The sequence below is a fragment of the Stutzerimonas chloritidismutans AW-1 genome, assembly GCF_000495915.1.
GTDB classification, from domain to species: domain Bacteria; phylum Pseudomonadota; class Gammaproteobacteria; order Pseudomonadales; family Pseudomonadaceae; genus Stutzerimonas; species Stutzerimonas chloritidismutans.
Genome location: NZ_AOFQ01000018.1, coordinates 1 through 92,260, shown reverse-complemented (window position 1 = coordinate 92,260; position 92,260 = coordinate 1). Strand labels below are relative to the sequence as shown.

Here is a 92,260-nt window from a genome sequence, read left to right as displayed (position 1 = left end):
GAGCAGGCGGGCCTGACCCAGCCGTTAAAGCCAGATGAAGGTTATAACCCGTTCACCGCACAAACCGATGGCAAGGAGCCCTACGATACCTTGACCGGTCGTATCACCTTCTATTGTGACCACCCGTGGTTTGAGAAGTTGAAGTCCACAGTGCCCACCGCGCGTTTGCACGCCGGGCCTAAGGCATCCAACTACCCATTGAAGTTCTACTCGCCACACGCACGCTGGGGTATCCACTCCAACTGGCGCAGTAATAAATACCTGCTGCGTTTGCAGCGTGGCGAACCGAATATCTACATCAACCCGAAACTGGCAGCACAAAAAGGTATCAAGGACGGTGACACGGTACGGCTGTTTAACGGCAACGGTGACTTTTTTGCTCAGGCGAAGTTCTATCCGAGCATTCCTGCCGACTCGATCATGATGGAGCACGGCTGGGAGCCGCATCAGTACATCAAGCGCAGAAATATGAACATTTCCCACGCCATATTCTTGCAACCACTGGAGCTGGTGGGTAACTGGGGGCACCTGAGGTACGTTTACGGCAGATGGAACGCCAACCAGCACATTCATGAATCAAGCTACGACATTGAACTGGCGAAGCCGGAAGACATTAACGACCCACGTGCCGTTTAAGAGGAAATTATTATGACTGTTAAGCGCCAGCTCAGCATGGTTTTAGATTTAAACAAATGCATTGGTTGCCAGACCTGTACTGCCGCGTGCAAGTTGATGTGGACCAACCGTAATGGCCGCGAATTCATGTACTGGAATAACGTGGAAACGATGCCGGGTAAAGGCTATCCCCGTGATTATCAGAACATGGGCGGTGGCTTCGACAAAGACGGTGCCTTGCGTTTAGGCAAGCAACCAAGCCAGGAAGACTACGGTATTCCCTGGGAATACAACTACGAAGAAGCACTGATGACAGGTACCGACCCCTGGCTGCGTCCTCACGTCAAACCAACCTGGGGTGCCAACTGGGATGAGGACGAGGGTGAAGGCGACTACCCGAACAGTTACTACTTCTACCTGCCACGCTTGTGTAACCACTGCGCCAACCCGGCCTGTTTGGCGGCCTGCTCGCGCAACGCCATTTACAAGCGCCAGGAAGACGGAATCGTACTGGTGGATCAGGAGCGTTGTCGCGGTTATCGCTATTGCGTCAACGCCTGCCCCTACAAAAAAATCTACTTCAATGAGCAAATCTCAAAGTCCGAGAAGTGCATCTTCTGCTATCCGCGCATTGAAAAGGGGTTGCCCACCGCCTGTGCCCAGCAGTGTGTAGGGCGCATTCGCTGGATAGGCTATCGTGATGATGAAGCAGGTCCCATCCATTTGCTGGTAGAAAAGTACAAGGTTGCCTTGCCGCTGCATGCGGAGTGGGGGACGCAGCCCAACGTGTTCTACGTACCACCGATGTCACCACCCAAGTTCGGCCCCAATGGTGAACAACTCGAGGAGTCGCGGATCCCCTTGTCTTATCTGGAAAGCCTGTTTGGCCCCAGAGTAGGAGAAGTGCTGGATACCCTGGCCGAGGCCCGTCAGGCCAAGGCAGACGGTAAAGACAGTGAGCTGATGGACACCCTGATCGGCTTTAAACACGCTGAAATGTTCAAGCTGAGCTAACGGCGGGAGTAACCTTATGACAAATGCTAATACGTCACTGGCTCGCCAGCTGCAAGCCGAACGGGCCGAGGCTCGCGAGGCTATTTACCGCCTGGCTGCGGTCGTGCTTGGCTACCCATTGGCAGAGACCCAGCAGGCACTGGAAGAAGGTCGGCTGCAGATGGCGCTGGATCAAGCCTGGCAGACGCTGGGCGGTGAACCCTGGCCGGAATTTGATATCAGCGAAAGCCTGGAGCAGCTGGAGGTGGGGTATATGTCCACCTTTATCCATGGCCGTCGTGGCAAGCCGCCGGTGCCCTTGGTGGCCAGTGCTTATGCAGGTTTGGTTGACGGGCTCACCCCCGGGGCCTATCTGCTGAATGTGCAGGCCTTTTACACTCACTTTGGCTTGACTGCCGCCGTGAGCGACGAAGGCCATAAAGACGAACCAGATCATCTGGTGGCCATGCTGGAGTTTTGTGCTCTATTGTGTCACCTCGAATCACGGGCGCTGGCGAATGACAGAGATGCCGCCCCTTATCGCCGTGCCCAGCGTGACTTTTTGGCTCGCTACCTGGCACCGCTGCTGCAAGCGATACGAGCCAGCTACGCCAAAGAGAGCCATCACGGTCTGGATCCTAATCTGGAGCACCTGGTGGAGATGTTGCCCGCATGGGCCAATGCCCAGCTGCTGTCGTTAGAAACCCTGGTGGGCCCGAGCCCAAAGCCGGGAGAAGAACGAGCCGCCCCTGCCAATCAGTCCATGTGGGACTGAGCGAGCCATTACCGATGAGGAATCATGCCATGAAACTGGGTCATTTTATGAAAGGCAGCCTTACCCTGGCGCTGGTGTTGGCCAGTGCAGGCGCCCTGGCCGAGCGCAGTGAGCAAAACCCCAATATTCTAGAAATAAAGCCCGGCGATACGGTCAAGGTATCGACAATACCCGATACCATTTTTTTGCGTAGCCAGAACGATCCTGACGATCTGATTTGGAGTCGACTGCCGGTCTACAGTACCTATCTGCTGCCGGCACCGCCGGTGCATCAGTCGGTTAAGTTACGTTTCGATGACGGCGCCACCCGGGGTAAACACATCTATTTCCAGGTTGCCCGCTCTAGCGATCGCTTTTATGTACGGCTGCGTTGGAAGGATGCCACCGAAGACAGGGCAACGACCGTCGATGATTTTCGCGATGGGGTGGCGGTGCAGTATGCCCTTAACGATACAGACACTTCCTATATGATGGGCTCTGGCCCAGAGCAACCGGTGAATATCTGGTATTGGCGCGCCGACCAGAATCGAGTAGAAAATCTGGCTGCCGGCGGCTATGGCAGCACGACTACTTTAACGGAACAGACGGTGTCCGGTGATAGTGCGTACGTCACCAATCAGGTCCCCCAGCACAGCAGCTGGCAGGTCGTCATGTCGCGGCCATTAGCCGCCAAGGGGGAGTTTGAGGTGGATTTTGAGCGCGCCATCGTCCCCATGGGCTTTGCGGTGTGGCAGGGAAGTGACGAAGAGCGCGATGGCAACAAACGCGTGACGCACACCTGGATTCTGCTGGATACCGGGTACGACGGTACTACTAAAAAATAAGGATCTCTCTATGTCGGTTTCTCACTTTGATCCCCAGACCCTGGCACCCACAGATTGTGGCCGTGGCCACGCCTGTCAGTTTTGCCCACAAGAAGAACAATGCCAGCTGGATAAAGGCCGTCATGAAAAGCGGCTGATTGAATCGCGCCTGGCAGATATTGGCCAAATCATCATGGTCATGGCCAACAAGGGGGGGGTGGGTAAAAGCACGGTATCGGCCAACGTGGCCGCCGGTCTTGCCGCTCAGGGTTATCGGGTGGGGGTGGCCGATGCGGATATTCATGGGCCCAATCAGAGTCGATTTTTCGGCTTTGTCGGCCAGCGAGTGCGCTTGACTAACCAAGGGCTGCCCCCTCAAGCCTTTGCCTATGAAGGTATTGAACATCCGGTGCGAGTGGGCTCGCTGGCGTTCATGATGGAGCGCGACGATACCCCTATTGTGTGGCGTGATGCCTACAAGCATGACTTTATGCACCATTTGATTGGCTCGTTCGACTGGGGGCCACTGGATTTTCTGGTCATTGATATGCCACCGGGCACGGGTAACGAACTGATCACCCTGGCCGACATGCTGGAAGGCCATGATGTGGCGGCGCTGTTGACCACCACGCCGCAAGAAGTGGCATTAATGGACAGCCTGAAAGCGGTGCGTTTTTGCCAGGAGCGCAAGCTGCCCCTGATTGGCGTGGTCGAGAACATGGCGGGCGTCACCTGCCCCCATTGCAGCGGTCATTTTCACGTGTTTCCGCGCGCCCATCTGGCGGCGGCCCTGGCGGAAGTCGAAGTGGAGTCGATAGCACAAATTCCCTTGTCGCTGGCGTTATCCAGCGGCTCCGATACCGGGGTGCCTGTTATTTTATCCGCGCCCGATGGGGCCGAAGCCCGAGCCTTTGCGCCCGCGGTGGCGGCGGTGCGTGCCCATGGCGAGGCCATTTTTGCCGAAGCGGCCGCCGCGTCTCTGCACAGCCTGACCCAGGCCGGGCTGGAAGCCCCCGAGCTTGAGCAAGCGCTGAATGCGGTGGCGCCGGAACAAAGAGCGGCGCTGCGCGAACAACTGGCCTCTTTGCTGGGCAATAGTCAGGGCCCCATTCATTAGAGTGGGTGCTTTGTCGCCGATGCTCGTCATCGATTTATTTCTAAATATGCGAGAGTGCTGTCATGACCGAAACCCGTACCCCCAATCGTCGTCATTTCTTTCGTCAACTGTTGGGCACTGACCAACATGCGCCCAATCGCGCCCCCTGGCATAGAGTGCCCGAAGTGGGGGCCGGCGACGGGGATGTGCTGTGGTCCGGCTGGAGTGGCGATGGCGAACTGTTTGTAGTGGGCGACGAAGGTCGGGTGCTGCGCTATACCGGTGTGGCCGATGCCGAAGGTCGGTTATTGCAGACGATGGCGGTACCAGAGCGCCTGCCATTACACGGCATCTGGGGATTAACGGCCGATAACCTGTATGCCGTGGGCTGGATGGGTTGCCTGTTGCATTATGACGGTGAGCAGTGGCACAAGCTGCGCGGCGGACGTATTGATGAGCGCAGCGGACGCTTTGCCGCCAGCGAAGAAAACACGCCGCTGTTTGCCATCGATGGTAACGAGCTGGGCCAGGCCTGGGCGGTAGGTGATGATGGCGTTATTCTGCATTTTGACGGCGTTAGCTGGCAGCGCGAGACCTGCCCTACCCAGATTAATCTGCGTGCGGTGGCCTGCGCCGATAACAGTACTGTTTATGCGGCCGGCGGCGAAGGTACCGTGCTCAAGCGGGACGCCAGCGGGGTGTGGGCGGCGCTTGATTGCCCGCTGGGCTCCGGTTTTCAAACCATGTTGGTGCAGGATGACGGTAGCTTGCTGTTGGGTGGCGGCCGTTATTTTGTCGATCACGGCGGCTTTCGGGGCGAACTGGTGCGCTATCAAAATGGGATGTTTCAGGCTCTGAACTTCGACGAGCCCATGCCGCGCTTGCGCGCGCTCAAGTCCTACAAAGACGGCGTGCTGATCGTCGGCGATCAGGGCCACTTGTATTACCTGAACGACTTGCGGCTGGACAAGCTCGAAAGCAACAGCCGCCACGATCTAATGGATATTATTGTGTTGTCCACCGGCGAAGCGTTGGTGGTGGGCGATTTTGGCACTATTATGACCGCCGCCGAAGACTTTACCCAGGCGCTGGCACCGCCACCCCAGGCAGCGGATGCCAGCCCCTGGGAGCTAATGGATGTGCCCAGCAAACATCAGCTGTGGGGTATTATCGAAGGCGTTGACGGTAGCTGTTACGCCTGTGGCGAAGCCGGTAGTGTGTGGCGCTTGCGTGACGGAGAAAATAGCTGGGAAGCCTTGCCGGCCCCCAGCGAGCTGGCGGTGCACTGCCTGTGGGACAGCGGCAATGGCTTGTTTGCTGCCGGTCAGCTGGGGCGTATTTATCGCTTTGGTGGCACCGAGTGGACACTGCATTTTGAGCTGCATTTAGATGTGACCATAATGGCGATGTGGGGCAGCGGACCGGATTCCATTTACGCCGTAGGCGATGAAGGCCTGATACTGCACTTTGATGGTTTGCGCTGGCAGCGTATGCCCAGCGGCACCCAGTCTGCGTTATATGGTTTATGGGCCTGGGACAACGAACACTTGCTGGCGCCAGGCGACTTTGGCCTGATGCTGCGCTACAACGGCAAAGAGTGGACCGAGTTCAACGTGGGCACCGAGAGCTTTTTATACGGTGTTTGGGGCGACAGCCTGAGCAATATTTATACCATTGGGCTTTCTGGCACACTGGCGCACTTTAATGGCCAGCGCTGGCAGCAAATGGCCACCCGGTTGCGTGACGATCTGTTGGCCATCTCCGGCTCGCCTGCGGCGGGGGCTTATGCGGTAGGCACACGGGGTTGCGTGCTGCGATTAGAAGGCGAGCAGTGGCTGACTGAGCCAAGCGGCAGCGAGGTTGGGCTGCGCGCGGTATGCGCCACCCAGGGCGGCACCGTATATGCGGCAGGTGATCGAGGCACCATTCTGCGTCGGCTAACAAAAAAATAGGGGTAAGCGGATTAAATGGTTGATCTTACCTTTGCATGAGAGTGAGACAGACCGGCATCTCATCGGATTATCTGGTTGATGCTTCACCTACTGCTGGTGCATGTTTCCTTCGCTAATTCCAGCAAGAACCCCACACGCCTCAACTTCCCGGTCATCGTTGCAACTCGCTCTCAGTGAAACGAGTTGTTTCTCAAGCGCTTGCAGAGCGGTTATCTGCGACCGCACATGAGAGATGTGATCATCGAGCAAGGCGTTGACGGCGGTACAAGGCTGATGAGGGTCGTCCTGATAGCTCTGTAGTTCGTGAATCTCAGCCAGTGACAGGCCCAGGATTCTGCAGCGACGGATGAAGGCCAGCCCCTCACCATGCTTCTCGGTATAGACACGGTAACCGTTGTCCTGCCGATCAGGCGGCGGCAACAAGCCCTGCTGTTCATAGAAGCGGATCGTCTGTGTTTCGACCCCTACCAACTGCGCCAACTGACCAATGCGCATCAGCCTCCTCCCCAACGGATTCTTTACTCTATTGACCTTATAGTAGCTTTATAGTTTTAAATGGTACCACAACATTGTTCAAGTGGAGTCGTATCATGAGCAAATCCTGTGGTGGCGCCTGTGGCGGTGATGCAACGTCCGCAGCGGATACCGATATACAGGCCTCCTCCGAGGCGCCAGGGAGATGGGTCAGTGTTTATGCCGTGCCGAAGATGGACTGTCCATCAGAAGAACGAATGATTCGCCTAGCCCTGAACGGCTTTGAGGAGATTCGGGCGCTGTCCTTCGACTTGTCGAACCGCCGGCTGAAGGTCGTGCATGACGGCGAGGTCGAGCCCGTCACCTCGAAACTGAAGACCTTGGGGCTAGGCGCCGCGCTTCAGGAAAGCGTTGCTGCAAATCCGGAGACCATCAAGGCCGCCGAGTTCTCGGCAGCTTCTGCTGAGCAAGAATCCGGGACCCTGCGCTGGTTGCTCGGCATCAATGCACTTCTGTTCGTGGTGGAAATGACTGCCGGTCTGATCGCCCAGTCCACCGGCCTGATTGGAGAATCCCTGGACAATTTTGCCGATGCGGCGGTGTACGGGCTTGCCCTTTATGCGGTTGGACATAGCGTGAAAATGCAGGTACGTGCCGCGCATCTTGCTGGTGTACTGCAACTGATCTTGGCTGTGGGCGTGCTCGTAGAGGTGGTGAGACGCTTTGTATTCGGTAGTGAGCCTGAATCGCTGGTGATGATGGCTATCGCATTCGTCGCATTGATTGCCAATACCAGTTGTCTGCTGCTCATATCCAAACATCGGGAAGGCGGGGCGCACATGAAGGCAAGCTGGATATTCTCGGCCAACGACGTGGTGATCAACCTGGGGGTCATCACCGCCGGCGCCCTGGTCGCGTGGACCGGTTCCAATTATCCGGATCTGATTATCGGCACCATCGCGGGGGGCATTGTACTTAACGGTGCCAGACGCATTTTGGCGTTGAAGGGTTAAATAATGCTCATTATTGGCAAAAAGCTCTCGCCGTATGCCCTATTGTCCATATCGGGCCTGCTGGCAGCGTCTGATCAGGCTGTAAAGTGGCTGGTGCAGCAATCAATGGCCTATGGCGAGTATGTTTCGGTGACCCCGTTCTTTAACTGGGTGCACCTATGGAACACCGGTGCCGCATTCAGTCTTTTTGCGAATGGTGGAGGCTGGCAGCGCTACTTTTTTATCGGAATCGCGGTAGTGGTCTCGATTTTTCTGATCAAGCTGATCCTTGAAAATCGTCATAAAGGAGAAGCCATCGCTTACAGTCTTATCCTCGGTGGCGCCATGGGCAACCTGATTGACCGGGTCTTTCGCGGCTATGTTGTGGATTCCTTTGATTTCTATTGGCGAGATTGGCATTGGCCGGCCTTCAACCTGGCTGATATTGCAATTGTCCTCGGTGCCTTACTTTTCGTTTCCAGCAGTTTGTTGGGTAAAAAAGCAAACACCAATGCCGAGCCGGATGGATCTGACTGACACCTACGCCTATACAACACCATGACCGAACTTCCCGACAACATCCTTCCCCTGCCGCAATACCAAGTACTGGGCTGCAAATCAACCGACGACGAAATGCACTTCCAGGTGGACGTGCCCGATCCCATCGCCTGCGAGGAATGCGGCGTGCAGGGTGAGTTCGTACGGTTCGGCAAGCGTGACGTTCCCTATCGTGATCTGCCCATCCACGGCAAGCGGGTCACTCTCTGGGTGGTCCGCCGCCGATACACCTGCCGGGCCTGCAAGACAACATTCAGGCCCCAGCTACCGGAGATGGTGGACGGATTCCGTATGACACTGCGGCTGCATGAGTACGTGGAGAAGGAATCCTTCAACCACCCCTACACCTTTGTGGCGGCACAGACCGGCCTGGACGAGAAGACGGTGCGCGACATCTTCAACGCCCGCGCCGAGTTCCTGGGGCGCTGGCACCGCTTCGAGACGCCCCGCATCCTGGGCATTGACGAGCTATACCTGAACAAGCGCTACCGCTGCATTCTGACCAACATTGAGGAGCGAACCCTGCTCGACCTGCTGGCCACCCGCCGCCAGGACGTGGTGACCAACTACCTGATGAAGCTGAAAGACCGGCAGAAGGTCGAGATCGTCAGCATGGACATGTGGAACCCCTACCGGGCAGCGGTCAAGGCTGTGCTGCCCCAGGCCCGTATCGTGGTCGATAAGTTCCATGTGGTGCGCATGGCCAACGATGCCCTAGAGAGAGTGCGCAAGGGCCTCAGAAAGGAGCTGAAACCGTCCCAGAGCCGGACTCTCAAGGGAGACCGGAAAATCCTGCTGAAACGCGCTCACGAAGTCTCAGACCGGGAGCGCCTCATCATGGAGACCTGGACAGGCGCGTTCCCGCAACTGCTGGCCGCCTACGAGCACAAGGAGCGCTTCTACGGCATCTGGGACGCCACCACACGGCTCCAGGCAGAAGCCGCCCTGGACGAGTGGATAGCCACCATCCCGAAGGGCCAAAAGGAAGTCTGGAGCGATCTGGTCAGGGCAGTGGGAAACTGGCGCGAAGAGACCATGACCTACTTCGAGACGGACATGCCCGTCACCAACGCTTACACGGAGTCCATCAACCGACTGGCCAAGGACAAGAACCGTGAAGGGCGCGGTTACTCCTTCGAGGTGATGCGGGCACGAATGCTCTACACCACGAAGCACAAGAAGAAGGCACCGACTGCGAAGGTCTCTCCTTTCTACAAGAAAACCATCGGTTACGGACTGCCGGACTTCGCAGAGGAACTCAACTACGGAGTCGATCTATCAACCATCTGAGGGTGGTATCAGATTGATGGGGTGAAGGTGCCCCATCAACCATTAAATCCGTATACCCATAACGCTGAGGGTCGGCGGCAGGTGCTTGAGGCTGCCCAGCTTGCCGTTCAGGCCCGCATATGGTCCTGGCATTCCCTTCACGCCAACGTCGTGACTGAAAGGAGTTGCGGCCAACAGTTCAATACCCACCTTATCGGTGACCATGTAGGCGAAGTTCAGGCCCAGCTGAGTATTGCTGTCCAGCGTAGCTTTGGAGCCAGCGACGTCGCCGAGAACGGCATGGTTGATGTCACTGCTATCTTCGTGCGGATCAACGGTAATAGCACCAGCGCGAACGATGATGTCCCCGGCTTCGAAAGCCTGGGCGAAGGGGGCGGCCAGCGCCAGGGCCAGCGCGGAAGCGGTGAACAGGGTCTTGCGCATGATGATGCTCCGTTTGTTGGAATGCGATTGAGCGCCATGGTAGGGACTGAGCGCTGGGGCTTTTTGATCCAGCTCAATGAAAAACGCCGCCTCGACTGCGACGAAACGCCCGGGTTGCTTTGCGTCAACTCACAGATGATAATGTTTCTCTTTTGAGTTAACGACCGTCTGCAAGGACCCTTCAATGCCTTCCTTCTTCCCCCGCCTGCTGGCGGTTGCCGTGCTGCCGTGCTGTCTTCAGCTTTATGCCGGGTCGCTGTCCGCGGCACCGCTGGACGCCGCGCTGGATGAGAGCGAGCGTTTGTCCGCCGAGGCGAAGGCCTCGCAGGCGCGGATCGACCAGCTCGACGACGCCACTCGCGAGATGCTCAACGAGTACCGCAGTGCTTTGCAGCAGACCGAAGCGCTGAAGGCCTACAACAAGCAGTTGCAGGAGCTGACCGCAGCGCAGAGCAAGGAACTTGTGGGCTTTCAGCGCCAGCTGGACAGCATCGAGCGCACCCAGGAAGCCGTTACGCCGCAGATGAGCCGTATGGTCGAGGTGCTTGGGGAATTCATCGCGGCCGATCTGCCGTTCCTCCCCGATGAGCGTGCCGACCGTCTGGCCGGCCTGCAGGACCTACTGCCACGCGCCGACGTCAGCCTGGCGGAAAAGTACCGGCGCATCCTCGAGGCCTATCAGATCGAAAGCGATTACGGCCGCACGCTGGAAGCCTGGCGTGGCGAGCTGCCGGGCGACGCGGAGTCACGCAGCGTCGAATTCCTGCGGCTCGGTCGAGTGATGCTCTATTACCAGACTCTCGATGCTCACGAGAGCGGCTGGTGGAATCCGCAGACTCGCGCCTGGGAAGTGCTCGACGGCAGCGCCCGCCGACCGCTCACGCAGGCCATCGCCATCGCCCGCCAGCAACAGGCTCCGGCCTACCTGCAATTGCCCGTGAAGACCCTGGCCGAGGAGGCCGCGCAATGAGCCGTCTGTTTTCCCTCCTTCTTGTCGCGCTGTTGCCCCTCACGGCTCATTCGGCAGAACCGCTCAGTCCCGACCAGCTGCTCGAGCGCATTCGCAGCGACCGTGCCGCCGAGGTCAGCGCCATGCAGGCCCGCGAGCAGGCCTTCGTTCGTGATCGTGGCGAGCAGCAGCAATTGCTTTCCCGGGCCCGTGCCGCACTGGCCGAGCAGAAGGCCGAGGCCGAACGCCTGAAGGCCGACTTTGATCGCCAGGAGGCCGAGCTGGCCGAGCAGGAAAAACTCCTGGCGCAGCGTGTTGGCCATCTGGGTGAGCTGTTCGGCGTCGTGCGCCAGAGTGCAGGTGACATCGTTGGCCAGTGGCAGGACAGTCTGCTCAACGCCCAGTACCCCGAGCGCCTGACCCAGCTGCGCAGCCTGGCGGAAAGCCGCGCGCTGCCGTCGGCCGATGACCTCGATGCGTTCTGGATGACCCTGCTGGAAGACCTGGCGGCCAGCGGCCGCGTCGAGCGCGTACAGCTGCCGGTGGTGGGCACCGATGGCGCGCGCAGCGAGCAGCCGGTACTGCGGGTCGGCAGCTTCTCCGCATTCACCGACGAGGCCTTCCTGCGCTACGACGCCGATGCCGGCGAGCTGCTGGTACCGACACGCCAGCCGTCCGGTCAGGATTTGATCGAAGACTATCTGAGCAGCTCCGATGCGCTGGCTACATTGCCGGTGGATCCGAGTCGCGGCACGCTGATCGCCCAGCTGCAACGCCAGCCGGACCTGTGGGATCGCGTCAAGCAAGGCGGTCTGGTCGGTGGCGTCATTCTGGTGCTCGGTGCCGTCGGCCTGCTGCTGGCGATCTGGCGCATGGTGTATCTGGGTGGCGTCGGGCGCAAGGTGGGCGGCCAGATGCGCGAGCTGAACCAGCCGCGCGACGACAATCCGCTCGGCCGCATCATAGGCGTGCTGGGGCCGAAGCCACAGTTGTCGGATCTGGAGACCCTCGAGCTCAAGCTGGACGAGGCGATCCTCCAGGAAACCCCGCCATTGGAGCGCGGTCAGCCGCTGCTCAAGCTGCTGGCGGCCGTTGCTCCGCTGCTCGGCCTGCTGGGTACCGTGACCGGCATGATCATCACTTTCCAGGCCATAACCCAGAGCGGTGGCGGCGACTCGCGGCTGATGGCCGACGGTATCTCCCAGGCGCTGGTAACCACGGTGCTGGGCCTGGTGGTAGCGATTCCGCTGCTGTTCCTGCACAGCCTGCTGGCCAGCCGTAGCAAGGCGCTGATCCAGTTGCTGGAGCAGCAGAGCGCCGGCCTCATCGCGCTGCACCTGTCGGGGGCGCCACGCCGTGACTGATCTGCGCGCTCACTGGCTCGGTCTGATCGACAGCGGTCACGCGCTGCTCGATTTCATGGCTGCCGGCGGCGTGGTGATGTGGGCGCTGGCCGGCCTGTGCGTGCTGTATTGGACGTTGGTTTTCGAACGCCTGTGGTTCATGCGGCGGGTCTTCCCGCACTGGGTCGAGTCACGCCGCCAGGCCTGGGCGCAGATGGCCGATGAGCCTGGTAGCTGGCAGCGTGCGGTGCGTTCGGCCTGGCTCGCGCAGGCTCAGCAGCAGTTGTCCGGACCGCTACGGCTGAGCAAGACCCTGGTGGCGATGTATCCGCTGCTTGGCTTGCTCGGTACGGTCAGCGGCATGATCGCGGTTTTCGACGTGCTGGCGCTCAGTGGCTCCGGCAACCCACGCGGCATGGCCGCGGGTGTCTGGCAGGCGACCCTGCCGACCATGGCCGGCATGGTGCTGGCCATCACAGGATTGTTCAGTCTGGCGCGCCTAGAGCGAATCGCGCGCCAGTCTCTCGACCGGCTGGCTGACCAGCTGCGTCACGACTGAGGATTAGCGGGATGCGTATGCGCCGTCATCATTACCAGCAGGAAGAAGATACCGGCATCGATCTCACGCCGATGCTCGATGTGGTCTTCATCATGCTGATCTTCTTCATCGTCACCAGCTCCTTCATCAAGGAATCCGGTGTCGAAGTCCAGCGCCCGCAGGCGGACACCGCCAGCACTCAGGATAAGGGCAATATTCTCATCGCCGTCACGGCCGATGGCCAGGTCTGGATCGACAAGCAGGTGGTCGACGTACGCAGTGTGCGGGCGCATGTCGAGCGTCTGCGCGTGGATCAGCCGGAGGGCGCGGTGGTCGTCCAGGCTGACCAGGATGCGCGCACCGGCCTGGTGGTGCAGGTCATGGATCAGGCGCGTCAGGCTGGCGTGCAAGACGTTGCGCTGGCCGCCAGCACGGGGTCGCGCTGATGCAACCGCGGCTGGTCCGTTTCAGTCTGGCCTTCATCGCCGCCTGTGTGGTGGCGTTGCTGCTGTTCGCCCTGATGCTGAGCATGGTCAATCCCCCGCGCAGCAAGATTGAGGAAGATCCATTGGCGATTGCCAATTTTGTGCGCATGGATGGGCGCAACGAGGACACCGCCACGCGTTCACGTCAGCAGGCGCCACAGCCACCGCAGCCGAAGACGCCACAACCGCCGACGCCACCGACGCCGAACATGGCGACCCCAGACGCCAATCTGCCCAAGCTCGACCTCGACCTGCCGAACATCGACGCAGGCGTATCGGTCGCCACCGCTCCGGCGCCCAGTCTGTCCGGCCTGACGGCGGCACAGAGTGCCCCGGCCGCGGCGCCAGCGCCGGCCAGTGCGGCAGTCGAAGCGGCGGGCAAGCCCGGCGGCCCGGAGCAGGAAGTGATGCCGCTCAATGATGTACGTCCGGAGTATCCCTACCGTGCGCGGCAACAGGGCATCGAAGGGCATATCAAACTGGCATTCACCATCAACCCGCAGGGGCGGGTGGAGAACATCCGCGTGCTGGAAGCCTCGCCTCGTAACGTGTTCGACCGCGAGGCCCGGCGCGCGGCGGCCCGCTGGCGTTTCGCGCCGCGTACCGAAAATGGTGCGCCGGTATCCCGTGAAGCCGTGAAAACCCTGCACTTCCGCCTGCAAGGAGAACGCTGAGATGCTTCGTTTGCTGCTCGTGCTGTCGCTTTTTCTCTCCGCTTCGGCCCAGGCCGCCCAGGCCATCGACCCCGCGGTGTTCATGGCGCTCGAGCGAGCGCAGACCGCGCAGAGCAAGGGCGACTATGCCGCTGCGCACAAGGCGCTGGAGGGCGTCAGCGCCAAGGCTGGTAGCGGTGAAGAGGCGTTGCTCTGGCGCAGTCGCGGCTATCTGGCGTGGGCCGAAGGCAATAATCGCCAGGCGCTGGAATGGCTGGACAAGGCAGTGGCCAGCGGCAAGCTGGACGAAGAGCTGCTGGCCGGCGAGCGGATGAACCTCGCGCGGCTGAACCTGGTCGAGGGTCGCTACGCCAAGGTGGTCAGCTTGCTGGGCTCGGCTAATCAGGGCAACGAAGAAGTGCTGCAGATGCTGGTGCAGGCTTACCAGGGCCTCGGTCAGCATGCCAAAGCGCTGCCGCTGGCCGAGCGTTATGTGCAGGCGAACCCGAAGGCGGGTGATACCTGGCTGCAGTTCCTGGTTGCCGGCAACGCCGAGCTCAAGCGCTATCAGGCTGCCGAACGCTGGCAACAAAAGCTGCTGCTGCGCCACTCCGATCAGGTCAAGGCCTGGCGGCAGCTGGCCGGCCTGCAGCAGATGGCCGGCGCTGAAGATCGCGCGCTGGCGACGCTGCGCACTGCGCACGCGAAGGGCTTGCGCTTCAGTGAGGCGGAGCTGGACAACCTGGTCGCTCTCGCTAGTGCCGCTGGGCAGCCATGGCAAGGCGCCAAACTGCTCGAAGGTATGCTGGCGTCACGCTTGCTGCCGAGCAATGCCAGTCGCCAGGAGCGCATGGGCATGCTCTGGTGGCAGGCCCGCGAGCGCACCGAGGCCGCGAAGATCTATCGCCAGCTGGCGACTCAGACCGGCAGCGCGAAGTTCTGGATGAATGTGGCGCAGCTCGAGCTGGAACAGGCTCGTTGGCAGGCCGGGCTTGACGCGCTGAAGCAGGCCGAGCGGGCCGGCGCCGAACGTCGTCGCGTGCGCGAATGGCGCGAGTGGGCGGAAGGTGAGCTCAGTTTCGAGCGTGAGAAGCAGATCGCCAGCGCGCACTGACCTCTGGCAGAAGCGTAATCGCCACCGCGTTGCCGGATGGCGATTACTGCAATTCGTAGGGATAGATCTTCTGTGCCTGCATGCGATAACCAGCCTCTGCCAGCTCGCTGCTGGCGTGTTCCACCCTCAGCGGCCCCTCGATCCAGAAGGGTTCATATAGCGCTTCCACCCGCACGCCCAGCTCGCTGGTGGCATGCACGATCTGGTTGGATGGCGGTGGGGGCACGTGAATGCAGGCGCCGAAGTAGGGCACCAGCAGGAATTCGATGACGCGCCCTTCCTCGGTCATGTCCAGCGGCACGATATACCCCGGCAACTTCACCATCTGCCCATCGAGCGCTTCGACCACTGGCGCGGCCGGCGACTGTTGTGCGGCAGCCGGCCCAGCCTCGGCAGCCAGCGTATCGGCCAGCTGCGACATGTCATGCATGGCCATTGGCGGCGGTGGTGGCGGCGCACCCTCGGGAATCAGCTCCGACCACTGTAGATCGCGGACGTCATCGGCATACGCAGAGACCGCACAGGCTAGCAGCAGAGCAAGCAGCAGGCGCGACATCGGGTTCCTCACAGTCGAATCGACAGGCCATCGGCCAGCGATTGGCGATAGGCCCGCCAGGCCGGCACGCTGCCCATCAGCAGTGCCGCCAGCAGGATAGCGCCGAGCAGTCCCCACTCATAGGCGCTCGGCCAGGCCAGCGGCAGATAAAGGCCGTAGAGGCTCTGCAGCGGCGCCTGAGCGATGGCGATGCCGATATACAGCAGGGCCAGCCCCAGCAGCGTGCCCGCGAGGGCCAGGCCGAACGCCTCGATGATCAATAGCGCGGCGATATGCCAGGGGCGAGCACCCACCGAGCGCAGGATCGCCATCTCCCGGCGTCGCTCGTTGAGGCTGGTGAGGATCGCCGTGAGCATGCCGATCAGGCCGGTCAGCACGACGAACAGCGAGACCACGAACAGCGCTTTCTCGGCCGTGCCCATCAGGCTCCAGAGCTCCTGCAGGGCGACGCCGGGCAGGATCGCCAGCAGCGGCTCGCCGCGGTACTGGTTGATTTCCCGCTGCAGGGTGAAGGTGGCGATCTTGCTGTTCAGACCGAGCAGGACCGCAGTGATCTGCTGCGGCTGGAGATCGAGTGCCCGCGCTTGCTCGGCGTCGATACGCGCGGCGCCGCGGGCTGGCATGCCGTTCTGCCAGTCGACATGCAGCGCTTCCATGCCGGCCAGACTGATGTGCAGGGTACGGTCGACCGGCGTGCCGGTGCGCTGCAGCACGCCGACCACGCGGAACGGTTTGTCATCGTGCTGTACAAGGCTGACACGCGCTACGCCATGGGCGAGGACGATGCTGTCGTCGAGTTTGTAGCCCAGTGCGCTGGCCACTTCCGCGCCAAGCACGACCTCGAAAGGATCGCTTTCGAAGGCGCGGCCTTCTGCCAGGTGCAGCGGCTGTTTGCGACCGTAGCGGTAATGCTCGAAATAGGCCGTGTTGGTGCCCATTACGCGATAGCCACGATGGGAGTCGCCCAGGGAAATCGGAATCGCCCAAGCGACCCGCGGGTGTTCGGCGAAGCGCTGGTAGCTGTCCCAACGGATGTTGTTGGTCGCATTGCCGATGCGGAACACCGAGTACAGCAACAGATTGACCGAGCCGGAGCGCGCACCGACCACCAGATCGGTGCCGCTGATGGTGCTGGCGAAGCTGGCGCGGGTTTCGTTGCGCACCCGTTCGACGGCGAGCAGCAGGCACACCGAGAGGGCGATGGCGAACACGGTCAGCAGGGCGGTGAAGCGCCGATTGTTCAGGCTCGCCAGGGCCAGGCGCAGGAGATACATCGCTCAGCACTCCACTGCGCGCGTCGCGCGATTGAGCTCGGCCAGCGACAGGCTGCGGTCGAACAGTGGCGCCAGGCCCTGGTCATGGCTGACGAACAGCAGGCTCGCGCCGGCTGCGCGGCACTCGGAGAACAGCAGCTGCAGAAAGGCTTCGCGGCTATCCGCATCCAGCGCCGAGGTCGGCTCGTCGGCGATAACCAGCTCCGGCTGGCCGATCAGTGCGCGGGCAGCAGCGACGCGTTGCTGCTGGCCGATGGAGAGCGCATCGGCACGACGCTCGAACAGCTCCGGGGGCAGTCCCAGATGCTCCAGCAGGCTCGCCGCCGCGGCATCCGTACTGCCGTGGCGCTTGCGCGCACGTTCGGCACGCAGCGGCGAAAAATGGCAGGGCAGGCCGACGTTCTCGCGTACCGAAAGAAAAGGCAGCAGGTTGAACTGCTGGAAGATGTAGCCGGTGTGATCGACGCGGAAGCGGTCACGGGCACCGGCCGACAGGCTGCCGAGGTCGCTGTCGAGCAGGCGGATACTGCCGCGGCCAGCCTTTTGCACACCGCCGATCAGGCCGAGCAGGGTGGTCTTGCCGCTGCCCGACGGGCCCTTGAGGAACAGGCTTTCGCCGCGTTCGAGGCGAAACGAGGGAATGTCCAGCAGCTCGGCCTGGCGGGGCCAGGCGAAGCCGAGGTTGTCGATTACGAGAAGTGGAGCGCTCATCGGGGTCCAGTGCTGGTTCAGAAGGGCAACTGCGCGTGGGCCGGAGTCAGTTCCGTGCCCTGCTGGCCGCTCGGGCCGATCAGTTGTACCTGAATCTTTTCCGTGCCGGGAAAGCTTTCGAACAGCCGTGTGAGATCCAGTGCGCGCAGCACCTCTGGGTTGCTGCAGGCGAGTTGGTAGTGCGCTTCGATATCGCTGTGGCCACCGGCTTCGTGGTCGTCGTGGTCGTGCTTATCCTCCTGCTTGTGTTCATGATCATCGCCGCGCTGATAGCCCGCATGGGCCGAGCCGAGCAGTTCGCCGGCAAACTGCTGTTCACTGACGCTACAACCTGCCGCCGCCGGGAGGCCGAACAGGGCCAGAGGTTGTTCCAGTTGCGAGCGTACGCTGGCGATCTTCGCCTCATCTGCTGCGCTGGCGGCAGCGTGCTCGAAACCGAGCAGGTTCATCGCCGGGCTGATCAGCTCCAGCTCCAGCTGATTGCCATCCAGTGCCACATTCAGGCGCGCCGCGCCATGCTCATGCGCACCCAGGCTGGTGGCGCCTTCGTGTTCATGGTGATGATCGTCTTCATGTGCTTGGCTGTAGCTCAGGGGCAGCAGAAGCAAAAGCACGGCAAAAAGTAGGTGGCGCATGGTCGGCTCCATCGAAAGGGGTTCGTTACGTTATAACAACTTTGTCGTGCGGCTGGCCAGTCCGCTGCCTTCATGTGAGGATGAACGCATAGCTCTGGAGGGACAGCATGATTCGAATCCGTGGACGCATAGGAGATTGGCCGGTCGATCTGGAAATCGAGCTGGACGCCCAGGACTGGATGAACCTGACCCGTAGCGTCGGCACCGATGAGGCTGCGGCGGGTGGCGTCCCGGCGCCTGCGACGCCACCTGGCGACGCCCTGTGGCACAGTGCGCGGGAGCGACTGCGCTGCGCTGGCAAGCTGGACGGCCCGGAATTGCTCGCCGAACTGGAAGCGCTCGCCGGCAATGCGCAGCTGGCCAAGCGGCTGCTGGTGCGCTTGCGTCACTGTGACGAGGTGAAGGTCGAGCACGGCGCCGACTCGGCTTGCTATCACTGGGTCGGCGCGCCTTCCTGATGGCGCGCCGGAGGTTTGCCCGCGATCAGTAGATCGCCTGGTAAAGCTTGCGGCGGTACAGCGTCACCAGCGGGTGGTCATTACCCAGCAGATCGAAAACCTGTAGCAGCGTCTTGTGCGGCTGCCCATCGGCGTACCCGCGGTTGCGCACGAACAGCTTGAGCAGGCCGTCGAGCGCCGCCTCGTATTGCTGGCGAGCCAGTTGCTGGATGGCCAGCTGATACGCCGCTTCATCGTCCTCGCCATTCTGCGCCAGGCGACTCTTCAGGGTGGCGACTTCCGGCAGGTCGTTGGCCTGGCGCAGAAACGTCAGCTGAGCACGGGCGCCGGCCAGAGCCTGCTTGTGCTCATCGCCTTTTACCGCGTTGAGCACCGTTTCCGCTTCGCCCAGTTCTCCGCGTTCGGCCAGGCAGCGGGCATAAAGAATCAGCCCGGCAGCGTTCTCGTTGTCTTCACTCAGCAGCTGCTGCAGCTGCGCCTCGGCCTCGGCGAAACGGCCTTCGGCGAAGGCGGCCTGCGCGCTTTCCAGCAGGTTGCCCTGCGGCGTCGCCGGAGCCTGCACGTGGGGCTCGAGCATGGCGCGAATCGCCGATTCCGGCTGCGCACCGGCAAAGCCGTCCACTGGTTGACCATCCTTGAACAACACCACGGTTGGCAGGCTGCGGATGCCGAAACGGGCGACGACCTCCTGTTCGATGTCGCAGTTGACCTTGGCCAGCAGCAGCTCACCCTGATACTCCTCGGCGATCTTCGCCAGCAGCGGCATCAGGGCCTTGCACGGCGCGCACCATTCGGCCCAGAAATCCACCAGTACCGGCTTGTGAAACGAGTTCTCGAGCACCAGCTGTTCGAAGCTGGCGGTGGTGACATCGAAGATATAGGGCGTCTGGCTCATCGGGATTCTCGTGGGCGACGAATGACTGAAAGGCTGTGCATGGTATGTGGGGGCGCTCGCCACGGGAAGCAAAGGCTCGCATGGCGGTTGCCATTGGTCTATGGTTGCGCCCGCCAGGTGGCGCAGGCCTCTTGCCGGCGCATCGTGGCGCAACCCTTTTCCTAGACCGGTGCGGCGTTTGCAGTCGCGCGTCATAAGGAGTTTCACATGTCCGTTCTCTCCGACTTCCGGGAGCGCTACCTCGTGCGCTTCTGGTCGCCGCTGCCCGCGCTTGTCGCGCTGGGCGTCGCTTCCGCTTACTACTTCGCCATAACCGGCACCTTCTGGGCTGTCACCGGCGAGTTCACTCGCTGGGGTGGACACGTCATTTCCTGGTTCGGCTACGCACCCGAGGAGTGGAGTTACTTCAAGCTGATCGGCTTGTCCGGCACTCCGCTCGATCGCGTGGATGGCGTGATGATCATCGGCATGTTGCTTGGCGCACTGTGTGCGGCGTTGTGGGCAAACAACGTCAGCCTGCGCTGGCCGACCAGCAAGCGCCGCTTGGTGCAGGGGCTGATCGGCGGGGTGGTCGCCGGCTTCGGCGCGCGCCTGGCAATGGGTTGCAACCTGGCGGCTTTCTTCACCGGCATTCCGATGTTTTCGCTGCACGCCTGGGCGTTCATGTTGGCCACCGTGGGTGGCGCCTGGATTGGCGTGAAAATCTGCCTGTTGCCCTGGTTGCGCACGCCGCTGAAGGTCGGCAGCCAGGCCAGTTCGCTGTTCGGCGATGCGGAGGGCACGCGGCGGCGGGCCACGGTGCAGGCCCGGATCGGCACGGCGGTTGCGGTGCTTGCGGTCGCCTTCGCTGCCTGGCGTTTCGATGCCTCGCTGGTGCTGGGCATGGCGGTGCTGTTCGGACTCCTGTTCGGCGGGCTGATCGAGCGTGCACAGATCTGCTTTACCAGTGCCGCCCGCGATCTCTGGACCACCGGCCGAACCCGCGCTGCCTACGGCATCCTGCTGGGCATGGCTGTGGCCTGCGTCGGTACCTTCGGTGCCATCGCGCTAGGGGCAAGCCCGAAGATTTTCTGGATGGGGCCGAACGCAATCATCGGTGGCGTGCTGTTCGGCATCGGCATCGTCGTCGCCGGCGGCTGCGAAACTGGCTGGATGTATCGCGCCATGGAAGGGCAGGTGCACTTCTGGGTGGTCGGCGTCGGCAATGTCATCGGCGGCACGCTGGTGGCGGTCTACTGGGATGAGCTCGGCACGTCGCTGGCGCTGCCCTATCCGAAGATCAATCTGCTGGAGAGCTTTGGCCCGGCCAGTGGCTTGCTGCTGACCTTCGCCGGCCTGGCCGTCGCCATGTTACTGGTGCACCTCAATGCACGTCGTTTCCAATCGAAAAGGAGCCCTGCCCGTGAGCCAGGCCAAACCGAATCTCTCGCTTGATCTGCGTGGCGAGCATTGCCCGTACAACGCCATCGCTACGCTGGAAACCCTGGAAACCATGCAGCCGGGGCAGCTGCTCGAGGTGGTAACCGATTGTTCGCAGTCGGTGCATGGCATCCCCGAGGACGCCAAGGCCAAGGGCTACAACTGCCTGGCAGTGGAACAGCACGGCCCCCTGTTTCGTTTTCTGATCGAAGTGCCGCGTTGAGAGACTGCGCCATGGCGGCCTTGAAGGGTTGTTATGGCAGAAGCGGCCAGCTGCCCAGCTCATCGTAGCGCACGCCGTCCGCCGTATTGACTGAACGGTAGAGCACGAAGCGATCGACGTGCCAGGTGAAGTCTGGCGCCGATTGCTGCGCTCGGCTCCGGGCCTGGCGGCTCAGCGTCAGGTGCGGTAGGAATGGCCGGCAGTCGAGCACGACGCCAAGCGCTGCCAGCCGTTCGCTCAGTGCTTCGACCAGCTGCAGCAGCGCGGGCGGTGTACTGGCGGGCTGCAGGCAGATGAAACCTTTGCCGATGGTGGTCAGGCGGTCGAGGGTCAGGCTGAAAGCTTCGGCGTGCACGGTTGCAGCCATCTGAAGCAGCGCGTCGAGGTGTTCTCTCGGTTGTGCGCCAAGAAAGGCCAGGGGCAGGTGCAGGTTGTCCTGCGGCACCGCTCGGCCATCGATCGCCTGGTCGTCCCGCCACGCGCAGATCGCAGCCGCCTGCTCGGGCGGGCAGGGCAGGGCGAAGAACAGGCGCAGGGTGTTGTCGATCATGGCGGGTCCCTAGTCGCAGCGGCACAGATTGGTGGAAAACGCTTCGCGGTTTTTCACCCTGGCTCAGACTCTTCAGCTCCTTGCAGCGTGATAGAGGCTCACGTGCCTGAACTCCGCAGGCTCTGCCAGATCCGGCCAAGTGCAGGCATCCAGCACGTCCACGCGCCGATACAGCGGATGAGCGAAATCGCGCACCCGTGAGTCAGCCACTAGCGCTTCGCGTCCACGACTGAGGAAGTGATCCAGCAGCGGCAGGTTGGCGCGGTCGTAGAGCACGTCAGCGACGATGATCAGGTCGTAGCGATCCGCCTCGCCGAAGAAGTCCTGCGAATAGCGTAGCTCGACCTCATTCAGCGCGGCGTTGGCCTGGCAGGCGGCGAGCGCCAGCGGGTCCAGGTCGCAGGCCACCACTTCGGCAGCGCCCGCCTTGGCCGCGGCGATGGCGGCGACGCCCGAGCCCGCGCCGAAATCGAGCACGCGCTTGCCTCGCACCCATTCCGGCCGGTCGGCCAGCCAGCGCGCCAGCACCAGGCCGCTGGCCCAGCAGAAGCTCCAGTACGGCGGGTCTTCGAGTATCCGCCGGGTTTCCTCGGGGCTGAAGGCGCGATCCATGTTGGCGGCGTCGATCAGCCAGAGTCGCAGATCGGTGCCCGGCAGCGGCTCGGCAACCAGGCGTGCGTCGCCCAGCAGATCGTTCAATGCCGCCTGTAAGGGTGCCGGTGCCGTCACGGCGCCGGGACCAGCTGTAGCGGGCCGAGCGCCTGGCTGGCGGGGCTGGCAATGCTGCGCGATGGCAGGCGCATGATCAGCTGTCCCGCTCGCGTGACTCGGCCGCGCAGCTCCACGCGCTGGCCCGGACGAAAAGTGTCCGGGTTGAACTGCAGGATGAATGGCAATTCGCTGCCGCGGCCCTTGAGCTGAACGTTGCTGAGCAGGCGGTCCGGCTGGTCGCGACGATCAACTTCCAGTAAGGCGAGTTCGACGTCGCTGCCAGCCGGCGCGCCGATCAGGCTGCCGCTCAGTTCGTTGAGCAATTTGGAGTGCGGGGCCGTGCTCAGCTCGACCGGCGCGGTCGGCGGCTCGCTGGGTTGGCTGCTGCAGCCGGCGAGCAAGGTCAGGAAGGCAGGGAGAACGAAAAAACGTGGCGGCACGGACAGCCTCCTGAACGACGATTGCGGGTTGTATAGCAGCAAAGCCGTCGCCTTGTCTTGCGGGTCGGATGCGCTACCATGGCCGTCCCGACGTACGACCGATTTCAGTCCCATGCATTGTCCCTTCTGTGCTGCCAACGATACCAAGGTCATCGATTCCCGCCTGGTTGCCGAAGGCGATCAGGTGCGCCGCCGCCGCGAGTGTCTGGCCTGTGGCGAGCGTTTCACCACCTTCGAAACCGCCGAGCTGGTGATGCCGCGCCTGATCAAGTCCGATGGCAGCCGACAGCCGTTCGACGAGCAGAAACTGCGCGCCGGCATGCAGCGTGCGCTGGAAAAGCGTCCGGTCAGCGTCGAGCGTCTCGAAGCGGCCATCGCCCATATCAAGCATCAGCTGCGCGCTACCGGCGAGCGCGAAATCAAGTCGCGGGTGCTCGGCGAGCTGGTGATGGCCGAGCTGCAGAAGCTCGACGAGGTCGCCTATATCCGCTTTGCCTCGGTCTACCGCCGCTTCCAGGACCTCAACGAATTCCGCGAGGAGATCGAGCGGCTGTCCCGCGAGCCCGCGAAGCCCGAATGACTACTGATCACGCCTGGATGGCCCGCGCGCTGCAGTTGGCGCGCAAGGGGCTGTATTCGACCCATCCGAACCCTCGGGTCGGTTGCGTCATCGTCGCTGATGGCGAGCTGGTCGGTGAGGGCTGGCACCTACGTGCCGGCGAGCCGCATGCGGAAGTCCATGCGCTGCGCCAGGCGGGTGAGCGCGCCCGCGGTGCCACCGCGTACGTCACCCTCGAACCCTGCAGCCATTACGGACGCACGCCGCCCTGTGCCGAAGCGCTGGTCAAGGCCGGTGTCGGCCGCGTGGTGGCGGCCGTGCAGGACCCCAATCCGCAGGTCGCCGGGAACGGTCTGGCGCTGCTGCGTAGCGCCGGCATCGAGGTCGCCAGCGGCGTGCTGGAAGGCGAGGCGCGGGAACTCAATGCGGGCTTTATCAAACGCATGGAAAGCGGCCTGCCATACGTGCGCGCCAAGCTGGCCATGAGCCTGGACGGGCGCACCGCGATGGCCAGCGGCGAAAGCCAGTGGATCACCGGCCCGGCCGCACGTGCCGAGGTGCAGCGCTTGCGCGCCCGCTCCAGCGTGGTGCTGACCGGCGCCGATACCGTGCTCATGGACGCCGCGCGGCTGACCGTGCGTGGCGATGAGCTGGGGCTGGATGCGGAAACCACGGCACTGGCGCTGCAGCGTCCGCCTCTGCGGGTGCTGGTCGATGGGCAGCTGCGCGTGCCGCTGGATGCGCCGTTCTTTCAGGCAGGTCCGGCGCTGGTCGCCACCACTGTCGCTGGCCGTGAGGGTGCGTTCGCTGCTGCGGGGCATGAGTTGCTGGTGTTGGGCCAGGAGCGGGTCGATCTAACTGCATTGTTGCGTGAGCTGGGCGCGCGTGGTGCCAACGAGGTGCTGGTCGAAGCCGGCCCGCGGCTGGTCGGCGCCTTCGCCGGTCTTGGTTTGATCGACGAATACCAGATATTCATGGCCGCCAAGTTTCTCGGCTCCTCGGCGCGGCCGTTGCTGGAGCTACCGCTTGAGCGCATGAGCGAGGCGCGCGAGCTGAAGATCGTCGACATCCGGGCGGTGGGCGACGACTGGAAGATCGTGGCACGTCCGGCCAGCTGATCGACAACCCGTGCCGGCTGTGGCCGCCGATAGCCTGCGTCTTGCATTCAGATAGCTGCTACCGGGCGATAACGGGCTGCCCCGCGCCGCTATTTGTGTTAAAAACGCTGCCGGGCCGCAAGCGGCCCAACGTTCTCAGGGCGGGGTGCGATTCCCCACCGGCGGTAATGGCGCAGTTACAAGGATGAAAGCGTAGCGAGCGCTGGGCAGGCAAGGCGTGATTCGACGAGAAGGCGGAGTTTACCCTGGTAAATGAGTACTTCGAGGAGGGCCACAACGCAGCATGCTCTGCGCGCAGTAGCTTTCAATCGCGTCTAGCCCGCGAGCGCTTGCTTCGGCAAGGTCAGCAGACCCGGTGTGATTCCGGGGCCGACGGTATAGTCCGGATGAGAGAGAGCGGGATATCCCGATGGACGCCGTCCGTGCGCCCGTCATGCATCCCTATCGATCCGTAGCGCCCTGTTTTTCAAAAACAGGAGTTCGTCGTATGCAGCGTTTTACCCGCCTTCCTCGGGAGGCCACATGTTCACCGGAATAATCGAAGCCATCGGCACCATCCGTGCGCTCACGCCCAAGGGCGGCGACGTACGCGTGCTGGTCGAAACCGGCAAGCTGGATCTGGGCGACGTCAAACTGGGCGACAGCATCGCGGTCAACGGCGTCTGCCTGACTGCGGTCGAGCTGCCGGGCAACGGCTTCTGGGCCGATGTCAGCCGCGAAACCCTTGCGCGCACCGCCTTTATCGACCTCAAGGCCGGCAGTCGGGTCAATCTGGAGAAGGCCCTGACGCCTACCAGCCGCCTCGGCGGGCACCTGGTCAGCGGTCACGTCGACGGCGTCGGCGAGGTCGTGGCGCGTGAAGATAACGCCCGCGCCGTGCAGTTCCGCATCCGTGCGCCGCGCGAGCTGGCCAAGTACATCGCGCTCAAGGGCTCGATCACCGTGGACGGCACCAGCCTCACGGTCAATGCGGTCAACGGCGCGGAGTTCGAGCTGACCATCGTGCCGCACACCCTCGGCGAAACCATCATGGCCGACTACCGCCCCGGGCGGCAGGTGAATCTGGAAGTCGACCTGCTGGCGCGTTACCTGGAGCGCCTGATGATGGGCGACAAGGCCGCCGAACCCAAGGCCTCGGGGCTCACCGAAGGTTTTCTCGCCGAGCACGGCTACCTGAAGAATTGAGGAGACGCTCCATGGCGCTCAATACCGCTGAAGAACTGATCGAAGACATCCGCGCCGGCAAGATGGTCATCCTCATGGATGACGAGGACCGCGAGAACGAGGGCGACATCATCGTCGCCTCCGAATGCGTCACCGCCGAGCACATCAACTTCATGGCCCGCTTTGCCCGCGGCCTGATCTGCATGCCGATGACCCGCGAGCGCTGTGAGCTGCTCAAACTGCCGCTGATGGCGCCGCGCAATGGTTCCGGTTTCGGCACCAAATTCACCGTTTCCATCGAGGCGGCTGAAGGCGTGACCACCGGCATTTCCGCGGCCGACCGCGCGCGTACCGTGCAGGCAGCTGTAGCGCGAGCAGCGAAAGCCGAAGACATCGTCAGCCCTGGCCACATCTTCCCGCTGATGGCGCAACCGGGCGGCGTACTGGCGCGTGCCGGTCACACCGAGGCGGCATGTGATCTGGCGCGCATGGCAGGCTTCGAACCATCCGGCGTGATCTGCGAGATCATGAACGACGACGGCACCATGGCGCGCCGCCCGGAGCTTGAGCTGTTCGCCGAGCAGCACGGGCTGAAGATCGGCACCATCGCCGACCTGATCCACTACCGCATGATCCACGAGCGCACAGTCGAGCGGGTTTCCGAGCAGCCGCTGGAAACCGAGCTGGGCCAGTTCAACCTGGTCACCTACCGCGACGGCGTCGAGGACACCGTGCACATGGCACTGACCCGAGGTGAAATCTCCCCGGAAGAACCCACGCTGGTGCGCGTGCACAACATGGAGCCGCTGCGTGATCTGCTGCTGGTCACCGTGCCGGGTCGCTGGAGCCTGCGTGCTGCGATGAGCGAAGTGGCCAAGGCCGGCAAGGGCGTTGTGCTGCTGCTCGGCAACCCGCTGACCGGCCCGCAGTTGCTGGCGCAGCTGACCCGCCAGCAGCCGCCGACCCCGGCGACCTACAGCACCGTCGGTGCCGGTTCGCAGATCCTGCGTGATCTTGGTGTACGCAAGATGCGCCTGATGAGCGCGCCGATGAAGTTCAACGCGATATCCGGCTTCGATCTGGAAGTTGTAGAATACCTCCCGGCCGAATAATCAGAGGCGCCGCGCAGTCCGCGGCGCCTTCGTTCTTTAAAGAGATGAGAAAGCACCCATGCCCCTGAAGACCATCGAAGGAACCTTCATCGCCCCGCAGGGCAAATACGCCCTGGTCGTAGGCCGCTTCAACAGCTTCGTCGTCGAGAGCCTGGTCAGCGGCGCGGTCGATGCGCTGGTTCGCCACGGCGTCAGCGAGAACGACATCACCATCATCCGTGCTCCGGGTGCCTTCGAGATTCCGCTGGTTGCGCAGAAGGTCGCCCAGCAGGGTGAATACGACGCCATCGTCGCTCTCGGCGCGGTCATTCGTGGCGGCACGCCGCACTTCGAATACGTTGCCGGCGAATGCACCAAGGGTCTGGCTCAGGTTTCCATGGAATTCGGTGTGCCGGTCGCCTTCGGCGTACTGACCGTCGATTCCATCGAACAGGCCATCGAGCGCTCCGGCACCAAGGCCGGCAACAAGGGCGCCGAAGCCGCACTTTCCGCACTGGAAATGGTGAGCCTGCTGTCGCAGCTGGAGGCGAAGTGAGCCTGAATCACGACGATAGCCAGGACGCTCCCCAGCCCAAGGCCAAGGGCAAGATCGCCACGCGCCGGGTTGCCCGCAGCCTGGCGATGCAGGCGCTGTATCAGTGGCACATGGCCGGTCAGAGCCTCAACGAAATCGAGGCGCAGTTCCGCGTCGACAACGATTTCTCCGGGGTGGACGGCAGCTACTTCCACGAGCTGTTGACCGGTGTCGCACGCAGCAAGAGCGAAGTCGACGGTGCCATCGCGCCGAATCTCGACCGTCCGCTGGACGAGCTCGATCCGGTGGAGCTGGCGATTCTGCGGCTGTCCACCTACGAGCTGATGCAGCGCATCGACGTGCCTTACCGCGTGGTCATCAACGAAGGCATCGAGCTGGCCAAGGTCTATGGCGCCACCGACGGGCACAAGTTCGTCAACGGCGTGCTGGACAAGCTGGCGCCCACGCTGCGCAGCGCCGAAGTGCGCAACCACAAGCGCTGAGGGCTGCTCGCCTTGCTGGGTGAGTTCGAGCTGATCCGTCACTACTTCGCCGCCGCCGCTTGTGCCAGGGCTGGCGGCGAAGTCGTTCTCGGCATTGGCGATGATTGTGCCCTGCTGCAGCTTCCGGTCGGCGAACAGCTGGCTGTTTCCACCGATACCCTGGTCGCCGGGGTACATTTCCCCGATCCCTGCGATCCCTTCCTGCTCGGGCAGCGCGCGCTGGCCGTGGCGGCCAGTGATCTTGCCGCCATGGGCGCCGCGCCCATCGGCTTCACCCTCGCCCTGACCTTGCCTGCTGGCGATCCACTCTGGCTGGCGGAACTTGCCCGTGGCCTGGATTCGATGGCGCTTGATTGCAGCCTGCGTTTGATTGGTGGCGACACCACCCGCGGCCCGCTGAGCCTGACCGTCACCGTGTTCGGCCGGTTGCCGTCCGGGCAGGCGCTGGTTCGGTCCGGCGCGCAGGTCGGTGATCTGCTCTGTGTCGGTGGCGTGCTTGGTGAAGCGGCCGGCGCGTTGCCGCTGGTGCTCGGTCAGGCCGAAACCGATGCGGATGTCGCCGAACACCTGCTGGCGCGCTACTGGTCGCCGCAACCGCAGCTGGCCCTGGGTGAATCGCTGCGAGGCAAGGCCACGGCGGCGCTGGATATCTCCGACGGCCTGCTGGCCGATTGTGGGCATATCGCCAAGGCTTCGGGCGTGGCCTTGCAGATCGAGCGTGATCGCCTGCCGATGTCCGAACCGTTGCGGCGCTTCGCCGGCGACGCCGAAGCGCTGCGTTGCGCGCTGGCCGGCGGCGACGACTACCTGCTGGCGTTCACCCTGCCGGCTGCTGAGCTCGTATCACTGCAGGCCGCCGGCTGGCCGGTACAGGTCATCGGCCGGGTGTTGGCAGGGGAGGGTGTGCAGCTGATCGATGCGGCGGGTAATGAAGTCGCTGTGTCCGAACGTGGCTACAACCATTTCAATGCGTAAGTGCTGCGATGCGGTCGCTTGCCTTCGATCCGAGAAAGGAACGCTGTTTTGACTGAATCCTCACCAGTCGCGGCCAAGCCGCAAACCCTGGTCTGGTCCGACCCCTGGCACAACCTGGCGTTCGGCTTCGGTTCCGGGCTGATGCCCAAGGCGCCGGGTACCTGGGGTTCACTGGTAGCACTGCCGTTCGTGCCGCTGTGGCAGCTGCTGCCGGGTTGGGGGTATCTGCTGATGCTCGGCCTGACCATGCTGTTCGGCGTCTGGCTGTGCGGCAAGGTGGCGCGCGAACTCGGCGTGCACGACCACGAAGGGATCGTCTGGGATGAGTTCGTCGGCATCTGGATCACCTTCTGGCTGGTGCCGGAAGGCTGGTACTGGATGCTGCTCGGCTTCGTGGTGTTCCGCGTGATGGATATCGCCAAACCCTGGCCGATCAGTTGGGTCGATCGGCATATCCATGGCGGGGTGGGGATTATGCTCGACGATATCCTCGCCGGTGTCGCGGCCTGGGCGGTCATGCAGGGGCTGGTGGCGCTGTTGGTTTGATTGTGCGTCCGGTCGCTGCAGGCAGTCGGCCATTGAAGGATGATCGGCGTTCGCCCCGGGCCCGGTTTCGAGGAAGAAATAGCCATGCGTAGCGTCTCCATTCTGTTTGCCAGCCTGTTGCTCCTGCCCGCGCTGGCGCAGGCCGCCTCCATGGTACAAGTGGTCGGGCTATTTCCGGGCGCTGCGGTGGTCAATGTCGACGGGCAGCGCAAGCTGGTCAGGGTCGGCCAGACCGGCCCTGGCGGCGTCCAGGTGGTGAGCGCCGATGCCAGCGGTGCGGTGCTGCGCGTCGACGGCGTTGAGCGTCATTACAACCTGAGTCGCGAATACAGCGGCGCCTACGCGGCGCCAAGCAAGACCCAGCTGAGCGTCGCAAAGGGCACCGGCGGCCATTACTGGATCGCCGGGGCGATCAACGGCCAGTCGATTCAGTTTCTCGTTGATACCGGCGCCACCTCGGTGGCGATCAACGAACATCAGGCCCGTCGCTTGGGCATCGACTACCGCGTCAACGGCCGGCCCATGGTGGTGAGCACCGCCAGCGGTACGGCAAAGGCCTGGCGCGTGCATCTCAACAGTGTCAAGGTCGGGGCCATCGAGGTGCTCGGCGTGGACGCGGTGGTCGTCGAGGGCGGTTCGCCTACCGAGGCGCTGCTCGGCATGAGCTTTCTCGGGCGCGTCAGCTGGCGCGAGGAGCAGGGCGTACTGGTGCTGGAGTCGAAAACCTCCTGAGCGGCTTCCTGACGGCACGATAGGCGCGGTCGACGACCAAACTCTCCAGCCAGATTCGCGGTTAGTTGGTGTTACAATGTCCGCTTTTCTGCCTCCTGGGATTTCCGCTCGTGTCTGTCGTGTTCGTCGCCGCTTCCCAACTGCCGACGCCGTTCGGCGTGTTCACCATGCATGGTTTTCTCGACCAGGACACTGGCAAGGAACATGTCGCACTGACGCTCGGCGATGTGGCCGACGGCAAGCCGGTGCTGGGTCGTCTGCACTCCGAGTGCCTGACCGGCGATGCGCTGTTCAGCCTGCGCTGTGATTGCGGCTTCCAGCTGGAAGCGGCACTGCGGGCGATTGCCGACGAGGGCCGCGGCGTGCTGCTCTATCTGCGCCAGGAAGGCCGCGGCATCGGCCTGCTGAACAAGATCCGCGCCTACGAGTTGCAGGACGCCGGCGCCGATACCGTTGAGGCCAACGAGCGTCTGGGCTTCGCCCCGGACATGCGCGACTACGGCATCTGCCTGCCGATTCTCGAGCACCTGGGCATCGCCGAGATCAAGCTGATGACCAACAACCCACGCAAGGTCAAGGCGCTGCAGGGCTTCGGCATTCGCGTCGCCGAACGCAAGCCATTGCAGATCGCGCATAACCCGTACAACCGCAACTACCTCGCCACCAAGGCCGGCAAGCTCGGCCACATGCTCGGCGAGATTCACCAAGGCGAAGCCGAGCAGTCGTGACGCGCGCCGCCGCCCTTCGCCAGCTCGCACGTGACGGCTGGCTGCATACGCTGCTGATGGTGCTGCCGGTGCTGGTGCTTGGGCGCACATCGGTGGTGTTTGCCGACTGGGGGCTGCCACTCTTCGCTGCAGGCCTCGTCTCGCTGTTCTTCAGCCTGCGGGCCTTCACCCGGTTCAAACATGCACTGATCGCCACCGAACAGGCGCTGAACGGTCCAGTGGAGGACGACGCCTGGAACGATCTGCGTCGCGTGCGCCGTCACGGCCTACTGATCGCCTCATTACCGGCCTGGTTCGGTGCTGCGGGTGCGCTGTTCGGCATGGAGCCGGTTGCCCGCCTGCTGCTGGTGTTCGGTAGCCTGGTGTTGCTGGTGCTCTACCGCATTCCGCGGCAATTGCATTGATGCGGCGTCTGCTGCTTGCCGCGCTGGTTTCCCTGGCGTCATTGCCTGCGTTGGCTGCCGAGCGGGTGGTGAGCCTGGCGCCATCGCTCAGCGAGATCATGCTCGAACTCGATGCCGCCGACCGGCTGGTTGGCGTCCTGGATGGTGGCGAGCGCCCAGCGGCGCTGCAGTCGGTGCCTTCGGTTGGACGCTATGGCCAGGTGGAGATGGAAACCCTGCTCAGCTTGCGCCCTGATCTCGTGCTGCTCTGGCCGGACAGTGTGCCGCGCAGTCAGCGTGAGCAGTTGCAGCAGTTCGGTATTCCCGTTTTGGTTGTCGAGCAGACACGTCTCGAAGGGCTGGCCGAGCAGTTCGTTGTGGTGGGTAATGCCGTCGGGCGCGCCGAACAAGGCGAGCGACTGGCCGGGCGCTTTCGTGCAGGCCTCGCCGAATTACGCAGCAACTACACGCGCTCTGAGCCGCTGCGGGTGTTCTATCAGATCTGGAATCGCCCGCTGTATACCCTAGGCGGCCAGCAGATCATCAGCGAAGCGATCGAGGTGTGTGGTGGGCAAAACGTTTTCGCCGATCTGACCCTGGCGGCGCCCCAGGTCAGCATCGAAGCCGTGCTCGCCCGCGATCCCGAAGTCATTCTTGCCGGTAGCGGTGCGCAGCTGGACGAATGGCAGGCCTGGCCGCAGCTCAGTGCCGTGCGCAGCGGTCGACTGCTTGAAGTGCCCGACAAGGGGCTGGAGCGACCGAGTTTCCAGATGCTGGGGGCGATCAGGAAGCTCTGCGAGGTGATGGCGGCTGCGCCCTGAGCGGGCGCGCCGGTAGACGCTGCTACAGCGAGGGAGTCCAGGTGACGGCGAACAGTGCGGTGCGGCCTTCGGTGTTATATCCGTAGCGGCCGTTGGCGGTGCTGTAGGTGGTTTCCGCATAGTCCTTGTCGAACAGGTTGTTCAGCTTCAGGTCCAGCTTCACCTCCGAGTTGGCCTGCCAACTGCCACGCAAGCCAAGCAGTCCGTAGCCGCCCAGCTCGATGGTATTGTCGGCGTCGTCATAGCGACCGCTGACGGCTCTCCAGCTAGCGCCTACCGAAAACTTGCCCAGCTGCCGGTCCAGATCCAGGCTCAGCGTGCGCTTGGCGCGACGGGCGAGTGTATGACCGCTATCGCGATCGCGTGGGTCGATCAGGCCGGCCGCGAGGCTAGCCTGCCAACCGAACACGTCCTGCCGGAGCGTGGCCTCCAGGCCGTTGATCCGTGCTGTCTGGACATTCTGAGGAATCCAGAAGGCGTCCGAGACGATGGCGTCCTCAATGTCGGTGCGGTACAGCGACAATTCCAGCGAGCCGCTGTCGCTATAGCGGTTGCGCCATTGGAGCTCATAGCTCTTGGATTTTTCAGGTGCTAGATCAGGATTTCCGAACCAAGAGTCATAGAGTTCGTTGAATGTCGGGGCGCGGAACCCCTCGCTGTAGGACACGATCACGTCGTTGCGGGTATCCAGCGGTACGGTAAGCGCCGCGTTCCAAGTGTTTTCGCTTCCGTACTGCTCATTCTTGTCCTGGCGTAGGCCAATCTCTGTAGAGAACGCATTGCTGGTATAGCGGTGCTGGATGAAGGCTGCCTGGTTCCAGCGTGAATCCTGGGCAAAGTCGCTCGAACTGTGCAGTTGGTCCTCATGCCAATCGGCACCGAGTAACAATTGATTCGCCGGATCGAGCTGAAGTGTATTCACCCAGCTGGCCGAGTCACGATAGGTCGAGTAGCTGTAAAACATATAGGCAGGAGCCAGTGGGGTGTCGTTTCCGGTGTCTCGCTTGTCCTCACTGTGCCCGACTTCGAGTCGGCTGCTCCAGACACTACTTAGCTCCGCGTCGATAAACCCGGAGATGCTGCTCAGTTGGAAATCAGTGGTCGGTTTGGATGTGCCGCCCAGGTCGTCGAACTCGTTCTCACCTCGCTGATCGATTGCGCTCACGCCGACTTCAACCGAGTCATTAAAGCGGTGCGCAAGATTCAGGCTAAGCGAGCGATTTCTGTAGGCATCGTCATCACCGTTGGCACCAAAGCTATCGCGCGTGGCGTCTATACCTTGGGTTTCATCCAGCGCGGCCCCCAGGTTGAAGCGAGTCTGGCCATTCCCACCGGAGAGGTTCAGGCTGCGTTCGAAGGTGCCGTCGCTTCCTGCCCCGAAGCGGACTGCAGGCGCAAGCCCCTGACCGCTGCCTTGCCGAGTGAAGATCTGCACCACGAAAAACCCCCCCCCCCCCCGCCGATGGCATCCGAGCCATACAGCGCAGACCGCGGGCCGCGCACGACTTCGATCCGCTCGATCTGATCGGGGCTGAGAAATTCGAGGCTGCTGGTGCCGCTGGAGGTTGCTGCGATGCGCTGACCATCGACCAAGACCAGTGTCTGGGTGCTGGAGGTGCCGCGAAGGAACAGGCCGGTTTGGCTGCCCGCTCCGCCTGTACGGGTAATGCTTACGCCCGGCACACGTTCTAGCAGCTCGACAACGCTGCGAACCTGCAGCCGCTCGATATCTTCACGGTTGAAAACGGTGGTAGCCGCCGGGGTCTGGCTGCGTCGCTGTGGTTCGCGGTTTGCGCTGACCACCGTGTCGGAGAGCTTAAGCGCTTCTTCTCGCGACAGATCGGCCGCGTGTGCGTGAGCACCAGGCAGCAGCGCCACGGCCAGGGCAAGTCGGGACAGTTTCATTCTTGGAATTCCTCAAAAGATCGCAGACTTTTGAGGAGGGCAGGAACAAGCGCGGGGGATGACGGGCAGCAGCGCTTGACGGTGCTGCCCTCCGCAACACCAGTCGAATCCGTCAGGCCGGTCTCCGGGCTTTCGACACGCATCACGCTCACCTTCCCATGTCGGAACACAGTGGCTGTGGAGCGGACGGCGATCCCTGAGGATCGCGGTCGATTACCGTTGCGGGGGCAGCGCCGGCCTTGCTCATCGAGCGCACCGGCTTCCCGTTTAATGCGGACCTTGCGGTCGTGCACACCTGGGCGGATAAGAAAACGCGCGAACCTTACGGCTGGTGCTGGGGAAACACAAGCGGGTGATGCAAAAGCGGGCCAGTGCACGTCAAGCCAGTTGGCGCACGTGCCCGAGGCGAATGCAGGCTGCGCGCCTGCCCAAAGTCAAAAGCTTCGCCCCGAGGGCGGGCCTCCCAAAAGCAGGCCAGTGCACATCGAACCAGTAGGAGGCGCGCCCTCGCGGCGAAGCAGGCTGTAGGCCTGCCCGAAACGGCCACAGCTCCTATGAAAGCCCGCCGACAATCTGCAGATCACTCTGCCCGTTGCCCTGACGGCGCACCTGAATCTGCACCGGGATACGTTCGTGCATTTCGGCCACGTGGCTGATCACCGCCACCTTGCGGCCCTGGGCCTGCAGCGAATCCAGCGCGTCCATGGCGATCTGCAGCGACTCGGGGTCGAGGCTGCCGAAGCCTTCGTCGATGAACAGCGATTCGATCTTCAGCTTGCTCGACGCCATCGATGCCAGGCCCAGCGCAAGGGCCAGCGAGACAAGGAAGGTTTCGCCGCCGGACAGCGAATGCACCGAGCGCAGTTCGTCACCCATTTCGGTATCCATCACCAGCAACCCCAGCGGGCTGCCGCCGCGCTTGAGCCGATAGCGCCGGGCCAGTTGGCGCAGCTGCACATTGGCGTGCTGCACCAGCAGGTCGAGGTTGTAGGCCTGGGCGATCTTGCGGAAGGCGCCGCCGTCGCTGGAGCCGATCAAGGCGGCGATGCGCCCCCAGCGCTGATGCTCGGCCCGTGCGGCGTCGATCTGCGCGAGCAACGCCTGGCTCTGGCTGCGGCGCTTGTCGTCGTCGATCAGCTGGGCCCGGGTTTCCGCGCAGCGCTGGTCGGCCTGCTCGCACTGCTGCAGTTGCTCGGCATGGCGCTGTTGCAGCTGCTCGGCATCCGGGGCTTCGCTCTGCTGCTGTTTGTGCAGGTTCAGGCGGTTGAGGCAACCGTCGAGACGCTCGCGACAGCGGGTCAGGGTTTCGGCGTTCTGTTGCAGGCGCTGGCGCGCCTCGGCAATCAGCTGGTCATCCATGTGCAGCAGCTGGGCGAGGGTGGCGTCGTCCAGCTGCGGGTGGCTGGTGCGCCATGTGGCCAGTTCCGCATTCAGCGCGTCGCGTTCCTGTTCCAGTTCGGCTTGGCGCTGGCGACAGTTCTGCTGCTCGCTGTGCAGCCGCGTCAGGCCGAGCTTGCTCTCGTTGAGCTGCCGATCAATCTCGGCCTGGGTTTGCCGCGCAGCCTGGATGGACGCCTCCAGCTGCTGTTGCCAGGTGCCGGCGCTGGCCTGTTCGCCAAGGCTGGTGCGCAGCGCCTGCTGGCAGGCCAGCAGCAGCTTCTCGCGCTCGGTCAGTCGTGCGCTGCAGCTTTCCTGTTTCTCCTGGCGATGGCGTTGTTGCAACTGCTCGTCGCTGCGGCGCTGCTCGCACTGGCGCAGCTCATCGGCCAGCTCGGTCTGCGCCTGCAGTTGCTGCAGCCGCGAGGCGATGCTGGTGTCCAGCTGCATAAAGGTCTGCGCCGGATTTTCGCGCCAACGCTGCAGTTGTTCGGTGGGCAGCAGTTCGGCGAAGGTCTGCAGTTCCTCGTCGAGCTGCTGGTGATCGCGGGCGATCGCATCGCGTTGGCGGGCGAGTTGCTGGGTCGCCTCGACGCAGGCCTCGCGCGCGGCCTGCCAGGCCTGCTGCAGGGTTTCGCTGCGCTGTTGCAGCGCGAGCAGTTGCTGCTGACGCTGGCTGGTGTTGGCGATCTGGTCTTTGAGTGTCGTCAGCTGCGCTTCCAGCCATTGCGAACGCTCGGCTTCCGGCTGCTCAAGCAATCGCGAGTGTGCCGGCACGGCGAGCAGGCGCGGTGCCAGGGCCCGCAGCTGCGCCTCGACTTCGCCCTGGCGTTGTTGCGTCTGGCGCAACTGCGTGCTGAGCGCGACATGGCGATCGCGCAGTTCCTGCAGACGCTGGTCCTGTTCCTGCAGCGACTGGCGAGCGCGCGCGGCTTCGCTGTCGTCGTGCTGATCTAGGCTGGCGACCAGCGCGTCGGTCTGCTGCCAGGGATGCTCGTCGCTGCCGCAGACCGGGCAGGGCTCGCCGGGGACGAGCGCCGCACGCAGCGCTTCGACATTCTCGCTGCGTGCCAGGCGTTGGCGTTCAAGCAGGGCGAGGGTGACCTTGAGCGCCTGCTCGGCAGCATCACGGTCACTGCGAAGCTGTTTGCCCTGCGGTACCAGGCTGTCCAGCTCGGCCTGCTGGCGGATGTGGGCGTCGCTCAGTTCGCGCCGGCTGGCGGTGAGCGTGAGCTGCTGCGCCCAGAGTTCGCGCAGGGCCTCGGTTTCGCGCTCGGCCTGGCGCCATTCGTCGAGCTGTCGATGCAGACCGGCCAGCTGTTCGGCCAGCCCTAGTTCGCTGTCGCGCTCGCGTTGCAGATTGTCCAGCGCCTCGCGCGCCTGGCTTTGCCGGGTTTCGGCAGCCTTGGCCTGCGCTTCCAGTGCCGGGAGTTCGCCCTGACCTTGCTGCAGCCGTGCCGCCAGCTGGACGGCCTGTTGCAGACGCGGACGGTAACCGCCCCATGCTGCACAGAGCGGTTGCAGCGCTGCGCTCGTCTCGAGTTGCTGCGTCAGCGTTGCTAGCTGTTCGGCGGCGCGCTGTTGCTGCTCGGCGAGCTGCTTGAGCGTTGCCTCGCCGGTGCTCGCCGCGGCATCGGCCTGGACGCTTTCTTCGCGGATCGAGGCGAGGTCGGCGTTCAGATGCTGTAGGCGTTCTTCTTCACGGCGCGCCTGGACGAGCCGCGGCTCGGCGTCCTGGCGCGCGTGTTCGGCCGAACGCAGTTGCTCGCTGGCGGCGCTGCATTGGCTCTGCAGCTCGGCCAGGCGCTGCTGGACGGCCTGTTCCTCATGCTGCAGGCGCGCCAGGCTGTCGGCGGCCTTGCCCAGCAGCGGTTCGAGTTCCTGCTGGCGCAGAAAGCGGTGACGCTGCGGTGCGAGCCGTTCGAACAGGTCGAGAATACGGCGGGCCTCGGTCAGGCTCTCGCGCTCGTCTTCGGCGTCCTGCAGTTGCTGGCGTGCCGCTTCATGCTCGTTTTCCAGGCGCTGCAGTTCGCTCAGCCATTGCCGCTGGGCTTCCAGCTCCTTGAGCTGCTGTTGCAGCTTTCTCAAGTCTTCGAGCTGGGCCTGATGTTCGCGCTCCAGTACTTCACGCTGCCCGGGCTCCAGCGGCTGGAGGCCGCCGGCCTGCTGTTCCAGGCGAGTCAGGCTTTCCTTCGCCTGCTTGGCGGCCTCGAACGCGGCCTGGCCGAGACGGCTGTAGAGGCCGGTATCGGTGAGCTTTTCCAGCAGGGTGCCACGCTCGTTGTCGTCGGCCTTGAGGAAGGCGGAAAACTCGCTCTGCGCCAGCAGCACGGCGCGGGTGAACTGGGCCAGGGTCAGCCCCAGGCGCGCTTCGAGCAGTTCCTTGAACTCGCGCTTTTTACCGCTGGCCAGGAGCGTGCCGCTGTCGAGATCCGTGAGGCTCTGGCTGCTGGCTTGCAGGCGGCCGTCGATCTTCTCGCGGGCGCGCTTGACCTCCCAGCGTGCGCGGTAGCGGTGACCGTCGACGCCGACGAAGTCGACCTCGGCGTAGCCGCTGCCGCAGCCGCGGCGCAGCAGGTTGCGCTCGTCGCCACCGCCGATTTCGGCCTCCACGTCGGGGACCTTGTTCAGCGGCGAGACGCCGTCCAGCCGCGGCGTGCTGCCGAACAGCGCCAGGCACAGGGCGTCGAGGATGGTGCTCTTGCCGGCGCCGGTGGGCCCGGTGATGGCGAACAGCCCGGCGCTGGCCAGGGGTTCGGCGGTGAAGTCGATGACCTGCTCACCGGCCAGCGAGGCCAGGTTTTTCAGGCGGATGGCGAGGATTCTCATCGGTCGTCCTCCGCATGGGCGAACTCGACGCGTTGCAGCAGGGTGGCGAAATCGTCCAGCGCCTGTTCGTCCGCCGGGTTGCCGTACTGTTCTTCCCAGGCGCGGGCGAACAGCTCCTGCGGGGTGATCTGGTCGAGGCCGAGCAGCACGTCCGATTCCGTCTCGCCACGCTTGCCGGCGTATTCGCTGGCGATGCGCACCAGCCGGCAGGCCTTGCCGGTTATCGCGGTTTCGATGCGCTGGCGCAGGTCCGGCAGCGGTTCGTCGAGCAGCACGCGTACCTCCAGCCAGGGCAAATGTTCGTCGAACAGGCCGGTGGGCGGCAGCGCCTCCAGCGCGGCGATCACCTCGACCAGCGGGGCGCGGCCGATGCGGATCATCTCCACCGCGCGCGGCACCGGCAGGCTGTCGACCTGTTTCAGGGCCTCGCCATCGAGTTCGACCAGCAGCACCTGATGCGGGTAATTGACCTCGGCAAAGGACAGCGGCAGCGGCGGCGGGGGGGAGCCGCTGTAGCGGATGCGCGCCTGCCCGGCGACCTGCTGCGGCTTGTGCAGGTGGCCTAGGGCGACGTAAGCGACGGACTCGGGGAACAGGCTGGCCGGCAGGGCCTCGGCGTTGCCGATGACGATATTGCGCTCGGACTCCTCCGAGATCGCGCCGCCGGCCATGTGCGCATGGCTCATGGCGACCAGCGCCTGGCCCGGTTGGCGTGCGGTTTCGGCAGCAGCGATCAGCCGCTCGTGGACCTGGCGGATGCCGGTCATATAGTCGTCGCCCAGTTCCATTCCGGTGACTTCGGCCGGACGCAGGAAGGGCAGGGTGAGACACCAGGCGGCGGTGTTGCCAGCGGCGTCGTGTAGCGGCACCAGCAGCCGCTGGTGATCCAGTTGGCCCTCGGCGACCCAGCTGATGCGTCCCACTGCATGGGCGTTGAGGCGCCTCATTAGCGGCGCCGGCAGCTCGATGCGCCCGCCGGAGTCGTGGTTGCCGGCGATCATGACGATGTCCAGCTGCGGGAGTTTTTCGTGGGCGCGGACGATGAAATCGTAGAGGCGTTCCTGGGCCTTGAGTGGCGGGTTGACCGTGTCGAACACGTCGCCGGCTATGAGCAGGGCGTCGGCGCGGTGGGCGACCAGCTGGTCGAGCAGCCACGCGAGGAATTGCGCATGTTCGAAGTCGCGGTCCTGGCCGTGGAGGGTCTGGCCGAGGTGCCAGTCGGAGGTGTGGATCAGGCGCATGGGCTCAGGCTCATTGTGGGCGGGTGCAGTGGCGAACCGCTGGCGTGGGATGTGCTGCGGGTGGTTGCGTTGGATGTAAGGCTTCTGTCGTGGGCTTCGGTGGACGGTTTGGGCGCGCCGCGCTTTCCTCGGCCCGGACTACAGGTTGCGCCTTGCACGGCGCGTCACTTTTTCTTGCTTGGCCAAGAAAAAGTAACCAAAAAGAAGGCCACCCCGACATCCGGGTTTTGCTTCGCAAAACTCCCCTCCCTCCGGCGCCGCTCCGGGGGCCGTCGCGAAGGGACGTCCCTGTCCCTTCGCTCCTCGCTCGGCGTCCATGCCTCGCGTCCCCCTGCGCAACGCCTCCACTCGGCCTTCTGACGGGGGCAGGGGTCCGAGCCGACTGGAAGTTTCTAAGTGGTTCCGTACGGTGGGTAACGCGAAGCTTACCTGCCGGTTTGCAAATTAATCTGCCCAGTCCCGGCAAGAACTTACTTGTAGCCTGCGGTGGAAAACTCTGCGTAGGTATCCACCCGACATCTCGGGCGAGAAATAGGGGCAGAACTGCCTGTAAGGTCCCGGCAGTAGTCTCAGTTTGGTGTTTTTTGCACGAACGAGCAGGCGGCACCAGTCGCCCCTTCAGGAGGGTGAGCGGAGCCGTCGTGGAGAGGGGCGAGCGGCATGGATGCCGCGAGAGCCGTAAAGGGCCATGGATGGCCCTTGTACGGCGACCCTCGGAGCGGCGGCGTAGCGAACGAACCCGTCGCGAAGCGACGGGCCGGATGCAGGGGCAAGCGTTTTTGCTTACTTTTTTCGTGACTGAAAAAAGTAAGTCGCCCAGCAGGGCGAAACCTGAGCTAAATGCCGAGGAAAGCGCGGCGCTCACATACTGAATTCCGTGCCGACGCCCTTCACGGCCAAGCCCACCCCCACAAGCCCTCACGAGTACAACCACCCCTTCAACGCCTGCAGATTCCCCACCTGCAGCTGCTGCGCCGCCGCATTGGCCTGCACGGTGTTCGGGTCGATGCCGAAGCGCTGCAGCACGTACTGCACCAGCGCTCCGCGCGTCTCCACCGGCAGCTGGCCCTCGACCATGCCGAAGTCCACCTCGATGATCGCCTTCTGCGCAGGGCTCAATCGCGCGTCCGGCTCGATCAGCACGGTCACCGGCGTGTTCCATGCCTCGTCCTGTTCGCGGGTGTGTTCGCTGGTGTCCATCAGGTCCGGCTCGCCACGGAAGCGGCTGAGCACGAAATCGCGGTATTCGCGGTTCTTCTCGCAGTAGGCGCGCACATGCCAGCGCATGCCGGTGAACACCAGCGTGTGTGGCGCCATCACGCGGATTTCCACCTCGGGATTGGCCAGCGAGACGTACTCGCTCTCCAGGCGCAGCCCTTCGCGACAGGCCTGCAGGATCGGCCGCAGCACCTCGGGTCGGATACTGCGGTCCGGCACCTGCAGCACTTCCGTATGTGCATAGGCCAGCGCCAAGCCTTCGATGTGCGGGGCGCGCACGCGGTTCTGGTCGAGCAGGTGCAGGTAGGCGCTGGCGCTGCCGTCGATGAACAGCGGCTGGAAGGCCTTGCTCGGCTTGTAGCCTTTCAGGTGACGGTCATATGTCAGGTTTTTGGGCGCATGTTCGTTGAGGTAGGTGTTGATGTCCTTCGAGGCCTGCTGGCGGCTGATGCCGAAGCTCTGCATCAGGTGGCCCGTGGTCAGGCGGCCCTCCCACCAGGCGATGGTCTCGATCAGCCGGTAGCGCAGCGCCAGGTCCCAGCGAATCTGACTGATCGATTGCTTGCGTTTCATCGCCTCTGCACCTGTTCCAAAGATTTACATGCCTATGTCGAGCAGGTCGACGTGTCGCGCAACGCTACATATATTCGGGGTATGTTTCAACTCGATCCGGTGGATGAGGAGACCCTGACATGAGCCTGATGATCAACGCGTTGGTGATGTCCTGCATGGCGTTCGTCGTGATGCTGTTTCTGGCCTGGCTGGCCTATGGCAGCGGCGATCGGAAGGGGTGATGAGGGTTACAGTTCTATGAAGATCAGTGGATTCCCGATGGACGGCATGAATCTCCGAGCGATGAACAGGGTCTTTGTCTCAGGCTCATTGCTAGAGATGCTTCATGAAGACTCTTTCCCGCTACCTGGCCGATACCTTCACCTCGCAGTACCGCACGCGCGTCGAGCCGCAAGCGGACGGTCGCCTGCTGGTGCATGTCGGCTACCCGATCAATGGCACCCACGCCACGCGCATCATGGCCGGGCACCAGGTGCAGAACACCCTGCTGGTCGAAACCATACTCGAAGACATGCGCAACGAACTGGCTCGTCCGCAATGATGCTCAGCGCGTCGCCGGCAGTGCGATGCGCACCCGCAAACCGCCCAGCGGGCTTTCTTCAAGACTCCACTCGCCACGCCAGGCCGTCAGGATATCGCTGACGATTCCCAGCCCCAGACCGTGACCTTCCGCCGACTCGTCCAGCCGTACGCCACGGCTGATGACCTGCTCGCGCTGTGCCGCCGGAATCCCCGGTCCGTCGTCGTCCACCAGCAGGACGAAGCCATCGCCGCTGCGCTCGATGCTCAGCTCGACGCGGCTACCGGCCCACTTGCAGGCGTTATCCAGCAGATTGCCCAGCAGCTCGAGCATGTCCTCGCGATCACGCGGCAGGCGGCAGCCGGCGGGCGCCTGCCAGCGCAGGTCGAGGCCGCTGCGGTGGATCATCGCCAGCGTATCGAACAGTGCCGGCAGTTCCGCGTCGCAGTCGAAATGCGCACCGGGCAGCACGTCCACCGATAGCCGCGCCCGGCCCAGTTCGCGGCTGACCCGTTGCTGGATCTGCTCCAGCTGCTCCTGCAGGCTGGCCTGCAGTTCGGGGTGGGCGGCGAGTTCTTCGCGTTGCACCAGGCTGCCGAGCACTGCCAGTGGCGTCTTCAGCGCGTGACCGAGGTTGCCCAGGGCATGTCGCGAGCGCTGCAAGGTGTCTTCGGTGTGGCTGAGCAGGTGGTTGATCTGCTCGACCAGCGGCTGCAGCTCGACGGGCGCCTGCTGGTCCAGCTGCTGGCGCTGGCCCTGCTGCAGCTGGGCGATCTGCTGCCGCGCGCGCTCCAGCGGGCGCAGTGCCAGTCCCATGGCATAGCGCTGCAACAGCAGCAGGGCGAGCAGGGCGAAACCGACCAGGCCCAGACCGCTCAGCCGCACGCGGGCAAAACTTTCGAGGACCGGCGTGTAGTCCTGCGCCACGCTGATGATGATCGGCTGGCCGTCGCGGCGGTACTCGGCGCGATAACCCAGCAGTCGCTGTTCCTGCGGGCCGTCGAGCAGTTCGTCCGCCAGGCCCGCGCGTTCCGGCCATTCTGGCGAGGCGTCCCACAGCGAGCGGGAGCGCCAGGTGCGCTCGGGCAGTTCGATCTTGAAATAGTGGCCGGAGAACGGCCGTTGATAGCGCGGGTTGAGGCGCTGCACGTCCAGCTGATCGCCGTTCGGCCCTTTCACGAGGGCAATCAGCAGGCCCTCGGTTTCCTCGCGCAGATCGGTTTCCAGACTGCGCCTGAGGCCTGACTCGAAGAGCCACAGGCTGGTCTGCACCAGCACCAGCGCGACCAGTAGCAGGGTGGCGATCAGCGCCAGGCTGAGGCTGCGCTGGATGGACTTCACGGCTGGCCGCCGAAGCGATAGCCCTGGCCGCGGCGCGTTTCGATCAGCTCGCGGCCGAGCTTGCCGCGCAGCCGGTTGATATGCACCTCGATGACGTTTGAATCGCGCTCGGTTTCACCGTCGTACAGGTGTTCGGTCAGCTGGGTTTTCGACAGCAGCTGCCCCGGATGCAGCATGAAATAGCGCAGCAGGCGGAATTCTCCGGCGGTGAGTTCGATGTCCTGGCCATCCTTGCGACAGCACTGGCGCGCCTCGTCCAGTTCCAGGCCGCCGGCCTGCAACATGGGCTGGTTGGCCAGGCCGTGGGCACGGCGCAGCAGCGCCTGGATGCGCAGCAGCAGTTCTTCGGGATGAAAGGGCTTGGTCAGGTAGTCGTCGGCGCCGGCCTTGAGACCGTCGATGCGCTCGGCCCAGGAGCCGCGCGCGGTAAGGATCAGCACCGGTGTGGTGAGGCCGCCGGCACGCCAGTCGCGCAGCACCTCCAGCCCCGGTTTGCCAGGCAAGCCGAGGTCGAGAATGATCAGGTCATAGGGCTCGCTGGCGCCCTGGTATCCGGCGTCGCGGCCATCGGCCAGCCAGTCGATGGCATAGCCGTTGCGGCTGAGGCTGGCGACCAGTTCGTCGGCCAGCGGAACGTTGTCTTCGACCAGTAGCAGACGCATCAGTCTTCTTCATCCTTGAGCAGGCGCCCGTCGCGGGCATCCAGTTCCAGTTCGCGGGCAACGCCGTCGGTGGTGAGCAATTCGATCTCGTAAACGTAGATGCCATCTTCCTCCTCCAGCTCCGCTTCCAGCAGGCTGGCCCCCGGATAGCGCTCCATGGCGCGCTGGAGCAGAGCTTCCAGCGGCATGATCAGACCCTCGCGGCGCAGCCGCAGGGCCTCATCCTGGTCCAGGTCGCGGCTCGCCGCCGGAGTGGCAGCGAGCAGCAGGGTCAGTGGAACGGTTACGAAAAGGGGGGCACGCATGGATGGCCTCAGTCGTCCTGATGGTCCTTCAGCACTTCGCCGGTCTTGGCGTCGAGCTCGACGTCCCATTGCACACCTTTGTCGTCGCGCAGTTCAAGCTGATAGATGTGGCGGCCATATTCCTCTTCCAGCTCGGTTTCTTCGATGGTGGCGCCGGGGTGCTTGGCCAGCGCGGCTTCGTTGAGCTTCTCGAACGACTGGATGGTCCCAGCGTCGCGCAGTTTCAACGCTTCGTCCGGGCCGAGGTCGCGGGCCATGGCCAGGTTGGCGCCCAGGGCGAGGGTGGCGGCGGTGAACAGCGTAGTCAGTGTTTTCATGGTTTTGATTCCTGTGGTTGGTTTCGACGATTCACAGGTTACGGGGGCTTGCTTAAACGAAACTGAACGTCGCCAGGCGGCTGCGAATGCACCGTTCGGGCGAGGGCGAACCGCGCCATGGGGACTACGCTTGCTGCAGGTCAGCACGACCGATCGATCGGGGTGAGTCGTCATGAAAACCGTGTTTCTCGTACTGCTTGCGACCCTCGGGCTGAGTGGCCAGGCCTCTGCCGAGGATCTGCTGAAGCCCTCCACCACACCGCCACCGGTCGATGATGTGGCGGCTGGCAACAGCCTGGAGGCCGAGCCCGCTTACCTGGCCGAAGGCGTGATCCGCGCCATCGATGCCCAGCAGGGCAGCGTCACCATCGCCCACGGGCCGGTGCCGGAGTTGAAGTGGCCGGCGATGGTGATGCCGTTCAAGGCGGACGCCGCACAGCTCGGCGGGCTGGCCGTGGGCGATGCGGTGGAGTTCCGCTTCAGCAACGGCGAGATGGACCCGCAGATCGTCTTCATTCGACGGCAGTAGTCTCAGCGTCGCGCCTGCTCGTGGCAGCAGCCGGCGGGCTCTGAGCGTCCGCTCGGAGCAACGCGATCATCGCTGTCGTACGGTCGTGCAGGCGTACCCAGTCGGTGAGGTTGTGCCGCGGGCCCGTTTCGTTGCGACCGTTGGGCGTCATGTCCAGCAGGACATAGGTGCCGAGCAGTTCTTCCGCGCCGCGACCATAGGCCGAGAAGGTGTGGAAGATGTCGCCCTGCGGGTCGCGATAGAAAACACTGAAGCCCGACAGCTCCTCGCAGACGAAGGGTTGCCAAGCGTAGTTGTAGAAGACCTTGCCCTCGACGATGTCCTCGGCATCGAAGGACACGTGGAAGTCGCGGTTGAACGTGCTGCCGGCCGACGACAGCCAGCGGAACTGCCAGCCCATGCGCTGGCGGAACGCCTCCAGCCGCTCGAATGGCGCGCGGGAGATGGCGGCGAAGCTGACGTCATGCTGCAGCAGGTGCAGTAGCGCACCGCCGATATGATCGGCCTCGAACGAACAGCCGACGCAACCCTCGGTCCAGTCCGGGCCGAACATGAAGTGCTTGATCACCAGCTGGCTGCGACCCTCGAACAGCTCGCTCAGGCGAACCGCGCCGCTGGCATCGTGAAAGCGATAGTCCTGCGCAAGGCGTCGCCAGGGCAGTTGCCGACGCTTTTCGCTGAGCGCATCGCGCTGGCGGGTGAGCTGTTTCTCGTCCTGCAGATGGGCGCTGTGGGCGGCCAGCCAGTCCTGATCGGATACGACCTTGTGCGTTGCCATGTAGACCTCCGGGGCGCGGATTGAAATCGGGCGCGGAGCCACCGCCGCGCGGCAATGGCCCTGTGACAGAGTCGATTGGCGCCGGGCGAAATCGACATCGGGCCAGGGAACGTCCGGCGGCTGGCGGCGCTGTGGTTGAACTTAGCGGCCGCCGCCGCGCTCGTAATTCAGGCAAGGGCCAACCGTATGGCCCGATCTGATCCCGTTCGCAGAAGGAATAACGAGATGTACAACAAGACACTGACCGCCGCGCTCGCCGTTGCCATCCTCGGTTCTGGTGCTGCCTTCGCCGCCGACAAGCCCGGCGCCGACTGGATCAGCCTCGAACAGGCCGTAGAGAAGGCCAAGGCCGCCGGCTACACCGAACTGCACGGCATCGAGGCCGATGATGATGGCTGGGAAGGCGAGGGCATGAAGCAGGACGGCAAGAAGTACGAGTTCAAGATCGATGGCCGTACCGGCGAAGTGACCAAGGACAAGGAAGACTGAGCCTGCGCGTTCCTCTCGCCTGGCGTCTTCGCTGAGCGCATCGCCTGCCCCCTGGCGGCGCTGCGCTCAGCAGCCACTTGCCACCGCTCTCCCGCAACGGGAGGCAGCTACTGACAGAGCAGGTATCATCCACCTCCCTCGTCGCTACCGTGTAGCTGCATTCATGTCCGCTTCCAGTTCCCGCCCCAGCACCCTGCATCTGCCGCCAGGCGATTGGCCTACGGTGCTCGACTGCCTGTGCGCGCACTTCCCTGCGATCAGTCGCGCTACCTGGCTCGATCGCATCGCCCGCGGCCGCGTGCTTGATGCGCAGATGCAGCCGATCGATGCCGCGCAGACCTATCGGGTAGGCATGCGCATTCATTACTTTCGCGAAGTGCCGAATGAGATCCCGGTGCCGTTCGAAGAACGCATCCTGCATGTCGACGAGCATCTGGTGGTAGCCGACAAACCGCACTTTCTCTCGGTGATGCCGGCCGGCGAATACGTCAACGAAACCCTGCTGGCGCGGCTCAGCAAACGGCTGGGTAACGGCGATCTGGTGCCGATTCATCGTATCGATCGGCTCACCGCCGGTCTGGTGCTGTTCTCGGCCAACCGGGAGAGCCGTGGTGCCTACCAGGCGCTGTTCCGTGAGCGGGAGATCAGCAAGCGCTACGAGGCAATCTGCCCGGCGCTGCCGCATCTCGAATTTCCCCTGCGCCGACGCCTGTGCATGGTGCCGGGCGACCCCTTTTTCCTGATGCGTGAGGGCGCCGGTGAGCCGAACAGCGAAACGCTGATCGAGGTGCTCGAACGGCGCGGCGACCTCTGGCGCTACGGGCTCTCCCCCATCAGCGGCAAAAAGCACCAGCTGCGCCTGCACATGGCCACGCTCGGCGCCGGTATCTGCAATGACCCGTTCTATCCCGAGCTGCTCGAGCGCAGCGAACGTGAGGCCGACGACTACGCGCGGCCACTGAAGCTGCTGGCGCGTGGCTTGCGCTTCAGCGATCCGCTGAGCGGAGCGCCGCGCGAATTCGAGAGCACGCTGCAACTGGATTGGTAACGGCGGGCGCACCTTCGCGGGGTTGGCGAGTCTCAAATCCAAGACAGCCCAGCCCCTGGTGCAGCCATGCCCGAAGGTCCTTCCATCGTCATCCTGCGTGAAGAAGTCGCGGCATTCGCCGGGCGCACCATCGAACGTGCCGAGGGCAGCGCCAAGATCGACATGTCCCGGCTGGCCGGTCAGGTGGTGCGTAGCTTCCATAGCTGGGGCAAGCATTTCCTGATCCAGCTGGACGACGTCTCCGTCCGCATCCACCTGCTGCTGTTCGGCAGCTATCGCATCAATGAGCGCAAGGACGCCGTAGCACGGCTGAGCCTGGGCTTTGCCAACGGCGAGCTGAACTTCTACGCCTGCTCGGTGCAGTTGATCGAAGGGCCGCTGGATGCGACGTACGACTGGAGCATGGACCTGATGAGCGACGCCTGGAGCCCGCGCGCCACGCTCAAGCGGCTGCGCGAACGTCCGCGGCTATTGGCCTGCGATGCACTGCTCGACCAGACGCTGTTCGCCGGCTCCGGCAACATCATCAAGAACGAGGTGCTCTACCGCGTTCGCGTGCATCCACTGTCGCTGATCGGCGCGCTGCCGGCGGCCAAGCTGCGCGAGCTGGTGCGTGAGGCGCGTACCTACAGCTTCGAGTTTCTCCAGTGGAAGCGGGCTGGTGTGCTCAAGGCGCACTGGCTGGCCCACGGCAAGACCACCTGCGTGCGCTGCCGGATTCCGTTGGTCAGGGTGAAAGAGCTGGGGCGCAGCCAGCGCCGGTATTTTTTTGCGAGCGCTGCCAGAAGCGCTATGGCGACTCAGCGCAGATCGCTGCCGACGAGCCGAGCGCGGTGGATGAGGGGTAGGTGTACAACGGCGCAGCCTTCTCCACGCGATTGATTCGCCGCCGCCGAGGTGGTCGCCGGGTTCCGGTGGAAAAGCTGCGCGTTTTCCACCCTACGGCGGCCGTGGCGTTGGAGCGTAGATGGCCGGCCGGTGCAGGGTCCTCGTAGGGTGGACAACGGCACCGCCTTGTCCACGAGGCGGTTGGGCTCCGCTGCGCGTTGCCTATCGCCTCAGCGCAGCAGCGGCCTGAGCGCCTCAGCCAGTTGCGGGGCCATGCTCACCGCATTGCTTTCATGGGCGATGCAGTCGGTACTCCAGATCTGACCGACCCCGGCGGCGCGGATCACCGCCAGCGCATCATCGGCGAACAGCGCGTGGGTCACGGCGACATCTACCGAGGCCGCGCCAGCGGCCAGCAGTTTCTCCGCGGCATTGGCGAGGGTGCGACCGGAACTGGCGACGTCATCGAGCAGCACCACATGGCGCCCGGCAAACGCCAGCGGCGGCAGGGCGATGTCGACCTGGCGATCGCCATGGCGCACCTTGTTGCACACGCCGTGTTCGAAGCCATGTTCGACGGCAGCGGCTTCGATCCACTGCAGCGCCTCGGCATCCGGGCCGATCAGCAGGGCATCGGGATGCCGCTCGGCGATCAGCCGTGCCAGCGCCGGTGCCGCGCAGAGCGTGACGGCATCTTCCAGCGGCACGGCTTCCTGCAGCGTAGCGACGCGGTGCAGGTGCGGGTCGACGGTGATCAGCCCGTCGAACTGCCCGGCCAGCAGCTGGCCGATGACCCGCTGGCTGACCACCTCGCCCGGGTTGAAGGCGATGTCCTGACGCATGTAGGCCAGATAAGGTGTGACCAGGATCAGTCGCCTGGCGCCCAGTCGGCGCGCCTCGCCGGCGATCAGCAGCAGCTCGACCAGCTTCTCGTTGGGATGGCCGAGGCCGCGGTAGATCACCAGCTGCTCGGCGATGGCCTCGCCTTCGCCCAGTGGCAGACGCAGGCGCAGTTCGTCATCGGGAAAGCGGTGGCGCTCGACTGCCGCGGCGGCCAGCCCAGAGGCTTCGGCCAGCCGCAGGGCGGCGGCGCGCTCGTCATCGAAATACAGCAGCTGGCTTTGCATCGGCACTCCCGAAACGGTTTTTTGGCTGTCCGGCGCTGCCGACCTGAACCTCTGGCGATCTCGGCGCGGCAGTCCGCCTGAATGGGATACAGACAGCCTGCGATGCGCAGCCGTTCGCCGGGGGTGGCCAGTCGTCGTCAGCGCGCTGCCCAGCCGCCGTCCATGTTCCATGCCGCGCCGCGTACCTGGTCACCGGCTTCGCTGCACAGGAACAGCGCCATGGCACCCAGCTGTGCGGGGGTGACGAAGTCCAGCGAGGGCTGCTTTTCGGCGAGCAGATCGTGGCGGGCGCGCTGTTCGTCACCACTTTCCCGCGCGCGCTCGTCGATCTGTTGTTGCACCAGCGGGGTCAGCACCCAACCGGGGCAGATGGCATTGCAGGTGATCGGCGTGGTGGCGGTTTCCAGCGCGACGACCTTGGTCAGCCCGACCAGGCCGTGCTTGGCGGCGACGTAGGCGGCCTTCTGCTCGGAGCCCACCAGCCCGTGCACCGAGGCGACGTTGATGATCCGTCCCCAGTTGCGCTCGCGCATGCCGGGCAGGGCCAGGCGTGTGGTGTGGAACGCCGAGGACAGGTTGATGGCGATGATGGCGTCCCAGCGCTCCACCGGAAACTGCTCCACCGGCGCGACATGCTGGATGCCGGCGTTGTTGACCAGAATGTCGACGCCGCCGAAGTCGCGCTCGGCATAGGCGAACAGCTCGGCGATCTGTGCCGGATCGGACACGTCCGCCCCGTGGTGCCCGACCTTGCGGCCGTGTCTGCCGACCTCCGCCAGCGCTGCCGAGGCATCGCCGAAGCCGTTGAGGATCAGATCGGCGCCGGCCTCGGCCAGCTTCAGCGCAATGCCCAGCCCGATGCCGCTGGTGGAGCCGGTGACCAGTGCGGTCTTGCCTGTGAGGTTCATGGTTTCTCCCGCTTGGTGGCGACCGCACGGGGCGGCGCCTTTGTTTTTCTTGTTGTCGGAAGGCAATCGCAGATGTCGTGGTGCTCGCCGATATCGGCGAAGCGCCGCGATCAGACGATGCCGGTAGCGTAGTACACGCCGATCACGAAGAAGGCCGCGGCGGTGGCGATCAGGGTGATGGCGAAGATGTCCTTGTAGGATTCGCGGTGGGTCAGTCCGGTGACTGCCAGCAACGTGATCACCGCGCCGTTGTGCGGCAGGGTGTCGAGGCCGCCGGAGGCCATCGAGGCAACCCGGTGCAGCACTTCCAGCGGTATCTGTGCGGCGTTGGCGGCGGCGACGAAATTGTCGGCCATCGCGGCCAGCGCAATGCTCATGCCGCCGGAGGCCGAGCCGGTAATGCCGGCCAGCAGGTTGACGGTGATGGCTTCGTTGATCAGCGGATTGGGAATCGCCGACAGCGCATCGGCCACCACGATGAAGCCCGGCAGCGAGGCGATCACCGCGCCGAAGCCGAATTCCGACGCGGTGTTCATCGCCGCCAGCAGCGAACCACCGACCGCCGTGCGGCTGCCCTCGGCGAGCTTGCCGCGCAGGGTGCCGAAGCTGGTCGCCAGTACCAGGGCGATGCCCAGCAGCAGCGCGGCCTCCACCGCCCAGATCGCGGTGAGCTTGCCGACCTCGGTGACCAGCGGAGCGCTCATGCCGGGCAGCTGCAGCGTGTGGCTGGCGCCGTAGAACTCGGGAATCCAGCGGGTGAACAAGAGATTGGCGACCAGCACCAGAAGCAGCGGCGACAGCGCCAGCCAGGGGTTGGGCAGGGCGATGTCGGCCGGCGTCTCCGGTTCATTGCGCAGGTTGGTGCCATAGCCTTCGCCGGCGGCCATGGCCTTGCCGAGCTGCCACTTGAGATAGAGCATGCCCAGGCCGAATACGAAGAGGGTGCCGATCAGGCCGAGCCAGGGCGCCGCCCAGGTGTTGGTATTGAAGAAGGTGGTGGGGATGATGTTCTGGATCTGCGGCGTGCCGGGAATGGCAGTCATTGTGAAGGTGAATGCGCCGAGGGCGATGGTCGCCGGGATCAGCCGCTTGGGCATGTTGCTCTGGCGGAACATCTCTGCGGCGAACGGGTACACGGCAAACACCACGACGAACAGCGACACGCCGCCGTAGGTCAGCAGTGCGCAGACCAGCACGATCACCAGCATCGCCTGGCTGGTGCCGAGCAGGCGGATCGCCGCGGCGACGATGGAGCGCGAGAAGCCGGACATTTCGATCAGCTTGCCGAACACCGCACCGAGCAGGAATACCGGGAAATAGAGCTTGATGAAGCCGACCATCTTCTCCATGAAGATGCCGGTGAACGACGGCGCCACGGCGGGCGGGTCGGTGAGCAGCACCGCACCCATGGCGGCGATGGGAGCAAACAGGATGACACTGTAGCCGCGGTAGGCGGCGAGCATCAGCAGGGCCAATGCAGCAAGGGCGATGACGACGCTCATCGGGGACGATCTCCTGGCCCCGTGCGGCACGACCGAACGCTGCCGAGGGCATTCGGGGACTCGCTGCTGCACGGCAGGCGCTTGTTTTTCTTGTTTCGGCTGCGGACAGGCCGCACGGTGATTTAGCGAGTTCCGTGCCAGATACGCAACTCGCTGATTTGCATGGTCTTTATCTTGAGTGTCCAGATCGTTGGACGGCGCTTGTGTCTTGCATCCTGGACAGTGCGGTCCAGCATTCCGGACAGCGTTGCCGTCCGGAATGCTCCGGCCTCAGGTCAGGAAATAGAGCCCGCCGGCGATCACCACGCCGGAGAACACCAGGCAGAGCAGGCAATAGCCCATGATGTCGCGGGCACCGAGCCCGGCGATGCCCAGCAGCGGCAGCGCCCAGAACGGCTGGATCATGTTGGTCCAGGCATCGCCCCAGGCGATCGCCATGGCCGTGACTTCCGGCGCCACGCCCAGCGCCGCGCCAGCCGGCAGCATGATCGGCCCCTGCACTGCCCACTGGCCGCCACCGGAGGGCACGAAGACGTTGACCAGCCCGGCGCTGAGAAAGGCCAGCACCGGGAAGCTCTCGGTCGTCGACCAGGTTACGAAGGTGTCAGTGACCTGTCGGCCGAGCGATACGCCGGCCGCATTGGCGCCGACCATCATCCCCATGATCCCGGCGTAGAAAGGGAACTGCACGACGATGCCGGCGATGCCGCGAATGCTCTCCTCGATGGCGCGCATGTAGCGCTCCGGCGTGCCATGCATCAGCAGGCCGGTGAAGAGAAAGATCGAGATCACGATGTTCAGGCTCAACGCCAGGCCGTTCTCGCTGAAGTGCCGGTAGAAGAACAGCACCGCCAGCGCGACCATGATCAGGCCGAGGGTGCGGCTGTCGTCCAGGCGCTGGGTAGCGGTCTCCCGCGGGATGTCGCTTGGCTGGGGTTCCTCCAGCAGCGCCGGGTCGACCACTTTCGGCGTCTTCGGCTGCATGGCCCAGTTCAGCAGCGGCAGGCCGACCACCAGCACGGCGATGATGATCAGGTTGTAGGAGGCGAACAGCGTCTGGCCAACGCCGATGGCCTCGGTCAGTGCACCGCCGGTCATCTTCTCCAGATCGGCCCCGCCGCTGGCCAGCGACAGCGGAATCGAGCCGGAAAAGCCGCCGTGCCAGATCAGGAAGCCGGAGTAGGCCGAGGCCACCAGCAGCGGATAGTCGACGCCGCGCACCTGGCGTGCCAGCGCGCGGGCGAAGACTGCTCCAATGACCAAACCGAAACCCCAGTTGATCCAGGAACCGGCCAACGCCACCAGCGTCACGAGAATGATCGCCTGCCCCGGCGACTGCGGGATGCGGGCCATGCGGTCGAGCAGTCGGTTGATCGCCGGCGCCCGTGCCAGGGCATGGCCGGTGACCAGGATCAGCGACATCTGCATGGTGAAGGCCAGCAGGTTCCAGAAGCCGTTGCCCCAGTGCTGGGCCATGGCCGTCAGGCCCTGACCGGTGCTGAGCATGGCGGCGATCAGCACGATCAGCGTGAGCAGGATGGCGAAGACGAAGGGCGAGGGCAGGAAGCGTTGCACCAGGTAGACGCTGGCCGCGGTTATTCTGTTGAGCACGATGGGGTTCTCCCTTGTTGTCGTTATGTCGCCGCGCAGGTGCGGCGCTTCGCTTATGAGTGCGGCGGCGGCCGGCTGTTCCCGCTGCGCTTGAGGAGGTTGGTCGATGCGTGTTGCGCTTTTACTGTCCCTGCTGCTTGTGGGCTCCGCTCAGGCGCAAGAGCCGCTGCGGCTGCGCCTTCAGGGCTACGAGCTGCACGCCGAATACGCGCAGACCGTCGCCCAGCGCGAACGCGGGCTGATGGGGCGCAGCGAACTGGCCGCCGACAGCGGCATGCTGTTCCGCTTTGATGAAGTGCGCCGGCACTGCCTGTGGATGAAGGACACACCGCTGCCCTTGTCCGCGGCGTTCTTCGATGAGGACGGGCTTCTGGTCGATGTGATCGATCTGGAGCCGTTCAATACCCAGATTCGTTGTTCGAAGCGGCCGGCACGTTACGCGCTGGAGATGGATCAGGGCTGGTTCGCCGAGCGGGAGATCGGACGGGACGCGCTGCTGGAAGGGATACCGGAGGAGTAGGAGTGCAAGCGGTGCGTCGGTGCGTACGGTGGATAACGGCGAAGTCTTATTCACCGTAACCAGGCCCGACGCATGCGGATGTTTGCGACGGTGTCGGAGGCGATCTTGGTGGACGCGTGGAAAAGGCTCTGGCCGTTTTCCACCTTACGCTTTCATTCCCTCGTGGCGGCTGCTTCGCCCGTAGGGTGGATAACGGCTCCGCCTTATCCACCGCCTGCTGCGAACCCGGTCTGAAGGCTCAATCCAGCGGCAACTCCGTGGTCCGCTTCACCTCGCTCATGGCGATATGCGAGTGCGCCTCCTGCACGTGGGGGCGCTGCAGGAGCTGGTCACGCAGGAAGCGTTCGTAACTGTCGATATCGCGCGCCACCACCTTGAGCAGGTAGTCCGACTCGCCGGCCATGGTGTGGCACTCCAACACCTCGGGGTAACCCACCACCGCCCGCTCGAACTCGTCGAGGTTGCTGCGACCGTGGGCCGAGAGCTTGATGTTGACGAACACCGTCATGTTCAGCCCGAGTTTCTTCGGATTGAGCAGGGCGACCTTGCGCTCGATCAGCCCTTCCTCCTGCATGCGATGGATGCGTCGCCAGCAGGGCGATTGTGACAGCTCGACCTTCTCGGCGATTTCCGCGGCGGAGAGGTCGGCGTTGTGTTGCAGCAGCAGGAGGATCTTGCGATCGATGCTGCTCAGTGGCGAAGTCTGCATGGTCGTGCCTGTTTTCTTGTTGTTAGCGAATGGGTCATGCATAGAAGCGCTGTTCTACCGCAAAAGTAGAAAGAAAATCTCTCTTCGTCACGGCCAGACTGTTAATCGACACGCGACGGTAGGGTGATCCCCTGCCGATTGCCGGCGTGGAGAAACAACCGTGCGGTTTCTCCATGACTGCGTCAGGCGGGTAGCGAACAACGCTGCCCTGACTCCGATAACAACAAATTAGGAGCGCCCCATGTCTCTGGCCGAGATCCGTCTGGACGACAAGTACCGGCTTGCTACCGGTCATCTTTACCTCACCGGCACCCAGGCGCTGACCCGCTTGCCGATGCTGCAGCATCAGCGTGATCAGGCCCGTGGTTTGAATACCGGTGGCTTCATCTCCGGCTATCGCGGCTCGCCCCTCGGCGGGCTGGACAAGAGCCTCTGGGAAGCCCGCGACTACCTCAAGCAGCACGCCATCCACTTCCAGCCGGGTGTCAACGAGGAACTGGCCGCCACCGCCGTGTGGGGCAGCCAGCAGGCCAACCTGTTCCCCGGAGCCAAGTACGACGGCGTGTTCGCCATGTGGTACGGCAAGGGCCCGGGCGTCGACCGCGCCGGCGACGTCTTCAAGCACGGCAACGCCGCCGGTGTCTCGCCCAATGGCGGCGTGCTGCTGCTGGCCGGCGACGACCACGGCTGCAAGTCCTCGACGCTGCCGCACCAGAGCGAGCATGCCTTCATCGCCGCCTCGATTCCGGTGCTGAATCCGGCGAACGTTCAGGAAATCCTCGACTACGGCATCATCGGCTGGGAGCTGTCGCGCTATTCCGGCTGCTGGGTGGCGCTCAAGACCATCGCCGAGAACGTCGATTCCTCCGCCGTGGTGGAGGTCGACCCGCTGCGCGTGCAGACACGCATCCCCGAAGACTTCCAGCTGCCCGAGGACGGCGTGCACATCCGCTGGCCGGACCCGCCGCTGGTGCAGGAAAAGCGCCTCAACCTCTACAAGATCTACGCGGCACGGGCCTTCGCCCTGGCCAACAACCTCAACCGGGTGATGCTCGACTCGCCCAACCCGCGCTTAGGGATAATCACCACCGGCAAGTCCTATCTGGACGTGCGCCAGGCGCTGGATGACCTGGGCCTGGATGAAGCACTCTGTGCCCAGGTCGGCCTGCGGGTGCTCAAGGTCGGCATGAGCTGGCCGCTGGAGCCGGTCTCGGTGCACGAGTTCGCCCAGGGGCTGGACGAGATCCTGGTGGTCGAGGAAAAGCGCAGCATCCTCGAGGACCAGCTCACCGGGCAGCTCTACAACTGGCCGGTCAGCAAGCGTCCGCGGGTGGTCGGCGAATTCGACGAGCACGGCGCCTCGCTGCTGCCCAACCTCGCCGAACTGACCCCGGCGATGATCGCCCGGGTGATCGCCAAGCGCCTCGCGCCGATCTACACCAGCGATACCATCCAGGCGCGCCTGGCCTTCCTCGCCGCCAAGGAGAAGGCCCTGGCCGCGCGCAGCTACAGCACCGTGCGCACGCCGCACTACTGCTCCGGCTGCCCGCACAACACCTCGACCAAGGTGCCGGAAGGCAGCCGCGCCTCGGCCGGCATCGGCTGTCACTACATGGTGCAGTGGATGGACCGGCGCACCGAGACCTTCACCCAGATGGGCGGCGAGGGCGTCAACTGGATCGGCCAGGCGCCGTTCACCGACACCCCGCACATGTTCCAGAACCTCGGCGACGGCACCTACTTCCACTCCGGCAGCCTCGCGGTGCGTGCGGCAGTGGCAGCCGGCGTCAACATCACCTTCAAGATTCTCTACAACGATGCCGTGGCCATGACCGGCGGCCAGCCCATCGACGGCGAGCTGCGCGTCGACCAGCTCAGCCGGCAGATCTTCCACGAGGGGGTCAAACGCATTGCCCTGGTCAGCGACGAGCCGGACAAGTACCCGACCCGCGATACCTTCGCGCCAATCACCAGCTTCCATCACCGCCGCGAACTGGATGCCGTGCAGCGCGAGTTGCGCGAATTCAAGGGCGTCTCGGTGATCATCTACGACCAGACCTGCGCCACCGAGAAGCGTCGTCGGCGCAAGCGCGGCAAGCTGGAAGACCCGGCCAAGCGCGCCTTTATCAACCCGGCGGTCTGCGAGGGTTGCGGCGACTGCGGTGAGAAGTCCAACTGCCTGGCCGTGCTGCCGCTGGAAACCGAACTTGGGCGCAAGCGTGAGATCGACCAGAACGCCTGCAACAAGGATTTTTCCTGCGTCGAAGGCTTCTGCCCGAGCTTCGTCACCGTGCATGGCGGCGGGTTGCGTAAGCCCGAAGCCGTAGCCGGCGGTATCGAGGCGGCGACATTGCCCGAGCCGCAGCACCCAACGCTGGATCGTCCATGGAACGTTCTGATTCCGGGTGTCGGCGGCAGCGGTGTGACTACCCTTGGCGCGCTGCTCGGCATGGCCGCGCACCTGGAAGGCAAGGGCTGCACGGTGCTCGACCAGGCCGGCCTGGCGCAGAAGTTCGGCCCGGTGACCACCCACGTGCGCATCGCCGCGAAGCAGAGCGACATCTACGCGGTGCGCATCGCCGCCGGTGAGGCCGATCTGCTGCTCGGCTGCGACCTGATTGTCGCGGCGGGCGACGAGTCACTGACCCGCCTCAACGAGCAGATCAGCAACGCCGTGGTGAACAGCCACGAATCGGCCACCGCCGAGTTCACCCGCAACCCCGATGCCCAGGTGCCCGGCGCGGCCATGCGCCAGGCGATCAGCGACGCGGTCGGCGCCGACAAGACCCACTTCGTCGATGCCACCCGCCTGGCCACGCGGCTGCTCGGCGATAGCATCGCCACCAACCTGTTCCTGCTCGGCTTCGCCTATCAGCAGGGGCTGCTGCCGATCAGCGCCGAGGCCATCGAGAAGGCCATCGAACTCAATGGCGTTGCCGCCAAGCTGAATCTGCAGGCCTTCCGTTGGGGCCGCCGTGCTGTGCTAGAGCGTGAAGCAGTCGAACAGCTGGCACGTCCGGCCGAAATACCGGAGCCGATCTGCAAGACCCTGGAAGAGATCGTCGAGTGGCGCGTGGATTTCCTTACCCGCTACCAGAACGCCGGGCTGGCGCGCCGCTATCGCCAGCTGGTCGAGCGTGTGCGCGAGGCCGATAGCGCGGACGATCTGGCGCTGTCCAAGGCCGTCGCCCGCTACTACTTCAAGCTCCTGGCCTACAAGGATGAGTACGAGGTAGCGCGCCTCTACAGTGAGCCGGAATTCCGCCAGCAGCTCGAGGCGCAGTTCGAGGGCGACTACCGGCTGCAGTTCCACCTCGCCCCGGCCTGGCTGGCCAAGCGTGACCCCGTCACCGGCGAGCCGCGCAAGCGTGAGCTGGGGCCGTGGGTGCTGAACCTGTTCGGCGTGCTGGCCAAGTTCCGCTTCCTGCGCGGCACGCCGCTCGATCCGTTCGGCTATGGCCACGATCGCCGCGTCGAGCGCCAGCTGATCACGGAGTACGAGAAGACCGTGGACGAGCTGCTGGCCCAGCTCAAGCCGACCAACTACCGCACCGCCGTGGCCATCGCCGCGCTACCGGAACAGATCCGCGGCTACGGCCCGGTGAAGGAGCGCTCCATCGCCAAGGCCCACCAGCAGGAGAAGTTGCTCCGCGAGCAGCTGGCCAAGGGCGACGAGGTACAGAGCGTGCGGCTGTTCCAGCCGGCGGCCTAGCGCGATGGCGCCGTTCGCGGTGGAGGCCGCTCCCACGGGTTGGCCCTGCAGGGGCGTTGTGGGAGCAGTCTTGACCGCGAAGGAACCCGGTTGAGGCGTAACGGGTTCGCTCCCGGTTTCACGGGGCAAGTCCGCTCTGACGAGCAGCTCCGTACCAGACAACAAGGCTCTGCTGGCTGCAGAGCATCAGACCAACAAGAACGAGGTAACCCAAATGTCCGTCTTCGCTCACCCCGACTTCGATCGCCACGAACAGGTGGTCTTCTGTCATGACCAGGCGTCGGGTCTGAAAGCCATCATCGCCATCCACGACACGCGCCTCGGCCCGGCGCTGGGTGGCTGCCGGATGTTTCCCTACGCCAATGACGACGACGCCCTGCGCGATGTGCTGCGCCTGTCGCGCGGGATGACGCTGAAATCCTCGCTGGCCGGACTCAAGCTCGGCGGCGGCAAGGCGGTGATCATCGGTGATCCGCACACCGGCAAGAGCCAGGCGCTGCTGCATGCGATGGGTGATTTCGTCGACAGCCTCGGCGGGCGCTACATCACCGCCGCCGACTCCGGCACCGGCGATGCCGAGATGCAGGCCTTCGCCCAGCGCACCCGTCATGTGGTCGGCGCCACGCCACGCACCACGCTGGATGGCAGCATCGCCAGCGGCGACCCGTCGCCATCCACCGCCTATGGCGTGTTCGTCGGCCTCAGGGAAGCGGTGCGCCAGCGCCTTGGTCGCGACGATCTGACCGGGTTGAAGGTGGCGATCCAGGGCGTCGGCCATGTCGGGCTGGGGCTGGCGCGGCACCTGAAGGATGGCGGCGCCGAGCTGTGGGTGGCGGACATCTTCGATGCCAACGTCAAGCAGGCGATGGAGGAAGTGGGCGCCAACGTGGTGCGCCCGCAGGACATCTACGGCCTGGACGTGGACGTTTTCGCGCCCTGCGCCATGGGCGGCATCCTCAACGAGCAGACCCTGGAAGTGCTGCGCGCCCCGGTGATCGCCGGGGCGGCCAACAACCAGCTGGCCACCGCCGAGATCGGCATCGAATTGCAGCGGCGCAACCAGCTCTACGCGCCGGACTATGCGATCAATGCCGGCGGCATCATCGACGTCTACTACCAGCGCACCGGCGGCAGCGCCGCGCAGATCGACGCTCATGTGAAAGCCATCGGCGACACCCTGCGCGAGATATTCACCCGCTCCGCTGCCAGCGGCGAGCCGACCTCGGTAATCGCCGATCGCCTGGCGCTGGAGCGCTTGCACGCCGGCGGCGTACCGCAGGCCGAGGCACTCAAGCGCCAGGCTTCATGAGTCCTGACGGCCGGTCGCCCGGGCGTGCCGGCCTTCACTGAGCGGGGCGGCCGGTTCTGATCGCCAGCGCCGTGCCCGCTCCGTTCGTTCGCATCATCCCTGACAAAAACAACAAGCAGGAATCCGCAATGACTGATAAAACCAGCCTCGCGGCCGGCACCTTCGCCGGCGCGCGCGCACGCATCCAGGACAACGCCAGCCGAGGCCTGTGGTCCTCCCGCTGGGTGTTCTTCCTCGCCGCCACCGGCTCCGCTGTGGGCCTGGGCAATATCTGGAAATTCCCCTACGTGACCGGGCAGAACGGCGGCGGCGCCTTCGTTCTGGTCTACCTCGCCTGCATCCTCCTGATCGGCATTCCGCTGCTGATGACCGAGGTGATGATCGGCCGTCGCGGTCGGGCGAATCCTGATGGCGCCGTGGCGCGGCTGGCGCGCGAGGCCGGCGCCAGTTCGCGCTGGCGCTTGGTGGGCTGGCTCGGCGGGCTGACCGGGTTTCTGATCCTGAGCTTCTACCTGGTGGTCGCTGGCTGGGCGCTGGCCTATGTGCCGGCGACCTTCAGCGGCGCCTTCACCGGAGTCAGCGGGGAGGCCAGTGGTGAGCTGTTCGGCGCGCTGCTGGCGGACCCGCTGCGCCTGGTGGTCTGTGCCACGCTGGTGCTGGCAGCGACCATGCTGATCGTCGGCTTTGGCGTGCGCGGCGGGCTGGAGCGTTCGCTGCGCTTTCTGATGCCCGGGCTGTTCGTGTTGATGCTGGTGCTGGTGGTCTACGCCGCCATCGAAGGCGAATTCGCTCAGGCGCTGCAGTTCCTCTTCGTCCCGGACTTCTCCGCGCTGACCGCGCAAAGCGTACTGGTTGCCCTCGGCCATGCCTTCTTCACCCTGAGCCTGGGCTGCGGCGCGATGATGGTCTACGGCTCCTATCTGCCGGAAGGCACCTCGATCGCCAAGACCTCGATTCTGGTGGCGCTGGCCGATACCGCGGTGGCGCTGCTGGCCGGCTTGGCGATCTTCCCGCTGGTGTTCGCCAACGGCCTGGAGCCGGGGGCAGGGCCGGGACTGATCTTCGTCACGTTGCCGATCGCCTTTGGCCAGATGCCGCTGGGGCAAATCGTCGGTGGGCTGTTCTTCATCATGCTGGTGATCGCCGCGCTGACGTCGGCCATCTCGCTCTCCGAGCCGAGCATCGCCTGGCTCACCGAGCGCTTCCGTATCAGCCGGACCAAGGCCGTGCTGGGCAGCGGCCTGGTGCTCTGGCTGCTGAGCCTGGGCAGCGTGTTCTCGTTCAATCACTGGGCGGACTATCAGCTGTTCGGCAAGACCTTCTTCGACACCCTGGACTACCTGACCACCAACTGGCTGATGCCGTTGGGCGGGCTGGGCACGGTGCTGTTCACCGGCTGGGTGCTGCAAAAACAGGTGGTCAGCGAAGCGATCGGCATTCGTAGCAACGGCCTGTTCCTGGCCTGGTGGAACCTGTTGCGCTACGGCACTCCGGTGGCCATCGTGCTGGTGTTCCTCAACCTCATGGGTTTGATCTAGCGGATCACGTTCGTCCGTGCAGTACGCGCAGGTGGGCTGAAGCCCACCCTACAAGAATGCTGCGGGCTTCTCAGGAAGCCGTTTTGGTGGGCTCAGGTCCTTCCCATAGCAGGCCGACGCAGGCCTTGGTGGGGTTGGCTTCAGCCCACCTTTTTTATGCGCGACGCCATGCGCTGAATGACATGTGCGGCAGCTTGTCGCACCAGGCCGTCAGCTTTTCGTTACGCCTGGCAAGCCGCTGGGCCAGGCTTTTCAGCAAAAAAGTCGCTGTAAGGAAAACCTGACAGCAGGACTGGGGCCAGCCGCTTTCCGTGCCCGTAAACAGCATTGTTCGCCGCCCTGGCCTGGGGTGTGATGGGGCCAGCCAAGCCGTGCAGCGGCAGTCCTCACAACAATAATCAGGAGGCGATATGAACGCCGTGAACAAGATCGAACAGCACAATCCCATAGGTACCGACGGCTTCGAGTTCGTCGAATTCACCGCGCCGAATGCCGAGGGCATCGAGCAGCTGCGCACGCTGTTCACCCAGATGGGCTTTACCGAAACCGCCAAGCACCGCTCCAAGGAGGTCTGGCTGTTCCAGCAGCACGACATCAACATCGTGCTCAACGGCAGCCCCACCGGGCATGTGCGCGAGTTCGGCGAGAAGCACGGCCCGAGCGCCTGCGCCATGGCCTTCCGGGTGAAGAACGCCGCGCAGGCCGCCGCCTACGTCGAATCCCAGGGCGCCAAGCTGGTCGGCAGCCACGCCAACTTCGGCGAGCTGAACATCCCCTGCGTCGAAGGCATCGGCGGCTCGCTGCTGTATCTCGTCGACCGCTACGGCGACAAGAGCATCTACGACGTCGACTTCGAGTACATCGAAGGCCGTACGCCGAACGACAATGCCGTCGGCCTGATGTGCATCGATCACCTGACCCACAACGTCATGCGTGGGCAGATGGATGTCTGGTCCGGTTTCTACGAGCGCATCGCCAACTTCCGCGAGATTCGCTACTTCGACATCGAAGGCAAGCTGACCGGCCTGTTCTCCCGTGCCATGACCGCGCCCTGCGGCAAGATCCGCATCCCGATCAACGAGTCGGCCGACGACAAGTCGCAGATCGAGGAATTCATCCGCGAATATCACGGCGAGGGCATCCAGCACATCGCACTGTCCACCGACGACATCTACGAGACCGTGCGCCGCCTGCGTGCCAACGGCGTGGACTTCATGACCACTCCGGACACCTACTACGAGAAGGTCGATACCCGCGTCGCCGGCCACGGCGAGCCGCTCGACCAGCTACGCGAGCTGAACCTGCTGATCGACGGTGCGCCGGGCGATGACGGCATCCTCCTGCAGATCTTCACCAACACCGTCATCGGCCCGATCTTCTTCGAAATCATCCAGCGCAAGGGCAACCAGGGCTTCGGCGAAGGCAACTTCAAGGCGCTGTTCGAATCCATCGAGGAAGACCAGGTGCGTCGTGGCGTGATCAAGGCGGGCGAGTAAAGGCAGTCGTAGGGTGGATGTCGCGAAGCACATCCACGCGTTTCGGTCGGCCGACATCTCGCGTGGCCGACACAGACGCGTGGAAGATGCTTCGCAGTCTTCCACCCTACGCATCGGCAACCACCGCAGCGCCATTCAGATCACGCGGTATCACGAGGAGAGGCACATGAGCCGCAAATGGATCAGTTTCCCCATCCGCGAGGGTGAGAGTTCGCGTCAGGCGCACTGCGATTTTCCGCAGGGCACCTACGAGCGCGAAATGGGCCGCGAAGGCTTCTTCGGCCCGGCTTCGCACCTGCATCACAAGCATCCGCCGACCGGCTGGATCGACTGGGAAGGCCCGCTGCGCCCGCACGCCTTCAACTTCAATCACATCCCTAGCGAAGGCGACTGCCCGCTGCAGGCGCCGCTGGCGCTGCACAATGCCGACGTCAAGCTGCGCCTGTGGAAGACCAACGGCGCCATGCGCCACCTGGTGCGCAACGGTGACGGTGACGAACTGCTGTTCATCCACGAGGGCGCCGGGCATTTTTACTGCGACTTCGGCCACCTGGAATTCCGCGACGGCGACTACCTGATGATCCCGCGCGGCACCGCCTGGCGCATCGAGGCGACGCAGCCGGTGTTCATGCTGCTGATCGAGAACACCGACGGCGCCTACCAGCTGCCGGAAAAAGGCCTGGTCGGCCCGCACGCCATCTTCGACGCCGCGGTGCTCGACCATCCGCGGCTGGACGACGCCTTCCGCGCGCAGCAGGACGAGAACCCCTGGCAGATCCGCATCAAGCGGCGCGACCAGATCACCATCGTGACCTACCCGTACAACCCGCTGGACGTGGTCGGCTGGCACGGCGACAACACCGTGGTACGGCTCAACTGGCGTGACATCCGCCCGCTGATGAGCCATCGCTACCACCTGCCGCCGTCGGCGCACACCACCTTCGTCGCCAACGGTTTCGTGGTCTGCACCTTCACGCCGCGGCCGGTGGAATCCGATCCGGGTGCGCTGAAGGTGCCGTTCTTCCACAACAACGACGACTACGACGAAGTGCTGTTCTACCACCGCGGCAACTTCTTCAGCCGCGACAACATCGAGCAGGGCATGGTGACCTTCCACCCCTGCGGCTTCCCCCACGGGCCGCATCCGAAGGCGCTGAAGAAGGCCAGCACCGACCCGGCGACCTTTGCCGACGAGGTGGCGGTGATGATCGACACCCGCCGCGCGCTGGAAGTCGGCGAGGCTGCCGCAGCCGTCGATGTCCCCGAATACGTCAACTCCTGGCGTGCGCCGGGCAAGGAATCCTGATGAAACTCGCAACGCTCAACCAGGGCCGCGACGGCGTGCTCGTCGTCGTTTCCCGTGATCTCGCCCAGGCGGTGAAAGTGCCGCAGGTCGCCGCCACGCTGCAGGCCGCGCTGGATGACTGGCAGTACTGCAAGCCGAAGCTGGAAGCGGTCTACCAGCGCCTCAACGACGGGCTGGAGGAGGGCGCCTTCGCCTTCGACCAGGCCGCCTGCCACAGCCCGCTGCCGCGCGCCTATCACTGGGCGGACGGCAGCGCCTACGTCAACCACGTCGAGCTGGTGCGCAAGGCGCGCGGCGCCGAGATGCCGGAGTCCTTCTGGCACGATCCGCTGATGTATCAGGGCGGCGCCGATGCCTTCATCCCGCCGCACAGCCCGATCCGCCTGGCCGACGAGGCCTGGGGCATCGATCTGGAAGGCGAACTGGCGGTGATCACCGACGACGTGCCCATGGGTGCGACGCCGGCCGAGGCGGCCGCGCACATCCAGCTGCTGATGCTGGTCAACGACGTGTCGCTGCGCAACCTGATCCCCGGCGAGCTGGCCAAGGGCTTCGGCTTCTACCAGAGCAAGCCATCGTCGAGCTTCTCGCCGGTGGCGGTGACGCCGGACGAGCTGGGCGAAACCTGGCGCGACGGCAAGGTGCATCGGCCTCTGGTCTCGCATATCAACGGTGAGCTGTTCGGCCAGCCGGATGCCGGCACCGACATGACCTTCAACTTCCCGACCCTGGTCGCCCACGCCGCGCGCACCCGTCCGCTGGGCGCCGGCACCATCATCGGTTCGGGCACCGTGTCGAACTACGACCGCAGTGCCGGCTCGTCCTGCCTGGCCGAGAAGCGCATGCTCGAGGTCATCGAGCACGGCGAGGCGAAGACGCCGTTCCTCAAGTTCGGCGACCGGGTGCGCATCGAGATGTTCGATGCCGCCGGGCAGAGCATCTTCGGCGCCATCGATCAGCAGGTCGAGCGCTATGAGCACTGAGCTGACGCTCTACGGTTACTGGCGCTCCAGTGCCGCCTACCGGGTGCGCATCGCGCTGAACCTCAAGGGGCTGGCCTACCGGCAGGTGCCGGTGTATCTGGTCAAGGATGGCGGCCAGCAGCGTGCGGCCGATTACCGCGCCCTCAACCCGCAGCAGCTGGTGCCGTTGCTGGTTGACGAAGCCAACGGTGGGGCGCGCATCAGCCAGTCGCTGGCGATTCTGGAATACCTCGAAGAAGTGTTCCCGGTGCCGGCGCTGCTGCCGGACGATCCGGTTCGCCGCGCCCAGGTGCGCGCCCTGGCCATGCACATCGCTTGCGAGATCCATCCGCTGAACAACCTGCGTGTGTTGCAGTATCTCTCCGCCGAACTGGGTGTCGACGACGAGGCCAAGAACGCGTGGTATCAGCACTGGGTCGGTCAGGGGCTCGCCGCCGTGGAAGCGGGCCTGGAATGTTTCGATGGCAGGCTTTCCCTGAACGATCGGCCAGGTTATCTGGAGGCATGCCTGGTGCCGCAGGTATACAATGCGCGCCGTTTTGCCTGTGACCTCGCGGCGTATCCACGCATTCTCGAGATCGTTGCACGCTGCGAGACGCTTCCGGCCTTCCAGCAGGCCGCGCCGGAGGTGCAGCCCGACGCTCAATGAACGACTGAATTCGCCTTGCACGCCGTCGCGCCCTGCGCGACGGTCCCGATCCCGTCACAGATAACAACAAACAGGTGACGTATGACTCGTGAAAAACCGAAGAACCTCTGGCTGTCGCGCTGGGGCTTCATCCTCGCGGCAACCGGCTCCGCCGTGGGCCTGGGCAACATCTGGAAATTTCCCTACATCACCGGCGAGTTCGGCGGTGGTGCCTTCGTACTGATGTACCTGCTGTGCATCCTCGCCATCGGCGTACCTGTGATGATGTGCGAGATCGCCATCGGTCGCCGCGGCCGTGGCAGCCCGATCGACGCCATCGGCCGGGTGGTCCGCGAGAACAACGGCAATCCGCTGTGGAAGGCGGTGGGCGGCATGGCCATGACCGCCGGCTTCCTGATCCTCTGCTTCTACGTCGTGGTCGCCGGCTGGGCCTTCGCCTACACGGTGAAGATGCTCGACGGCTCGCTGACCGCCACCAGCGTCGAGGCGCTCGGTGGGGTGTTCGAGGCGCACAACGCCAACCCCTGGGAACTCGGAGGCTGGAGCCTGCTGGTTGCGCTGCTGACCCTGTGGATCGTCGCCAAGGGCGTGCAGAAGGGTATCGAGAATGCGGTGCGCTGGATGATGCCGGGGCTGGCCGTGCTGCTGCTGATCCTCGTGGGTTATGCGGTGACCAGCGGCGGCTTCGATCAGGGCTTCGCCTTCCTGTTCAGCTTCGATACCTCGAAGATCACCGGCGAGGCGCTGCTGGCCGCGCTCGGCCACGCGTTCTTCACCCTCAGCCTGGCGTCCGGCGCGATCCTCACCTACGGCTCGTACATCCCGGATAACCAGTCCATCGCCCGCACCACCTTCATGGTCGCCATCGCCGACACCTGCGTGGCGCTGCTGGCGGGCCTGGCGATCTTCCCGATCATCTTCGCCAACGGCATGGACCCGACTGCCGGCCCCGGCCTGATCTTCATGAGCCTGCCGCTGGCCTTCCAGCAGATGCCGTTCGGCACGGCCTTCGGCGTGCTGTTCTTCGCCATGGTGTCGATCGCCGCGCTGACCTCGGCGATCTCCATGATCGAGGCCACCGTTGCCTACCTCAACGAGAAGCACGGCATTTCGCGGATCAAGGCGGCAATGGGTTCCGGCGTGGTGCTGCTGGTGATCAGCCTGCTGGCGATGCTCTCGTTCAACCTGATGTCGGGCTGGACGCCGATGGGCAAGAACTTCTTCGACTGGCTGGATTACCTGACCTCGCGCTGGATGATGCCGCTGGGCGGGATCTTCACCGTGCTGCTGGCCGGCTACGCGCTGCGCAGCGAGATCATGCGCGACGAGCTCAATCTGCCGCCGCTGGGCTACGCGCTGTGGCTGTTCATGGTGCGCTATGTCTGTCCGGTGCTGATCCTCATGGTCTTCCTGCATGCCCTTGGCTGGCTGGGCTTCGACCCGTTGCAGCGCTGGTACTGGATCGCCGGAGCGATCGGTGCGCTGGCGGTGCTTGGCGAGATGTTGCGTCCGCGGGTGATGCCGGCGCTGGCGGGACGCTGACGCCAGCGCAGCCTTGCTGGGCCATGAAACGACGCCAGCCGCGAGGCTGGCGTTTTTCATGGTGTGCCCGAAAGGTCACGAACAAAACCGAAGGGGCAAGTTTTGCGGCGACTTGCCGAAAAGCTGACTGAGATCATGGATGGCATCACCCGCAGGATGCGCACCCAAGTCAGTCATACGGACGCCTAAATGCCCAGTCGCCTCAAGTTCAGCCACAAGATTCTGCTGGCTGCTTCGCTGGTGGTGATCGCGACCTTCGCGCTGTTCACCCTGTACAACGATTACCTGCAGCGCAATGCCATCCGCGCCAATCTCGAGAGTTATCTCGATGAAATGGGCGAGGTCACCGCACGCAACATCGAGAACTGGCTGTCGGGCCGCATCCTGCTGGTAGAGAGTGCGGCGCAGTCGATTGCGAGCGACAGTTCTGCGGAGCGAGTGGCCAGCCTGCTGGAACAGCCGGCCCTGACCTCGACGTTCATGTACACCTATCTCGGCGGTGCGGACGGCAGCTACCTGCTGCGCCCCTACGAGGAAATGCCGGCCGACTACGATGCGCGGACGCGTCCCTGGTATCAGGACGCGGTCGCGGCGAACGGCACCACGCTGACCGAACCTTACATGGACGCCTCGCTCAACGAGCTGGTGGTCACCGTGGCGACACCGGCAAAGAGCGGGGCGCAGACCCTTGGTGTGGTCGGCGGCGACCTGGGACTCAAGGCGCTGGTGGAGATCATCAACGCGCTGGATTTCGACGGCATGGGCTATGCCTTCCTGATCAGCGGCGATGGCAAGGTGCTGGTCCACCCCAACCAGCAGATGGTGATGAAGTCGCTAAGCGACATCTATCCGCAGAACACCCCGTCGCTCGACAGCCGCTATGTCGAGGCCGAACTCAATGGCACGCCGCGCGTGCTGGGCTTCAGCCCGGTGCAGGGGTTGCCGTCGGTGAAATGGTACGTCGGCATCTCGCTGGATCGTGACAAGGCCTACGCCAGCCTAACCAGCTTCCGTACCACCGCGCTGATCGCCACCGTCGTTGCGGTGGCGTTCATCCTGGCACTGTTGGGCATGCTGATCCGCGTGCTCATGCGTCCGCTTACCGATATGGGCCGCGCCATGGCCAATATCGCCGAGGGCGAGGGCGACCTGACCCGGCGCCTGGATGTGCAATCCCGGGACGAGTTCGGCGAGCTGGCGATGGCCTTCAACCGCTTCGTCGAGCGCATTCATGCCTCGATCCGCGAAGTGTCCTCGACCACGCTGCAAGTCCACGAGGTGGCGCAGCGCGTGCTCAATGCCTCGAATGCCTCGATGGCCAACTCCGACGAGCAGGCCAGCCGCACCAACAGCGTCGCGGCGGCGATCAACGAACTGGGTGCCGCGGCGCAGGAAATCGCCCGCAATGCCGCCGATGCCTCGCAACACGCCAGCAATGCGCGGCATCAGGCCGATGACGGCCGTCAGGTGGTCGAGCAGAACATCGCCGCCATGCGCGAGCTGTCGGCGAAGATCAGCGCGTCCTGCGGGCAGATCGAGGCACTCAATGCCAAGACCGTGGACATCGGCCAGATTCTCGAGGTGATCAAGGGCATTTCCGAGCAGACCAACCTGCTCGCGCTGAACGCCGCCATCGAGGCGGCGCGGGCCGGCGAGGCGGGACGCGGCTTTGCCGTGGTCGCCGACGAGGTGCGCAACCTTGCGCATCGCACCCAGAGCTCGGCGCAGGAAATCCAGCAGATGATCGAGCAGCTGCAGGTCGGTGCCGGCGCCTCGGTGCAGACCATGACCGAAAGCCAGCGGCAGAGTGAGTCCAGCGTCTCCATCGCCGACCGCGCCGGCGAGCGCCTCGGCGAGGTGACCCAGCGCATCGGCGAGATCGACGGCATGAACCAGTCGGTGGCCACCGCCACCGAGGAGCAGACCGCGGTGATCGAGTCGCTGAACATGGACATCACCGAGATCAACACGCTGAACCAGCAAGGCGTGGAGAACCTGCAGTCGACCCTGCGCGCCTGCGGCGATCTGGATCAGCAGGCGCGCCGCCTGAAGCAGCTGGTGGACAGCTTCCGGATCTGACCGGAACGGTGATTCTTGAGGGCGCTTCGGCGCCCTTTTTCATGTATGTGATTTGGCCGCGGAGCAATGTGCCCGCGGCGGCAGTCTCAACTGTTCACGTCGCGCTTCAACAAGGAGGCTCCATGAAAATTCTTATCGTGCTCACGTCCCACGACCAGCTGGGTGACACCGGCAAAAAGACCGGCTTCTGGCTGGAGGAATTCGCCGCGCCGTATTACGTCTTCATGGATGCCGGCGCGCAGGTGGTGCTTGCTTCGCCCGAGGGTGGCGAGCCGCCGCTCGACCCGAAGAGCGACGAACCCGACGCCCAGACCGAGGCCACCGAGCGCTTCAACGGGGATGGCGAGGCGCAGACGCTGCTGGCCAACACCTATCGTCTGGATCAGGTCTCGGCGGAGGATTTCGACGCGGTGTTCTACCCCGGTGGCCACGGCCCGCTGTGGGATCTGGTGGACAACCCGACCTCCATCGCCCTGATCGAGTCCTTCGTCAAGGCCGACAAGCCGGTGGCCGCGGTCTGCCATGCACCGGCGGCACTGACCGAGGTGCGCGGCAAGGATGGCGAGTATCTGGTCAAGGGCAAGCGGGTCACCGGCTTCACCAATGGCGAGGAAGCCGGTGTGGAGCTGACCGAGGTGGTGCCGTTTCTGCTGGAAGACCGCCTGCGTGAACGCGGTGGCCAGTACAGCAAGGGCGCTGACTGGGCGCCTTACGTGCAGGTCGACGGGCTGCTGGTGACCGGGCAGAACCCGGCCTCATCGGAAGCGGCGGCAGAGGAACTGCTCAAGCTGCTGCGCGGCTGAACTCACTGCGGCCAGGCGAGCTGTTCCGCCTGGCCACAGGCCTCGAACAGCGGCCGGCTGAACAGGTAGCCCTGCATCAGATAGATGCCCAGATCGAACAGGGCGCTGCATTCGTCGGCGGTTTCCACGCCTTCGCCGATCACCTTGATACCCAACTCCTCACACATCCCCACCGTCGCCCGGACGATGGCCTGACGCGTGCGGCTCTGGTCGATGCCGCGGATCAGGTCCATGTCCAGCTTGATGATGTCCGGCTGGAAATCGGCCAGCAGATTGAGCCCGGCAAAGCCCGCACCGAAGTCATCGATGGCGGTGAGAAAGCCGATGCGCTGGTATTCGCGGAACACCTCGGTCAGCCACTTGCCGTCGTTGATGCGCTCGTCTTCGACGGTCTCGAAGATGATTTGCTCGATGGGAAAATCGTGGGCACGGGCGGCTTCCAGCGTCGAGCGGATGCACAGCTCGGGGCGGTAGATCGCGTTGGGCATGAAATTGATCGACAGCTTGCTCTGCATGCCCAGCCTGGACGCGGTCTTGATCGCCTTGACCCGGCCGGCCTGATCGAAACGGAAGCGATTCTGCTCGGTGACTTGCGACAGCACGGTGGGGGCTGGTTCGCCGCCGACGCCGCGGACCAGCGCCTCATGGGCGAAGATCTGCCGGTCGTGCAGATCGATGATCGGCTGGAAGGCGTAGCTGAAGCCGAAGCCCAGACGCTCGCCACTGGCGCAGCTGGGGCAGGCGCCGTGCTCGGCGGCGCCGTGGCACGGATAGGCATCTGGGGCAGGGATGCTGCTGGTGTTGCTCGAACTCATGGGCGCACTCGATTGGGGCCGGTGGATTGCAGGTTAACGGCTGCGCTGGCGGCGACTGAAGTCCGCCGGTCAGACAGGGCGTGTGGGCACCTGGTCTGTCGGCGGTCTGGGTGTCGACCCCAGCTCTTCGATCAGGCTGCGCGCGGCGAAGTCTGCCGCATCGGTGAAGGGGTTCAGTACGCGGGCGACGCCGGCCGCATCCAGCGCCTTGCCATGCTGATCGTCGCGCACCACGCCGGCGATCTTGCCCTGGAAACCGGCATGCTTGAGCGCATGCAGAAAGGCGCGATTGGCCTCCCACTGCGGAAAACTGGTGACCACCCATTCGGCATGCTGCAGCGGCAGCGATTCGAGAAAACTCGGATCCTCGCCATCGCCGAAACGTACCGGCAGCTTGCTGCCGCGCAGCGTGCGAACGGCTTCCGGGTCGAAATCCACGCCGAGCACCGGCAGTCGTGCCGCGGCCAGCTGCTGCAGCAGACGCGAGCCATAGCGGCCCAGGCCGAAGACGATGATGCGCGGATGGCCCTGCGGCTTCCCCAGAGCCTCCACTTCCAGCTCGCGATAGGGGCGTTTGCGCTCGAACACGCCGAGCCAGGGCGCCAGCCGTTCGTAAAGCGGTTGTGAGAACAGAATCATGTAGGTCGAGAGCATGATCGTCACCAAGCCGACCAGCGTGGTCAGCCCCAGCGCTTCCGGCCCGACATGGCCGAGGGTGATGCCCATGGCGACGAAGACGATGGAGAACTCGCTGATCTGCGCGACGGTCAGCCCCGCGAGAAAGCCGGTGGGCTTGCGATAACCCATGTAGCCCATGATCGCCATGACGATCAGCGGATTGCCGATCAGTACGAACAGCGCCAGCACGATGGCCGGCAGGATCTCGTTGGCCGAGCGTGGAGAAATCCAGCCGGCCACCGAGGTCGATGAAGAAGAACAGCAACATGAAGTCGCGGATGCCGGTCAGGCGCGCGTTCATCGCTTCACGATAGGCCGTCGAGGCCAGCGAAAAGCCGGCGACGAATGCCCCGGCCTCCTTGCTGAAACCGACGTAGTCGCCCAGCGCGGCAAGTCCGGTACCCCAGGCAATGGCGAAGATCAGCAGCAGCTCCTGCGAGCGCGCCATGCGGCTGACCAGCGGCGGCAGCACGTAGCGCATCAGCACGTACATCAGGATCGCAGCACCTGCCAGACGCAGTAGCAGCGAGCCCGAGACCTCGGCCCAGCCGGCATCGCCGGCGCCGCGCAGGGCGCTCATGGTCATCATCGCCAGCACCACGGCGAGGTCCTGGACGATCAGGAAGCCGACGGCGATGCGCCCGTGCAGCGAGTCCAGTTCGTGTTTGTCCGAGAGCAGCTTGACGATGATGATGGTGCTGGAAAAGGTCAGCGCCACGGCGATGTATATCGCCTCCATGGTGCTCTTACCCATCAGCAGCGTGAGCGCGAAGCCGAAGACGATGGTGAAGGTCAGCTGCCCGAGCCCCGTGGCCAGCGCCACCGGCCCGATATTGCGGATATGCGCGAGGTCCAGCTTGAGCCCGACCACGAACAACAGCACGGCGACGCCGATCTCGGCCAGCAGATGGATCTGTTCGGCGGCGTTGACCGGGCCGAACACCGCCGGGCCAAGCAGTATGCCGACCACGATGTAGGAAATCAGCAGTGGCTGGCGCAGGCTCACGGCAATCGCCCCGACCACCGCGGAAACGATCAGCAGCAGGGCGAATTCGGCGAAGGGGCCGTGGGCGAGTAGCGCTTCCATCAGGGTCTCCGTGCGGTTGATGTGACGGCGCCGCGGCGCTCTGCCTATCCTGCGGCAGGCGTTGGCCAGCTACCAGCGCGGTAGCGTATGAAACTGTGACAGCAAGGCATCGCCTGGCCCGCCTGCAATCGGCTGGTGAGCCGATGTGCCCTGCCTGCTGCTAGAATCCGCCCTTTTTCATCCCGCCGAAACGGCGCTGCGAGCCTGCCATGACCTTCGCCACCCTGGGCCTGATCGATCCGCTGCTGCGGACCCTGGAAACCCTCGATTACCGCAAGCCGACGCCGGTGCAGATCGAAGCCATTCCCGCCGTGCTCAAGGGCCGCGACCTGATGGCGGCGGCGCAGACCGGCACCGGCAAGACCGCTGGCTTCGCCCTGCCGTTGCTGCAGCGCCTGACCATGGAAGGCGCCAAGGTGGCGAGCAATTCGGTGCGCGCACTGGTACTGGTGCCGACCCGCGAGCTGGCCGAGCAAGTCCACGAGAGCTTTCGTGTCTACGGGCAGAACCTGCCGCTGCGCACCTACGCGGTGTACGGCGGTGTCAGCATCAACCCGCAGATGATGGCGCTGCGCAAGGGCATTGATGTGCTGGTGGCGACGCCCGGTCGCCTGCTCGATCTCTACCGGCAGAACGCCGTGGGCTTCAACCAGCTGCAGGCGCTGGTGCTGGACGAGGCCGATCGCATGCTCGATCTGGGCTTCGCCGATGAGCTGGATCAGCTGTTCGCCGCCCTGCCGAAGAAGCGCCAGACGCTGCTGTTTTCCGCGACCTTTTCCGAGGCGATCCGGCAGATGGCCCGCGAGCTGCTGCGCGACCCGCTATCGGTCGAGGTCAGCCCACGCAACGCCGCGGCGAAGACGGTCAAGCAGTGGCTGGTGCCAGTGGACAAGAAGCGCAAGTCCGAGCTGTTCCTGCATCTGCTGGCGGACAAGCGCTGGGGCCAGGTGCTGGTGTTCGTCAAGACGCGCAAGGGTGTCGATCAGCTGGTGGACGAGCTGCAGGCTGCGGGCATTTCCAGCGATGCGATCCACGGCGACAAGCCTCAGGCCTCGCGGCTGCGTGCGCTGGAGCGCTTCAAGGCGGGCGAAGTGCAGGTGCTGGTGGCGACCGACGTCGCCGCGCGCGGGCTGGACATCCATGATCTGCCGCAGGTGGTCAACTTCGACCTGCCGATCGTCGCCGAGGACTACGTGCACCGCATCGGCCGCACCGGTCGGGCAGGTGCCACGGGCGAGGCGGTATCGCTGGTCAGCGCCGATGAGGTCGATCAGCTCGCCGCTATCGAAACCCTGATCAACCAGGTGCTGCCGCGCCACGACGAGCTGGGCTTCGTGCCGGATCATCGCGTGCCGACCACCACGCTGGGCGGGCAGATCATCAAGAAGCCGAAGAAACCGAAAAAGCCGAAGGACGGCGGCGGCAAGGGCAAGATTCATCTCGGCAACTGGTTCGACGAGAGCGAAAAGCCCAACGCCAGGCCGATTCGCAAGGTGCCGAGCCTTGGCGGCGGCAAGCCGGCGAAGAAGCGCTGATCGCAGCGCAGGGTGGAAAAACGGCGAAGCCGTTTCCACCGGTAATGCAGGTCACAGACTCAGCAGTGCCGACACCACCAAGAGCAGCGCCATGGCGTAGTTGAACCGGCGCATATGCGCTGCCGAGTGCAGCAGCTTCGCCGCGCCGACACCAAGCAGTGCCCAGGCTGCCAGGCAAGGCAGGGCGATCAGAAAGAACAGCAGGGCGTGAATGGCGTAAAGCCCCGCGTCGGCAGCGCCGCCGCTGAACACGCCAACCACCGCCAGCGCCATCATCCACACCTTCGGATTGACCAGTTGCAGGCCGGCGGCGCCCAGCGCGCCGAGCCGGCGCGGCGCGGCGTCGGCCTCGACCGGCCCGGCCGGGCTGCGGGCGATCTGCCAGGCCAGGTAGAGCAGCCAGGCCAGACCGAGCCAGCTCATGAGCTGCTGCAACTGCGGATGATGCAGCAACCATTCGCCGGCACCCAGGCCCACCAGCAGTACGATCGATGCCGCAGCCGAGCAGGCGCCGAAAATGATTGGCATGGCTGCTCCCAGACCGAAGCGCCAGCTGTTGCTCAGTACCAGAATGTTGGTTGGCCCCGGCGTGATCGAGGCGACGAAGGCGAACAGCACGAAAGGCAGCAGCTGGCTCATGACGGCTGCTCCATGAAGAGCGTGGCGAATGATCCGGGGGTGGCGGCGAGGCGAGGCATGCTGGTCGGCTCCGTGGGTGGCGGATGCCCGAATGCTCGCGCCTGTTGGCTCAGCGGTCTGGAAGATTCGAGCAGCGTCTGCGGTAGTGCGCCGGTGTCAGCCCGTAGGCGCGGCGGAACCAGCGGCCCATGTGGCTCTGATCGGCGAAACCGAGGCTCATCGCCACCAGCGCCGGTGGCTGGCCGGCTGCGAGCAGGCGACGGGCCTTGGCCAGGCGCAGCTGGACCAGATAGGCATGCGGCGCCAGGCCGAAGGCCGCCTTGAACGCCCGCGATAGCCTGAAGCGATCGACACCGGTGGCCCGCGCCAGATCGTCCAGCCCCAGATCCTGGTCCATGTGTGCATGCAGATAGTCCCGTGCCCGCAGCGCCACAGTCGGCAGGCGTGGGTCTGCAGTCAGCCGCGGTCGCCATGCCAGGTGCCGCGCCAGCTTGCCCAGCAGCGCGTCCAGCGCGGCCTGGCGAACGATGCGCAGGTCCTGGCTTTGCAAGGCCTGGAAGGCGTCGGCAATCACCGTCACCAGCGCCGGCTCGCTTTCCAGCGTCTTGGCGAATGCCGGCTGACACTGGTTGGGCGCATCCTCGAACAGCGCGCGCAGTTCGCGCTCGATCCAGTGCGGGTCGAGGTAGAGCATCGAATAGGTGAAGCCACCGGGTGTCGGCGCGTGGCCGTCGTGCAGCTCGCCGGGTTCGAGCAGAAACACCTGCCCTGGCGTGCTGCTGTGCAGCGTCCGGCGGCAGTGAAACTGCTGAACACCCTGTTCGGTGAAGCCGATCAGGTAGCTGTCATGGAAGTGCGGGTCGTAGGCATGACCTTCGAAGTGCGCACGGATCGTCTCGATACCGGTTTCGGCATCCTTCTTCAGATCGATCCAGTCAGCTGTACCCATGACGGCTCCGTGAAACGCAAGGCGGCGATGCTGCGCGACACAGTGTCGCCCCGCGAGCGTGGCCGGTCTGGAACATTCGTGCAACGCTGCGGGCTGGCGGCTGCACCGCGGATGTCGGCGTCATCACGCGGCCACTGATTCGAGTCTAGGCTTGATCCGGTCTGCCTGTTGCAGGCCCGAACGTCCCTTGTCAAGGAGCCAACCGATGACCCAGACCATGAAAGCCGCAGTGGTACACGCCTTCGGCGAGCCGCTGCGCCTCGAGGAAGTCAAGGTGCCGATGCCCGGCCCCGGCCAGATTTTGGTGAAGATCGCCGCCTCCGGCGTCTGTCACACCGACCTGCATGCGGCCGAGGGAGATTGGCCGGTCAAGCCGGCCCTGCCGTTCATCCCGGGTCACGAAGGCGTCGGTCATGTGGCCGCGGTGGGCGCCGGTGTGAAACGGGTGAAGGAAGGCGACCGGGTCGGCGTGCCCTGGCTGTACACCGCCTGCGGTTGTTGCGAGCACTGCCTGACCGGCTGGGAAACCCTCTGCGAAGGCCAGCAGAACACCGGTTACTCGGTCAACGGTGCCTATGCCGAGTACGTGCTGGCGGACCCGAATTACGTGGGCATCCTGCCGAAGAACGTCGAATTCGACGAAATCGCGCCGATCCTCTGTGCCGGGGTCACCGTCTACAAGGGCCTCAAGGTCACTGAGGCGCGGCCCGGTCAGTGGGTGGCGATCTCCGGTATCGGCGGCCTGGGCCACGTCGCGGTGCAGTACGCCAAGGCGATGGGCCTGCATGTGGTGGCGGTGGACGTGGATGACGCCAAGCTGGAACTGGCCAAGCGCCTGGGCGCCGATCTGACCGTCAATGCGCGTAAGGAAAACCCCGTGGAAGTGGTGCAGCGCGACATCGGTGGTGCTCACGGCGTGCTGGTGACGGCGGTGTCCAACAGCGCCTTTGGCCAGGCCATCGGCATGGCCCGGCGGCGCGGTACCGTGGCGCTGGTCGGGCTGCCGCCGGGAGATTTTCCGACGCCGATCTTCGATGTGGTGCTCAAGGCGATCAGCATCACCGGCTCCATCGTCGGCACCCGTGCCGATCTGCAGGAGGCGCTGGACTTCGCCGGCGAGGGGCTGGTCAAGGCGACCATCCATACCGACAACCTCGACAACATCAACCAGATCCTCGACGACATGCGTGCCGGGCGCATCGAGGGCCGTATCGTGATGAAGATGTAGAGCGCCGGGTGCGGCCGGTGCATCCGGCCGCCGCTCACCCGTCGATCAAGCCTGCGCGGCTGTGGGCCGATCAGCCTGCAGCCAGCGCAGCATTCCCTCGGCCGCGGCTCGGCCACTGGCAAAACAGGCGGTCAGCAGGTAACCGCCGGTCGGTGCCTCCCAGTCGAGCATTTCCCCGGCGCAGAACACCCCGGGCATCTGTTGCAGCATCAGGTTGGCATCCAGCGCTTCGAAGGGCACGCCGCCGGCGCTGCTGATCGCTTCGTCCAGTGGGCGCGGGCGGACCAGGCGAATGGGCAGTGCCTTGATCGCCGTGGCCAGGGTCTGCGGGTCCTGAAAGGACACGGCATCGCTCAGCTCGCGCAACAGTGCCGCTTTGACCCCATCGAGCTTCAGCTGGCGGTGCAGATGCTTGGCCATCGACTGCGAACCCCGCGGTCTGGCCAGGGCGCTGGCGACCTGCGCCAGGGTGCGATCCGGCAGCAGGTCGAGCAGCACGGTGGCGGCGCCGTCACGGTTGATGGCCTCGCGGATCGGTGCCGACAGCGCATAGACCAGGCTGCCCTCGATACCGGTCGCGGTAAGTACGAACTCGCCCTTGCGCGGCGCGCTACCCGGTAGGGCGAGGCTGACCGTCTTCAGTGGCGCGCCGGCGAACTTGTCCCGCAGATGGGCGCTCCAGCCTTCCACCTCGAAGCCGCAGTTGGCCGGCTGCAGCGGTGCGATGGCAATACCGCGGTCTGCGAGCAGCGGCACCCAGGCGCCATCGGAGCCCAGTCGTGCCCAGCTGCCGCCGCCGAGGGCGAGCAGGGTGGCGTGTGCGTCGATCAGGCTTTCGCCTTGCGGCCCGGCGATGCGCAGCGCACCGTGCTCGTCCCAACCCAGCCAGCGCTGGCGGGTATGAATGTGTACGCCGTTTTCACGCAGGCGCTTGAGCCAGGCGCGCAGCAATGGCGCGGCTTTCATGTCGGTGGGAAATACCCGGCCGGAACTGCCGACGAAGGTGTCGATGCCCAGCCCGTGAATCCATTCGCGCAGCGCGGCGGGTGTAAAGGCGTCCAGCAGCGGGCGCAGCTCGCCGGCGCGTTCGCCGTAGCGGCTGACGAAGGCGGGGTAGTCCTCGGCGTGGGTGATGTTCATGCCGCCGACCCCGGCCAGGAGGAACTTGCGCCCCACCGAGGGCATGGCGTCGTACAGATCGACACTGACGCCCGCCTGGCCGAGCACCTCGGCGGCCATGAGGCCGGCCGGGCCACCACCAATGATGGCGACGCGAAAGGAAGAAGCGGGCTGGGGCATGGCGGCAACCGGGCAGGGGAGCAGGGCGGGCATTGTAGCCGCTGATGGTTGCTCAGCCGAGTCCGTGGCGCTGCCAGGCCGAGTGGGCGCTGACATGCAGGGTCGCATGGCGACGCGCGAGCAGGGCGCGGTCCTTGTCGTAGCCGCCGCCGATCAGGCCGACCACGGGAATGTCTCGGCCCAGGCAGTGATCGAGCACGGCGCTGTCGCGCGCGGCGAGCCCGGCGTCGGTCAGCGAGAGCAGGCCCAGAGCGTCGTCGCGGTGGACGTCGACGCCAGCGTCATAGAGCACCAGGTCAGGCTGATAGATCGGTAGCAGGTAGTTCAGGGTGTCATGAACCACCTTGAGGTAGGCCTCATCGCCCATGCCGGGTGGCAGCGGGATGTCCCAGTCGCTATGGGCCTTGCGCGTGGGGAAGTTCTTTTCGCAGTGCAGCGAGACGGTCACCGCGTCCGCCACGTTCTCCAGGATGCGCGCGGTGCCGTCGCCCTGATGCACGTCGCAATCGAAGATCAGAACGCGGCCGACGCGTCCGCTTTCCAGCAGGTAGAGCGCGATCACCGCCAGGTCGTTGAAGATGCAGAAGCCGGACGCATGGTCGTGATGGGCATGGTGGGTGCCGCCGGCCAGGTGGCAGGCCAGGCCATGCTGCAACGCCTGTTCGGCGGCCAGCAGCGAACCGCCTACCGCCCGCACGGTGCGCTGCGCCAGCTCCGGGCTCCAGGGCAGGCCGAGGCGGCGCAGCTCGTCGCGACCCATCGCGCCGCTGCAGTAGCGCTCGACGTAGTTGCGCTCGTGCGCCAGCGCCAGAATGTCATGGCTGCACAGCTCGGGGCGCAATAGCGCTGCGTCTGTGGTCAAACCCAGGGCGACCAGATGGTCGCGCAGCAGACGAAACTTCTCCATGGGAAACCGATGGCCCGGCGGCAATGGCGGGCTGTAATCGTCGTGAAATACCAGGGGAAGCGACATGAACCACGCGTGTTCGATGGATGTGCGCCGCAGTATGCAGGCTGGCCGTCGGAGCGCTCAAGGAGCAGGGATGGTTGAACGACTCGCACTCGAAAGCACGCGCCTACGGCTGCGCAACTGGCATGACGAAGACCTCGATCCGTTGGTGCGGCTCTGTGCCGACCCGGAGGTGATGCGCTACAACCCGGCGCGGTGGTCCCGGGATGACTGCGCCGCGCTGATGGTGCGCAGCAGGCTGCATCTGCTGCGCAATGGTTTCGGCCTGTGGTCGCTGGAGCGCAAGGACAACGGCGCCTTCATCGGCTATTGCGGGCTGGTCTGGTCCGCCTTGCCGCTGCCGAACGCGGTCGCCGAGCTGCGCTGGGCGGTGGCCTGCGAGCACTGGGGGCAGGGCCTGGTTCGCGAGGCCGCGCAGACGGCGCTGAAATGCGCATTCGGCGCGCTGGGGCTGGACGAGGTCGTGGCCTGTGTCTCGCAGATCAACGAACCGGGCAGGCAACTGCTGGAAGGGCTCGGCATGCGCCCGGAGCCGGCCACCACGTTCGGTCATCCGGACGTTTCGCCCGAGCACCCGCTGCACAGCCAGGTGCTCCACCGGCTGCGGCGGGACGATTGGCGACAATGAGCACTGTTGCTGGAGCGTTGCCGGCGAAATCCGTAACATGGCGCGCCCGTACGAGCCCCCTATCAAGGAAGCCGAAATGACCCAGATACTCGACGCCCTGGTCAACCTGCTGACCCTGGAACGCATCGAGGAGAACCTGTTCCGTGGTGCGAGCCAGGACCTCGGCTTTCCCCAGCTGTTCGGCGGCCAGGTGCTCGGCCAGGTCATCTCCGCCGCGAGCCAGACGGTGACGCCGGAGCGCCATGTGCATTCGCTGCACGCCTATTTCCTGCGCCCCGGCGACTCGCACCAGCCCGTGGTCTATGACGTCGATCGCGTACGCGACGGCGGCAGCTTCACCACGCGGCGGGTCAGTGCGATCCAGAAGGGCCAGACTATCTTCACCAGCATCGCCTCGTTCCAGGCCGAGGAAACGGGCTACGAGCATCAGTTGCCGATGCCGGACGTGGTCGGGCCGGACGATCTGCCCAACGAGTGGGAGCTGCTGCACAAGCTGTCGCCGATGGTGCCCGAGCGGGTGATGGAAAAGCTGCGCCGGCCCAAGCCCATCGAGATCCGCCCGGTCACGCTGGTCGATCCTGCCAACCCGCAGCCCATCGAACCGGTCCGCCACCTGTGGTTCCGCGCCGACGGCGCGCTGCCCGACAGCCCGGCGCTGCACAAGTACCTGCTGGCCTACGCCTCGGACTTCAGCTTTATCGGCACCGCGCTGCAGCCGCACGGCGTCAGCTCGTGGAGCAAGTTCATCCAGCTAGCCAGCCTCGACCATGCCATCTGGTTCCATCGTGAGGTGAAGCTGGACGACTGGCTGCTGTACTCCATTGACAGCCCCTGGGCCGGCAATGCGCGCGGTTTCGCCCGCGGCAGCATCTTCAACCGCCAGGGCCAGCTGGTCGCGTCCGTCGCGCAGGAAGGGCTGATCCGCGTGCGCGAGGACTGGATGTGAAGATCGCCGAGGTCCGTCACTGGGTGTTCGACATGGACGGCACCCTGACGATCGCCGTGCACGATTTCGCCGCGATCCGCCGCGCGCTGGAGATTCCCGAGGAGGACGACATCCTCCATCACCTGGCGGCGCTACCGGCCGAAGAGGCCGCCGCCAAGCACGCCTGGCTGTTGGAGCACGAGCGCGAGCTGGCCTGCGCGGCGCGCCCGGCAGAAGGCGCTCGCGAGCTGCTGCATGCTCTGCGCGAGCGCGGCTGCCGGCTTGGAGTGCTCACTCGCAATGCCCAGGAACTGGCCAGGGTGACTCTGGACGCGGTCGGCATGGGGGACTGTTTCCTGCCCGAGGACATCCTCGGTCGCGACGAAGCGCCGCCCAAGCCGCATCCGGGCGGGCTGCTGCAGCTGGCGGAGCGTTGGGGCGTGGCGCCGTCGTCGATGCTGATGGTCGGCGACTACCGCTTCGACCTGGAGTGCGCCCGGGCCGCCGGCGCGCGTGGCGTACTGGTCAACGTGCCGCACAACGAATGGCCGGAACTGGCCGATCTCTATGCCCCGGATTGCCGGGTGCTGCACGGGCTGTTGTCTTCGGGCGAGGTCTGAGCTCGGCGCGACGGGAAACGGAGCGCACACCGAGGCACAGCCATTTGCGGGCGAGGCCGCTGCCGCATTCGGGCCGTGCACGAGTCAGGTCATGCACAAGCCCGTCGCCAACCCTGTTCTCCCGCCGCCTGCAGCCGGTCGCGTGCAGCCGGTCCGAACCCGTATGACCACGTAGAAGCGACCTTGCTGGCGAGGCTCCCGTCGCCGTCTATTAAAGCCGCGTCGCCTTGAAGGTGTCGCAGCGCGCCGGATCGCCATGCTCGAAGCCATCACGGAACCAGCGCACCCGTTGCGCCGAGGTGCCGTGGGTGAAGGCATCGGGCACCACGCGGCCCTGGCTGCGCTTCTGCAGGTTGTCGTCGCCGATGGCATTGGCGGCGTTCAGCGCTTCTTCCAGGTCGCCTTCTTCCAGCCAGTCGTGGCGTTGCTGCGCGTGATAGGCCCAGACTCCAGCGAAGCAATCGGCCTGCAGCTCCTGGCGGACCAGCAGGCCGTTGTCGCCTTCCATTCTCGCGCCGCGCTGACGGGCGCTCTGCATCTGCTGGGAAACGCCGAGCAGGGTCTGCACGTGATGGCCGACCTCATGGGCGATCACATAGGCCTGGGCGAAGTCGCCGGCGGCGGAGAAGCGCCGGGCCATCTCGTCGAAGAACTGCAGATCGAGATAGACCTGCTGATCGCCGGGGCAGTAGAACGGGCCCACCGCCGAACTGGCGAAGCCGCAGGCCGAGTTCACGCCGCCGCGAAACAGCACCAGGGTCGGATCGCGGTACTCGGCGCCGGCTTGCTGGAACAGCGCGCGCCAGGTGTCTTCGGTGTCGCCGAGAATCGCCCGGACGAATTCGGTCTGCGGGTCATCGCCGGCCGGCCGCTGGCTCTGCTGGGAGACGGCCGGGCCGCCCTGGTTGGCCAGCTGGCCGAGGATCTGCAGCGGGTCCTGGCCGGAGAGCAGGCCTATGATCACCACGATGGCGATGCCGCCCAGGCCCAGTCCACCGCCAAGGCGCATGCCGCTGCGGCCTCTGGCGTCCACTACGTTGTCGCTGCGTCGGGCTCGTTTCCAGCGCATGGGGGTGTCCTTCTGAACGGTTGACGGGTTGAGTGCGCAGCACCGAAGCGGCGCCTGCCTCCCGTTAAGACCCGTACGGCGCGAAAAAGCTGCAGCGCGGACCGCACTGCATTCGCAGCGGCGCGATGGGTCAGTCGCCGGGGTATTCGGAGAGCACGCGCTCCTCGCCCGCCTTGCTGACGCCGATCACCTTGAAGGCGTCCTTGCGCTCGCCCATCTCCATGCCCGGCGAGCCGATCGGCATGCCGGGTACGGCCGCGCCAATCAGGTCCGGTTGCGCACGCAGCTTGAGGATGTCGGCGGCAGGAACGTGGCCTTCGACGAACTTGCCGTCGATCACCGCGGTGTGACAGGAACCGAGGCGGTGCGGGATGCCGTGTTCCATCTTTACCGAGGTCATGTCGTTGACCACGTGATCGCTCACGGAAAAGCCGTTGTCCTCCAGGTGATCGATCCACGCTTCGCAACAGCCGCAGTTGGGGTCACGATAGACGTCGATGGCAATGGGCTCGGCGGCCTGGGCGAACCCGGCGAGCAGGACGGGAAGCAGCAACAGAAGACGGCGCATGGGAACCTCCTACGAGCGAGAGGCCCAGAATACGCCGGGTTGCGCCCATACCCAAGGTGCGGCGCCCAAGGTGCGGCGGGCGGGCCATTGTCACTATCGACGTCGCGCGGGAGCGTCGGCCGGAGTACCGGGCGCAGAACAAACCGGCCGCCTGACAGTCCCATGCCAATCGGAATAGCGAGTCGCACATCAGGAGAGTTTTCGATGCGTTTTGCCCGTTTCGTTCTGCTCGCGCAGGCGCTGGTGATGGCCGGTCTGAGCCTGGCTTACTGGTTTCGCCCCTACGAGATGGCCAATCTGAACGGCATGCTGCTGATGGAGGGCGCGTCGGTCAGCCACATGCGGGTCTACTACGGGGGCCTGCAACTGGGGTTGGCACTGTTTCTGATCTGGGCCGCGCGCGCCCCCGAGCGTGCGCGACCGGCCTTGATGATGCTGATGATCACCATGACCGCGCTGGTGCTCGGGCGCTTGGTGTCGCTGTGGCTGGATGGCGGTGAGCTGGTCGGTTTCGATCTAGCATCGCTGTTCTATCGTGTGCTGGCCGCCGCCCTTGCCGCCGCTGCCTGGCATCTGATCCGCGAGCGCCCGGAGCCTGAGCCGGAGCGCCTCGAGCCGGCCACGCGGAGACTGGTCAGCGAGCCGCCGAAACCCTTCAAGCTTGGCGATGGTCCGCCGCCGGTCGAGCCTGCACCGGTTGAAGTCGCCCCGCAGCCGTTCCGTCGTGGTGACCCCGACGCCCAAGGTTGATCAGGCGGCTGCTTCGAGGTAGGCCGAGAGGCTGCGCTGGTCGAGGATCTCGATGCGCCGCCGCTGCACGGCGATCAGCCCTGCGTCGGTCAGGCGATGTAGGATGCGTGACAAGGTTTCCGGCTGGATGCCCAGTTGCGAGGCGATCAGGCGCTTGGGCAGGTCGAGGTCGATCACACCGCTGCGCGCTGCCTGCAGTTCCTGGAACAGGTAACGCACCACGCGCTGGCAGACATTGGATGAGGTCAAGCTGTCGATCTGGTGCAGACGCTGGTTGAGTCGGTCGCTGAGGCTGCTGAGCAGCTGCATGCACAGCTGTGGCTGGGTCTCGAGCAGACGCAGGTAGTGGGCGTTCTGCACGTTGAGCACCAGGCTTTCCTTGAGGGTGGTGGCGCTCAGCGGATGTTCGGGCTGCTTGTTGAAGAGCAGCGCCTCGGCAAAGGCCTCGCCCGGCCGGACTACCTCGATGACCTTCTCCTGACCATCGCAGGTGACCCTGTGCAGCTTGACCTGGCCGTTGATCAGCACGTGAAAGTGCTCGGCCGCGTCGCCTTGATGGAACAGCGTGCAGCCGGCCGGCAGGCGCTTGACCGTGGTATGCGCCGCAAGGTTCTGCAGAGCCGTCTCGGCCAGCCCACTGAACAGATGATGACGGCGCATCGTATTGAGCACTGCAGAGCCGGTCAGCATGGCCATCCCCCTTCCTTTCGATGAACGGCATGCTAGGTCGCGCCGTGCGGGCAGGCCATACCTCTTTCTGGGCAGGGTAGGTAGTCGATCAGCGGGTGCTGCCGGCCAGTCGCTCGTAGTCCAGCGTCAGTTGTTCGATCTTGCGCAGCAGCGAATCGCTGGTGGTGACGATTACCGTCGGGACGAAACGGGCGTCGTCGGCGAGGCTGAAACCAGCACGGGCGAAACGCCATTGCGCGCCGATCTGATCGAGCTGGCGGTTGATCTGCTCGGTGTTCTGCGGCGCCTTGTTCAGCTCGTCCAGGCCACGCTCGAACTCCGCGACCGCCGCATCGAAATCGCTGCGCAGGCGCTGTTCCGGCAGCTTCCAGGTCATCGCCAGATAGAGCATGGCGATGCGCTGGCTGAGCATGCGCTGGCGCCCGCTGCGGTTGACCAGGCGAGCGGCCTGACTGCCGCTGTGGCGCTCGATCTCCTGCACCAGCGCTTCGCTCTGGCCGAGGAAGCGCTCGGCCAGGCGCAGCAGTTCGACGGACTGTTCGCGATCCGGTTGGGTCAGGGCCAGCTGGCGATACTGATGCCAGGTCTGCGTGGCGTCTTCCAGCGCTTTGCGGATGGCATCGTTGGCGGCGTACTCGTCGAGCAGCTGGGCGTTCTCCTCGACGCTGGCAATGCTGCTGTCGAGCTGGCTGGCGGCAAGATCGACGCGGGTATCGGTGCCGATCATCAGGTAACTCTTGGCGATGCGCTGGCCGAGCATGCGCTGCATGCCGGCGCGGTTGACCGCCTCGGCGTCGCTGATGGCCGCCTGGCAGGGCAGGCTGGCGGCCAGCAGGCCGAGCAGCAGGGAAGTGGGCAGCAGAATCTTGAACATGGGGCGCTCCTTACGTCCGGATGGGCGCGATGCTGACCACGCGGTCAGGTCGGTTGGGGACGAGAAGATAGAGCGCATCACGCTGAGGGCATTGATGATCGTCAAGGGGGCGGCAGCCGCTTCGCGAGTTGAGCGATCACGCACAAAACCGCTGCCAGGCTACGGTGCCGGTCAGCCCTTCGCTTCGTTCTCCAGCACCCAGACGGCTGCCTCGACCCGGGAACGCAGGCCCAGCTTGTGCAGCAGGTTCTTCACGTGGACCTTCACGGTGCCTTCGGTGATGCCGAGCTTGCGCGCGATCATCTTGTTGCTCTGGCCCTTGGCGATCAGCCGTAGAACTTCCTTCTCGCGCTTGGTCAGGCTGGAAAACTGCACCTGGCCGGTGGGCTTGGGACGCACCCGGATGGCCTCGGCGAGCACCTGGGTCAGCTCGGGGCTGAGGGCCATGCGGCCGGTGGCGGCGATGCGGATCTGCTCGATCAGCTGTTCGGCGTCCATGTCCTTGAGCAGGTAGCCATCGGCGCCGTTGCGTAGGGCTTCGAGGACATGACTCTGCTCGTCGGAGACGGTGAACATGATGATCCGTGCATCGATGTCCGCGTCGCGCATGCGCCGGGTGGTTTCCAGCCCGTCGATGCCCAGCATGTTGAGGTCCATCAGGATAAGATCGGGCTCGGTCTGTTGCGCGAGCTTGATGGCGTCCTCGCCGTTGCCCGCCTCAGCGACCACCTCAAGGTCATCTTCCAGTTCCAGCAGGTCACGCACGCCCCGGCGCATCATGGGGTGGTCGTCGACCAGCAGGATTCGTGCAGTAGTCCATTCGTTCATGCGTGACACGTTCCTGTTTCGGGGGAAAGGCGGCGGTAGGCGGGCGGAAAGCTCAGATACACCAGCGTGCCTCCAGCAGGGCGCAGACCGATATTGATGGTGCCATTCAGGCTATTGGCGCGCTCGAGCAGGATGATCAGGCCGTAGTGGCCGGCACGCTGCTCCTCGGGGCGGATGCCGATGCCATCGTCCTCGATCTTGATATGGATGGTGCCGTTGTTGTCCTGCATCAGGCTCAGCCAGCAGTGCTCGGCCTCGGCATGCTTGACCACGTTGCTAAGCGCCTCGCGGATGATCTGCAGCCAGTACCTGCAGAACCTGGTGGGTGCGGCGCACATCGAAGGCATCCTCATGCACGGCGCGGACACGCCACTGATGCAATAACGGAGACTTGGCTCAACGTAGATACCGTCTTCCCCATTACCGAGCAAGGGCCAGTTGAGGGTCGAAACGCTGGCCCGATTTGAGTACCCCATAGGCAATGTGCAGCAGCTTGCGCATCGCTGCACAGACGATTTGTTTTCCGGATTTTCCTTTTGCACTCAGACGCTCGCGTAGAGCACTAATGGCCGGGTTGTGTGTGAGCGAGCAGACCGCCGGCATGTAGAGCCCAGCCCTCAAGCGAGACGATCCTGTGCGGGATATGCGCGTCTGGCCTTTGTAGGAGCCAGACTCCTGAAGGCGGGGGTTCAGCCCGGCATAAGCGGTGATCGCGCGTGAGCTGGCGAAGCGTAACGGATCGCCCAGCTCAGCCAGCAACAGGGCTGCGGAACGCTCGCCGATGCCATCAATGCTGGTCAGCAGGTCGCGTTTGTTGCGCAGGTCCGGGTCATCATCGATGTGGTCTCGGATCGCACGGAGCGTCTCTCCGATCTGCCGCTCGACATGGTGCAGCACTGAGTAGATTGAAGCCTGCACACTAGCGTCGGCCAGATCCAGGCGGTTGCGTTCCATTTGTTGGATCTCCTGCAGATCCTCCAAGCGCCGCACTAATGCTTTCAAGCGCCGGACGGCGGGAGGCTCAGGCTGCCAGGCCCGCAGATCGCTCTGGTGCCGCTCGCCATACTCAGCGATGAGTTTGGCGTCGACTTTGTCGGTCTTTACGCGCTGGAGCTGGCTTCGAGCGTAATAGGCGACCTGTGCAGGATTGAGCACGCAGACCTGATAGCCTTTATCGTGAAACCAGGTCGCGAGCGCTTCATGGTAAGCGCCGGTCGCTTCCATCACGATCCAGGCTTGGGCATTGGCGTGCTTGAGCAGCCACTGCTGGAGCGCTTCGGAACCGGCCACCTTGTTTAGCAATTTGGCCTTGGTGCGGTACTTGCCATTGGGCTGCTGGGTGGCGATGTCGAACGTGCGTTTGGCGATATCGATGCCGATGACGCTGGGCATAAGAACTCCTCTGCTGGTTCAGAAAGATCAACACTTCACTCAGCTCTACCTTGCTGATGCGAGCTCTCGCCGGAGGCGGGCTCTGGATACCGTTCGAGCTGTAAGAGTGAGTATGGAAGGCCGCAGCGCTATCTACGTCGCAGGCTCAAAGCCTAAGGGTGGATACGGCTTTCCGACCTCCCCCCGATGATCAGTCGGGAACTATCACCCCAACATAGCGTGGTAGTCGAGATACAAGGGTGGATGACGCTTCACCCATCCACCTTTGCGGGCTGGGGGTGGATGGAAGCGGCGGCACTCGCACCACCCCACCGGGTCGCGCCACCGCGCGGGCCCACGGTGGATGAAAAAAGCGTCATCCACCCTACGAGGCTTCAGAGGTGTTACCGATGACTCAATTACGCGACGCCCACGACCGCCAGATCGATTACCTGCGCATGTCGGTGACCGACCGCTGCGATTTCCGCTGCGTCTACTGCATGGCCGAGGACATGACCTTTCTGCCGCGCCAGCAGGTGCTCGGTCTGGAGGAACTGGAGCGCATCGCGCGGATCTTCGTCGGTCTGGGCGTAAAGAAGATTCGCCTCACCGGCGGCGAACCGTTGGTGCGCCAGGGCATCGTCGGCCTCTGCGAGCGCATCGCTGCACTGCCCGGCCTGCGCGAACTGGTGATGACCACCAACGGCTCACAACTGGTCAAGCTCGCTGCACCCTTGGCACGCGCCGGGGTCAGGCGGCTAAACATCAGCCTGGATAGCCTGGGTGCCGCCAAATTCCACGCCATCACCCGCACCGGTCAGCTGCAGCAGGTGCTCGACGGCATCGAGGCGGCGCGCGATGCAGGGTTCGAGCGGATCAAGCTCAACGCCGTGGTGATGAAGGGCCGCAACGCCGAAGAAGTCGCCGACCTGGTGGATTTCGCCATCGCCGGTGGGCTGGACCTGAGCTTCATCGAGGAAATGCCGCTGGGTGACGTCGGTCGTTCGCGCGGCGAGAGCTTCTGCTCCAGCGATGAGGTGAAGGCGCTGATCGCCGAGCGGCACACGCTGATCGATTCGGCCGAGCAGAGCGGCGGCCCGGCGCGTTACGTGCGCCTGCCGGACCATCCGCAGACGCGCATCGGCTTTATCTCGCCGCATTCACACAACTTCTGCGCCACCTGCAACCGCGTGCGGCTGACGGTGGAAGGGCGCTTGCTGCTGTGCCTGGGCCATGAGAACGCCATCGACCTGCGTGCCTTGCTGCGTCGCCACCCGGCCAGTGATCAGCCGGCAATCGATGCAATTCACGCCGCATTGCAGCGCAAGCCGTTGCGCCACGAATTCTCCAGCGGCGGTGAGGTCCAGGTATTGCGCTTCATGAACGTCAGCGGCGGTTGAGCCAACGACCCATGGGCTACGAGTCGATCACTTAATTCGCTACCATCGACCGGTAATCCAGGTTTGACCCAGATGCCCAGCTACCGCAGCCGGGCCTTGTCGCCGAAACCGCTCGTGGCATGGCCTGCAACGCTCACTACACTCAGCGCGCACATACCTCCAAAGGGGAATGGGTTCGCATACGGCACGGGTGCAGCCTGTGCACACATATTCAAAGGAGTTTCGAGCCATGGCTCATCTGTCCAACACCGAATTCCAGTCCCTGAGCATCGCGGTGCTTACGGTGAGCGACACCCGCAACATCGATTCCGATACCTCCGGCCAGGCGCTGATCGATGGGCTGCAGAGCGCCGGCCATACCTTGGCCGAGCGGGCCATCGTCAAGGACGACATCTGGCAGATCCGCGCCCGTGTCTGCAGCTGGATCGCCAGTGAGAACGTGCAGGTGGTGCTGGTGACCGGTGGTACCGGCTTCACCGCCCGCGACAACACGCCGCAGGCGGTACAGCCGCTGCTGGACAAAGATGTCGACGGCTTCGGCGAACTGTTCCGCTACGTTTCGCTGGGCGAGATCGGCACCTCCACCGTGCAGTCCCGCGCGCTGGCCGGCATGAGCAACGGCACCCTGGTCTGCTGCCTACCCGGTTCAACCAACGCCTGCCGCACCGCCTGGAGCAAGATCCTTGTCGAGCAGCTGGACAGCCGCACCAAGCCCTGCAACTTCGTGCCGCATCTCAAGGCTTCCGCAGTCGAATATTGCAGGCCCCGCTCATGAGCGCCTGTGGCTGCGACACCAGCGGCCTGAAGCCGGTCGACGAGGCCATCGCCGAACTGCTAGGCTCAAAGCCTAAGGGTGGATACGGCTTTCCGACCTCCCCCCGATGATCAGTCGGGAACTATCACCCCAACATAGCGTGGTAGTCGAGATACAAGGGTGGATGACGCTTCACCCATCCACCTTTGCGGGCTGGGGGTGGATGGAAGCGGCGGCACTCGCACCACCCCACCGGGTCGCGCCACCGCGCGGGCCCACGGTGGATGAAAAAAGCGTCATCCACCCTACGAGGCTTCAGAGGTGTTACCGATGACTCAATTACGCGACGCCCACGACCGCCAGATCGATTACCTGCGCATGTCGGTGACCGACCGCTGCGATTTCCGCTGCGTCTACTGCATGGCCGAGGACATGACCTTTCTGCCGCGCCAGCAGGTGCTCGGTCTGGAGGAACTGGAGCGCATCGCGCGGATCTTCGTCGGTCTGGGCGTAAAGAAGATTCGCCTCACCGGCGGCGAACCGTTGGTGCGCCAGGGCATCGTCGGCCTCTGCGAGCGCATCGCTGCACTGCCCGGCCTGCGCGAACTGGTGATGACCACCAACGGCTCACAACTGGTCAAGCTCGCTGCACCCTTGGCACGCGCCGGGGTCAGGCGGCTAAACATCAGCCTGGATAGCCTGGGTGCCGCCAAATTCCACGCCATCACCCGCACCGGTCAGCTGCAGCAGGTGCTCGACGGCATCGAGGCGGCGCGCGATGCAGGGTTCGAGCGGATCAAGCTCAACGCCGTGGTGATGAAGGGCCGCAACGCCGAAGAAGTCGCCGACCTGGTGGATTTCGCCATCGCCGGTGGGCTGGACCTGAGCTTCATCGAGGAAATGCCGCTGGGTGACGTCGGTCGTTCGCGCGGCGAGAGCTTCTGCTCCAGCGATGAGGTGAAGGCGCTGATCGCCGAGCGGCACACGCTGATCGATTCGGCCGAGCAGAGCGGCGGCCCGGCGCGTTACGTGCGCCTGCCGGACCATCCGCAGACGCGCATCGGCTTTATCTCGCCGCATTCACACAACTTCTGCGCCACCTGCAACCGCGTGCGGCTGACGGTGGAAGGGCGCTTGCTGCTGTGCCTGGGCCATGAGAACGCCATCGACCTGCGTGCCTTGCTGCGTCGCCACCCGGCCAGTGATCAGCCGGCAATCGATGCAATTCACGCCGCATTGCAGCGCAAGCCGTTGCGCCACGAATTCTCCAGCGGCGGTGAGGTCCAGGTATTGCGCTTCATGAACGTCAGCGGCGGTTGAGCCAACGACCCATGGGCTACGAGTCGATCACTTAATTCGCTACCATCGACCGGTAATCCAGGTTTGACCCAGATGCCCAGCTACCGCAGCCGGGCCTTGTCGCCGAAACCGCTCGTGGCATGGCCTGCAACGCTCACTACACTCAGCGCGCACATACCTCCAAAGGGGAATGGGTTCGCATACGGCACGGGTGCAGCCTGTGCACACATATTCAAAGGAGTTTCGAGCCATGGCTCATCTGTCCAACACCGAATTCCAGTCCCTGAGCATCGCGGTGCTTACGGTGAGCGACACCCGCAACATCGATTCCGATACCTCCGGCCAGGCGCTGATCGATGGGCTGCAGAGCGCCGGCCATACCTTGGCCGAGCGGGCCATCGTCAAGGACGACATCTGGCAGATCCGCGCCCGTGTCTGCAGCTGGATCGCCAGTGAGAACGTGCAGGTGGTGCTGGTGACCGGTGGTACCGGCTTCACCGCCCGCGACAACACGCCGCAGGCGGTACAGCCGCTGCTGGACAAAGATGTCGACGGCTTCGGCGAACTGTTCCGCTACGTTTCGCTGGGCGAGATCGGCACCTCCACCGTGCAGTCCCGCGCGCTGGCCGGCATGAGCAACGGCACCCTGGTCTGCTGCCTACCCGGTTCAACCAACGCCTGCCGCACCGCCTGGAGCAAGATCCTTGTCGAGCAGCTGGACAGCCGCACCAAGCCCTGCAACTTCGTGCCGCATCTCAAGGCTTCCGCAGTCGAATATTGCAGGCCCCGCTCATGAGCGCCTGTGGCTGCGACACCAGCGGCCTGAAGCCGGTCGACGAGGCCATCGCCGAACTGCTAGGCTCAAAGCCTAAGGGTGGATACGGCTTTCCGACCTCCCCCCGATGATCAGTCGGGAACTATCACCCCAACATAGCGTGGTAGTCGAGATACAAGGGTGGATGACGCTTCACCCATCCACCTTTGCGGGCTGGGGGTGGATGGAAGCGGCGGCACTCGCACCACCCCACCGGGTCGCGCCACCGCGCGGGCCCACGGTGGATGAAAAAAGCGTCATCCACCCTACGAGGCTTCAGAGGTGTTACCGATGACTCAATTACGCGACGCCCACGACCGCCAGATCGATTACCTGCGCATGTCGGTGACCGACCGCTGCGATTTCCGCTGCGTCTACTGCATGGCCGAGGACATGACCTTTCTGCCGCGCCAGCAGGTGCTCGGTCTGGAGGAACTGGAGCGCATCGCGCGGATCTTCGTCGGTCTGGGCGTAAAGAAGATTCGCCTCACCGGCGGCGAACCGTTGGTGCGCCAGGGCATCGTCGGCCTCTGCGAGCGCATCGCTGCACTGCCCGGCCTGCGCGAACTGGTGATGACCACCAACGGCTCACAACTGGTCAAGCTCGCTGCACCCTTGGCACGCGCCGGGGTCAGG

89 protein-coding genes, 6 pseudogenes and 1 riboswitch are annotated in these 92,260 nt (G+C 64.4%); of the genes and pseudogenes, 57 read left to right on the top strand and 38 right to left on the bottom strand.

The window, feature by feature from the left end; genetic code table 11:
* The 6 genes from F753_RS0124755 to F753_RS32070 form a co-directional block, all read left to right on the top strand.
* On the top strand, positions 1-636 hold a 636-nt coding region (locus F753_RS0124755; RefSeq protein ID WP_031297400.1), incomplete at its 5' end, for a molybdopterin dinucleotide binding domain-containing protein.
* 12 nt (positions 637-648) lie between these two features.
* Entirely contained in the window at positions 649-1,629 is a 981-nt protein-coding gene (gene clrB / locus F753_RS32085; protein WP_031297398.1) for a chlorate reductase subunit beta, read from the top strand.
* Positions 1,630-1,645: 16 nt separating this feature from the next.
* Positions 1,646-2,383, top strand: coding sequence for a molecular chaperone TorD family protein (locus tag F753_RS32080; RefSeq protein WP_023444702.1), 738 nt, complete (start codon positions 1,646-1,648; stop codon positions 2,381-2,383).
* A gap of 29 nt (positions 2,384-2,412) precedes the next feature.
* Complete coding sequence (gene clrC, locus F753_RS32075) at positions 2,413-3,207, top strand: chlorate reductase subunit gamma (RefSeq protein WP_023444701.1); 795 nt, start codon at positions 2,413-2,415, stop codon at positions 3,205-3,207.
* Between the two features lie 10 nt (positions 3,208-3,217).
* Positions 3,218-4,303 (top strand): P-loop NTPase, encoded by a 1,086-nt coding sequence (locus F753_RS0124750; RefSeq protein WP_051375859.1) that lies wholly within the window; start codon positions 3,218-3,220, stop codon positions 4,301-4,303.
* 62 nt (positions 4,304-4,365) lie between these two features.
* Positions 4,366-6,234 (top strand): WD40/YVTN/BNR-like repeat-containing protein, encoded by a 1,869-nt coding sequence (locus tag F753_RS32070; RefSeq protein ID WP_031297393.1) that lies wholly within the window; start codon positions 4,366-4,368, stop codon positions 6,232-6,234.
* A gap of 87 nt (positions 6,235-6,321) precedes the next feature.
* Here the strand turns inward: F753_RS32070 and cadR are convergent, their stop codons facing one another.
* The gene (gene cadR / locus F753_RS32065) at positions 6,322-6,729 is read right to left on the bottom strand and encodes a Cd(II)/Pb(II)-responsive transcriptional regulator (protein ID WP_004364961.1); all 408 of its coding nucleotides are present in this window, start codon (positions 6,727-6,729) and stop codon (positions 6,322-6,324) included.
* A 95-nt stretch (positions 6,730-6,824) separates the two neighbouring features.
* Between cadR and F753_RS32060 the strand changes: the two genes are divergently transcribed.
* Genes F753_RS32060 through F753_RS32050 form a run of 3 tightly spaced genes read left to right on the top strand, consistent with a single transcriptional unit; the run spans position 6,825 to position 9,548 of the window.
* The gene (locus F753_RS32060) at positions 6,825-7,721 is read left to right on the top strand and encodes a cation efflux transmembrane domain-containing protein (RefSeq protein ID WP_031297392.1); all 897 of its coding nucleotides are present in this window, start codon (positions 6,825-6,827) and stop codon (positions 7,719-7,721) included.
* Positions 7,722-7,724: 3 nt separating this feature from the next.
* On the top strand, positions 7,725-8,237 hold the full coding sequence (lspA, locus tag F753_RS32055; protein ID WP_004863699.1) for a signal peptidase II: 513 nt from the start codon (positions 7,725-7,727) through the stop codon (positions 8,235-8,237).
* Between the two features lie 21 nt (positions 8,238-8,258).
* Positions 8,259-9,548, top strand: coding sequence for an ISL3-like element ISPpu12 family transposase (locus tag F753_RS32050; protein WP_023444696.1), 1,290 nt, complete (start codon positions 8,259-8,261; stop codon positions 9,546-9,548).
* 57 nt (positions 9,549-9,605) lie between these two features.
* Here the strand turns inward: F753_RS32050 and F753_RS32045 are convergent.
* Positions 9,606-9,971: pseudogene (locus F753_RS32045) on the bottom strand (OmpW family outer membrane protein); the annotation flags it as partial.
* 184 nt (positions 9,972-10,155) lie between these two features.
* Here F753_RS32045 and F753_RS32040 point away from each other — a divergent pair.
* Genes F753_RS32040 through F753_RS32015 form a run of 6 tightly spaced genes read left to right on the top strand, consistent with a single transcriptional unit; the run spans position 10,156 to position 15,053 of the window.
* Complete coding sequence (locus tag F753_RS32040; protein ID WP_023444693.1) at positions 10,156-10,941, top strand: DUF3450 domain-containing protein; 786 nt, start codon at positions 10,156-10,158, stop codon at positions 10,939-10,941.
* Positions 10,938-12,284 carry a MotA/TolQ/ExbB proton channel family protein gene (locus F753_RS32035; protein WP_023444692.1) on the top strand — a complete coding sequence of 449 codons (1,347 nt, stop codon included), beginning with the start codon at positions 10,938-10,940 and terminating at the stop codon, positions 12,282-12,284. The genes F753_RS32040 and F753_RS32035 overlap by 4 nt, the downstream gene beginning before the upstream one ends.
* On the top strand, positions 12,277-12,822 hold the full coding sequence (locus tag F753_RS32030) for a MotA/TolQ/ExbB proton channel family protein (protein WP_014821584.1): 546 nt from the start codon (positions 12,277-12,279) through the stop codon (positions 12,820-12,822). The genes F753_RS32035 and F753_RS32030 overlap by 8 nt, the downstream gene beginning before the upstream one ends.
* Before the next feature lie 11 nt (positions 12,823-12,833).
* On the top strand, positions 12,834-13,247 hold the full coding sequence (locus F753_RS32025; protein WP_023444691.1) for an ExbD/TolR family protein: 414 nt from the start codon (positions 12,834-12,836) through the stop codon (positions 13,245-13,247).
* Positions 13,247-13,960, top strand: coding sequence for an energy transducer TonB (locus tag F753_RS32020; protein WP_014821583.1), 714 nt, complete (start codon positions 13,247-13,249; stop codon positions 13,958-13,960). Before F753_RS32025 ends, F753_RS32020 begins: the two co-directional genes overlap by 1 nt.
* A 1-nt stretch (position 13,961) precedes the next feature.
* Positions 13,962-15,053 carry a tetratricopeptide repeat protein gene (locus F753_RS32015; protein ID WP_023444690.1) on the top strand — a complete coding sequence of 364 codons (1,092 nt, stop codon included), beginning with the start codon at positions 13,962-13,964 and terminating at the stop codon, positions 15,051-15,053.
* 43 nt (positions 15,054-15,096) lie between these two features.
* Here the strand turns inward: F753_RS32015 and F753_RS32010 are convergent, their stop codons facing one another.
* The 4 genes from F753_RS32010 to F753_RS31995 are packed head-to-tail and all read right to left on the bottom strand — an operon-like array spanning position 15,097 to position 18,241.
* On the bottom strand, positions 15,097-15,609 hold the full coding sequence (locus F753_RS32010; protein WP_023444689.1) for a DUF3299 domain-containing protein: 513 nt from the start codon (positions 15,607-15,609) through the stop codon (positions 15,097-15,099).
* A gap of 8 nt (positions 15,610-15,617) precedes the next feature.
* Positions 15,618-16,883: an ABC transporter permease gene (locus tag F753_RS32005; RefSeq protein ID WP_023444688.1), complete on the bottom strand. Its 1,266-nt coding sequence runs from the start codon at positions 16,881-16,883 to the stop codon at positions 15,618-15,620.
* A gap of 3 nt (positions 16,884-16,886) precedes the next feature.
* Positions 16,887-17,594 (bottom strand): ABC transporter ATP-binding protein, encoded by a 708-nt coding sequence (locus F753_RS32000; protein WP_023444687.1) that lies wholly within the window; start codon positions 17,592-17,594, stop codon positions 16,887-16,889.
* A 17-nt stretch (positions 17,595-17,611) separates the two neighbouring features.
* Positions 17,612-18,241 carry a DUF2796 domain-containing protein gene (locus tag F753_RS31995; RefSeq protein ID WP_023444686.1) on the bottom strand — a complete coding sequence of 210 codons (630 nt, stop codon included), beginning with the start codon at positions 18,239-18,241 and terminating at the stop codon, positions 17,612-17,614.
* Between the two features lie 95 nt (positions 18,242-18,336).
* On the opposite strand from F753_RS31995, the gene F753_RS31990 reads away from it, so the two are divergent.
* Positions 18,337-18,687, top strand: coding sequence for a hypothetical protein (locus F753_RS31990; protein ID WP_023444685.1), 351 nt, complete (start codon positions 18,337-18,339; stop codon positions 18,685-18,687).
* Positions 18,688-18,712: 25 nt separating this feature from the next.
* On the opposite strand, the gene trxA is transcribed toward F753_RS31990, so the two are convergent.
* The gene (gene trxA / locus F753_RS31985; protein ID WP_023444684.1) at positions 18,713-19,582 is read right to left on the bottom strand and encodes a thioredoxin; all 870 of its coding nucleotides are present in this window, start codon (positions 19,580-19,582) and stop codon (positions 18,713-18,715) included.
* Between the two features lie 207 nt (positions 19,583-19,789).
* On the opposite strand from trxA, the gene yedE reads away from it, so the two are divergent.
* Both yedE and yedF read left to right on the top strand, forming a co-directional pair.
* Positions 19,790-21,016: a selenium metabolism membrane protein YedE/FdhT gene (gene yedE, locus F753_RS31980; protein ID WP_023444683.1), complete on the top strand. Its 1,227-nt coding sequence runs from the start codon at positions 19,790-19,792 to the stop codon at positions 21,014-21,016.
* The gene (gene yedF, locus F753_RS31975) at positions 20,985-21,224 is read left to right on the top strand and encodes a sulfurtransferase-like selenium metabolism protein YedF (RefSeq protein ID WP_023444682.1); all 240 of its coding nucleotides are present in this window, start codon (positions 20,985-20,987) and stop codon (positions 21,222-21,224) included. The genes yedE and yedF overlap by 32 nt, the downstream gene beginning before the upstream one ends.
* A 31-nt stretch (positions 21,225-21,255) precedes the next feature.
* Here the strand turns inward: yedF and thpR are convergent, their stop codons facing one another.
* The 3 genes from thpR to F753_RS31960 form a co-directional block, all read right to left on the bottom strand.
* On the bottom strand, positions 21,256-21,774 hold the full coding sequence (thpR, locus tag F753_RS31970; RefSeq protein WP_023444681.1) for an RNA 2',3'-cyclic phosphodiesterase: 519 nt from the start codon (positions 21,772-21,774) through the stop codon (positions 21,256-21,258).
* Between the two features lie 72 nt (positions 21,775-21,846).
* A complete protein-coding gene (locus F753_RS31965; protein WP_031297387.1) occupies positions 21,847-22,503 on the bottom strand; it encodes a class I SAM-dependent methyltransferase in 657 nt (218 codons plus the stop codon).
* Entirely contained in the window at positions 22,500-22,925 is a 426-nt protein-coding gene (locus F753_RS31960; protein ID WP_023444679.1) for a YbaY family lipoprotein, read from the bottom strand. The genes F753_RS31965 and F753_RS31960 overlap by 4 nt, the downstream gene beginning before the upstream one ends.
* Positions 22,926-23,037: 112 nt before the next feature.
* On the opposite strand from F753_RS31960, the gene nrdR reads away from it, so the two are divergent.
* From nrdR to F753_RS31900, 12 genes are all read left to right on the top strand, one after another.
* Entirely contained in the window at positions 23,038-23,505 is a 468-nt protein-coding gene (nrdR, locus tag F753_RS31955; RefSeq protein WP_003281766.1) for a transcriptional regulator NrdR, read from the top strand.
* A complete protein-coding gene (gene ribD, locus F753_RS31950) occupies positions 23,502-24,602 on the top strand; it encodes a bifunctional diaminohydroxyphosphoribosylaminopyrimidine deaminase/5-amino-6-(5-phosphoribosylamino)uracil reductase RibD (RefSeq protein WP_023444678.1) in 1,101 nt (366 codons plus the stop codon). Before nrdR ends, ribD begins: the two co-directional genes overlap by 4 nt.
* A gap of 522 nt (positions 24,603-25,124) precedes the next feature.
* Entirely contained in the window at positions 25,125-25,787 is a 663-nt protein-coding gene (locus F753_RS31945) for a riboflavin synthase (protein ID WP_011912026.1), read from the top strand.
* An 11-nt stretch (positions 25,788-25,798) separates the two neighbouring features.
* Positions 25,799-26,878 (top strand): bifunctional 3,4-dihydroxy-2-butanone-4-phosphate synthase/GTP cyclohydrolase II, encoded by a 1,080-nt coding sequence (gene ribBA / locus F753_RS31940; protein WP_014595797.1) that lies wholly within the window; start codon positions 25,799-25,801, stop codon positions 26,876-26,878.
* A gap of 58 nt (positions 26,879-26,936) precedes the next feature.
* Positions 26,937-27,413, top strand: a complete 477-nt coding sequence (gene ribH / locus F753_RS31935; RefSeq protein WP_003289143.1) for a 6,7-dimethyl-8-ribityllumazine synthase — start codon at positions 26,937-26,939, stop codon at positions 27,411-27,413.
* Positions 27,410-27,895: a transcription antitermination factor NusB gene (nusB, locus tag F753_RS31930; RefSeq protein WP_003281759.1), complete on the top strand. Its 486-nt coding sequence runs from the start codon at positions 27,410-27,412 to the stop codon at positions 27,893-27,895. The genes ribH and nusB overlap by 4 nt, the downstream gene beginning before the upstream one ends.
* A gap of 12 nt (positions 27,896-27,907) precedes the next feature.
* Positions 27,908-28,870 (top strand): thiamine-phosphate kinase, encoded by a 963-nt coding sequence (gene thiL / locus F753_RS31925; RefSeq protein WP_023444677.1) that lies wholly within the window; start codon positions 27,908-27,910, stop codon positions 28,868-28,870.
* Positions 28,871-28,918: 48 nt separating this feature from the next.
* The gene (locus F753_RS31920; protein WP_023444676.1) at positions 28,919-29,416 is read left to right on the top strand and encodes a phosphatidylglycerophosphatase A family protein; all 498 of its coding nucleotides are present in this window, start codon (positions 28,919-28,921) and stop codon (positions 29,414-29,416) included.
* A gap of 84 nt (positions 29,417-29,500) precedes the next feature.
* Positions 29,501-30,148 carry a retropepsin-like aspartic protease family protein gene (locus F753_RS31915; RefSeq protein WP_031297385.1) on the top strand — a complete coding sequence of 216 codons (648 nt, stop codon included), beginning with the start codon at positions 29,501-29,503 and terminating at the stop codon, positions 30,146-30,148.
* Positions 30,149-30,258: 110 nt separating this feature from the next.
* Entirely contained in the window at positions 30,259-30,876 is a 618-nt protein-coding gene (gene ribA, locus F753_RS31910) for a GTP cyclohydrolase II (protein WP_031297383.1), read from the top strand.
* Positions 30,873-31,280 carry a hypothetical protein gene (locus F753_RS31905; protein ID WP_023444673.1) on the top strand — a complete coding sequence of 136 codons (408 nt, stop codon included), beginning with the start codon at positions 30,873-30,875 and terminating at the stop codon, positions 31,278-31,280. Before ribA ends, F753_RS31905 begins: the two co-directional genes overlap by 4 nt.
* Positions 31,280-32,080 carry a cobalamin-binding protein gene (locus F753_RS31900; protein WP_023444672.1) on the top strand — a complete coding sequence of 267 codons (801 nt, stop codon included), beginning with the start codon at positions 31,280-31,282 and terminating at the stop codon, positions 32,078-32,080. Before F753_RS31905 ends, F753_RS31900 begins: the two co-directional genes overlap by 1 nt.
* Before the next feature lie 22 nt (positions 32,081-32,102).
* On the opposite strand, the pseudogene F753_RS31895 reads toward F753_RS31900, so the two are convergent.
* The 4 genes and pseudogenes from F753_RS31895 to F753_RS31880 all read right to left on the bottom strand — a co-directional run bounded on the left by F753_RS31895 (position 32,103) and on the right by F753_RS31880 (position 41,223).
* Positions 32,103-33,985 (bottom strand): annotated as a pseudogene (locus F753_RS31895) (TonB-dependent receptor domain-containing protein).
* 98 nt (positions 33,986-34,083) lie between these two features.
* Positions 34,084-34,300: riboswitch (cobalamin riboswitch) on the bottom strand.
* A gap of 237 nt (positions 34,301-34,537) precedes the next feature.
* Entirely contained in the window at positions 34,538-38,191 is a 3,654-nt protein-coding gene (locus tag F753_RS31890; RefSeq protein WP_023444669.1) for an AAA family ATPase, read from the bottom strand.
* Entirely contained in the window at positions 38,188-39,432 is a 1,245-nt protein-coding gene (locus F753_RS31885) for an exonuclease SbcCD subunit D C-terminal domain-containing protein (RefSeq protein ID WP_023444668.1), read from the bottom strand. Before F753_RS31885 ends, F753_RS31890 begins: the two co-directional genes overlap by 4 nt.
* Before the next feature lie 918 nt (positions 39,433-40,350).
* On the bottom strand, positions 40,351-41,223 hold the full coding sequence (locus F753_RS31880) for a helix-turn-helix transcriptional regulator (protein ID WP_023444667.1): 873 nt from the start codon (positions 41,221-41,223) through the stop codon (positions 40,351-40,353).
* Positions 41,224-41,548: 325 nt separating this feature from the next.
* On the opposite strand from F753_RS31880, the gene F753_RS31875 reads away from it, so the two are divergent.
* Positions 41,549-41,764 (top strand): DUF3509 domain-containing protein, encoded by a 216-nt coding sequence (locus F753_RS31875; RefSeq protein ID WP_023444665.1) that lies wholly within the window; start codon positions 41,549-41,551, stop codon positions 41,762-41,764.
* 3 nt (positions 41,765-41,767) lie between these two features.
* Here F753_RS31875 and F753_RS31870 read toward each other — a convergent pair whose 3' ends face one another.
* Genes F753_RS31870 through F753_RS31855 form a run of 4 tightly spaced genes read right to left on the bottom strand, consistent with a single transcriptional unit; the run spans position 41,768 to position 44,368 of the window.
* Positions 41,768-43,084, bottom strand: coding sequence for a sensor histidine kinase (locus F753_RS31870; protein ID WP_023444664.1), 1,317 nt, complete (start codon positions 43,082-43,084; stop codon positions 41,768-41,770).
* Positions 43,081-43,746 carry a response regulator transcription factor gene (locus F753_RS31865; protein ID WP_023444663.1) on the bottom strand — a complete coding sequence of 222 codons (666 nt, stop codon included), beginning with the start codon at positions 43,744-43,746 and terminating at the stop codon, positions 43,081-43,083. The genes F753_RS31870 and F753_RS31865 overlap by 4 nt, the downstream gene beginning before the upstream one ends.
* The gene (locus F753_RS31860; RefSeq protein WP_003301964.1) at positions 43,746-44,051 is read right to left on the bottom strand and encodes a PepSY domain-containing protein; all 306 of its coding nucleotides are present in this window, start codon (positions 44,049-44,051) and stop codon (positions 43,746-43,748) included. The genes F753_RS31865 and F753_RS31860 overlap by 1 nt, the downstream gene beginning before the upstream one ends.
* A gap of 8 nt (positions 44,052-44,059) precedes the next feature.
* Positions 44,060-44,368, bottom strand: a complete 309-nt coding sequence (locus F753_RS31855; RefSeq protein WP_023444662.1) for a PepSY domain-containing protein — start codon at positions 44,366-44,368, stop codon at positions 44,060-44,062.
* A 172-nt stretch (positions 44,369-44,540) separates the two neighbouring features.
* Here F753_RS31855 and F753_RS31850 point away from each other — a divergent pair, with 172 nt between their 5' ends.
* The gene (locus tag F753_RS31850) at positions 44,541-44,897 is read left to right on the top strand and encodes a copper-binding protein (protein ID WP_023444661.1); all 357 of its coding nucleotides are present in this window, start codon (positions 44,541-44,543) and stop codon (positions 44,895-44,897) included.
* 2 nt (positions 44,898-44,899) lie between these two features.
* Here F753_RS31850 and F753_RS31845 read toward each other — a convergent pair.
* Positions 44,900-45,675: pseudogene (locus F753_RS31845) on the bottom strand (DUF899 domain-containing protein).
* A gap of 225 nt (positions 45,676-45,900) precedes the next feature.
* Here F753_RS31845 and F753_RS31840 point away from each other — a divergent pair.
* The 3 genes and pseudogenes from F753_RS31840 to F753_RS31830 all read left to right on the top strand — a co-directional run bounded on the left by F753_RS31840 (position 45,901) and on the right by F753_RS31830 (position 48,060).
* The gene (locus tag F753_RS31840; protein ID WP_023444659.1) at positions 45,901-46,164 is read left to right on the top strand and encodes a PepSY domain-containing protein; all 264 of its coding nucleotides are present in this window, start codon (positions 45,901-45,903) and stop codon (positions 46,162-46,164) included.
* Between the two features lie 163 nt (positions 46,165-46,327).
* Complete coding sequence (locus F753_RS31835) at positions 46,328-47,212, top strand: RluA family pseudouridine synthase (protein ID WP_031297382.1); 885 nt, start codon at positions 46,328-46,330, stop codon at positions 47,210-47,212.
* 66 nt (positions 47,213-47,278) lie between these two features.
* Positions 47,279-48,060: pseudogene (locus F753_RS31830) on the top strand (DNA-formamidopyrimidine glycosylase family protein).
* 210 nt (positions 48,061-48,270) lie between these two features.
* Here the strand turns inward: F753_RS31830 and F753_RS31825 are convergent.
* From F753_RS31825 to F753_RS31810, 4 genes are all read right to left on the bottom strand, one after another.
* On the bottom strand, positions 48,271-49,167 hold the full coding sequence (locus F753_RS31825) for a ribose-phosphate diphosphokinase (protein WP_023444657.1): 897 nt from the start codon (positions 49,165-49,167) through the stop codon (positions 48,271-48,273).
* A gap of 137 nt (positions 49,168-49,304) precedes the next feature.
* Positions 49,305-50,075 (bottom strand): 3-hydroxybutyrate dehydrogenase, encoded by a 771-nt coding sequence (locus F753_RS31820; RefSeq protein ID WP_003301975.1) that lies wholly within the window; start codon positions 50,073-50,075, stop codon positions 49,305-49,307.
* A gap of 110 nt (positions 50,076-50,185) precedes the next feature.
* On the bottom strand, positions 50,186-51,577 hold the full coding sequence (locus tag F753_RS31815) for a GntP family permease (RefSeq protein ID WP_023444656.1): 1,392 nt from the start codon (positions 51,575-51,577) through the stop codon (positions 50,186-50,188).
* 270 nt (positions 51,578-51,847) lie between these two features.
* Entirely contained in the window at positions 51,848-53,188 is a 1,341-nt protein-coding gene (locus tag F753_RS31810; protein WP_023444655.1) for a short-chain fatty acid transporter, read from the bottom strand.
* A gap of 106 nt (positions 53,189-53,294) precedes the next feature.
* Here F753_RS31810 and F753_RS31805 point away from each other — a divergent pair, with 106 nt between their 5' ends.
* On the top strand, positions 53,295-53,708 hold the full coding sequence (locus F753_RS31805; RefSeq protein ID WP_023444654.1) for a DUF192 domain-containing protein: 414 nt from the start codon (positions 53,295-53,297) through the stop codon (positions 53,706-53,708).
* Positions 53,709-53,946: 238 nt separating this feature from the next.
* On the opposite strand, the gene F753_RS31800 is transcribed toward F753_RS31805, so the two are convergent.
* Positions 53,947-54,417, bottom strand: a complete 471-nt coding sequence (locus tag F753_RS31800) for an Lrp/AsnC family transcriptional regulator (RefSeq protein ID WP_003281718.1) — start codon at positions 54,415-54,417, stop codon at positions 53,947-53,949.
* A gap of 241 nt (positions 54,418-54,658) precedes the next feature.
* On the opposite strand from F753_RS31800, the gene F753_RS31795 reads away from it, so the two are divergent.
* From F753_RS31795 to F753_RS31750, 10 genes are all read left to right on the top strand, one after another.
* Positions 54,659-58,129, top strand: a complete 3,471-nt coding sequence (locus F753_RS31795) for an indolepyruvate ferredoxin oxidoreductase family protein (RefSeq protein WP_023444653.1) — start codon at positions 54,659-54,661, stop codon at positions 58,127-58,129.
* Positions 58,130-58,343: 214 nt separating this feature from the next.
* On the top strand, positions 58,344-59,438 hold the full coding sequence (locus tag F753_RS31790) for a Glu/Leu/Phe/Val dehydrogenase dimerization domain-containing protein (protein WP_023444652.1): 1,095 nt from the start codon (positions 58,344-58,346) through the stop codon (positions 59,436-59,438).
* 128 nt (positions 59,439-59,566) lie between these two features.
* Complete coding sequence (locus F753_RS31785; RefSeq protein WP_023444651.1) at positions 59,567-60,976, top strand: sodium-dependent transporter; 1,410 nt, start codon at positions 59,567-59,569, stop codon at positions 60,974-60,976.
* A 410-nt stretch (positions 60,977-61,386) separates the two neighbouring features.
* Positions 61,387-62,472 carry a 4-hydroxyphenylpyruvate dioxygenase gene (gene hppD, locus F753_RS31780; protein ID WP_023444650.1) on the top strand — a complete coding sequence of 362 codons (1,086 nt, stop codon included), beginning with the start codon at positions 61,387-61,389 and terminating at the stop codon, positions 62,470-62,472.
* 166 nt (positions 62,473-62,638) lie between these two features.
* Complete coding sequence (locus F753_RS31775; RefSeq protein ID WP_023444649.1) at positions 62,639-63,778, top strand: homogentisate 1,2-dioxygenase; 1,140 nt, start codon at positions 62,639-62,641, stop codon at positions 63,776-63,778.
* Positions 63,778-64,761, top strand: a complete 984-nt coding sequence (locus F753_RS31770) for a fumarylacetoacetate hydrolase family protein (RefSeq protein WP_023444648.1) — start codon at positions 63,778-63,780, stop codon at positions 64,759-64,761. Before F753_RS31775 ends, F753_RS31770 begins: the two co-directional genes overlap by 1 nt.
* Entirely contained in the window at positions 64,751-65,410 is a 660-nt protein-coding gene (gene maiA / locus F753_RS31765) for a maleylacetoacetate isomerase (protein ID WP_023444647.1), read from the top strand. Before F753_RS31770 ends, maiA begins: the two co-directional genes overlap by 11 nt.
* Before the next feature lie 81 nt (positions 65,411-65,491).
* Complete coding sequence (locus tag F753_RS31760) at positions 65,492-66,952, top strand: sodium-dependent transporter (protein ID WP_023444646.1); 1,461 nt, start codon at positions 65,492-65,494, stop codon at positions 66,950-66,952.
* A gap of 189 nt (positions 66,953-67,141) precedes the next feature.
* Positions 67,142-69,031 carry a methyl-accepting chemotaxis protein gene (locus tag F753_RS31755; RefSeq protein WP_023444645.1) on the top strand — a complete coding sequence of 630 codons (1,890 nt, stop codon included), beginning with the start codon at positions 67,142-67,144 and terminating at the stop codon, positions 69,029-69,031.
* A gap of 122 nt (positions 69,032-69,153) precedes the next feature.
* Positions 69,154-69,834 carry a type 1 glutamine amidotransferase domain-containing protein gene (locus tag F753_RS31750; protein ID WP_023444644.1) on the top strand — a complete coding sequence of 227 codons (681 nt, stop codon included), beginning with the start codon at positions 69,154-69,156 and terminating at the stop codon, positions 69,832-69,834.
* A 2-nt stretch (positions 69,835-69,836) separates the two neighbouring features.
* Here the strand turns inward: F753_RS31750 and rimA are convergent, their stop codons facing one another.
* From rimA to F753_RS49935, 3 genes and pseudogenes are all read right to left on the bottom strand, one after another.
* A complete protein-coding gene (rimA, locus tag F753_RS31745) occupies positions 69,837-70,649 on the bottom strand; it encodes a S6 modification regulatory phosphodiesterase RimA (RefSeq protein ID WP_023444643.1) in 813 nt (270 codons plus the stop codon).
* A gap of 69 nt (positions 70,650-70,718) precedes the next feature.
* Positions 70,719-71,567 (bottom strand): NAD-binding protein, encoded by an 849-nt coding sequence (locus F753_RS49940; protein WP_245218626.1) that lies wholly within the window; start codon positions 71,565-71,567, stop codon positions 70,719-70,721.
* Positions 71,568-71,595: 28 nt separating this feature from the next.
* Positions 71,596-72,414 (bottom strand): annotated as a pseudogene (locus F753_RS49935) (cation:proton antiporter domain-containing protein); the annotation flags it as partial.
* Positions 72,415-72,623: 209 nt separating this feature from the next.
* Between F753_RS49935 and rhlE1 the strand changes: the two are divergent.
* Complete coding sequence (rhlE1, locus tag F753_RS31735) at positions 72,624-73,949, top strand: RNA helicase RhlE1 (RefSeq protein WP_023444639.1); 1,326 nt, start codon at positions 72,624-72,626, stop codon at positions 73,947-73,949.
* 51 nt (positions 73,950-74,000) lie between these two features.
* Here the strand turns inward: rhlE1 and F753_RS31730 are convergent, their stop codons facing one another.
* Complete coding sequence (locus F753_RS31730; RefSeq protein ID WP_023444638.1) at positions 74,001-74,588, bottom strand: LysE family translocator; 588 nt, start codon at positions 74,586-74,588, stop codon at positions 74,001-74,003.
* Positions 74,589-74,697: 109 nt separating this feature from the next.
* Positions 74,698-75,537, bottom strand: coding sequence for an AraC family transcriptional regulator (locus F753_RS31725; RefSeq protein ID WP_023444637.1), 840 nt, complete (start codon positions 75,535-75,537; stop codon positions 74,698-74,700).
* Between the two features lie 205 nt (positions 75,538-75,742).
* Between F753_RS31725 and adhP the strand changes: the two genes are divergently transcribed.
* Positions 75,743-76,765, top strand: a complete 1,023-nt coding sequence (gene adhP, locus F753_RS31720; RefSeq protein ID WP_023444636.1) for an alcohol dehydrogenase AdhP — start codon at positions 75,743-75,745, stop codon at positions 76,763-76,765.
* A 45-nt stretch (positions 76,766-76,810) separates the two neighbouring features.
* On the opposite strand, the gene F753_RS31715 is transcribed toward adhP, so the two are convergent.
* Positions 76,811-78,097 carry a BaiN/RdsA family NAD(P)/FAD-dependent oxidoreductase gene (locus tag F753_RS31715; protein ID WP_023444635.1) on the bottom strand — a complete coding sequence of 429 codons (1,287 nt, stop codon included), beginning with the start codon at positions 78,095-78,097 and terminating at the stop codon, positions 76,811-76,813.
* 19 nt (positions 78,098-78,116) lie between these two features.
* Entirely contained in the window at positions 78,117-79,037 is a 921-nt protein-coding gene (locus tag F753_RS31710; RefSeq protein ID WP_023444634.1) for a histone deacetylase family protein, read from the bottom strand.
* Between the two features lie 70 nt (positions 79,038-79,107).
* Between F753_RS31710 and F753_RS31705 the strand changes: the two genes are divergently transcribed.
* The 3 genes from F753_RS31705 to F753_RS31695 all read left to right on the top strand — a co-directional run bounded on the left by F753_RS31705 (position 79,108) and on the right by F753_RS31695 (position 81,207).
* Positions 79,108-79,662, top strand: a complete 555-nt coding sequence (locus tag F753_RS31705) for a GNAT family N-acetyltransferase (protein WP_023444633.1) — start codon at positions 79,108-79,110, stop codon at positions 79,660-79,662.
* A gap of 76 nt (positions 79,663-79,738) precedes the next feature.
* The gene (gene tesB / locus F753_RS31700) at positions 79,739-80,608 is read left to right on the top strand and encodes an acyl-CoA thioesterase II (protein WP_023444632.1); all 870 of its coding nucleotides are present in this window, start codon (positions 79,739-79,741) and stop codon (positions 80,606-80,608) included.
* Positions 80,605-81,207, top strand: coding sequence for an HAD family hydrolase (locus F753_RS31695; protein WP_023444631.1), 603 nt, complete (start codon positions 80,605-80,607; stop codon positions 81,205-81,207). The genes tesB and F753_RS31695 overlap by 4 nt, the downstream gene beginning before the upstream one ends.
* 211 nt (positions 81,208-81,418) lie before the next feature.
* Here F753_RS31695 and ypfJ read toward each other — a convergent pair whose 3' ends face one another.
* Positions 81,419-82,276, bottom strand: coding sequence for a KPN_02809 family neutral zinc metallopeptidase (ypfJ, locus tag F753_RS31690; RefSeq protein WP_023444630.1), 858 nt, complete (start codon positions 82,274-82,276; stop codon positions 81,419-81,421).
* Positions 82,277-82,406: 130 nt separating this feature from the next.
* Positions 82,407-82,844 carry a DUF411 domain-containing protein gene (locus F753_RS31685; RefSeq protein ID WP_023444629.1) on the bottom strand — a complete coding sequence of 146 codons (438 nt, stop codon included), beginning with the start codon at positions 82,842-82,844 and terminating at the stop codon, positions 82,407-82,409.
* A gap of 204 nt (positions 82,845-83,048) precedes the next feature.
* Here F753_RS31685 and F753_RS31680 point away from each other — a divergent pair, with 204 nt between their 5' ends.
* Positions 83,049-83,594 carry a DUF4345 domain-containing protein gene (locus F753_RS31680; RefSeq protein WP_023444628.1) on the top strand — a complete coding sequence of 182 codons (546 nt, stop codon included), beginning with the start codon at positions 83,049-83,051 and terminating at the stop codon, positions 83,592-83,594.
* Here F753_RS31680 and F753_RS31675 read toward each other — a convergent pair whose 3' ends face one another.
* The 5 genes and pseudogenes from F753_RS31675 to F753_RS31655 form a co-directional block, all read right to left on the bottom strand.
* A complete protein-coding gene (locus F753_RS31675; protein WP_023444627.1) occupies positions 83,595-84,290 on the bottom strand; it encodes a Crp/Fnr family transcriptional regulator in 696 nt (231 codons plus the stop codon).
* A gap of 82 nt (positions 84,291-84,372) precedes the next feature.
* Positions 84,373-85,158, bottom strand: a complete 786-nt coding sequence (locus tag F753_RS31670) for a type IV pili methyl-accepting chemotaxis transducer N-terminal domain-containing protein (protein ID WP_023444626.1) — start codon at positions 85,156-85,158, stop codon at positions 84,373-84,375.
* Between the two features lie 171 nt (positions 85,159-85,329).
* The gene (gene narL / locus F753_RS31665; protein ID WP_245218628.1) at positions 85,330-85,938 is read right to left on the bottom strand and encodes a two-component system response regulator NarL; all 609 of its coding nucleotides are present in this window, start codon (positions 85,936-85,938) and stop codon (positions 85,330-85,332) included.
* Positions 85,916-86,288 (bottom strand): annotated as a pseudogene (locus tag F753_RS48965) (ATP-binding protein); the annotation flags it as partial. The gene narL and the pseudogene F753_RS48965, both read right to left, overlap by 23 nt.
* A 118-nt stretch (positions 86,289-86,406) precedes the next feature.
* Positions 86,407-87,378 (bottom strand): IS110 family RNA-guided transposase, encoded by a 972-nt coding sequence (locus F753_RS31655; protein ID WP_023444623.1) that lies wholly within the window; start codon positions 87,376-87,378, stop codon positions 86,407-86,409.
* Positions 87,379-87,767: 389 nt separating this feature from the next.
* Here F753_RS31655 and moaA (F753_RS31650) point away from each other — a divergent pair, with 389 nt between their 5' ends.
* The 5 genes from moaA (F753_RS31650) to F753_RS31630 form a co-directional block, all read left to right on the top strand.
* A complete protein-coding gene (gene moaA, locus F753_RS31650) occupies positions 87,768-88,757 on the top strand; it encodes a GTP 3',8-cyclase MoaA (protein ID WP_023444622.1) in 990 nt (329 codons plus the stop codon).
* A 229-nt stretch (positions 88,758-88,986) separates the two neighbouring features.
* Positions 88,987-89,532, top strand: a complete 546-nt coding sequence (gene moaB / locus F753_RS31645; RefSeq protein ID WP_023444621.1) for a molybdenum cofactor biosynthesis protein B — start codon at positions 88,987-88,989, stop codon at positions 89,530-89,532.
* Positions 89,533-89,841: 309 nt separating this feature from the next.
* Positions 89,842-90,831 (top strand): GTP 3',8-cyclase MoaA, encoded by a 990-nt coding sequence (gene moaA, locus F753_RS31640; protein WP_023444622.1) that lies wholly within the window; start codon positions 89,842-89,844, stop codon positions 90,829-90,831.
* Positions 90,832-91,060: 229 nt separating this feature from the next.
* Positions 91,061-91,606, top strand: coding sequence for a molybdenum cofactor biosynthesis protein B (gene moaB / locus F753_RS31635; protein WP_023444621.1), 546 nt, complete (start codon positions 91,061-91,063; stop codon positions 91,604-91,606).
* A gap of 309 nt (positions 91,607-91,915) precedes the next feature.
* Positions 91,916-92,260: radical SAM protein (locus F753_RS31630; RefSeq protein WP_023444620.1), on the top strand; the 345-nt coding region annotated here is incomplete at its 3' end.

Coding starts and splice junctions, on each gene's coding strand:
- ribH (WP_003289143.1), top strand. CDS start 26,937: ATGCCCCTGAAGACCATCGAAGGAACCTTCATCGCCCCGCAGGGCAAA.
- F753_RS31850 (WP_023444661.1), top strand. CDS start 44,541: ATGAAAACCGTGTTTCTCGTACTGCTTGCGACCCTCGGGCTGAGTGGC.
- F753_RS32020 (WP_014821583.1), top strand. CDS start 13,247: ATGCAACCGCGGCTGGTCCGTTTCAGTCTGGCCTTCATCGCCGCCTGT.
- moaB (WP_023444621.1), top strand. CDS start 88,987: ATGGCTCATCTGTCCAACACCGAATTCCAGTCCCTGAGCATCGCGGTG.
- F753_RS31755 (WP_023444645.1), top strand. CDS start 67,142: ATGCCCAGTCGCCTCAAGTTCAGCCACAAGATTCTGCTGGCTGCTTCG.
- F753_RS32000 (WP_023444687.1), bottom strand. CDS start 17,594: ATGAGCGCTCCACTTCTCGTAATCGACAACCTCGGCTTCGCCTGGCCC.
- ypfJ (WP_023444630.1), bottom strand. CDS start 82,276: ATGCGCTGGAAACGAGCCCGACGCAGCGACAACGTAGTGGACGCCAGA.
- F753_RS31790 (WP_023444652.1), top strand. CDS start 58,344: ATGTCCGTCTTCGCTCACCCCGACTTCGATCGCCACGAACAGGTGGTC.
- F753_RS31890 (WP_023444669.1), bottom strand. CDS start 38,191: ATGAGAATCCTCGCCATCCGCCTGAAAAACCTGGCCTCGCTGGCCGGT.
- F753_RS31805 (WP_023444654.1), top strand. CDS start 53,295: ATGCGTGTTGCGCTTTTACTGTCCCTGCTGCTTGTGGGCTCCGCTCAG.
- F753_RS31820 (WP_003301975.1), bottom strand. CDS start 50,075: ATGAACCTCACAGGCAAGACCGCACTGGTCACCGGCTCCACCAGCGGC.
- F753_RS31760 (WP_023444646.1), top strand. CDS start 65,492: ATGACTCGTGAAAAACCGAAGAACCTCTGGCTGTCGCGCTGGGGCTTC.
- ribD (WP_023444678.1), top strand. CDS start 23,502: ATGACTACTGATCACGCCTGGATGGCCCGCGCGCTGCAGTTGGCGCGC.
- F753_RS31915 (WP_031297385.1), top strand. CDS start 29,501: ATGCGTAGCGTCTCCATTCTGTTTGCCAGCCTGTTGCTCCTGCCCGCG.
- moaA (WP_023444622.1), top strand. CDS start 87,768: ATGACTCAATTACGCGACGCCCACGACCGCCAGATCGATTACCTGCGC.
- F753_RS31670 (WP_023444626.1), bottom strand. CDS start 85,158: ATGTTCAAGATTCTGCTGCCCACTTCCCTGCTGCTCGGCCTGCTGGCC.
- F753_RS31840 (WP_023444659.1), top strand. CDS start 45,901: ATGTACAACAAGACACTGACCGCCGCGCTCGCCGTTGCCATCCTCGGT.
- F753_RS32050 (WP_023444696.1), top strand. CDS start 8,259: ATGACCGAACTTCCCGACAACATCCTTCCCCTGCCGCAATACCAAGTA.
- F753_RS31710 (WP_023444634.1), bottom strand. CDS start 79,037: ATGTCGCTTCCCCTGGTATTTCACGACGATTACAGCCCGCCATTGCCG.
- F753_RS32015 (WP_023444690.1), top strand. CDS start 13,962: ATGCTTCGTTTGCTGCTCGTGCTGTCGCTTTTTCTCTCCGCTTCGGCC.
- F753_RS31860 (WP_003301964.1), bottom strand. CDS start 44,051: ATGCGTGCCCCCCTTTTCGTAACCGTTCCACTGACCCTGCTGCTCGCT.
- F753_RS31995 (WP_023444686.1), bottom strand. CDS start 18,241: ATGGAGCCGACCATGCGCCACCTACTTTTTGCCGTGCTTTTGCTTCTG.
- adhP (WP_023444636.1), top strand. CDS start 75,743: ATGACCCAGACCATGAAAGCCGCAGTGGTACACGCCTTCGGCGAGCCG.
- thpR (WP_023444681.1), bottom strand. CDS start 21,774: ATGATCGACAACACCCTGCGCCTGTTCTTCGCCCTGCCCTGCCCGCCC.
- F753_RS31770 (WP_023444648.1), top strand. CDS start 63,778: ATGAAACTCGCAACGCTCAACCAGGGCCGCGACGGCGTGCTCGTCGTC.
- F753_RS31655 (WP_023444623.1), bottom strand. CDS start 87,378: ATGCCCAGCGTCATCGGCATCGATATCGCCAAACGCACGTTCGACATC.
- F753_RS31835 (WP_031297382.1), top strand. CDS start 46,328: ATGTCCGCTTCCAGTTCCCGCCCCAGCACCCTGCATCTGCCGCCAGGC.
- F753_RS31855 (WP_023444662.1), bottom strand. CDS start 44,368: ATGAAAACACTGACTACGCTGTTCACCGCCGCCACCCTCGCCCTGGGC.
- trxA (WP_023444684.1), bottom strand. CDS start 19,582: ATGAGCCAGACGCCCTATATCTTCGATGTCACCACCGCCAGCTTCGAA.
- F753_RS32010 (WP_023444689.1), bottom strand. CDS start 15,609: ATGTCGCGCCTGCTGCTTGCTCTGCTGCTAGCCTGTGCGGTCTCTGCG.
- F753_RS32060 (WP_031297392.1), top strand. CDS start 6,825: ATGAGCAAATCCTGTGGTGGCGCCTGTGGCGGTGATGCAACGTCCGCA.
- F753_RS31885 (WP_023444668.1), bottom strand. CDS start 39,432: ATGCGCCTGATCCACACCTCCGACTGGCACCTCGGCCAGACCCTCCAC.
- hppD (WP_023444650.1), top strand. CDS start 61,387: ATGAACGCCGTGAACAAGATCGAACAGCACAATCCCATAGGTACCGAC.
- F753_RS32040 (WP_023444693.1), top strand. CDS start 10,156: ATGCCTTCCTTCTTCCCCCGCCTGCTGGCGGTTGCCGTGCTGCCGTGC.
- F753_RS31785 (WP_023444651.1), top strand. CDS start 59,567: ATGACTGATAAAACCAGCCTCGCGGCCGGCACCTTCGCCGGCGCGCGC.
- F753_RS31725 (WP_023444637.1), bottom strand. CDS start 75,537: ATGGGTACAGCTGACTGGATCGATCTGAAGAAGGATGCCGAAACCGGT.
- cadR (WP_004364961.1), bottom strand. CDS start 6,729: ATGCGCATTGGTCAGTTGGCGCAGTTGGTAGGGGTCGAAACACAGACG.
- ribBA (WP_014595797.1), top strand. CDS start 25,799: ATGGCGCTCAATACCGCTGAAGAACTGATCGAAGACATCCGCGCCGGC.
- F753_RS31875 (WP_023444665.1), top strand. CDS start 41,549: ATGAAGACTCTTTCCCGCTACCTGGCCGATACCTTCACCTCGCAGTAC.
- F753_RS31945 (WP_011912026.1), top strand. CDS start 25,125: ATGTTCACCGGAATAATCGAAGCCATCGGCACCATCCGTGCGCTCACG.
- F753_RS31900 (WP_023444672.1), top strand. CDS start 31,280: ATGCGGCGTCTGCTGCTTGCCGCGCTGGTTTCCCTGGCGTCATTGCCT.
- F753_RS31990 (WP_023444685.1), top strand. CDS start 18,337: ATGATTCGAATCCGTGGACGCATAGGAGATTGGCCGGTCGATCTGGAA.
- F753_RS32070 (WP_031297393.1), top strand. CDS start 4,366: ATGACCGAAACCCGTACCCCCAATCGTCGTCATTTCTTTCGTCAACTG.
- F753_RS31750 (WP_023444644.1), top strand. CDS start 69,154: ATGAAAATTCTTATCGTGCTCACGTCCCACGACCAGCTGGGTGACACC.
- F753_RS31795 (WP_023444653.1), top strand. CDS start 54,659: ATGTCTCTGGCCGAGATCCGTCTGGACGACAAGTACCGGCTTGCTACC.
- yedE (WP_023444683.1), top strand. CDS start 19,790: ATGTCCGTTCTCTCCGACTTCCGGGAGCGCTACCTCGTGCGCTTCTGG.
- F753_RS31680 (WP_023444628.1), top strand. CDS start 83,049: ATGCGTTTTGCCCGTTTCGTTCTGCTCGCGCAGGCGCTGGTGATGGCC.
- F753_RS32035 (WP_023444692.1), top strand. CDS start 10,938: ATGAGCCGTCTGTTTTCCCTCCTTCTTGTCGCGCTGTTGCCCCTCACG.
- F753_RS31880 (WP_023444667.1), bottom strand. CDS start 41,223: ATGAAACGCAAGCAATCGATCAGTCAGATTCGCTGGGACCTGGCGCTG.
- F753_RS32025 (WP_023444691.1), top strand. CDS start 12,834: ATGCGTATGCGCCGTCATCATTACCAGCAGGAAGAAGATACCGGCATC.
- F753_RS32005 (WP_023444688.1), bottom strand. CDS start 16,883: ATGTATCTCCTGCGCCTGGCCCTGGCGAGCCTGAACAATCGGCGCTTC.
- F753_RS31825 (WP_023444657.1), bottom strand. CDS start 49,167: ATGCAAAGCCAGCTGCTGTATTTCGATGACGAGCGCGCCGCCGCCCTG.
- F753_RS31685 (WP_023444629.1), bottom strand. CDS start 82,844: ATGCGCCGTCTTCTGTTGCTGCTTCCCGTCCTGCTCGCCGGGTTCGCC.
- clrC (WP_023444701.1), top strand. CDS start 2,413: ATGAAACTGGGTCATTTTATGAAAGGCAGCCTTACCCTGGCGCTGGTG.
- rimA (WP_023444643.1), bottom strand. CDS start 70,649: ATGAGTTCGAGCAACACCAGCAGCATCCCTGCCCCAGATGCCTATCCG.
- clrB (WP_031297398.1), top strand. CDS start 649: ATGACTGTTAAGCGCCAGCTCAGCATGGTTTTAGATTTAAACAAATGC.
- F753_RS31865 (WP_023444663.1), bottom strand. CDS start 43,746: ATGCGTCTGCTACTGGTCGAAGACAACGTTCCGCTGGCCGACGAACTG.
- F753_RS31715 (WP_023444635.1), bottom strand. CDS start 78,097: ATGCCCGCCCTGCTCCCCTGCCCGGTTGCCGCCATGCCCCAGCCCGCT.
- F753_RS31675 (WP_023444627.1), bottom strand. CDS start 84,290: ATGGCCATGCTGACCGGCTCTGCAGTGCTCAATACGATGCGCCGTCAT.
- F753_RS0124750 (WP_051375859.1), top strand. CDS start 3,218: ATGTCGGTTTCTCACTTTGATCCCCAGACCCTGGCACCCACAGATTGT.
- F753_RS31800 (WP_003281718.1), bottom strand. CDS start 54,417: ATGCAGACTTCGCCACTGAGCAGCATCGATCGCAAGATCCTCCTGCTG.
- narL (WP_245218628.1), bottom strand. CDS start 85,938: ATGATGCGCCGGGGCGTGCGTGACCTGCTGGAACTGGAAGATGACCTT.
- F753_RS31705 (WP_023444633.1), top strand. CDS start 79,108: ATGGTTGAACGACTCGCACTCGAAAGCACGCGCCTACGGCTGCGCAAC.
- F753_RS32080 (WP_023444702.1), top strand. CDS start 1,646: ATGACAAATGCTAATACGTCACTGGCTCGCCAGCTGCAAGCCGAACGG.
- nrdR (WP_003281766.1), top strand. CDS start 23,038: ATGCATTGTCCCTTCTGTGCTGCCAACGATACCAAGGTCATCGATTCC.
- maiA (WP_023444647.1), top strand. CDS start 64,751: ATGAGCACTGAGCTGACGCTCTACGGTTACTGGCGCTCCAGTGCCGCC.
- F753_RS31730 (WP_023444638.1), bottom strand. CDS start 74,588: ATGAGCCAGCTGCTGCCTTTCGTGCTGTTCGCCTTCGTCGCCTCGATC.
- moaA (WP_023444622.1), top strand. CDS start 89,842: ATGACTCAATTACGCGACGCCCACGACCGCCAGATCGATTACCTGCGC.
- F753_RS31815 (WP_023444656.1), bottom strand. CDS start 51,577: ATGAGCGTCGTCATCGCCCTTGCTGCATTGGCCCTGCTGATGCTCGCC.
- F753_RS31775 (WP_023444649.1), top strand. CDS start 62,639: ATGAGCCGCAAATGGATCAGTTTCCCCATCCGCGAGGGTGAGAGTTCG.
- rhlE1 (WP_023444639.1), top strand. CDS start 72,624: ATGACCTTCGCCACCCTGGGCCTGATCGATCCGCTGCTGCGGACCCTG.
- lspA (WP_004863699.1), top strand. CDS start 7,725: ATGCTCATTATTGGCAAAAAGCTCTCGCCGTATGCCCTATTGTCCATA.
- moaB (WP_023444621.1), top strand. CDS start 91,061: ATGGCTCATCTGTCCAACACCGAATTCCAGTCCCTGAGCATCGCGGTG.
- tesB (WP_023444632.1), top strand. CDS start 79,739: ATGACCCAGATACTCGACGCCCTGGTCAACCTGCTGACCCTGGAACGC.